The organism is Pseudobutyrivibrio ruminis DSM 9787 (assembly GCF_900218035.1).
Taxonomy (GTDB): Bacteria; Bacillota; Clostridia; order Lachnospirales; family Lachnospiraceae; genus Pseudobutyrivibrio; species Pseudobutyrivibrio ruminis.
Genome location: NZ_OBMR01000008.1, coordinates 114,852 through 230,194 on the forward strand (window position 1 = coordinate 114,852; position 115,343 = coordinate 230,194).

Annotated in this window: 94 protein-coding genes (1 of these 94 only partly in view); 72 read left to right on the plus strand and 22 right to left on the minus strand. The window is 39.1% G+C overall.

Annotated elements, in window-relative coordinates; translation table 11 throughout:
• From CRN97_RS09340 to CRN97_RS09360, 5 genes are all read left to right on the plus strand, one after another.
• A protein-coding gene (locus CRN97_RS09340; RefSeq protein WP_090478182.1) for a ribonucleoside triphosphate reductase crosses the window boundary here: on the plus strand, nt 1-449 show its 3' end. The gene continues 1,933 nt to the left of window position 1, outside the view; only the last 449 of its 2,382 coding nucleotides appear in the window; its start codon lies off the left edge, out of view; the stop codon is at nt 447-449.
• A 93-nt stretch (nt 450-542) separates the two neighbouring features.
• Complete coding sequence (locus CRN97_RS09345; protein WP_097076687.1) at nt 543-2,519, plus strand: beta-galactosidase; 1,977 nt, start codon at nt 543-545, stop codon at nt 2,517-2,519.
• A gap of 105 nt (nt 2,520-2,624) precedes the next feature.
• Nucleotides 2,625-4,250, plus strand: coding sequence for an Mbeg1-like protein (locus tag CRN97_RS09350; protein ID WP_097076688.1), 1,626 nt, complete (start codon nt 2,625-2,627; stop codon nt 4,248-4,250).
• A 118-nt stretch (nt 4,251-4,368) separates the two neighbouring features.
• Nucleotides 4,369-5,253 carry a DUF3737 family protein gene (locus tag CRN97_RS09355; protein WP_097076689.1) on the plus strand — a complete coding sequence of 295 codons (885 nt, stop codon included), beginning with the start codon at nt 4,369-4,371 and terminating at the stop codon, nt 5,251-5,253.
• A gap of 17 nt (nt 5,254-5,270) precedes the next feature.
• Nucleotides 5,271-6,443: a MalY/PatB family protein gene (locus tag CRN97_RS09360; protein WP_097076690.1), complete on the plus strand. Its 1,173-nt coding sequence runs from the start codon at nt 5,271-5,273 to the stop codon at nt 6,441-6,443.
• On the opposite strand, the gene CRN97_RS09365 is transcribed toward CRN97_RS09360, so the two are convergent.
• Nucleotides 6,429-7,001 carry a cytidylate kinase-like family protein gene (locus CRN97_RS09365; protein WP_179670730.1) on the minus strand — a complete coding sequence of 191 codons (573 nt, stop codon included), beginning with the start codon at nt 6,999-7,001 and terminating at the stop codon, nt 6,429-6,431. The genes CRN97_RS09360 and CRN97_RS09365 overlap by 15 nt on opposite strands.
• A gap of 270 nt (nt 7,002-7,271) precedes the next feature.
• Here CRN97_RS09365 and CRN97_RS09370 point away from each other — a divergent pair, with 270 nt between their 5' ends.
• From CRN97_RS09370 to CRN97_RS09395, 6 genes are all read left to right on the plus strand, one after another.
• Nucleotides 7,272-7,580, plus strand: coding sequence for a hypothetical protein (locus tag CRN97_RS09370; RefSeq protein ID WP_097076692.1), 309 nt, complete (start codon nt 7,272-7,274; stop codon nt 7,578-7,580).
• A gap of 80 nt (nt 7,581-7,660) precedes the next feature.
• Nucleotides 7,661-8,671: a metal ABC transporter substrate-binding protein gene (locus tag CRN97_RS09375; RefSeq protein ID WP_097076693.1), complete on the plus strand. Its 1,011-nt coding sequence runs from the start codon at nt 7,661-7,663 to the stop codon at nt 8,669-8,671.
• Between the two features lie 8 nt (nt 8,672-8,679).
• A complete protein-coding gene (locus tag CRN97_RS09380) occupies nt 8,680-9,324 on the plus strand; it encodes a metal ABC transporter ATP-binding protein (protein WP_097076694.1) in 645 nt (214 codons plus the stop codon).
• Complete coding sequence (locus CRN97_RS09385; RefSeq protein ID WP_097076695.1) at nt 9,318-10,151, plus strand: metal ABC transporter permease; 834 nt, start codon at nt 9,318-9,320, stop codon at nt 10,149-10,151. Before CRN97_RS09380 ends, CRN97_RS09385 begins: the two co-directional genes overlap by 7 nt.
• 3 nt (nt 10,152-10,154) lie before the next feature.
• Nucleotides 10,155-10,697, plus strand: coding sequence for a hypothetical protein (locus tag CRN97_RS09390; protein WP_097076696.1), 543 nt, complete (start codon nt 10,155-10,157; stop codon nt 10,695-10,697).
• 71 nt (nt 10,698-10,768) lie between these two features.
• Nucleotides 10,769-11,164, plus strand: a complete 396-nt coding sequence (locus CRN97_RS09395; protein WP_044935917.1) for a hypothetical protein — start codon at nt 10,769-10,771, stop codon at nt 11,162-11,164.
• Nucleotides 11,165-11,213: 49 nt separating this feature from the next.
• Here CRN97_RS09395 and CRN97_RS09400 read toward each other — a convergent pair whose 3' ends face one another.
• On the minus strand, nt 11,214-11,705 hold the full coding sequence (locus CRN97_RS09400) for a DUF2798 domain-containing protein (protein WP_044935920.1): 492 nt from the start codon (nt 11,703-11,705) through the stop codon (nt 11,214-11,216).
• Between the two features lie 273 nt (nt 11,706-11,978).
• Here CRN97_RS09400 and CRN97_RS09405 point away from each other — a divergent pair, with 273 nt between their 5' ends.
• On the plus strand, nt 11,979-13,727 hold the full coding sequence (locus tag CRN97_RS09405; protein WP_097076697.1) for a methyl-accepting chemotaxis protein: 1,749 nt from the start codon (nt 11,979-11,981) through the stop codon (nt 13,725-13,727).
• Nucleotides 13,728-13,828: 101 nt separating this feature from the next.
• On the opposite strand, the gene CRN97_RS09410 is transcribed toward CRN97_RS09405, so the two are convergent.
• Nucleotides 13,829-15,040 carry a 6-phosphofructokinase gene (locus tag CRN97_RS09410; protein WP_097076698.1) on the minus strand — a complete coding sequence of 404 codons (1,212 nt, stop codon included), beginning with the start codon at nt 15,038-15,040 and terminating at the stop codon, nt 13,829-13,831.
• A 69-nt stretch (nt 15,041-15,109) separates the two neighbouring features.
• Here CRN97_RS09410 and CRN97_RS09415 point away from each other — a divergent pair, with 69 nt between their 5' ends.
• Nucleotides 15,110-15,508 carry a hypothetical protein gene (locus CRN97_RS09415; RefSeq protein WP_033151579.1) on the plus strand — a complete coding sequence of 133 codons (399 nt, stop codon included), beginning with the start codon at nt 15,110-15,112 and terminating at the stop codon, nt 15,506-15,508.
• Between the two features lie 35 nt (nt 15,509-15,543).
• Here CRN97_RS09415 and CRN97_RS09420 read toward each other — a convergent pair whose 3' ends face one another.
• Together CRN97_RS09420 and CRN97_RS09425 are read right to left on the minus strand one after the other, a co-directional pair.
• Nucleotides 15,544-15,828: a hypothetical protein gene (locus CRN97_RS09420; RefSeq protein WP_044935926.1), complete on the minus strand. Its 285-nt coding sequence runs from the start codon at nt 15,826-15,828 to the stop codon at nt 15,544-15,546.
• 12 nt (nt 15,829-15,840) lie between these two features.
• Nucleotides 15,841-16,086, minus strand: a complete 246-nt coding sequence (locus tag CRN97_RS09425) for a helix-turn-helix transcriptional regulator (RefSeq protein WP_074790138.1) — start codon at nt 16,084-16,086, stop codon at nt 15,841-15,843.
• Between the two features lie 142 nt (nt 16,087-16,228).
• Here CRN97_RS09425 and CRN97_RS09430 point away from each other — a divergent pair, with 142 nt between their 5' ends.
• Genes CRN97_RS09430 through CRN97_RS09470 form a run of 9 tightly spaced genes read left to right on the plus strand, consistent with a single transcriptional unit; the run spans nt 16,229 to nt 27,502 of the window.
• Nucleotides 16,229-16,435 (plus strand): hypothetical protein, encoded by a 207-nt coding sequence (locus CRN97_RS09430; RefSeq protein ID WP_033151577.1) that lies wholly within the window; start codon nt 16,229-16,231, stop codon nt 16,433-16,435.
• Nucleotides 16,436-16,456: 21 nt separating this feature from the next.
• Entirely contained in the window at nt 16,457-17,776 is a 1,320-nt protein-coding gene (locus CRN97_RS09435; protein ID WP_097076699.1) for a glycoside hydrolase family 5 protein, read from the plus strand.
• Nucleotides 17,776-19,569, plus strand: a complete 1,794-nt coding sequence (locus CRN97_RS09440; RefSeq protein ID WP_097076700.1) for an aminopeptidase P family protein — start codon at nt 17,776-17,778, stop codon at nt 19,567-19,569. The genes CRN97_RS09435 and CRN97_RS09440 overlap by 1 nt, the downstream gene beginning before the upstream one ends.
• Before the next feature lie 36 nt (nt 19,570-19,605).
• The gene (gene polA, locus CRN97_RS09445; RefSeq protein WP_097076701.1) at nt 19,606-22,308 is read left to right on the plus strand and encodes a DNA polymerase I; all 2,703 of its coding nucleotides are present in this window, start codon (nt 19,606-19,608) and stop codon (nt 22,306-22,308) included.
• On the plus strand, nt 22,308-22,901 hold the full coding sequence (gene coaE / locus CRN97_RS09450; RefSeq protein WP_097076702.1) for a dephospho-CoA kinase: 594 nt from the start codon (nt 22,308-22,310) through the stop codon (nt 22,899-22,901). Before polA ends, coaE begins: the two co-directional genes overlap by 1 nt.
• A 21-nt stretch (nt 22,902-22,922) precedes the next feature.
• The gene (locus CRN97_RS09455; protein ID WP_097076703.1) at nt 22,923-25,004 is read left to right on the plus strand and encodes a cell division FtsA domain-containing protein; all 2,082 of its coding nucleotides are present in this window, start codon (nt 22,923-22,925) and stop codon (nt 25,002-25,004) included.
• Nucleotides 25,005-25,022: 18 nt separating this feature from the next.
• Entirely contained in the window at nt 25,023-25,823 is an 801-nt protein-coding gene (locus tag CRN97_RS09460) for an MBL fold metallo-hydrolase (protein WP_044935940.1), read from the plus strand.
• Between the two features lie 30 nt (nt 25,824-25,853).
• Nucleotides 25,854-26,129: an ACT domain-containing protein gene (locus CRN97_RS09465; protein ID WP_033151571.1), complete on the plus strand. Its 276-nt coding sequence runs from the start codon at nt 25,854-25,856 to the stop codon at nt 26,127-26,129.
• A gap of 8 nt (nt 26,130-26,137) precedes the next feature.
• On the plus strand, nt 26,138-27,502 hold the full coding sequence (locus CRN97_RS09470; protein WP_097076704.1) for a PFL family protein: 1,365 nt from the start codon (nt 26,138-26,140) through the stop codon (nt 27,500-27,502).
• A gap of 47 nt (nt 27,503-27,549) precedes the next feature.
• Here CRN97_RS09470 and CRN97_RS09475 read toward each other — a convergent pair whose 3' ends face one another.
• The 4 genes from CRN97_RS09475 to CRN97_RS09490 form a co-directional block, all read right to left on the minus strand.
• On the minus strand, nt 27,550-28,524 hold the full coding sequence (locus tag CRN97_RS09475; protein ID WP_097076705.1) for a glycoside hydrolase family 43 protein: 975 nt from the start codon (nt 28,522-28,524) through the stop codon (nt 27,550-27,552).
• 10 nt (nt 28,525-28,534) lie between these two features.
• Nucleotides 28,535-29,362 (minus strand): carbohydrate ABC transporter permease, encoded by an 828-nt coding sequence (locus tag CRN97_RS09480; RefSeq protein WP_074790155.1) that lies wholly within the window; start codon nt 29,360-29,362, stop codon nt 28,535-28,537.
• Nucleotides 29,363-29,377: 15 nt separating this feature from the next.
• Nucleotides 29,378-30,262, minus strand: coding sequence for a carbohydrate ABC transporter permease (locus CRN97_RS09485; protein WP_074790157.1), 885 nt, complete (start codon nt 30,260-30,262; stop codon nt 29,378-29,380).
• Nucleotides 30,263-30,367: 105 nt separating this feature from the next.
• Nucleotides 30,368-31,651 carry an ABC transporter substrate-binding protein gene (locus CRN97_RS09490; protein WP_097076706.1) on the minus strand — a complete coding sequence of 428 codons (1,284 nt, stop codon included), beginning with the start codon at nt 31,649-31,651 and terminating at the stop codon, nt 30,368-30,370.
• A 328-nt stretch (nt 31,652-31,979) separates the two neighbouring features.
• On the opposite strand from CRN97_RS09490, the gene CRN97_RS09495 reads away from it, so the two are divergent.
• The 5 genes from CRN97_RS09495 to CRN97_RS09515 all read left to right on the plus strand — a co-directional run bounded on the left by CRN97_RS09495 (nt 31,980) and on the right by CRN97_RS09515 (nt 37,727).
• Nucleotides 31,980-32,882, plus strand: a complete 903-nt coding sequence (locus CRN97_RS09495) for an AraC family transcriptional regulator (RefSeq protein WP_097076707.1) — start codon at nt 31,980-31,982, stop codon at nt 32,880-32,882.
• Nucleotides 32,883-33,017: 135 nt separating this feature from the next.
• Nucleotides 33,018-34,517 (plus strand): L-arabinose isomerase, encoded by a 1,500-nt coding sequence (araA, locus tag CRN97_RS09500; RefSeq protein ID WP_097076708.1) that lies wholly within the window; start codon nt 33,018-33,020, stop codon nt 34,515-34,517.
• A 119-nt stretch (nt 34,518-34,636) separates the two neighbouring features.
• Nucleotides 34,637-35,293, plus strand: a complete 657-nt coding sequence (fsa, locus tag CRN97_RS09505; RefSeq protein WP_074790165.1) for a fructose-6-phosphate aldolase — start codon at nt 34,637-34,639, stop codon at nt 35,291-35,293.
• 143 nt (nt 35,294-35,436) lie between these two features.
• Entirely contained in the window at nt 35,437-37,032 is a 1,596-nt protein-coding gene (locus tag CRN97_RS09510) for a xylulokinase (RefSeq protein WP_097076709.1), read from the plus strand.
• Nucleotides 37,032-37,727, plus strand: a complete 696-nt coding sequence (locus CRN97_RS09515) for an L-ribulose-5-phosphate 4-epimerase (RefSeq protein ID WP_097076710.1) — start codon at nt 37,032-37,034, stop codon at nt 37,725-37,727. Before CRN97_RS09510 ends, CRN97_RS09515 begins: the two co-directional genes overlap by 1 nt.
• Nucleotides 37,728-37,793: 66 nt before the next feature.
• Here the strand turns inward: CRN97_RS09515 and CRN97_RS09520 are convergent, their stop codons facing one another.
• On the minus strand, nt 37,794-38,753 hold the full coding sequence (locus CRN97_RS09520; RefSeq protein ID WP_097076711.1) for a helix-turn-helix transcriptional regulator: 960 nt from the start codon (nt 38,751-38,753) through the stop codon (nt 37,794-37,796).
• A 292-nt stretch (nt 38,754-39,045) separates the two neighbouring features.
• Here CRN97_RS09520 and CRN97_RS09525 point away from each other — a divergent pair, with 292 nt between their 5' ends.
• From CRN97_RS09525 to CRN97_RS09555, 7 genes are all read left to right on the plus strand, one after another.
• Nucleotides 39,046-40,443, plus strand: a complete 1,398-nt coding sequence (locus CRN97_RS09525; RefSeq protein ID WP_179670731.1) for an extracellular solute-binding protein — start codon at nt 39,046-39,048, stop codon at nt 40,441-40,443.
• 89 nt (nt 40,444-40,532) lie between these two features.
• Nucleotides 40,533-41,444 carry a carbohydrate ABC transporter permease gene (locus CRN97_RS09530; protein WP_097076713.1) on the plus strand — a complete coding sequence of 304 codons (912 nt, stop codon included), beginning with the start codon at nt 40,533-40,535 and terminating at the stop codon, nt 41,442-41,444.
• Between the two features lie 2 nt (nt 41,445-41,446).
• On the plus strand, nt 41,447-42,286 hold the full coding sequence (locus CRN97_RS09535; protein ID WP_097076714.1) for a carbohydrate ABC transporter permease: 840 nt from the start codon (nt 41,447-41,449) through the stop codon (nt 42,284-42,286).
• A gap of 12 nt (nt 42,287-42,298) precedes the next feature.
• A complete protein-coding gene (locus tag CRN97_RS09540) occupies nt 42,299-44,293 on the plus strand; it encodes a right-handed parallel beta-helix repeat-containing protein (RefSeq protein ID WP_097076715.1) in 1,995 nt (664 codons plus the stop codon).
• Nucleotides 44,294-44,431: 138 nt separating this feature from the next.
• Nucleotides 44,432-44,761: a metal-sensing transcriptional repressor gene (locus CRN97_RS09545; protein WP_177175699.1), complete on the plus strand. Its 330-nt coding sequence runs from the start codon at nt 44,432-44,434 to the stop codon at nt 44,759-44,761.
• Nucleotides 44,762-44,773: 12 nt separating this feature from the next.
• Complete coding sequence (locus CRN97_RS09550) at nt 44,774-47,338, plus strand: heavy metal translocating P-type ATPase (protein ID WP_097076716.1); 2,565 nt, start codon at nt 44,774-44,776, stop codon at nt 47,336-47,338.
• A gap of 701 nt (nt 47,339-48,039) precedes the next feature.
• Nucleotides 48,040-48,480 carry an Hsp20/alpha crystallin family protein gene (locus CRN97_RS09555; protein WP_090395318.1) on the plus strand — a complete coding sequence of 147 codons (441 nt, stop codon included), beginning with the start codon at nt 48,040-48,042 and terminating at the stop codon, nt 48,478-48,480.
• 44 nt (nt 48,481-48,524) lie between these two features.
• Here the strand turns inward: CRN97_RS09555 and CRN97_RS09560 are convergent, their stop codons facing one another.
• The 5 genes from CRN97_RS09560 to CRN97_RS09580 form a co-directional block, all read right to left on the minus strand.
• Complete coding sequence (locus tag CRN97_RS09560) at nt 48,525-49,460, minus strand: ABC transporter ATP-binding protein (protein WP_097076717.1); 936 nt, start codon at nt 49,458-49,460, stop codon at nt 48,525-48,527.
• Nucleotides 49,444-50,529 carry an ABC transporter ATP-binding protein gene (locus tag CRN97_RS09565; RefSeq protein WP_074790182.1) on the minus strand — a complete coding sequence of 362 codons (1,086 nt, stop codon included), beginning with the start codon at nt 50,527-50,529 and terminating at the stop codon, nt 49,444-49,446. Before CRN97_RS09565 ends, CRN97_RS09560 begins: the two co-directional genes overlap by 17 nt.
• A gap of 9 nt (nt 50,530-50,538) precedes the next feature.
• Nucleotides 50,539-51,552, minus strand: coding sequence for an ABC transporter permease (locus CRN97_RS09570; protein WP_044935979.1), 1,014 nt, complete (start codon nt 51,550-51,552; stop codon nt 50,539-50,541).
• A 1-nt stretch (nt 51,553) separates the two neighbouring features.
• A complete protein-coding gene (locus CRN97_RS09575; RefSeq protein ID WP_097076718.1) occupies nt 51,554-52,489 on the minus strand; it encodes an ABC transporter permease in 936 nt (311 codons plus the stop codon).
• An 82-nt stretch (nt 52,490-52,571) separates the two neighbouring features.
• Nucleotides 52,572-54,221, minus strand: a complete 1,650-nt coding sequence (locus tag CRN97_RS09580; RefSeq protein ID WP_097076719.1) for a peptide ABC transporter substrate-binding protein — start codon at nt 54,219-54,221, stop codon at nt 52,572-52,574.
• Between the two features lie 346 nt (nt 54,222-54,567).
• Between CRN97_RS09580 and CRN97_RS09585 the strand changes: the two genes are divergently transcribed.
• The 3 genes from CRN97_RS09585 (at nt 54,568) to CRN97_RS09595 (ending at nt 58,909) form a co-directional block, all read left to right on the plus strand.
• A complete protein-coding gene (locus tag CRN97_RS09585; RefSeq protein ID WP_097076720.1) occupies nt 54,568-55,308 on the plus strand; it encodes a hypothetical protein in 741 nt (246 codons plus the stop codon).
• Between the two features lie 103 nt (nt 55,309-55,411).
• Nucleotides 55,412-57,991 (plus strand): ATP-dependent chaperone ClpB, encoded by a 2,580-nt coding sequence (gene clpB / locus CRN97_RS09590; RefSeq protein ID WP_097076721.1) that lies wholly within the window; start codon nt 55,412-55,414, stop codon nt 57,989-57,991.
• Between the two features lie 21 nt (nt 57,992-58,012).
• Nucleotides 58,013-58,909, plus strand: a complete 897-nt coding sequence (locus tag CRN97_RS09595) for an alpha/beta hydrolase (protein WP_097076722.1) — start codon at nt 58,013-58,015, stop codon at nt 58,907-58,909.
• Nucleotides 58,910-58,919: 10 nt separating this feature from the next.
• Here the strand turns inward: CRN97_RS09595 and CRN97_RS09600 are convergent, their stop codons facing one another.
• Nucleotides 58,920-59,975: a LacI family DNA-binding transcriptional regulator gene (locus tag CRN97_RS09600; protein ID WP_097076723.1), complete on the minus strand. Its 1,056-nt coding sequence runs from the start codon at nt 59,973-59,975 to the stop codon at nt 58,920-58,922.
• 229 nt (nt 59,976-60,204) lie between these two features.
• On the opposite strand from CRN97_RS09600, the gene CRN97_RS09605 reads away from it, so the two are divergent.
• Together CRN97_RS09605 and CRN97_RS09610 are read left to right on the plus strand one after the other, a co-directional pair.
• Nucleotides 60,205-61,701, plus strand: a complete 1,497-nt coding sequence (locus CRN97_RS09605) for a glycoside hydrolase family 32 protein (RefSeq protein WP_097076724.1) — start codon at nt 60,205-60,207, stop codon at nt 61,699-61,701.
• Between the two features lie 10 nt (nt 61,702-61,711).
• Complete coding sequence (locus tag CRN97_RS09610) at nt 61,712-66,220, plus strand: hypothetical protein (RefSeq protein ID WP_097076725.1); 4,509 nt, start codon at nt 61,712-61,714, stop codon at nt 66,218-66,220.
• On the opposite strand, the gene CRN97_RS09615 is transcribed toward CRN97_RS09610, so the two are convergent.
• The 3 genes from CRN97_RS09615 to CRN97_RS09625 are packed head-to-tail and all read right to left on the minus strand — an operon-like array spanning nt 66,209 to nt 68,519.
• The gene (locus tag CRN97_RS09615; protein WP_097076726.1) at nt 66,209-66,826 is read right to left on the minus strand and encodes a hypothetical protein; all 618 of its coding nucleotides are present in this window, start codon (nt 66,824-66,826) and stop codon (nt 66,209-66,211) included. The genes CRN97_RS09610 and CRN97_RS09615 overlap by 12 nt on opposite strands.
• On the minus strand, nt 66,810-67,448 hold the full coding sequence (locus CRN97_RS09620; protein ID WP_097076727.1) for a YesL family protein: 639 nt from the start codon (nt 67,446-67,448) through the stop codon (nt 66,810-66,812). The genes CRN97_RS09615 and CRN97_RS09620 overlap by 17 nt, the downstream gene beginning before the upstream one ends.
• A gap of 15 nt (nt 67,449-67,463) precedes the next feature.
• Nucleotides 67,464-68,519 carry a LacI family DNA-binding transcriptional regulator gene (locus CRN97_RS09625; RefSeq protein WP_097076728.1) on the minus strand — a complete coding sequence of 352 codons (1,056 nt, stop codon included), beginning with the start codon at nt 68,517-68,519 and terminating at the stop codon, nt 67,464-67,466.
• A gap of 263 nt (nt 68,520-68,782) precedes the next feature.
• On the opposite strand from CRN97_RS09625, the gene CRN97_RS09630 reads away from it, so the two are divergent.
• The 16 genes from CRN97_RS09630 (at nt 68,783) to CRN97_RS09705 (ending at nt 89,967) form a co-directional block, all read left to right on the plus strand.
• The gene (locus CRN97_RS09630) at nt 68,783-69,694 is read left to right on the plus strand and encodes an ABC transporter permease (RefSeq protein ID WP_033151549.1); all 912 of its coding nucleotides are present in this window, start codon (nt 68,783-68,785) and stop codon (nt 69,692-69,694) included.
• A gap of 13 nt (nt 69,695-69,707) precedes the next feature.
• Entirely contained in the window at nt 69,708-70,619 is a 912-nt protein-coding gene (locus CRN97_RS09635) for a carbohydrate ABC transporter permease (protein WP_097076729.1), read from the plus strand.
• A 44-nt stretch (nt 70,620-70,663) separates the two neighbouring features.
• Nucleotides 70,664-72,322 (plus strand): ABC transporter substrate-binding protein, encoded by a 1,659-nt coding sequence (locus CRN97_RS09640; protein ID WP_097076730.1) that lies wholly within the window; start codon nt 70,664-70,666, stop codon nt 72,320-72,322.
• A 32-nt stretch (nt 72,323-72,354) separates the two neighbouring features.
• The gene (locus tag CRN97_RS09645; protein ID WP_097076731.1) at nt 72,355-73,881 is read left to right on the plus strand and encodes a glycoside hydrolase family 32 protein; all 1,527 of its coding nucleotides are present in this window, start codon (nt 72,355-72,357) and stop codon (nt 73,879-73,881) included.
• 221 nt (nt 73,882-74,102) lie between these two features.
• Nucleotides 74,103-75,425: a replication-associated recombination protein A gene (locus CRN97_RS09650; protein WP_097076732.1), complete on the plus strand. Its 1,323-nt coding sequence runs from the start codon at nt 74,103-74,105 to the stop codon at nt 75,423-75,425.
• Nucleotides 75,426-75,447: 22 nt separating this feature from the next.
• On the plus strand, nt 75,448-76,737 hold the full coding sequence (locus CRN97_RS09655; RefSeq protein ID WP_097076733.1) for a PLP-dependent aminotransferase family protein: 1,290 nt from the start codon (nt 75,448-75,450) through the stop codon (nt 76,735-76,737).
• Between the two features lie 11 nt (nt 76,738-76,748).
• The gene (gene proC / locus CRN97_RS09660) at nt 76,749-77,543 is read left to right on the plus strand and encodes a pyrroline-5-carboxylate reductase (RefSeq protein ID WP_097076734.1); all 795 of its coding nucleotides are present in this window, start codon (nt 76,749-76,751) and stop codon (nt 77,541-77,543) included.
• Nucleotides 77,544-77,716: 173 nt separating this feature from the next.
• Nucleotides 77,717-78,337 (plus strand): YesL family protein, encoded by a 621-nt coding sequence (locus CRN97_RS09665; RefSeq protein ID WP_242962061.1) that lies wholly within the window; start codon nt 77,717-77,719, stop codon nt 78,335-78,337.
• On the plus strand, nt 78,309-80,450 hold the full coding sequence (locus CRN97_RS09670) for a glycoside hydrolase family 3 C-terminal domain-containing protein (RefSeq protein WP_097076736.1): 2,142 nt from the start codon (nt 78,309-78,311) through the stop codon (nt 80,448-80,450). The genes CRN97_RS09665 and CRN97_RS09670 overlap by 29 nt, the downstream gene beginning before the upstream one ends.
• A 25-nt stretch (nt 80,451-80,475) precedes the next feature.
• Nucleotides 80,476-82,029, plus strand: coding sequence for a glycoside hydrolase family 43 protein (locus CRN97_RS09675; RefSeq protein WP_097076737.1), 1,554 nt, complete (start codon nt 80,476-80,478; stop codon nt 82,027-82,029).
• A gap of 11 nt (nt 82,030-82,040) precedes the next feature.
• Entirely contained in the window at nt 82,041-83,627 is a 1,587-nt protein-coding gene (locus CRN97_RS09680; RefSeq protein ID WP_097076738.1) for a sensor histidine kinase, read from the plus strand.
• The gene (locus CRN97_RS09685) at nt 83,627-85,210 is read left to right on the plus strand and encodes a response regulator transcription factor (protein WP_097076739.1); all 1,584 of its coding nucleotides are present in this window, start codon (nt 83,627-83,629) and stop codon (nt 85,208-85,210) included. Before CRN97_RS09680 ends, CRN97_RS09685 begins: the two co-directional genes overlap by 1 nt.
• Nucleotides 85,211-85,342: 132 nt before the next feature.
• The gene (locus CRN97_RS09690; RefSeq protein WP_074790224.1) at nt 85,343-87,013 is read left to right on the plus strand and encodes an extracellular solute-binding protein; all 1,671 of its coding nucleotides are present in this window, start codon (nt 85,343-85,345) and stop codon (nt 87,011-87,013) included.
• On the plus strand, nt 87,006-87,923 hold the full coding sequence (locus tag CRN97_RS09695) for an ABC transporter permease (RefSeq protein WP_044936031.1): 918 nt from the start codon (nt 87,006-87,008) through the stop codon (nt 87,921-87,923). The genes CRN97_RS09690 and CRN97_RS09695 overlap by 8 nt, the downstream gene beginning before the upstream one ends.
• 12 nt (nt 87,924-87,935) lie before the next feature.
• Nucleotides 87,936-88,832 carry a carbohydrate ABC transporter permease gene (locus tag CRN97_RS09700; RefSeq protein WP_044936034.1) on the plus strand — a complete coding sequence of 299 codons (897 nt, stop codon included), beginning with the start codon at nt 87,936-87,938 and terminating at the stop codon, nt 88,830-88,832.
• A gap of 7 nt (nt 88,833-88,839) precedes the next feature.
• Nucleotides 88,840-89,967, plus strand: a complete 1,128-nt coding sequence (locus CRN97_RS09705; protein WP_097076740.1) for a glycosyl hydrolase family 8 — start codon at nt 88,840-88,842, stop codon at nt 89,965-89,967.
• A 33-nt stretch (nt 89,968-90,000) separates the two neighbouring features.
• Here CRN97_RS09705 and CRN97_RS09710 read toward each other — a convergent pair whose 3' ends face one another.
• Nucleotides 90,001-91,056, minus strand: coding sequence for an AraC family transcriptional regulator (locus CRN97_RS09710; protein ID WP_097076741.1), 1,056 nt, complete (start codon nt 91,054-91,056; stop codon nt 90,001-90,003).
• A gap of 177 nt (nt 91,057-91,233) precedes the next feature.
• Between CRN97_RS09710 and CRN97_RS09715 the strand changes: the two genes are divergently transcribed.
• From CRN97_RS09715 to pgmB, 7 genes are read left to right on the plus strand one after another with little or no spacing between them, the layout of a single operon-like run.
• Nucleotides 91,234-92,736, plus strand: a complete 1,503-nt coding sequence (locus CRN97_RS09715; protein ID WP_242962057.1) for a sugar ABC transporter ATP-binding protein — start codon at nt 91,234-91,236, stop codon at nt 92,734-92,736.
• Between the two features lie 10 nt (nt 92,737-92,746).
• Nucleotides 92,747-93,727 carry an ABC transporter permease gene (locus CRN97_RS09720; RefSeq protein ID WP_242870611.1) on the plus strand — a complete coding sequence of 327 codons (981 nt, stop codon included), beginning with the start codon at nt 92,747-92,749 and terminating at the stop codon, nt 93,725-93,727.
• 56 nt (nt 93,728-93,783) lie between these two features.
• Nucleotides 93,784-94,938, plus strand: coding sequence for a type 1 periplasmic-binding domain-containing protein (locus CRN97_RS09725; protein WP_097076743.1), 1,155 nt, complete (start codon nt 93,784-93,786; stop codon nt 94,936-94,938).
• 16 nt (nt 94,939-94,954) lie between these two features.
• Nucleotides 94,955-95,935, plus strand: a complete 981-nt coding sequence (locus CRN97_RS09730) for an ABC transporter permease (RefSeq protein WP_097076744.1) — start codon at nt 94,955-94,957, stop codon at nt 95,933-95,935.
• Nucleotides 95,932-97,407: an alpha-L-rhamnosidase-related protein gene (locus CRN97_RS09735; RefSeq protein WP_097076745.1), complete on the plus strand. Its 1,476-nt coding sequence runs from the start codon at nt 95,932-95,934 to the stop codon at nt 97,405-97,407. The genes CRN97_RS09730 and CRN97_RS09735 overlap by 4 nt, the downstream gene beginning before the upstream one ends.
• Before the next feature lie 11 nt (nt 97,408-97,418).
• Entirely contained in the window at nt 97,419-99,176 is a 1,758-nt protein-coding gene (locus CRN97_RS09740) for a glycoside hydrolase family 3 protein (protein WP_097076746.1), read from the plus strand.
• A 1-nt stretch (nt 99,177) separates the two neighbouring features.
• A complete protein-coding gene (gene pgmB, locus CRN97_RS09745) occupies nt 99,178-99,813 on the plus strand; it encodes a beta-phosphoglucomutase (RefSeq protein WP_179670732.1) in 636 nt (211 codons plus the stop codon).
• A 20-nt stretch (nt 99,814-99,833) separates the two neighbouring features.
• Here pgmB and CRN97_RS09750 read toward each other — a convergent pair whose 3' ends face one another.
• Nucleotides 99,834-101,048: a helix-turn-helix transcriptional regulator gene (locus tag CRN97_RS09750; protein ID WP_097076747.1), complete on the minus strand. Its 1,215-nt coding sequence runs from the start codon at nt 101,046-101,048 to the stop codon at nt 99,834-99,836.
• Between the two features lie 113 nt (nt 101,049-101,161).
• Here CRN97_RS09750 and CRN97_RS09755 point away from each other — a divergent pair, with 113 nt between their 5' ends.
• From CRN97_RS09755 to CRN97_RS09770, 4 genes are all read left to right on the plus strand, one after another.
• Nucleotides 101,162-102,454, plus strand: coding sequence for a glycoside hydrolase family 1 protein (locus tag CRN97_RS09755; protein ID WP_074790243.1), 1,293 nt, complete (start codon nt 101,162-101,164; stop codon nt 102,452-102,454).
• Between the two features lie 11 nt (nt 102,455-102,465).
• A complete protein-coding gene (locus CRN97_RS09760; protein ID WP_074790245.1) occupies nt 102,466-103,923 on the plus strand; it encodes an MFS transporter in 1,458 nt (485 codons plus the stop codon).
• A 77-nt stretch (nt 103,924-104,000) separates the two neighbouring features.
• Nucleotides 104,001-104,789 carry a sugar phosphate isomerase/epimerase family protein gene (locus tag CRN97_RS09765; RefSeq protein WP_242962058.1) on the plus strand — a complete coding sequence of 263 codons (789 nt, stop codon included), beginning with the start codon at nt 104,001-104,003 and terminating at the stop codon, nt 104,787-104,789.
• Nucleotides 104,779-107,013 carry a family 78 glycoside hydrolase catalytic domain gene (locus CRN97_RS09770; RefSeq protein WP_097076749.1) on the plus strand — a complete coding sequence of 745 codons (2,235 nt, stop codon included), beginning with the start codon at nt 104,779-104,781 and terminating at the stop codon, nt 107,011-107,013. Before CRN97_RS09765 ends, CRN97_RS09770 begins: the two co-directional genes overlap by 11 nt.
• 16 nt (nt 107,014-107,029) lie before the next feature.
• Here the strand turns inward: CRN97_RS09770 and CRN97_RS09775 are convergent, their stop codons facing one another.
• Nucleotides 107,030-107,995, minus strand: a complete 966-nt coding sequence (locus CRN97_RS09775) for an AraC family transcriptional regulator (protein ID WP_097076750.1) — start codon at nt 107,993-107,995, stop codon at nt 107,030-107,032.
• A gap of 109 nt (nt 107,996-108,104) precedes the next feature.
• On the opposite strand from CRN97_RS09775, the gene CRN97_RS09780 reads away from it, so the two are divergent.
• The 6 genes from CRN97_RS09780 to pyk all read left to right on the plus strand — a co-directional run bounded on the left by CRN97_RS09780 (nt 108,105) and on the right by pyk (nt 115,279).
• Nucleotides 108,105-109,526 (plus strand): arabinose isomerase, encoded by a 1,422-nt coding sequence (locus tag CRN97_RS09780; RefSeq protein ID WP_097076751.1) that lies wholly within the window; start codon nt 108,105-108,107, stop codon nt 109,524-109,526.
• Nucleotides 109,527-109,539: 13 nt separating this feature from the next.
• Nucleotides 109,540-110,385 (plus strand): rhamnulose-1-phosphate aldolase, encoded by an 846-nt coding sequence (rhaD, locus tag CRN97_RS09785; protein WP_097076752.1) that lies wholly within the window; start codon nt 109,540-109,542, stop codon nt 110,383-110,385.
• Nucleotides 110,385-111,758 (plus strand): rhamnulokinase, encoded by a 1,374-nt coding sequence (rhaB, locus tag CRN97_RS09790; protein ID WP_097076753.1) that lies wholly within the window; start codon nt 110,385-110,387, stop codon nt 111,756-111,758. The genes rhaD and rhaB overlap by 1 nt, the downstream gene beginning before the upstream one ends.
• A 60-nt stretch (nt 111,759-111,818) precedes the next feature.
• Nucleotides 111,819-112,370: a TetR/AcrR family transcriptional regulator gene (locus CRN97_RS09795; RefSeq protein WP_097076754.1), complete on the plus strand. Its 552-nt coding sequence runs from the start codon at nt 111,819-111,821 to the stop codon at nt 112,368-112,370.
• A gap of 157 nt (nt 112,371-112,527) precedes the next feature.
• Entirely contained in the window at nt 112,528-113,676 is a 1,149-nt protein-coding gene (gene fucO / locus CRN97_RS09800; RefSeq protein WP_097076755.1) for a lactaldehyde reductase, read from the plus strand.
• A 187-nt stretch (nt 113,677-113,863) separates the two neighbouring features.
• A complete protein-coding gene (pyk, locus tag CRN97_RS09805; protein WP_097076756.1) occupies nt 113,864-115,279 on the plus strand; it encodes a pyruvate kinase in 1,416 nt (471 codons plus the stop codon).
• Nucleotides 115,280-115,343 lie beyond the last annotated feature (64 nt).

A 115,343-nucleotide genomic window follows, 5' to 3' on the forward strand; every position in this document is an offset into this window, starting at 1 on the left:
AGCACTACACATGCCCACACTGTGGCAAGACAGCAGAAGTTTACAGCCGTATCACTGGCTACTATCGTCCAGTACAGAACTGGAACGAGGGCAAGACACAGGAATACAAGAACCGTAAGCTTTACGATATTGCTGGCTCTGTATGCCGTCGTGCTGGAGAAAAGCAGGCAGCAAAGGCTGAACAGCCTGAAATCAACCTTGAGGTAGTTTCAGAGGAGCCTACAACAGGTGTTAAATACCTCTTCACTACAAAGACATGTCCAAACTGCGCAAGAGCAAAGGAAATCCTTGAGGATGAGGATTATATCCTTGTTGATGCAGAAGAGCAGGTAGATATGACAAAGAAATATGGTGTTATGCAGGCACCTACTCTTGTAGTAGTTAACGGCGATGATGTTAAACGTTATGCTAACGCAAGCAACATCCAGAAGTACGTTGATGAGAACTAAATAAAGATTTTAAAATGAAAAATACTCTTATGGCAAGCCATAAGAGTATTTTTTTGTTATTATAGGTTTAGTTTAAAAATAGGGAGAAGGAAAATGGAATACGGGTTTAAGGAGTACAAGAAGGCTGAGATAAAACGTAATCATCTCAACTTAGGGCAGGTTAGAGCAGATGGAAGTAGCTATCAGGTAAATAGCTTGTACCTTGAGAAGGATGGCAAGCCTTGGATTGGAATAATGGGGGAGTTTCACTTTGTGCGATATCCTCGTAGTGACTGGGAGATGGAGCTGGCCAAGATGAAGGCTGGCGGAATCACAACTGTGGCTTTTTACGTGTTTTGGATTTATCACGAGGAGATAGAAGGGCAGTATGATTTTACTGGAGACCGAGATCTGCGATATTTTGTAGAGCTGTGCCAAAAACTAGGTCTTACTGTGATGCTAAGAATTGGACCATGGGCCCATGGAGAGGTTAGAAATGGTGGCTTCCCCGATTGGCTTTTGAAAAAGGGATTCAAGCTGAGAACAAATGACGCTGGATATTTGGAATGTGTCAGAGGCTGGTATTCAAAGATTTATGAGCAGGTGCAGGGGCTTTTCTTCAAAGACGGTGGCCCTATTATAGGTATTCAGATTGAAAATGAGCTTGTAGATCAGTGTGAACACTTAGGAAAGCTCAAGGAAATAGCTGTTTCAATTGGTTTTGATGTGCCTATTTGGACTGTGACAGGATGGGATAGATTGTACGGAGCAAAGTTTCCAGTAAAGGAATTTCTGCCAGTGTTTGGTGGATATGTGGATGCGCCATGGCTAGATCATACAAAGCCGCTTCCTCCATCACATCACTTCACATTTAATACCATCAGAAATGATGCTGCCATAGGTGTAGATTTGATTAGTGAAACAGATGACGAGGGCTGGAGACTTCCTTATGAGGATTATCCATTTGCTACTTGTGAGCTAGGTAGCGGGCTTCCTACTTCGTATATACGTAGGCCTTATGTGGCACCAATGGATGCCTATGCACTTAGCCTGGTAAAGCTAGGATGCGGAAATAATCTGGTAGGTTACTACATGTATCATGGGGGCACTAACAAGCTTGGTACGCTTTCCACATTGCATGAAAGCAAGGCTACCGGATATCCTAATGATTATGCAATCTTGAATTACGATTTCATGACTTGCATTGGTCAGTATGGCCAGCTCAGGGATCAATACAGACTTTGTAATTTGCTTCACATGTTTATAAATGATTTTGGTGATATTCTGGCACCAATGGAGCATGTAGGAAGTCAGACTTTTGTGGAAGCTGATGATGCAGATAGCCTAAGATATGCTATGCGTACTGATGGACACAGTGGTTTTGTGTTTATAAATCATCATCAGAGAAGCTTGAAGCTAAATGACGTTAAGGATGTGGTGATAGACACTGGAAATGTAAAGTTCCCACAGTTTGATGTAAAAGGCGATGTGGCATTTATTCTGCCATTTAATCTATCATTTTCAAATCATAATATAGACTACGCTACAGCTCAATTGCTTTGCAAAGTCGATAATACTCTGTTCTTTGCAGCAGTGCCTGGGGTAAAGCCTGAGTATTCTGTGGATGGACAGGTGATTGCGGTGGATGCTTCTACCCATGTAAGCCATGACCAGATAGGAGATTTAACTATAGTCACTATTCCATGGGAGGTTGCGTTATATTTGCGAAAAGTGGATGGAAAAGTCTTTGTTGAAAGAAAAATAAACAAGGGAATATGCCACACAGAATTAACCATTGAGGACAGTGTTTATACACCTGAGCTGGATTATCCAGAGGAGTTTTCAGTATGTGTTGGAAAAGAGCTTTTATGCAAAAAGCTAACTGTGGATAGCCTGGACGGAATGGTTTCTATCAAGCTGGAATTTGATGTGGCACAGATTATTGCAGATGGAAAGCTGGTGGCTGACTGCTATTACTACGGCAAGCCATGGGAGATTCCTGCATCACTAATTTATGGCAAAGAATCCTACATGGTTTACACACCTTTGAATAAAGAAGTCTATATGGATTTTGATGAAAGCTTGAAGTAACAAAAAGTTTTCAAAAATTTAATATTTGCTTTATTGTATTTGGGAAAAGTAATAGTTACTATTTTTATAGTGACTATTATTTTTTTATAATCTGTGGAGCATAATATGGATAACGTAATCGATTATATAAAATGGTACAAAGACTACTCATTTCAGGATAAGCCACTTACAGAGGTGGACAACTTTATCCTGTGTAAGCTTGCATATCTGATACTTGAGGATGTAAAGCTCGACAAGCCTAGACCATTTAGAGATGTTGTTTATGAAGTGATTGCCAAAACTGGAATCCAGGGTACATTCTATGGCAAAGAAGAAATCGTTACATTAGCTGCTGATTCTAAAAGGTATGGAGAAATGCTTTTAGTAAAGCATGAGGACGTATTGGATGAATCAATATCAGCCCAGTTTTCCGCTATGACCTTTGATTTAACAGATGAAATCAGATTCGTTGCATACCGTGGAACGGACGATACCATGGCAGGCTGGAAGGAAGATTTCATGATAAGCTTTACTGAGACTGAGGCACAAAAGAAAGCCTTAGCTTATTTGGAAGAATCCTTCGATGAAAAGCACCAGGTAATAGTGGCAGGTCACAGCAAAGGTGCCAATCTTGCACTTTATGCTTCTACACATATTTCAGACGAATATCAAAAGTGGATTCAGCATGTATATTTAGATGACGGGCCAGGACTTTGCCCAGAAGTATGCGATAAATCATGTGTTTCAAAAATCAAGGATAAAGCAACTCGATATGTTCCAGAGTATTCCATCTTTGGACAGCTGTTTGAGGAGCATGATATTCCACAGGTAATAGTAAAGAGTACAAATGAAGGCATCATGCAGCATGACCCTACATCCTGGGCAGTTGATCATGGACATGCCTTTTTAAGCGATGGATTTGATCCGGGATGTGTTTTTATAAATCAGGTACTCAATCAGTGGATTGAAAGTGTTAACAATACTAAGCGAACAAGCTTTGTTAACGACCTATTTAATGCTATCGACAAGGCAGGCATTAAAACAACCAGTCAGGTAGTGGCGAAGGGGCCTTTCGCCATAGAAAAGATTATGATTGAGCTTTTAGCTCTTGATAAAGATACTGTAAAGACCTTTATGAAGTTGCCTATCACAGCTGCTTTAGATAAAGCGCCAGATGAAAAGAAGGCTAAAAAGATAAAGGAAGAGATTAAAAAGAAGGATTGGCTTCCTTATCTGGGAATGATTCTGTGTAGTGTAGTTCTGTTCATTATTCCAGAATATATTTTACAGACAGCCATTAGCTTGGCGTTGTTTGCAGTAATTGTGTTTGAAGTAGCCGTTACCATTAGGCACCTATACAAGGCAAAGTGGAATCTGCAGGAAGAATCTGCAAGAGTATATATATGTCTTGGAATGGTTGGTGTATACGCTATGCTTCTTGTAAAAGAAGATGCTATTTTCTTGATAGGTAGTGCAGTAATTGGCGTATCATTTTTAGCTTGGGCCTACCGCAATGCAATTGCTTTCCGAAATCTTTGTGAGAAAACAGAAAAGAAGGAAAGACGTGGGGAAAAGATAAAGCTTATAGCTGAAATTTCTATCCTCATTATATTGGGAGGATTCATTTTGGTAGCGCCAAAGGATACTTTGGGATGGTATATGGTATTTCTTGGAATTGTGTTACTTACCGACGGAATTATCAATCTTATAATGATATTTAACAGAATTTTAACATCAAGACGTACTATTTAATTTTACAAAATTGAATTTAGATGTTAGAATATATGTCGTGAATAAAATTGAAAACATACCTTGACCTAAAGTTAACTTTAGGAAGTATTATAAGTATGAATTCGGAGGTTATAGCAATATGAAGGAATATAGACAGGAATTTTTCAAGGGTGAAAGAGCTCTCTATGCAGCAGAGGATGCTGTTATTTACGATTCAATCTTTGATGAGGGCGAGTCACCATTAAAGGAAAGCAAGAATATAGAGGTATACCACTCTCAGTTTAAGTGGAAGTATCCAATTTGGTATTCAAACAATGTAAAGGTAGAAAACTGTAACTGGTTCGAGATGGCTCGTTCTGGTGTATGGTACACAAATAACATCGAAATCAAGAATTCTCTTATCACAGCTCCAAAGAATTTCAGAAGATGTGATGGAGTAACGCTTGATAATGTAGACCTTACAAATGCAGAAGAAACATTCTGGATGTGTAAGAACATCAATCTTAAGGATGTTACAGCAAAGGGACATTACTTTGCTATGAACTCTGAGAACATCGAAATTGATAATCTCAGACTTGATGGTAACTATTCATTTGATGGTGGCAAGAATATCACTATCAGAAATTCAGTTATCCTTTCAAAGGATGCATTCTGGAATACAGAGAATGTTACTGTATATGATTCATACATTTGTGGTGAGTATCTTGGATGGAATGCTAAGAATCTTACTTTTGTAAATTGTACTATCGAGAGTCTCCAGGGACTTTGCTACATAGACAATCTTACAATGAAGAATTGCAAGCTTATCAATACAACACTTTCATTTGAGTTTGCAAAGAATATCGATGCAGAGATTACAAACAAGATTGACAGCGTATTTAACCCAATCAGCGGTACTATTTCAGCACCTGAGATTGAAACATTGATTGTAGAGAAGGATTTCGTTGATCCTGAAAAGACTACAATCAAGTGTCAGGCAGTAGGTAAAAAGGAAGAAATCGTAGAGTGGAGAATTCATAATTAAGAAAAATTAGGAGTATTATGGCACATTATAATTTCGACAAAACAATAGATAGACGTGGTACAGATTCCATGAAATGGGACGTGAAGGAAAATGAGCTACCTATGTGGGTTGCAGACATGGACTTTCAGACAGCCCCAGAAATAATTGAGGCACTTGAGCAGCGTGTGGCACATGGTGTATTTGGATACACTGATGTGGACGACGACTGGTATCAGGCTTATATTTCATGGTGGGACCGTCGTCATGGCCTTAAAATTGAAAAGGATTGGTTGATGTTTTGTACAGGGGTAATCCCTGCACTTTCATCAATTGTGCGTAAGCTTACTACTCCAAATGAAAAGGTTATTATTCAGACTCCAGTCTACAATATCTTTTTTAATAGCATTGTAAATAATGGATGTAGAGTCCTTGAAAATCCGTTGAAGTATGAAAACGGTGTGTATTCAATGGATTTTGAGGATCTTGAAAAGAAAATGTCTGATCCACAGGCTAGTCTTATGGTTCTTTGCAACCCTCACAACCCGGTTAGTAAGATTTGGTCAAAGGAAGATTTGGCCAAGGTAGGAGAGCTTGCAAAGAAGTATGGGGTTACTGTGGTATCAGATGAAATCCATTGTGATTTGACAGCTCCAGGTAAGGAGTATGTGCCATTTGCTTCAGTGTCAGAGACCTGCAAGGACATCAGCATCACTTGCATCGCACCTACAAAGACTTTCAGCATTCCAGGAATTCAGACTGCAGCTATTTTTGTTCCAAATAAATTCCTTCGTCATAAGGTATGGCGAGGAATAAATACAGACGAAGTTGCAGAGCCAAATGTATTTGCAGCTCATGCGGCAGTTGCTGCTTTCACTAAGGGAGAGCAGTGGCTCAATGAACTCAGAGAATATCTCTTTGAAAACAGACGTATTGTAGAAGAGTATGTGGATGCCAACATTCCACAGCTTCATGTGGTACGTGGAGATGCTACATATCTCTTGTGGATTGATGTTTCAACTATAGGAACATCAAGTGATAAGCTTGCTGCTTTTATCAGAAAAGAAACAGGTCTTTACCTGTCAGCTGGTACAGCTTACGGTGGCACAGGCGCCAATTTCCTTCGTATGAATGTGGCATGCACAAAGGCCACCCTAAAGGATGGCCTTGATAGATTAAAATGTGGAATTGATGCATATTTAAAACTTAACTAATGCTTCAAGCATTGCAACACAGGCTTCTTCATCTAGCTCGCTTACGTTAAGCACTATATCGAAGTAGTCTGTGGAGCCCCATTTATATCCAGAATGTGTGGTAAAGAATTTCTCACGCTTTTTGTCAAAACGTTTCATTACATCTTCAGCCTTGTCGGCTTCAATATTTTCCACGTTAATTGCACGTTTCATACGGTAAGAATCATCGGCTGTGATAAAAACCTTAAGGCATTTTTTGCCCTTCAGTATTTCGCTCGCACAGCGGCCAACAAAAACGCAACCAGGCTTTTCAGCAGCTTCTTTAATGATTTCTACTTCGGTGTTATAGATTTTTTCTTCCATGGAAGTGTTGTCAGTTCCTGAAGCTTTAAAAAGAGCTTTTACTGGAGTCTGTTCGTCCATTCCAGAAACCTGATCATAAGGAAGTCCCATTCGCTTGCAAGTCTCAACAACAACTCCTCGATCGTAAAGCTGATATCCAAGCTTCTTTGCAAGCTTATCAGCAATCTCATGACCACCACTACCATATTTACGTTCTATTGCTATGTAGTCGTACATAAAAGAGCCTCCTCTCATTAAATTCTAGTTTTCGCTCAAAAAATCCTATTAGTATAATATCATAAAACTTCAGCAGTTGTGTGAATATTCTAACAACTAATTCTTTAATTTGAGCACTCATTCATATGTCAAGAAATAATAACAAAACTTTTCTTTTAATTTAGGCCTTTTAATGTGGAGTTTTGCAAATTGACAAAGCAACTGGTAATAAGTATCATGACAGTGATGTTTAGTTAGAGTCAGCTAATCAGCTGAAATTAAGGAGAAATCATGGAATATAGCAGTTATAGAAATAGAATAATTGCTGTAGTAGCTCTTGCAGCTACTCTATTTATGATGCTCTTTTCTAGTATGTATCTTACAGCTCATGCTTCACATCATTGTGAAGACAGCAGTCACTGTCCTGTATGTGCAATGATGGTTCAGTGCGAGCGTTCGCTCAAGACACTTGGCACAGGCTTAGCTGTTACTGTAGTAGTCCTATTTACATTCATGTTGTATACAAATCTATTCCAGGGCTATTCATTCAAGTCTGTTCAGACTACACTGATTTCCCAAAAGGTAAGAATGGATTCTTGAAAAATACTGCCTTTCACTCTGCATTTAACACAATGCAGGTTCTGTTTTGGTATAATTTTTTAAGAATGGAGAAATAAATAATGAAAACTAATAAGATAATCGCTATGCTTGCAGCAACAACACTTGGAGTTTCGGTTTTTACAGGATGTGGTGCAAGTACAGACAATAATTCATCAGTAAATAATACAACTTCAGAAAATAAGATATCTGTAGTAACCACAATTTTCCCAGAATACGATTGGGTAAGAGAAATCGTGGGTGATAATGACAATGTAGAAATCACAATGCTTCTTGATAATGGTGTAGATCTTCACAACTATCAGCCAACAGCTGAGGACATTATGAAAATCGCTACCTGCGATGTGTTTGTATATGTTGGTGGAGAGTCTGATGAGTGGGTAGAGGATGCTCTTTCCGAGGCTACAAACAAAGACATGCAGGTTGTAAATCTTCTTGAATCTCTTGGAGAATCTGTTAAGGAAGAGGAAGTTGTCGAAGGCATGATGGCTGAAGAAGAGGAAGCCGAGGCAGAAGAAGGTGAAGAGGAAGAGGTTGAATACGATGAGCACGTATGGCTCTCACTTAAGAATGCCCAGGTTCTTGTTGATGCTATCGAACAGGCTATTGCTACAGTAGATGCAGACAACGCAGATACTTATGCTGCCAATGCATCTGCTTACATCGATGAGCTTGCTGCCCTTGATGAAAAATATCAGGCTACTATCGATGAAGCTTCAGTAAAAACAGTTCTATTTGGAGACCGTTTCCCATTTAGATATTTGGTAGATGATTACGGCCTTGATTATTATGCGGCATTTGTTGGTTGCTCAGCAGAGACAGAGGCAAGCTTTGAAACTGTCACATTCCTTGCAGGAAAGGTTGATGAGTTTAATCTTAATACCGTATTTACGATAGAAAACTCAGATCAAAAAATAGCTAAGACTATTATTGAAAACACAGCAGCTAAGGATGCTCAGATTCTTACCCTTGATTCTCTACAGTCCACAACTATGGATGACGTAAATGCAGGGGTGACATATCTTTCAGTAATGGAAGGAAATTTGGATATACTTAGTCAGGGGCTAAATTAGGAGGCAATATGGCACTTTTAACAGCAAGAAGTTTATGCGTTGGCTATGAAGGTCAGGCAGTTCTTTCAGAAATAAATTTCGAGATTAATGCAGGAGATTATTTCTGTATTATCGGGGAGAATGGTTCTGGAAAGTCTACAATGATGAAGACTATGCTGGGGCTTCAAAGTCCTATTTCCGGTAGCATTGAGTTTGGAGATGGTCTTATTCAAAATGAAATCGGCTATTTACCACAGCAGTCAGTAGTTCAAAGGGATTTCCCTGCTTCGGTATTTGAGATTGTTCTTTCAGGTTGCCAGAATAGCCTAAAGAAAAAGTTTTTCTACACTAAGGAGCATAAAGCCTTAGCCATGGAAAACATTAAAAGAATGGGCATTGAAGATTTAAAGGACAGATGCTATAGAGAGCTTTCAGGAGGGCAGCAACAGCGTGTACTTCTTGCTAGAGCTTTATGTGCAACAAAGCGAGTACTGCTTTTAGATGAGCCAGTAGCTGGTCTTGATCCTATTGTTACAGAGGAAATGTATCAGCTTATAAAGCAGCTTAACGATGAGGGGCTTACAATTATCATGATTAGTCACGACATGGTTGCTGTAAAAGACTACGCAACTCGTATTTTAAATGTTAATGATATGGAGGGAGTGTCATGTTAGATAAACTTATTTTGTATATGGGATTCCCATTCGTAAGATATGCGTTAATCGTAGGCGTGCTTATCGCCCTATGTTCATCTCTTCTTGGAGTTACACTTGTTCTTAAAAGATATTCATTTATTGGAGATGGATTATCACACGTAGCATTTGGCGCACTTGCTATAGCAACAGTTCTTCAGCTTACAAACAAGATGATTATCGTGCTTCCGCTGACAATTCTGTTTGCTATTCTTTTGCTAAGAAAGGGCCAAAACGCGAAAATCAAAGGCGACGCAGCAATAGCTATGCTTTCAGTAGGAGCACTTGCATTTGGTTACTTGATTATGAATCTGTTCCCTACATCTTCTAATATATCCGGAGATGTATGCTCTACACTTTTTGGCTCAACATCTATCCTCACACTTACAAAGGCTGATGTATGGGCTTGCGGAATTCTTGCTGTTATAGTGATTTTGATTTTCATATTGTTTTACAACAGGATTTTTGCAGTTACATTTGATGAGAATTTTGCAAATGCGGTAGGTACAAAGGTAAATCTTTACAATCTGCTTATTGCCACAGTAATTGCTGTAATAATTGTGCTTGCAATGAATTTGGTGGGCTCGTTACTTATATCTGCTTTGGTAATTTTCCCGGCATTGTCTGCTATGAGCATTTTAAAGAGCTTTAGAAGTGTGACAATCTTTTCAGCAGTATCATCGATGATTTGTGCACTTGTAGGAATCATTATTTCTATACTGGCAGGAACACCAGTAGGTTCCACAATTGTAGCAGTGGACTGCATCCTTTTTGGCGTATGCTATTTGATTGGAAGGATTAAAGGATAATTTATGTATAAAAAAGTTAATATATTATTAGGTCTGCTTATGGCTTTGGTGTTTGTAGGCTGTGGCTCGACAGAGGCTGCGTCAGTTCAGGAGACTGAGGTTGCAGAAGAACAAGTAGCCGAAGAGCCAGAGGTAGAAGTGGAAGATTCAGAAAGCCTGGAAAATGAACTACTATTAGAAGATGAAAATGTTGATGCAGACCCAGGTGTTGATTTGGATTTAACGGCACTTTCGTCAACTATGGTTTATTCAGAAGTTTTCAACATGATGATGGCGCCGGAAGAATACGAAGGAAAAACAATTAAAATGGATGGCGTTTGCAATGTGTATCAGGATTCAGAAACTGGGAAAACATACTATGCATGTATTGTTCAGGATGCCACCCAGTGTTGTTCACAAGGATTAGAGTTTGTTCTTGATGAAAGCCAGTATGAAGCCTCAGATTATCCAGAAAATGGCGACGAGATTGTTATTTCCGGTGATTTTTCAACTTACACAGAAGGAGATTATCAGTATATAACTATACTTAATTCTGTATTGGAGTAAAATCAATTGTGTATCTTTAAATTGTGGAAAAAATGTGATAGAATGTCTGAGGTTTTTTTGAGGAATAGGAAATGAATAATAGATTTACAATAGAAGCCCCAGACCAGGAGACCATTCAGGCTGCTAAAGAGGCTCAAAAGAAAATTCAAGATAAAGCCAGTATTATTATGGATATATATACCTTTCAGGCAAAGGTTAATAGCGGTGAAATCACCGATGATAAAGGCATTGCAGAGCTTATTATTAACGGCTCAGTTTCAAACTATCATATCCATATAAACAGACGATGCGTTACAAAGTCTGATGGCACACTTATCACATACACTGGCATCATGAAGATGTATAAGCCAGAGGAATTAAAAATCAAATATACAAAGCGCCCCAAGAAAATGATGAGCTTGGCTCAGTACAAGCAAATGATTAAAGAAAGAAAACAGAGACAAAAAAATGCGGGCATGAACGTATAAAAATAACCAGCTGTAGGAATCCTACAAGCTGGTTTTTTAATACATATTTTTATTCTGCTACAGCTTCTGCTGAAAGCTCGTTTTCTGTATTTTTCTCTCTAAAAATAGTTCTGAAAATAAGTCGTACAAATGGTCCACAATAGAACAACTGATAAAGAAGTGCCATTGGGAAGTTCATAGCCCATGTCTGAATCCATGTTCCAAATGTGTGAGTATCCTTGAAAAGAATAGTAGCTACAAGGCTCATTGTTGGGCACATGATGCAGCAAATGCAAATTGAGATAGCGTATGTAATGAACTGAGGTCTGTCAGTAGGTTTCATTACAGAAAATGCAAGGGCACGTGCAAGCTTACCAACGATGAAAAACTCAAGAATGAATGCGATAGGCACCATTATAGGAAGCTCATGGAGTGCTAAAAGGAATGTCTGACCTGTTACTCCACCTGTGTTTAATGCAACGTTGTAAACCACCATTCCGTAAACCATAACAGTGGCCATAATTATAGTTAATACTACGTCTTGAAATTTGTTTTTAGGCATAATAAATCCTCCTTCTGATAATGAATAATACATAAAATTACATGTGTTGTTCGTTATCATCCGGAGGATGTGTCGTTTCCAATTAAACCATATTATCTTTAGTTGCGTCAGCAATGATAACATGATTTTCAACAAAATGTAAGTGTAAATTTTGTGTTTTGTAGAATTCGCAAAAATGACACAATTTTTAAACATATATTATACAAATATATCTCGCTTAGATGATATAATCCATTGTGCGTAACATAATAGCGAGCAACAAGGGGAACGAAAATGAGAAAAAGTTTAAGAAGGACGATTTTAGCAGTTTTTATTTTGCTAGATGTAATGATGGTGGCAGGAGTTACAGCTATTGGATTGTATTTTCGCTCATCAGTTAATGCAGCAAATAAGCTAGCAGATTATTATATTGAAATTGAAAATGATTTTGGTGAAGTAGATGCCAATATGCAAAATTTGGTTAAGCGTTTCTTTATATGTGAAACTATGTATTACATGGGGGCTATGGCTGATGCTGATACTGCAAAGGCTATTATAGATCCAGGTGTGGATGAACGAGCTAATCTGATTGCAGCAATGGATGATTTAGTTGAAAAGTCATCTATTGTTAAGAATGCAGATTATAATGAGCAGTTAGAGGCTTTGAAAACAGCAGTGTACGGCTTCTCCGATTTATATGCGGAAATTGAAAGTGATTTCTATGCTGGAAAATATGATGATGCAATGACATTGTATTTTGGTTCTGCCCACGAAATGATTGTAGCTCATGAAGAAAATATCAAGCTTATGAGCGATACCATTGATCAGCTGGTTGAGGTAGAAAAGAAGAATTTAACAAGAGCTGAAAATGGTGTGCATATTTCAATTATAATCGGAGCTATTGTTTTGGTAACAATTTCTATTATGGGAATTACAATAGTCAATCGCTCTATCAGACCGCTTGTTAAAGCAGCTAATAAATTGGATTCTATATTAAATGATATGAACGCAGGTAATGCTAATCTTTCTAATAGATTGGAGAATAGCACATCTGATGAAATAGGAATTCTTGTTTCAGGCATCAATAATTTCCTTGATACTCTGGAAGGTATTATTTTAAAAATAAAGGATGAATCAGGCAACATTTATCATTCAGTTGAAAATACGTCATTAATTGTTAATTCATCAAAAGATGATGTTAGTAATGTTTCTGATGTTATGGAGGAGCTTACTGCTAGCATGGAGACAGCAAACAGTAGTCTTCTTTCATTGAATGATGAAGCTCAGGATGTAAATAATGCTGTAGAGCAGGTTGCATCTGAAGTAGAATCAGGTTCAAGCAGAGTGAAAGAAATTAAAGAGAGAGCACTTGATGTTAGAAAGGAAACAGAAGAAAAACGTCACTCTACAAATGAGATGGTTTCTTCTATCAAGGATACTCTTGGACAGTCAATAGAGGATAGCAAGAACGTAGAACAGATTCAGAACCTTACTGAAGATATATTAAGTATTGCATCACAAACAAATCTACTTGCACTTAATGCGTCAATAGAGGCTGCTCGAGCAGGTGAAGCAGGCAAGGGCTTTGCGGTAGTAGCTGATGAAATCAGACAGCTTGCTGAACATAGTAGAGATACTGCAAATTCAATTCAAGAAATTAGTAATCAAGTTATTAGTGCAGTGGAAACACTGGCATCTAATTCAACAGAAATGCTTGATTATGTGAATGAGTCAGTCTTGAATGATTATAATGATTTTGAGAATGTTGCAAAACAGTATTATCAGGATGCTGAAGATTTGAATGATGTACTTATAGGTGTTAATACTAATACAGAAAGACTTAACAGTACAATTGGGGAAATGACAAATGAAATAGAACATATTTCAAAGGTTATTGGAGATTGTACACAGGGCGTTTCAGATGCAACAGAAAGTACCACTGGAATTCTTACTTCGATTACTACAATTCATGATGATTCGAAGAATAATCGTGAGATATCAGAAAGATTGCAGGAAGAAGTTAGCAGATTTTCCGTAGATTAATAAATTTGAAAATTCCCTTTTTGATTTTCCCCTCAAAAAGTATCAGTGCGAAGGGACCACTATTTCTAGTGGTCCCTTTGCGCATCATAAATTATTTTGTTTTATCTTGTTACGTAAACAGGAAGTCCATTTGCATATTCAAGCTCAGGCTCTCCGATTACTAGAGGCTTGAGATACTCAATCATTTCGTTTGTAACCCAGTTGTGGCTCTCATTGATCCATTCCTGAGGAACTTCTTTTGCTTCGTTGGCAATGTCACTGATAGTAGCGTGGCTGTAGTCTACAGTGTATGGTGCATTGCTTGTGCGGTTAAGAACTACCATGGCACCTGTTACACCTTCTTCTGCAAACTGAACGCCGTGTTTACCAAGCTCTACAGATTCTTGCAAATCAGTAAGTGAGCTCATGTGAGCAGCTGCTCTTTGAAGAACGTTTACTTCGATTGAGCGAACCTTTACACCGAGTTTGTCTTTTACAATGTATTCAAGGGTTTTGCCAGCACCTGAAAGCTGAGCGTGACCAAAGTTGTCTAATTGGCCTGTAGATGCAGAGATATATTCGCCCTTAGCATCACGAATTCCCTCAGATACAGCTACAACGATATTTGTCTTTTCCTTTAAAAGTTTAGATAAATCATTTACAAATACCTCTGTGTCAAATGGAACCTCTGGAAGATAGATTAAATCTGGTCCACAGCAACAATTGTTTCTTGCAAGAGATGTGGCAGATGTAAGCCATCCGGCATCTCGTCCCATTACTTCTATAATAGTAACACTAGGAGTGTTATAGATTTTAGCATCGTAGATAACTTCCATAGTGGTTGTGGCAATGTATTTTGCAGCTGAGCCAAAACCTGGAGTGTGATCTGTTACACACAAATCGTTGTCTACAGTCTTTGGCACACCAATAAATCTGATAGGAGAATCTATTGATTTTGCGTATGCTGAAAGCTTGTCTACTGTATCCATGGAGTCATTTCCACCGATGTAGAAAAATGCTTCAATATCATATTTTTTAAATTGCTGAAATAGGGTATTATAGATAGGGTCGTTTGAAGTAACGCTTGGAAGCTTGAAACGACATGAGCCAAGGTACATGGCTGGAGTTACTTTGAGTTTTTTTAGAAAATTTGAATCAGATTTAACAACTTCGGATAAGTTGATAATGTTGTTGTCTATGATTCCTGTGATTCCGTTGATGGAGCCGTAAATTGTATCATATTTAGAAGACAAGGCTCCCTCGATAACACCAGCAAGACTGGCGTTGATTGCCACAGTTGGTCCGCCCGACTGTGCGACGATGATGTTTCCCATTTGATTACCTCCCGAACGTATGCTTATAATTAAGCTTCTAGGGATTATTCTAACATAAGGAGAGATACTATGAACACCTTTTTATACGCTATTTTGGATTTTATTAACGACATGCACACCTATCTTCTTTCTCTGAATGATGCATATGAGGCAAATTTCACAGATAAAGAGCTACATTTCCTTGTAATTGGCGCAATTGGCATGGCTATGATTTTTGTTGTACAGCCACTTTTTTCACTTCTGGCAAAAACAGGTCACGTTCTTGTAATCAGTTGGATATACGTATTTACGTTAATTCTTCTTCTTACCTTCGCCATTGAAATCGAGCAAAAGATTACAGGCTCAGGCGCTATGGAGTTTGAGGATATCGTGTTTGGCGTTTGGGGCTTTATGCTGATGTTTTTGATATACGCCCTGATACGAGGAATTATAATAGGTATATATAAGTTAATAAGAAATAGAGATTAAATAAAATGCCAGGTTCAACTGAACCTGGCATTAATTTATATGATGTTAAGTAAGAGTCTGTTGTAGTCACGGTCTTCTAGAAGATCAAGGACACGGCGGGCTCTTGAATATTGTGTTCGACTAATTGAAATAACACAGACGTTTCTGGCTCCATTGTAAGATCTGCGTTTGAAGAATGGCACTCGGTGCCAATTCTTTGAAAAAGGTACTGATTCATGAAGAAGTAGATTAGAAGTACGATTAGATACTATTCTGTTTGTGATTTCGCATAAGACAACGTCTTTATCAATGTTTTTGGCAAGCTTTGGTTTCTTTCTCATAACAATTTCCTATCAATCCAAGTGTATGTTTATTTCTTTACCCATAGAATTTGCAACCTTCACTAGAAAATCCAATGAGGGATTGTATTTACCGCTTTCCATGCGGGAGATATTTGATTTTTTCGTGCCGGCCATATCAGCTAAAACCTCCTGCGTGAGATGCAGGGACTTGCGGGCGTCCTTTAGCTGCTTTGCAACAGAACGCCGGGCTGCTATGGCTTGAGATGAAATGATTCCATCTGAATATCTTTCCTTCATTAGCTACCCACCAATTCGATACTATAATGTTATCATATATGATAACAGACTACAATGAGTTTCACAACAAAAACATTCTTTTTTAAAAGGGGAGAATGTACTATAATCTTAAGAAGAATGTTTTATAGAAAAGAGGTTATGTATGTACGATTTAACGGGAAAAACAATTGTAGAAATAAAAGAATATGTAAACTCTCTCAGCAATGAGGAGCTAGATAAGTTTATCGAAGAAGTAGATTTTGCTGATTACGATTTTGACCTTGAGGCTACAGATCTTTTGACCAGTTCACGCCTCTATGATTATATTCAGTATGCACACAATGGAGAGGCTGCTGTAACTTTCGACTAAATTTAAAATAAGGAGAATGGTATGGTTTCAAAAAAGCAGAAATTCAGAACAGTATTGTTAATAATAATTCTTGCGATAGCAATTATCGCTGGAGTATTTGGAGTAAGCTATGCCAAGGGCAGTGTGGTATTTCCTTGGGAAGTAACTGAAAAGCAGGAAGAGGAGCCGCAGGTTGCTGAGGAGCCAGAAGCTGAAAAGGTTAAGGAGGCTACTGCTAAAGAGGAAGAACTTCAAAAAGAGGTAGAAAAGGTAGAAGAGCCAGAAGAACCTGTTGAAGAAGAGCCGGAAGAGCCAGAGACTACTGCAGCTACTACAGGTGTTTCACTTGATTATTATGGTGCCCTTCATGTAGAGGATGGCAAGCTTGTAGACGAGTCAGGGGATGTAGCAGTGCTTACAGGCGTCAGCTCACATGGACTTAGCTGGTATCCAGAATACATCTCGCCAGAGACTATCGAATCTCTTAGAAATAACTGGGGAATTAATGTTATCCGTCTTGCAATGTACACAAGCGATTACAATGGCTATTGCGTGGCAGGAGAGGATGTTCAAAATACATTAAAGGACAACATCGATGCTGCAGTTGAAGCTGCAACAGAAAACGATATGTATGTCATCATTGACTGGCACATCTTAAATGATAGCAATCCAAATGAATACAAAGCACAGGCTATTCAGTTTTTTGGAGAGATGGTTCGTAAATACGAAGACAACGAAAATGTTATCTACGAGATTTGCAATGAGCCAAACGGTGACACTACATGGGAAGATATCTGTGCTTATGCGGATGAAGTAATTCCTGTAATCAGAAATGTGGATAGTGATGCGGTGATTTTAGTCGGTACTCCAAACTGGTCTAGTGACCTTGATTCAGTTATGGAAGCTCCACTTGACTATGACAACATCATGTACACATATCATTTCTATGCTGGCACACACAAATCCAGCGCTAGAAACACACTTACAGACGCTTTAGACGCAGGCCTTCCAGTATTCATTTCTGAGTATGGCTTTGTTTCAGCTGATGGCGATGGCTCAGTTGATACAAAGGAAGCTGCTAAATGGCAGGATATTATCGATGAGTATCAGCTTTCATCTTGCATCTGGAATCTTTCAAATAAGGCAGAGGGTTCTGCTTTGATTAGTTCAGACTGCGACAAAACAGCTGATTGGGAAGAAGAGGAGCTTTCTGAGCAGGGCCAGTACTTCTTCGATATGCTTACAACAATAGATACAAGCAAGCAGGAAAATGAAAAAATCTCTGATGAAACATCAGAAGACATAAAAGAAAAAGAGCAAAAGCTCAATAAAGAAAAAAGTAATTTGGAGAAAAAAAGATAATGACAACAAATGAGAAAATCGCAAAACTTAGAGAATTAATGAATGAAAGAGGAATCGATCTTTACTTGATTCCAACAGATGACTTCCATTCATCAGAATATGTAGGAGAGCACTTTAAGGCTCGTAGCTTTATGACAGGCTTTACAGGTTCAGCAGGAACAGCAGTCATCACAAAGACAGAGGCACATCTTTGGACAGATGGACGCTACTTTGTACAGGCTGCAAAGCAGATTGCAGGCTCAGAGGTTATCCTTGAAAAAATGGGTGAGCCAAAGGTTCCAGAGGTAGAAGAGTTTATCGAGAAGAACTTCCCTGAAGGAGGATGTCTCGGATTTGACGGCAGATGTGTATCAGCAAAGAATGCAGCAAAGTATTTTGATATTGCTCAGGACAAGGGCGGAGAGCTTGCTACAACAGAGGATTTAGTTGATATTATCTGGGAAGACAGACCAGAGCTTCCAAAGGCTACAACATGGGTACTTGAGGATGAGTTCTCAGGTGAGAGCATGCAGGCAAAGATTTACCGCATCCGCGAAAAGATGAAAAAGAAAAAGGCAGATGCTCATTTAGTAACAAGCCTTTATGATATCGCATATATTCTTAATCTCAGAGGAAATGATATTGCAAACGTACCAGTTTTCCTTTCATTCCTTCTTATTACAGATGATAGCGTAATCTTATTTACAGACACAACAAATTGGCCAGAGGAGGCTATGAGCTACCTCAATGACAACAGCGTTAAGCTTTATCCATACGACATGGTTTACCACTATATGCAGAGCGCTGATATGGCTAACAGAAACATTCTTCTTGATCAGGAAATCGTTAACTACAACATCGTTAAGGCTTTAAAGGGCTCAGCAAAGATTATCGATGGAAAGAACCCTTCAGAGCTTATGCGTGCAGTAAAGAACGAGACAGAAATCAAGAACACAAGATTAGCTCACATCAAGGATGGTGTAGCTTGCACAAAGGCTATCAAATACATCAAAGAAAACATCACAAAGGAGCCAATGACAGAAATCACAGCTTCAGACTACTTCGAGGCTAGACGTCGTGAGCAGGAGCACTTTGTAGATTTATCATTTAATACAATTTCAGCATATGGTCCAAACGCTGCAATGATGCACTACAGCGCTAAGCCAGGCTCAGAAGCAACACTTAAGCCAGAAGGATTCCTTCTTGTTGATTCAGGAGCCCACTACCTTGAAGGTACTACAGATATCACTAGAACAATAGCTCTTGGTGAGCTTACACAGCAGATGAAGGAATACTACACAGTAGTTCTTCGTTGCCACTTAAGACTTATGGCTGCAAACTTCCCTAAGGGAGTTACAGGAGCAAACCTTGATGTACTTTCACGTGGTCCAGTTTGGGATATGGGACTCGATTATCGTTGCGGTACAGGTCACGGTGTTGGCCACATCCTCAATGTTCACGAGGGACCAAACAACTTCCGTTGGAGAGTTCCACAGGGCAAGAATGCTGCAGAGCTTCAGCCAGGAATGATTACAACTGACGAGCCTGGTCTTTACATCGAAGACGGCTTCGGTATCAGAATTGAAAATGAGCTTCTTTGTGTAGCTGGAGAGACAACAGAGTACGGTGATTTCCGTCACTTTGAGTCACTTACAGTATGCCCAATCGACCTTGATCCAGTTATTCCAGAGATGATGACAGAGGCAGAAAAGAAGACTCTTAACGAGTATCACGCATTTGTTCGTGAAACACTTAAGCCATACTTAACCGACGAGGAATATGCTTGGCTGGAGAAAGAAACTCATGAAGTATAAATAGCTTGTTAGCGTAACTAGCGAGAGGATAATGTAATGAAATTATTATTGATTGACGGCCATAGTATTGCCAACCGCGCATTCTATGGTGTTCCAGATCTTACAAATAGTCAGGGCGAGCATACAGGAGCCATTTTTGGCTTCCTGAATATGATGCTCAAGTTTATAGATGATGAGAAGCCTGACAACTTTGCTGTTGCATTTGATGTTTCAGCTCCAACATTCCGCCACAAAATGTATGATGCATACAAAGGCACTAGAAAGCCAATGCTTCCAGAGCTTAAAGAGCAGATTCCTCGTATTCAGGAAATGCTTAAAGCTATGGGTGTGCCTGTAATCACATTAGAGGGATGGGAAGCAGATGATATTCTCGGAACTCTTTCTAGAATTGGTGAGGAAAAGGGATTCGATGTAACTATCGTTTCTGGAGATAGAGATCTTCTTCAGCTAGCTACAGACAAAGTAAAGATTTCAATTCCAAAGACAAAAAAAGGTGGCACTGAAATCGAGCAGTATTACGCTGCTGATGTCAAAGAAACATACGGTGTTACACCAAAGCAGTTTATAGATGTAAAGGCGCTTCAGGGAGATGCCAGCGATAACATTCCAGGTGTTGAGGGCGTTGGTCCAAAGACAGCTGAAAAGTGGATTGCCCAGTATGGCTCAATCGAAGAGTGCCATGCCCATGTGGATGAAATGAAAAAGGGGAAAGTCCTTGATAATTTCATTGCTCAGTGGGATATAGCAGTTTTATCAAAGGAGCTTGCTACTATTAATGTACACGCTCCAATCGAGCTTGAGGAAGGCTCTACAAAGCTTGAAAACTTATTCACAGAGGAGGCATATCTTCTCTGTAAGCGTTATGAGCTTAAAAAGCTTCTTCCAAGATTTGAAAACACAGACACTTCAAAGGTTCAGGACACAACATCTGAGACATTTAAGCACATCAGTGACCTTTCAGATGTGGAAAACTTCTTTGCAGGTTTAAGCAATAGTGGAAAAGACTTTATCGGTGCAAGCATTATGGCTGGTGCAGATAAATCCATAAAGGGTGTAGCCCTTTCTGTCGGTGACGAAACTGTCTATGTGGATTGCGCAGGCTTTATTACTCCTGATTATTTGGGTCACAAGCTTGTAGAAATCAGCAAGGCAGGTGTAAAGCTTTGCTTCTGGGATTTAAAGAATGCAATGCACATCATTTATCAGCTATTCTCATCAGAGGAAAAAGCACAGGTAGAGGCAAATGGTGGTAAGGCTGAGATTTTCCCTACTGCCTGCGATGTTGCAGTGGCAGCATATCTTCTAAACCCTACAAAGAATGCATACACAGCAGATGACGTGGCAAGCGAGATGCTTGGCGTAATCATTCCTGCAGTGGCTGATTTGTTTGGTAAGAAAAAGCTCGAGGTAGCCTTAGAAGACGATTCAGAGCTTGAGCACATTACGACATACGCTTGTTACAATGCTTATGTAGCTTACGCTTCATATGAAAAGGTTATTTCTGAAATTAAAGATCAAGGAATGCTTCATATCTACGAGGATATTGAGCTTCCTTTAGTTTACACATTGTTTGATATGGAAATAGCAGGTATTGCAATGGACGCTGAGGCATTATCAGCATACGGAAGTAAGCTTGCAGTGCGTATCACAGAGCTTGAAAAGAGCATTTATGAGCAGGCTGGCGAGGAGTTCAATATCAATTCTCCTAAGCAGCTTGGAGTGATTTTGTTTGAAAAGCTTGGAATCCAGGGCGGCAAGAAGACCAAAACAGGTTATTCTACAGCAGCGGACATTCTTGAAGAGCTTGCTCCTGCAAATCCAATCATCAACGATATTTTAGAGTACAGACAGCTTGCAAAGCTTAAGAGCACATATGCAGATGGCCTTGCAAATTGCTTGGATTCAGACGGCAGAATTCGTTCTACATTTATGCAGACAGTTACAGCTACAGGACGAATTAGCTCTACTGAGCCAAACCTTCAAAACATCCCAGTTAGAATGGAGCTTGGCCGTGAAATCCGCAAGGTATTTTATCCAAAGGATGGCTGCGTATTTATTGATGCTGACTATTCGCAGATAGAGCTTCGAGTATTGGCACATATGTCTGGCGATGACAATCTTATCGGGGCATTCAAGGCTGGACAGGACATTCACCGTTCAACAGCCTCACTTGTGTTTAACACTCCATTCGATGAGGTTACAGATATCCAGCGTCGCAGTGCTAAGGCTGTAAATTTTGGAATCGTTTATGGAATCAGCGCATTCGGCCTTGCAAAGGACATCGGAGTTGGCAGAAAAGAAGCTCAGGAATACATTGATAATTACTTCTTGGCATATCCAAAGATGCACACATTTTTGGAAGGATTAAAGGCTGAGGGCAATGAAAAGGGCTACGTTACTACTATGTACGGCAGACGTCGTCCTATCCCAGAGCTTAAATCATCAAACTTTATGACAAGACAGTTTGGTGAGAGAGTGGCTATGAACTCCCCTATTCAGGGAACAGCTGCAGATATTATCAAGATTGCCATGGTAAATGTTCATGACAGATTATTAAAAGAAAAGCTCAAATCAAAGCTATTGCTTCAGGTTCATGATGAGCTCCTTATTGAGACATTCAAGGACGAGCAGGCACAGGTTGAAAAGCTTGTTGCAGAAGAGATGGAGCATGCTGCTTCACTGGCAGTTGATTTGGAAATCGATATGAAAACCGGAATGAATTGGGCAGAGGCACACTAATGAAATTTATCGGAATCACAGGGGGCATCGGTGCTGGTAAGAGCACGGTGCTCTCTTTACTAGAGGAAAACTTTAATTGTAAGGTCTTGTTGGCAGATTTGGTTGCTGCAGATTTAATGAGGCCTGGTAAGGAGTGCTTTGATAAGGTGGTGGCATTGCCATGGCCAGAGAGCATTTTGGACCCTCAGGGTGAAATCGACAGACCTAAGATGGCAAAGTTTATGTTTGCTGACAACAGTCTTCGCGAGGCAGTTAATGGAATAGTGCATCCAGCAGTACAAACAGAAGTACTAAATCAAGTAGAAGCTGAGAAAGAAAAGCACAATATAGAGTATTTTTTCTTTGAAGCTGCATTGCTCATAGAATGCGGTTATGGTAAACTTGTGGATGAGATGTGGTATATCTATGCAAGCCAGGAAGTAAGGGAAAAACGCCTTATGGAGACTCGCGGATATTCTAAAGAAAGAATCGCAAAAACAATCAGTACACAACGCAGTGAGGAGAGCTTCAGAGCTCACTGCAACAGAATCATAGACAACAGTGGCACAAAGGAGCAAACACTTGCTCAGTTGCGCCAGATTATTCACGAATAATTCCCGAGGAGAGTAACTTATATGGAGAAGAAAGATATTGTATTTGGACTTGATATTGGTACCAGAAATGTCATTGGTACAGTAGGATATCTTGATGGCGATGAATTCCATGTTATCGCTCAAAATCTTAGAGAACACGATACCAGAGCCATGCTTGATGGTCAGATTCATGACATTGGCCGAGTAGGTGCTACTTGCGATGAGGTGAAAAAGGACCTTGAAGCACAGACAGGTCTTGCATTATCAGAAGTATGTATCGCTGCCGCTGGTCGTGTGCTTCGTACAATCACTACTCACGTAGAGTTGGAATTTCCAGAGGAAACAGTTGTTACCGGAGAGGACTTACATACACTTGATATGATGGGTATCGAGCAGGCTGGTAAGGAAATCAAAGGCGACGAGGACAATAAATACAAGTTCTTCTGTGTAGGTTATTCTACTGTTAAATATTACTTAAACGGAGATGTTTTCACATCCCTTGAGGACCACAAGGCCGATACAATCGGAGAGGATATCATCGTAACATTCCTTCCAGAGGATGTAGTTGATGGTCTTTATTCAGCTGTTGGCAAGGCTGATCTTTCAGTTGCCAACCTTACATTGGAGCCTATTGCAGCTATCAATGTTGCAATCCCACAGAGCTTCAGAATGCTTAATATTGCCCTTATCGATGTTGGTGCAGGTACATCCGATATTTGTGTCACCAGAGACGGCAGCATCATCGCATATGGCATGATTCCTATGGCTGGTGATGAGCTTACAGAAGTTTTGGTACATGAATACCTTGTAGATTTTGCTACAGCAGAGCAAATCAAGCGCGCCTCTACCGAGGGTGGAGAAATCACATACGAGGATATTATGGGTCTTAGCCATACCATCAAATCAGAGGATGTATGGAAGCTTACAGAGCCTGTTATGAAGAAAATCGATTCTGAGGTTGCAGAAAAGATTAAAGAGCTTAACGGTGGCAAATCAGTATCTGCAGCGTTTGTTGTTGGCGGTGGCGGTAAAATCCACGGCTTTACAGAAGCATTAGCAGCTGATCTTAAAATTGTGCCAGAGCGTGTTGCTCTTCGTGGCGAAGAGGTTATGAAAAACATCGTATTCGAGCAGGAAGATATTACAAAGGATTCACTTCTTGTTACACCAATCGGTATCTGCTTGAATTACTACGAGACAAAGAACAACTTCATTATGATTCACTTCAACGGTGAAATGATGAAGCTTTATGATAATGGACAGCTTACAATTGTAGATGCAGCTATGCAGGCAGGCTTCTCTGCTGACCAGCTGTTCCCAAGACGTGGCCGTGAAATCAATTTCACAGTCAATGGTGTATCACGTATGATTCGTGGTACAGAGGGCGAATCTGCAGTTGTTACAATGAATGGCAAATCAGTTGGAATCAACACACCGCTTGAGTTTAATGCAGATGTTACAGTAGTGCCTTCTACAGTTGGTGAAGGTGGACGTGGTACAATTGCTGATTTGGCAGAGTTCACTACAGAGTATCTATACTTCAATGTTTGTGGACACAGAGTTAAGTGTCCAAAGTTTGTTGAGGTTAATGGTTCTATGGAACCACCTACATATTCAGTTAAGGATGGAGATGTTATCGAGACTCGTCCATTCTATACAGTTGGCCAGTTGGCAGAGTTTATGGATGTTACAATCGATGACAGATACGAAATCCTTGTAAATAACCGTCCATCTACCAAGGAATCCCTTGTATACGAGAACTTTGCAATCGAGTGGACAACAACAAATCAAATCGCATACAGAGCAGATTATCTTGTTGATGATTCAGAAGGCTTGCCAGAGGATTACGAAGCTCCATCACCAGCACCTGAGGCACCAGCAGAGGACGCTCGTACAAGAATGAAAATCGAAACCGTTGAAATCCCTATCAAGGTCAATGGCAAGAATATGGTCTTGGCAGGTAAAAGGGATTACATCTTTGTAGATGTATACAATCTCATCAATTTCGATCCAAGCACAGGCGGCGGAAGACAGCTTATTACAAAGGTCAATGGTCAGCCATGTGGCTATGCCAAGGATCTTAACGCCGGCGATGAAGTCGAAATTAGATGGAGCGAAAGTTAGTAAGGAAGTATTTTAGTAATGGATTTTTTTAGTATTGCAAGTGGTAGCAGCGGTAATTGCATTTGCGTGGGTGACAGTAGCACCCACGTAATGATTGACGCTGGTATTTCTGGAAAACGCATAGAAGCAGGTATGAATCAGTACGATTACACCACAGCCGATATGGCTGGTCTTCTTGTGACCCACGAACACTCAGATCATGTTTCTGGGCTTGGTGTTATTTCTCGTAAATATCACATTCCAATTTATGCTACAGCTGGTACCATCAGAGCAATACGTTCTATGAAGAGCCTTGGGGCTATCGATGACACTCTTTTTCATGTTATCAAGCCCGATGAGGACTTCGTCTTAGGTAGTCTTAAAATTCACCCATTCCACATCAGCCATGACGCGGCTGATCCAGTTGCATATCGTATAGAAAATGATAAATCTAAGGTTGCAGTCTGCACTGACTTAGGGTATTATGACAACAATATTGTGGAGAATCTCACAGGTTTGGACGCTATGCTTTTAGAGGCAAACCACGATATCCACATGCTAGAAGTGGGGTCATATCCATATCATTTAAAACAAAGAATTCTTGGAAATTATGGTCATCTGTCAAATGAAACCAGCGGTAAGCTTTTAAGCAAGGTTTTAAATGACAACATTAAACATGTATTTTTAGGGCATTTAAGCCATGAAAATAACTATCCAGATTTAGCTTACGAGACTGTCCGACTCGAAGTTACCATGGATGAAACCACTCCATACAAGGGAAATGATTTCAATATCACAGTTGCAAGTCGCAGCGAGGTTTCCCAGTTGGTGGTTATATAACTAGTAGATAATGGACTATAGGAGGAAAAGATGGAGAATAAGGTTATTATTACTGTAGTTGGCAAAGATACAGTAGGTATTATTGCACGTATTTGTACTTATCTGGCAGAGAGCGGTGTTAATGTGTTGGATATTACTCAAACTATAGTTCAAGGCTTCTTCAACATGATGATGATTGTAGATATCAATTCAAGCTCACGTGCTTTTGACGATATTCAGTGTGATTTGGAAAAGCTTGGAGATGAAATCGGAGTTCAGATTAAAGCTCAGAAGGAAGACATCTTCAACGCAATGCACAGATTATAGGAGGGAATATGGTTAATCTACAGGAAGTACTTGAGACAAACAAAATGGTTGAGGAGCAGACCCTCGACGTTCGTACTATTACTATTGGTATCAGTCTCTTAGAATGTATAGATTCAGATTTAGATAAGCTTAATGAAAAGGTTTACAACCGTATCACTACAGTTGCAAAGGACTTAGATAAAGTTGCAAAGGAAATTGAAAGTGATTACGGTATTCCTATTGTAAATAGACGTATTTCTGTTACACCAATAGCTTTAATTGGCGGTGCAGCTTGCAAGAAACCAGAGGATTTCGTTACTTTGGCCCACACAATGGACAAGGCCGCAGCAGCAGTTGGTGCAAATCTTATTGGTGGTTATTCAGCTCTTGTTTCAAAGGGAATGACAACAGCTGATGAATTACTTATTCGTTCAATTCCACAGGCTCTTTGCGAAACAGAAAGAGTTTGTAGCTCAGTTAATTTAGCTTCCACAAAAACTGGTATTAATATGGATGCTGTCAGACTTATGGGAGATATTCTTCTTCAGGTTGCTGACCGTTCAAAGGACAGAGATTCAGTTGATTGTATGAAGCTTGTAGTATTCTGCAATGCCCCTGATGACAACCCATTCATGGCAGGCGCTTTCCACGGCGTAACAGAAGCAGATGCTATTATCAACGTAGGTGTTTCTGGCCCAGGTGTTGTAAAGAAAGCTCTTGAGCAGGTTAGAGGTGAAAGCTTCGAGGTTCTTTGCGAGACAATCAAAAAGACTGCATTCAAGGTTACACGTGTTGGTCAGCTTGTAGCACAGGAAGCAAGCAAGCGTCTTAACATTCCATTTGGTATTATCGATTTGTCACTTGCTCCAACACCAGCTATTGGCGATTCTGTTGCAGATATCCTTTGTGAAATCGGTCTTGAGTATGCAGGTGCACCTGGTACAACAGCAGCTCTTGCTATGCTTAATGATCAGGTTAAGAAGGGCGGCGTTATGGCTAGCTCATACGTAGGAGGCCTTTCTGGTGCCTTTATTCCTGTTTCAGAGGATCAGGGTATGATTAACTCAGTAGAGGCAGGTGCAATCACTCTAGAGAAGCTTGAGGCCATGACATGCGTATGTTCTGTAGGTCTTGATATGATTGCAATTCCTGGTGACACACCAGCTACAACAATCTCAGGTATGATTGCTGATGAAATGGCTCTTGGAATGGTAAATCAAAAGACAACAGCAGCTCGTCTTATTCCTGTAATCGGAAAGGGCGTAGGCGATACAGTAGAGTTTGGTGGCCTTTTTGGATATGCTCCAATCATGCCAGTTAACAAATTCTCATGTGCTGATTTTGTAAATCGTCAGGGAAGAATCCCAGCACCTATTCATTCATTTAAAAACTAAAAGAAGATACAAAAAACTCCTAGCCAAGTTGCTAGGAGCTTTTTTGATTAATTATATTGAGGAGTTATTGTCTGGATAGTGCCGTCTGCGTTGTAGGTAAGTTCGCAGTATTTTACGCAACGGCGATGGTTGATTCCTTTTGAATACTCACAATCATGATAGAAGAGATACCATTTATCATGATACTCAACAATTGAGTGGTGAGTTGTCCAACCGATAACAGGCTCAAGAATTTTGCCTGCATATTTAAATGGTCCAAGTGGATTATCTCCGATTGCGTATGCAATGGTATGTGTTGTGCCTGTAGAGTAGGAGAAGTAGTATTTACCATTGTATTTGTGCATCCAAGGACCTTCGAAGTATCTACGGTCTTCATCTCCGGCTAAAAGAGGTTTGCCGTTTTCATCAAGAATTACAACATCAGCAGGAGTAGAAGCGAAGCCTTCCATGTCATCTGTCATTATGGCAACCTTTGGACATACCGCTGGCTCGTTTTTCTCAGGCTCTGTTCCGTTCGGATTAAAGCTGCCTTCTCTGTATTTCTCAAGCTGACCGCCCCAAAGACCGCCAAAGTAGATGTAAACCTTTCCGTCATCATCTATGAAAGAACATGGATCGATGCTAAAACTTCCTGGAATTGGCTCTTTTCTTGGAGTAAATGGGCCTTCTGGATTCTTGCTTTCTGCAATTCCTAATTTAAAGATTCCATCCTTATCTCTAGCTGGGAAAACTAAATAGTAAGTATCGTTTTTGTAAACTACATCAGGTGCCCAAAGCTGTTCCTTAACCCAAGGAATCTGGTCTTGGTGTAGAACCTCGCCGTGATCTATAACCTCATCGCTTTTGTCATCCATTGATAGGATATGATAATCACGCATCTGATATTCATCACCGTTATCGTTGTCTTCACCATCATGAGGAATATCATGGGATGGATAAATGTAAATTCTGTCGTTGAAAACATGTGCAGATGGATCTGCTGTGAAAATGTGTGTCACTAGGGGTGTGTTTTGTTTTTTCATTTTGTCTCCTTTAACCCTTAACTGCACCAGCGGTCAATCCATCAACAATTTGGTTAGAGAATGCACAGTACACAATTATTGTAGGAACGATAGCGATAATGATTGCAGCAAACATCTGGGAATAATTAGTGTTATAAGGTCCTACGAATTTTGAAAGTGAAACTGGCAGGGTTTTCTTCAAATCATCTGATATAAATACCATTGCTAAGAGAAGTTCGTTCCAGTTTGCAATGAAAGTCATAAGACCTGTTACAAATAAACCTGTCTTTCCAAGTGGAAGACATACTCTAAAGAAAATCTGGTAAATAGTAGCACCATCAATACAAGCACTTTCAATAAGCTCATTTGGCATACCTTCGAAGAAGCCTACCATGATGAATATGGTAACAGGAAGTGCAAATGTTAAGTATGGCAGTACCAATCCGATTAAGCTGTTTGTGAGATGAACCTTAGCAAAACGAGTGAATAAAGGAATCATTACACAGTGAACAGGAATCATCATTCCAAGAAGGAAATAAGTAAGTGAAAGCTTTGCGAATTTCCAGCGGAGTCTAGCGATTCCAAAAGCAGCCATTGAGCCGATAATCATGCTTAAAGCAAGTGTGATTACACAGACAAGGAAAGAGTTTAATGTGGCAATGCCAAGCTTTCCTGCTGTCCAGGCAAATGTAAAGTTTTCAAATGTAGGAGCCTGTGGCAAAGCAAATGGTGCTGTAAATATTTCTGCATTTGTTTTAAAAGATACGTTAAATACCCAAAGTAGTGGTGCAAGATAAAGCACAGCCATGAGTACTAAAAATATATAAATTATAATTTTAGGAATTGATATTTTTTTCATTACTAAACCCTCCTATTACATTTCGTACTGCTCGGTTTTTACAACTTTATTAATGAAAGCTGTTACAAGCAGACACAGGATTAGTAAAAGTACACCGATGGCACTTGCATAACCGTATTTAAAGTATTTAAAGCCTTGCTGATAAAGATGTGTAGCAAGAACTTCAGTTTTGTGGTTTGGTCCGCCTTCAGTCATGTTGAAGATCAAATCAAAGAACTTTAATGAACCAATAGCATTAAGTGACATTGCGGTTGCAACCATAGGTCTGATGAGGGGGAGTGTGATGTAACGAAAACTTTTGACCTTGTTGCATCCGTCAATGTAACTAGCCTCGTAAAGAGACTTACTAATGCCTGATATCTGGGCCATGTAAAGCATCATAGACTGACCAACATATTGCCAAAGGGCTACGAAAGCGATTACCCACATAGGAAGGATTATGAATCCATTTATATCCATGAGCCACAGAGGGCCTTCGATACCAAGCTTTGCAAGTAATTGGTTGATACCAAGCTTAGGACTGAAGATGAACATCCACAAAAGTCCTAATGCTGCAGAAGAAAGAACGCATGGTAAATAAATGATGTTTTTGAATACGTTTCTTCCCTTATCTATATTTGTGAGAAGGGCTGCAAGAAACAGACCCATAATTAGCTGTGTTACACAAGAGAAGATAAGAAAGAATAATGAATTCTTTAATGCAATTACTAAAGTCTTATCTTGTAAAAGGTTTTTATAATTCTCAAGTCCTATGAATTTAGGAGGAGTGAGTGCATTGTAGTCACAGAATGAATAATAGATTGACTGACAAATAGGTATAAATAGAACAAATGTAAAAAGTATAAATGCTGGCGCCATAAATATGAATATGGCTTTTTTATTTCTTAATAGTTTATCCATAACAATATCCTTATTAATTAGTTAGTCTGAATTGGTTTCTTTTTTAAAATTGGGGCACATTAAAGTGCCCCAAAAAGAATGAGATTATGAAGAAGAAGTTAGTTTTTATCTACAGTTTGCCTTGTAATATTCTTCCATGTCTGTAGCTGCCTCAGCAGGGGTTATTTCGCCAAGGAATACAGAAACCATTGTGTCATCGAAGTGAGAACCTGTCTCAGTTGTAGGCATTGACTCGTTGTAGAAACCGAATGTTCCCTTTGCGTTCTGGAACACATCCATAACGTATGCAAGCTGTGCAGGAGCCTTAGATGCATCGTACTCAACGTTTGTTACAGGAATCTTTCCACCAACTTCTGCTGTGTACTTCTGAGCTGTGTCGTCTGTGAAGTACTTCATAAGAGCAGCACAAGCTTCTGGATGCTCTGTAGTTGAGCTCATAGCAAGTGAATCAGACTTAGCAATTAATCTGTCGCAACCTGGGAACTGGAATACACCACACTTTGACTCGAAGTCTGGATTTGAACCATTGATTTGTGCAATTGCCCATGAACCCTGGATAAGAATAGCAGCTTCTTCATTGTAGAAGTTTGCTGTAGCTACATCGTTTGTATCACCAGCAGCTGTTGGCTGGAAGTACTTAGAAAGTTCAACAAGCTTTGTTGCAGCTGACTCGAGCTTTCCATCTTCCCAAGAAGCACTACCGTCTGCAAGAGCTGCAAGGTCAACACCTTCCTCTTCACAAAGGTAACCAGCTACCATTGAAAGACACCATGCTGTACCAGCTGAGATTGTGATTGGTGTGTAACCTGCTGACTGAAGCTTGTCACATGCTGTAAGCATTTCATCCCAGTTTGTAGGAACTTCTACACCAGCATCTTCGAACATCTCTGTGTTGTAGAAGCAGCAAGCTGCAGCTGTGTTAAGAGGTACTGCGTAAATCTTTCCATCATATGTCTGCTGTGTAAATACTGCGTCGCTTGTGAATGTATCTTTCCAACCATCCTGTGCAAGATAATCATCAAGTGGAGCGGCAACTCCTGGCTCTACATAATCTGTAAGGTTTGGACCAGGGCTGACAATGAATACATCAGGTGTATCGCCTGCAGCTACAAGAGCGTTTAACTTTGCGTAATACTCTTCAAGGTTTGTTGTAACTACATTTACGTGATACTGACCTTCGTAGTCGGCGTTGAATCTGTCGATAACATCTTTGTAACCGAGAGAGATAAGATCCTCAGTTGCATTTAAGTCATCCCAGAACATCCAAGTGATTTCCTCTACTCCATCAGCAGATGTTGATGAGCTAGAGCTTCCTGACTGGCCACAACCTGCAAATAAAGAAGCGACCATCATTGTTGATAAGATTGCTGATAATAATTTTTTTCTCATACCTTTCTCCTTTTTTTCTTAGATAGCAGTTTGTTATAAAAACCCCAAATAAACTGCTTCGTTGTTGTTAACCTAAATGTAGCACACAGATTATTCACATTCTTATAAATTGTTGTTTCTTGATTATCAAATCTTGCTATAGTGCTACGGCACTCTATCGGTGATTTGTATATGATTTCCGAAAGGCTACAGTGTGAAATGTGCATTATGCACAAAATGAGGGAAATATAATTTGAATTTGATAAAAAATGTCTTGATTTTTTTGACAATTAGAGCAAAAATTGAAAACAAGAATTATTGCTAATTGTTGCTATAGGGGGAATTACAAATGATAGAGACTTTAGATGGCATATTTGAGACCGTCCATTATAAGCAAAGCACCACGCTAAAGCTTTATGACAATAGAGAATATGAGGATTATCCAAAGCATTGGCATCCTGCAATAGAAATAGTAATGCCAGTGGAAAATGGATATACAATGCAGTTTTCAAATTCGGAAGTGTATTTAAGGGAGAAGGATATCTGCATTATATGTCCGGGATGCATTCATGCTATAAAAGCACCAGAAACCGGTCGTAGAATCATCTTTCAACCAAATACTACATATCTGAGATTCCTTAGAGAATTCGAGGTTTTAATCTCATTTATGTCACCATATGCAATTATTACTCCAGAGGAATATCCAAGCATACATGAGCAGCTTGTAAAGATGCTGATAGAAATAAAAGAGGAGTACATGGCAGGCACATCTTTTTCAGAACTTAGTATATATAGTAAGATTTTGGAAATGTTTAAGCTGATAGGACAAAACTATTCTAGTAAGTCTACCAAAACAAATGATTACAGCATTTCTTCAAAAGAAGATTACGCCAATAAGTTTGTCGAAATCTGTGATTATATAGATAACCATTGTTCAGAAGATTTGAAGCTGGATGAGGTGGCAGATATGAGTGGATTTAGTAAGTTCTATTTTGAAAGACTGTTCAAACAGTTCACAGGTACCAGCTTCTATAAATACGTAAATCAAAAGCGTATTGCTAAAGCATCAGAGCTTTTGATAGAACCAGGAAATTCCGTTACAGATGTGGCCCTTAACTGCGGATTTATGTCGATTTCTTCTTTCATTAGAATGTTTAAGCTACAAAAAGGATGCACTCCTACAGAGTTTAAAAGCATGTATTGGAGCCTTGAAATTGAAAGAAGTGGAGAAAAAGTAGAACTTGTACAGTAGTAATACAACTTGTACACTCCTAATAAATGGCTAAAATATAATATTCTAAATCAAAGAAATACAACTTGTGCCGAGTGTTGGACAAGTTGTATTTTATTTATATACGGTAAACGTTTTAGGAGGAGGGTAAATCTTATGAAAACACAGCTTAACTACAAGTTTTGGTTCTGCACAGGTTCTCAGGATTTATATGGAGACGAGTGCTTAGAGCACGTTGCAGCACACTCAAAGGAGATTGTTGAGACATTAAACAAGTCGGGACGTCTTCCTTTTGAGGTAGTTTGGAAACCAACAATGATTACAAACGAGGTAATCAGACGTACATTTAATGAGGCAAACAATGATCCAACATGTGCAGGTGTAATCACATGGATGCACACATTCTCACCAGCAAAGTCTTGGATACTTGGACACCAGGAATTCAGAAAGCCACTTTGCCATCTTCATACACAGTATAATCGTGAGATTCCATACGAAACAATGGACATGGATTTCATGAACGAGAATCAGGCAGCTCACGGAGATAGAGAGTATGCTCATATTCTTTCAAGAATGGGTATTGAGAGAAAGACAATTGTTGGATATTGGCAGGATGCTGAGGTTCAGGAAAAGCTTGCTTCTTGGATGCGTACAGCAGTAGGTGTTGTTGAGTCAAGTCACATTCGTGTAATGAGAGTTGCTGACAACATGAGAAATGTTGCTGTAACAGAAGGTGATAAGGTAGAAGCTCAGCTTAAGTTCGGATGGGAAGTTGATGCTTATCCTGTAAATGAAATTGCTGAGGCAGTTGCAGCTGTTTCTCAGTCTGATACAAATGCTCTTGTTGATGAGTATTACAGCAAATATGATATCTGCCTTGAAGGTAGAGACCCTGAGGAATTCAAAAAGCATGTTGCTGTTCAGGCACAGATTGAACTTGGCTTTGAAAGATTCCTTGAGGAGAAGAACTATCAGGCAATTGTAACTCACTTTGGTGATCTTGGTTCTCTCAAGCAGCTTCCAGGTCTTGCAATCCAGAGACTTATGGAAAAAGGATATGGCTTTGGCGCAGAAGGCGACTGGAAGGTTGCTGCTATGGTTCGCCTTATGAAGATTATGACAACAGGCATGAAGGATGCTAAGGGTACTTCAATGCTTGAGGATTACACATACAACCTTGTAAAGGGTAAAGAAGGTATTATCCAGGCTCACATGCTTGAGGTTTGTCCAACACTTGCTGATGGTCCTATTCAGATTAAGGTACAGCCTCTTTCAATGGGCGACAGAGAAGATCCAGCACGTCTTGTATTCCAGTCAAAGGAAGGAAAGGGTATTGCAACATCTCTTATCGACCTTGGAAATAGATTCCGTCTTATCATTCAGGATGTTGATTGTAAGAAGGTTGAAAAGCCACTTCCAAAGCTTCCAACAGCTATCAACTTCTGGACACCACAGCCAGATTTCTACACAGGTACAGAAGCTTGGTTACTTGCAGGTGGTGCACACCATACAGCATTCTCTTATGATTTGACAGCAGAGCAGATGGGCGACTGGGCTGCAGCAATGGGAATCGAAGCAGTATACATTGATAAGGATACAAAGATTCGTGATTTCAAGCGTGATCTTGCACTTGGAAATCTTGTATACGGTAAATAAATTGCCATTAGAAAGTCATAAATTTGATTGAAGGCAAAGGTTAAAAGCATTAAACTTTTAGTAGTTAAAAACTAGAAGAAATTGGCAAAATTGCCAGCACAGAAAGAAGGAGAAATAAAATGAAGTTATTTGTTGACACTGGAAAAATTGAGGACATTAAGAAGGCTAACGATCTTGGAGTAATCTGTGGAGTTACTACAAACCCATCTTTGATTGCTAAGGAAGGTGGACGTAGCCAGGAAGAAATCCTTAAGGAAATCGCATCTATCGTAGATGGACCTATCTCAGGCGAGGTAAAGGCAACAACTGTTGATGCAGAAGGTATGATTAAAGAGGGCCGTGAGATTGCAGCAATGCATCCAAACATGGTAGTAAAGATTCCTATGACTGCAGAAGGTCTTAAGGCTGTAAAGGTTCTTTCAGCTGAGGGCATCAAGACAAACGTTACATTAATCTTTTCTGCAAACCAGGCAATTCTTGCAGCTAATGCAGGTGCTTCTTATGTATCTCCATTCCTTGGAAGATTGGATGATATCAACATGCCAGGTATCGACCTTATCCGCGACATCGCAGAAATCTTTGATATCTATGGATATGATACAGAAATCATCGCTGCATCAGTTCGTAACCCAATCCACGTTACAGACTGCGCTCTTGCAGGTGCTCACATCGCAACAGTACCATACAACGTAATCGAGCAGATGATTAATCATCCACTTACAACTGCTGGCATAGAAAAATTCCAGAAAGATTACATTGCAGTATTCGGAGAGTAATCTCTCGCCTGTTACATCCACAAGCCTACTGATTTCTCCGCTCGATGGAATATCTCGCTTGAGAAATAGTAGAGCTTGTGAATTACAGGCTATTTGTACTGGGATGTAATAATCTATTATTACGGTATTGGGGGAATTTACACATGAATATTAATGAGATAATTGCTGAGGGCAAGAAGACAGCCCTTGGTATTGAGTTTGGCTCGACAAGAATCAAAGCAGTTCTCGTTGATGAGGAGAATAAGGTTTTGGCTCAGGGGGATCATGAATGGGAGAATCATTTAGATAATGGTATTTGGACATATCCTCTTGATGAAGTGTGGGCTGGACTTCAGGATTGCTATGCAAAGCTTAAAAAAGATGTAAACGACAAATATGATGTTAAGCTTACAAAGATTGGTGCCATCGGATTTTCAGCTATGATGCATGGCTATCTTGCATTTGATAAGAATGATAATCTTTTGGTTCCATTTAGAACATGGAGAAATACTATCACAGGAGAGGCAGCAGCAGAGCTTAGCAAAGAGCTCAACTTCAACATGCCTCAGCGCTGGAGTATTTCACATTATTATCAGTGCATCCTTAACAAGGAGCCACATGTAAAAGATGTTGCATACTTCATGACACTTGCTTGCTATGTTCATTTCAAGATGACAGGCAAGAAGGTAGCAGGTGTTGGTGAAGCATCTGGTATGTTCCCTATCGATTCAAAAACATGCCAGTATGACACAGCAATGCTTGAAAAGTTCAACAAGCTTGCAGCTGCCCATGGTGTTACTACAAAGGTAGAGGATTTAATGCCAGCTGTTCTTGTGGCAGGTGATGATGCAGGAACACTTACAGAGGAAGGTGCAAAGCTTCTTGATCCAACAGGAGAGCTTGAGCCAGGCTGCCCACTTGCTCCACCAGAAGGAGATGCAGGTACAGGTATGGTTGCAACAAATGCAGTTTCAGCAGGCACAGGAAACGTATCTGCTGGTACATCAGTATTCTCTATGGTAGTTTTGGACAAGCCATTATCAAAGCCTTACGAGGAAATTGATATGGTTACAACTCCTACTGGAGAAGCAGTTGCAATGGTTCACTGCAACAACTGTACATCTGACTTAAATGCATGGGTTGGAATCTTTAAAGAGTTCGCAGATGCATTTGGAATGGATGTTTCAATGAACGATATTTATGGAACACTTTATCGCAAGGCTCTTACAGAAGATGCAAACTGCGGTGGCGTTGTTTCGTTCAACTATTTTGGTGGCGAGCCTGTTGTTAATGTAAACGAAGGTCGTCCGATGGTAGTTAGACAACCAGATGCCAAGTTTAGTCTTGCAAACTTCATGCGCTCAAATCTTTACGGTGCACTTGGAGTATTAAAGATTGGTAATGATATTCTTCTTAAGGAAGAGCATGTGCCTATCAAGTCTATTACAGGCCACGGCGGATTCTTCAAGACAAAGGGTGTTGGTCAGTCTGTTCTTGCAGCAGCGCTCAACGCACCTATCACTGTAATGGCTACAGCAGGCGAAGGTGGTGCCTGGGGTATGGCTGTTCTTGCAAATTATCTTCTTCGTGAGGACAAGAGCAAGAAGTTACAGGATTACCTTGATGAAAACGTATTTGCAGGTCAGGAATCTACAACAATGGAGCCAGATGCTGATATGGTAAAGGGTTACGATGAGTGGATGGTTGACTACCGCAAGGCACTTAAGGCTGAGGCATGCGCAGTGGAGGAATGGAGATAATGTTAGAAGAATTAAAAAAGCAGGTTTATGAGGCAAACATGGAGCTTCCTAAGCGTGGGCTTGTTACGTATACTTGGGGCAATGTTTCTGGAATCGACAGAGAGTCTGGAATATTTGCAATTAAGCCATCAGGTGTAGAATACGATGAGCTTAAGCCTGAGGATATGGTGCTTGTAAATCTTGATGGAGAGGTAGTAGAAGGCAAATATAAGCCTAGTTCAGATACTGCTACACATGTTGAGCTTTACAAAAAGTATGAAAACATCGGTGGTGTGGTTCATACACATTCTACATACGCAGTAGCTTGGGCACAGGCAGGAAGAGATATTCCTTTATATGGAACAACTCATGCAGATTATTTCTGCGGACCAATCCCATGTACAAGAAACCTTACTCCAGAAGAAATCGATGAAGCATACGAAGTAAACACTGGAAAAGTAATCATCGAAACATTCGAAGAGCGTGGCGTTAATACAAAGTATGTGCCAGGCGTTATCTGCAAGAATCATGGCCCATTCACATGGGGCAAGGATGCAGACCAGGCAGTATACAACGCAGTAGTACTTGAAGAAGTTGCAAAGATGGCACTCCTCACAGAGCAGGTTAACCCAAAGGTTGAGCCAGCTCCAGATTGCATCAGAGATAAGCACTTCAATCGTAAGCACGGAGCAAATGCTTATTATGGACAGAACTAAATAAAACCAAAATATATGGCAGTCTAGAGAATTACTCTAGGCTGCCATTTTTGATTCGATATTAACTTATTTTTGAGCGAAATATTCATTTGCACTGAGAGGATGACGGACTTCATTCAATATTCTGAATTGTGAAGGCGGGCATCCTGTGCTTTTTTTGAATGCCCTTGTGAATGCATTACAACTTGCAAAGCCGGCTTGATACGAGATATCAGTCACTGTTAACTCAGGGTTAGACAAAAGGGTGACGGCATAATTAATGCGGGCTTGCTGCAGGTATTGATAAAAGGTCATTCCTGTATAATCGCTAAATATTCTTTCAAAGTGGTACTTACTAAATCCGGCATAGGAAGCTACTTTTTCAAGCGTGAGCTCCTCTGTAAAATGTTCGGTAATATAAGCGCATGCTTTATCTAATGAGTCATAATTTTTTAGAGCGGCATGAGATGAAGAAGACTCAGAAGATCTGAAGAGATTAATATTTTTCCCACAGAAAGCAATAAACTTCATCAGCGTTGCGTAAATCTCTAGCTCATCATATGGCGCTAATTCTGTAAATGCTATTACATCATCCATTTCTTCTTCATGTATGTGGACTGGTGGAGCAGAACCAAAATAAACCTCCATTATTTCATTTATACAATTACACAGGTAATCGTAAATATCACTAGGACAGGTTGCTTTTTTTATATGAAGAGCTGGATACATAAGATAGAATGCTCTATCGATTTCTTTGAATGAGCCCAAGCCAGACATATCCGCCTGAATATAGACTCTGTTTCCCGGTGATAGAGAGTAAATTTCATGAAGAACGGTTGGGCAGATTAAAAGAATATCATCTATATCTACATAATATTCCTGGTTGGCACAAACAACTCTGTAAGGAGCTTCTTTTGGCCAGATAATCTCAATATCTGTGTGCCAGTGTGCAGGAAAATCAGCATGTAAACGGTTAATAAAAAACCTTAGACTGGTGTTAACTTTGTGCTGTACAGTTTCTTTCGTACTATCATGATGTCTACTCATAAATTATCCCCCTTTTTTACGAAAGCAATCATAGGTTACACAAATTCTTTTATTTGGAGATTATAACACATATATTGCTATGAACGAGGGCAAAAAGTGGCATATTGTAATGGCAAATTATTGACCAATTAAAAAGGCGTTGTATAAAGTGCATATATAGAATAGCAATTATGGTGTGGTGAATAGCAATTATGCACAGGAAAAAATGTGGGGATTAATATACAATTTGTCATAAGAAAGAAGCAAGGGGATGCTTCAAAGAGCTAAAAGCAATATAGAAGGAGGATATTGTATGAACAAAAAAAGGGTTTTTAGCGCTATCTTAGCGGCAGCATTGACAGTTTCAACGTTTGTTGGATGCGGTGATTCTTCTTCAAGTAATACACCTGCAGTAAACACAGGTGCTAAGCAGACTGATGGAAAGAATCTTCCAGAACTTACAACTGAGCCAATGGAAATCGTCCTTTGGGACATCGCTACAGATGAGCCAGCAAAGAGTACGCAGGAAGGCGCTGTACAGAGATTTATGGCAGACTATCCAAATATAAAGGTAACTCAAGTTCATCAACAGAATGATAACTATAAGCAGCAGCTTGTAGTTGCTATGAGTTCAGGACAGGCTCCTAACATTTATGTACATTGGGGCGGCGGTCCAATGGCAGAGTATTATAAATCAGGATTTGCTAATGATATTACTGATATGTATGCAAAGTATGATCACCCTGATTTCATCGATGCAGCAGTTGCACAGTCAACATATGATGGCAAGATGCTTGCTATTCCATTTGGTGGACTTTCAGGTTGTGATATTTTCTACAACAAGACAATATTTGAAGAGCTTAACCTTGAGGTTCCAGAGACAATCGATGAGCTCGAAGAAGTATGTGACACTCTTAAGGCAAACGATATTACACCATTCGCACTTGCAAATGCATCTAAGTGGACAGGTTCTATGTACTATATGTACCTTGTAGCACGTCATTCAGGAAATGCTGAATTCGATGCAGCATATACACAGGAAAATGGTGGTTCATTTACAAGTGATGCATTTATCTATGCAGGTACAAAGATTCAGGATTGGGTAAAGAAGGGATACTTCCCAGATGGTGTTAACTCACTTTCAGCTGATGACAACCAGGATAGAGCACTTATTTATGATGGTTCTGCTGCAATGATGCTTCACGGTGCATGGCAGGTATCAGGAATCAAAGCTGATAACGAAGAATGGTACAACGAAAATATCGGTGTATTTAGATTCCCAGAAGATTCAGAAGCAAAAGCTAAGGGCGTTCCTCAGGATGTAGAAATCGGTACAGCAATCGGTATGGGATTAAGCTTTAATTGCTACAAGGAAGATGGCTCTGTAGATCAGGATATGCTTGATGCATGTTATGTACTAGCAACACAGTACTACAATGATGATACATACAATAATGATCAGATTTCTACAGGTACACTTCCATCAATCAAGGGTATGGAAGATACAATTGATGATCCAAACATGAGAATCATCACAGATGTATTCTTCGATGCATCAAACGTACAGTTATGGTATGACCAGTACTTACCAGCTTCTGTAACAGAAGTACACAAGAATTGTATGACAGAATTATTTGGGCTAGAAAAGACTCCTGAAGAAATTGGTCAGGAACAGGATGCGGCGATGCAGAAGGCTATTGCTGAACAATGATAAACGACTGCTGATAATAATTTAAAAAACTGCCCACAGTAATTTGCTCTGTGGGCGGTTTTTGCTAAAAGCGGCAGGAAGGAGATAATGTGAGAAAAGAAAAACAATATAGTCTCAAGCAGGCTAAGGCCAGAAGTACAGCTCAAGCTGCTACAGTATTTTTATTACCAGCTCTTTTGCTTATAGCAATTTTTATAGTATATCCGGTTATTGATACCTTTATTATTAGTGGATACAAATGGAATGGTATTTCTTCAGACAAAGTATTTATAGGATTAGACAATTGGAAAACGCTTATTCATGATGAAATGTTTTGGAAATCATTTGAACATAACATCATAGTTATGGTTTTCTCAATTCTATTACAGATACCTCTTGGAATGCTTCTTGCTACATTTTTGGATGCAGGTGGCAAGAAATTTAATTTATTCAAGGTTATTTGGTTCCTTCCATATTTGATGAGTTCGGTTGCAATTGCATTTTTGTTTACCTACGCGCTTGCTACTAATGGAGGTATGGTATCTTCACTTGCTACCATCATTCATGGAAAAAAGGTAACCGTAGATTTGCTTGGAACAGCACCCAATGCGTTGTTTACAGTCATTGGTGTAATGGCTTGGCAATTTACACCATTTTATATGGTTTATTTTATAGCTGGATATGGAAATATCGATACTACCATTTACGAAGCAGCCGTCATTGATGGGGCAACCAGATGGCAGTATATAAAGCATATTGCAATACCTCTACTTGCACCTATTTTCAAAACAGCATGCATCATGTCTTTAATAGGTTCACTTAAGTACTTTGATATGATTTGGAACATGACCCAGGGTGGTCCAGCTGGTTCCACAGAACTTATGGCTACATATATGTATAAGCTGTCATTCCAACAGTTTAGTATGGGCTATGGTTCTACAGTAGCAGCGGGAATGTTTATCCTCATAACCGCTATTGCACTGCTTTTCAACAAAGTATTCAAGGCTAAGGAGGTTTATTAATTATGACAAAGGAGCAATTAAAATCAAAGATTGCCTGGGGCGTGGCTATATTCTTTGCTTGCATAATGTTGGTATTAACGCTTACACCATTTTTCTTCATGATAATGAATTCTTTCCGTAAGCAGTTTGACATGTTGCAGCAGGGCGTATTTCATTTACCTCACCCATGGTATTTTGATAATTATATAAATGTTGTTAAAAATGGTTTCTTTGGATATTTCTTACGAAGTGTCATTGTAGTTGGGATTTCATTGGCGTTAATGCTGATTATTTCTGCATTTGCCGCATATCCACTATCAAGAATGAACTTTAAGCTGAATCCATTAATCTATGCCACAATAGTTGCTATGATGTCAGTTCCAATGCACGTAACATTGATTCCTATTTTCAAACTGACAACAGCCATAGGTTTTTATGATTCCTTAAAAGCATTAATAGGACCATACGTTGCGTTTGCCCTTCCAATGTCGGTTTTCATTTTGACAGCATTTATGAAAACTATTCCAAAGGAGGTAGAGGAATCTGCAGAAATTGATGGATGCAATCGTTTTCAGAATTTCTTTAAGATAATACTTCCGCTTTCAAAATCAGGTTTGTCTACGCTAGCTATTTACAATGGCGTTTCAATGTGGAATGAGTTTGCTTTTGCAAATACATTGCTGATTACACCAGCAAAAAAGACACTACCACTTGCGCTTGGACAGTTTAAAGGAGAGCACTCCCTTGATATACCAATTATCCTGGCAGTTCTGACCTTGTCTGTTTTACCTATGATTATTCTATTTATAGTATTTCAAGATAAACTTGTAAAAGGCATGATGGCAGGAGCGGTTAAAGGATAAAGGGAGAATAATATGACAATATACGTAGATGTAAATGCTAAACATGATGGCAACGGAACAGAAAAGTTGCCTTTTAGAAGAATAAATGAAGCCGCAAAGATAGCCGTCCCAGGGGATGAAATTCTGGTGGCACCGGGAGTTTATAGAGAATATGTAGACCCTATAAATGCAGGACTGGAAAACGCACCAATAGCCTATAAAAGTGTTGAGCCACTTGGTGCTGTAATCACTGGAGCTGAAAAGCTAAAAGGCTGGGTAAAATACAAGGATGATGTGTGGACAGCCAAAGTGAAAAACAGCATCTTTGGTGGATACAATCCATATACGACTTTGGTATATGGTGATTGGTATTTTGCAACTCCAAACAAACACACAGGATGTGTCTGGTTAAATGACGAGGCTTTATATGAGGCAGTGAGTATTGAGGAATGCCTTGAAGGTGGAGTATACAAGTGCTCTTGGGTACCGGAAAAATCAAAAAGAAAATGGTTTGCGTGCCAGAACGATGCACTTGATGAGACTATTTTTTATGTGAATTTTGGCGGAGCGGATCCTAATAAGGAAAATGTTGAAATCACAGTAAGACGTGAATGTTTCATGCCAAGTAAAGAGGGAGTTAATTATATTACTGTTAGTGGTTTCAATATCAATAAGGCTGCAACAACATGGGCTCCTCCAGCAGCATATCAGGATGGTATGATTTCACCTCATTGGAGCAAAGGCTGGATAATTGAGGATTGCGATATCTGGGGTAGCAAATGCGCGGGCATTTGTGTAGGTCGCTACTTTGATCCAGAAAACAGTAATTTTTATACAACTAAGCATGTTAAAAGTCCTACTCAGATGGAGCGTGATTCTGTATGTCGTGGACAGTATTATGGTTGGTTGAAAGAGAAAATCGGTGGCCATATAATTCGTCGAAACAATATTCATCATTGTGAACAAGGTGGAATTATCGGTCGTATGGGCGGTGTATTTAGTATCATCGAAGATAATCACATTCACCATATCAACAATATGATGGAGCTTGGCGGTGCTGAGATTGCAGGAATAAAAATGCACGCTGCAATTGATGTTATTATGAGACGTAACCACATTCACCACTGCACAATGGGAATCTGGTGCGACTGGGAAGCACAGGGCACAAGAATCACTCAGAATTTGTTGCACGATAATCAGTGTCCTGAATTTGCAGAGCAGCTTAAAGGTGGCATGACTTGCCAGGATATATTTGTTGAGGTTGGTCATGGACCAACACTTATCGACAATAATATTCTTTTATCAGATGTTTCTTTGAGAATAGCTACACAGGGTGTTGCCATGGTTCATAACCTTTGCGCAGGCTCCTTCACATATGTAGGCGATGGAACAACTTGGAGATACACTCCTTATCACATGCCGCATCGAACTGAAGTGATGGGATTCATGACAATTCTTCATGGCGATGATCGTATTTATAATAATATCTTCATTCAAAAGTGGTCATCAAAGGATTTGGAACTTTTAAATGATTCAGACCCAACAAAGAAATATGTTGAGAATCGAAAGGTTGGTACCTATTGTTTCGATGAATATCCTACCTATGACCAGTGGATAGAGATGTTTGATATGGACGAGGTATATCCTAATATGATGAAACACGAAGATGCGCACTTTGCACATCTTCCAGTATGGATTGATGGAAATGCATATTTTGAAGGTGCAAAGCCATGGAAGAATGAAAAGAATGCTTTTGTTGAGGAATCAGAAAAAGCTTATGTAGATGTAGTTGAAAAAGATGGCGGATATTTCCTTGATACTAATATTTTTGATTTAATCGAGGACTTCAAGGTAGATATGATTTCAACAGATACATTAGGAAAAGCTTTTGAGCCACAGCAAAAATTTGAAAATCCTGATGGAACACCAATTATATTTAATTATGATTTTGCTGGCAATCATCGTACAGCGGCGATTATGCCAGGACCATTCGCTACAAAGGAATTAGCAAAAGAAAGACTGATGTAAATACATTAGGGAGTCTCTATTTTTTAGAGGCTCCTTTTTCATTGTATAAAATTTAATTGTTGACAAATACCCCATAGGGGTATATTATCGTCTTAACAAAGATGATACCCCTCGGGGGTATATAAAGGAGTACTAATTATGGGAAATAAGGACGAATTAATAGAGGAAACTTGCGAATGCTGTTGCTCTGGCAAGCACAAAAGTCGCGAGGATAAAGAATTTAAGGATTTGATGAATCGCCTGAAAAGAATTGAGGGACAGGTTCGCGGAGTGGAAAGTATGCTTGAGAAGGATGCCTATTGCACAGATATTCTCATGCAGGTTTCTGCCATTACATCAGCTCTCAATAGCTTCAACAAGGTTTTGCTTGCAAATCATGTAAAGACATGCGTTGCAGACAACATCCGCAATGGTGATGAAGAGGTGGTAGACGAGCTTGTAACGGTTCTTCAAAAGCTAATGAAATAAGGATGGTGTTATATGGAACAATATAATGTGACAGGCATGAGCTGCGCGGCATGTCAGGCTAGGGTGGAAAAAGCTGTATCCGCAGTTCCTGGCGTGGATAGCTGTGCAGTGAGCCTTCTTACGAATTCAATGGGAGTCGAAGGAAATGCAGATGCAGCGGCAATCATAAAGGCTGTAGAAAATGCAGGTTATGGTGCCAGCTTAAAGGCAGATGGTTCTGCAGGAGCAAGTGCCTCAGTGCCAAATTATGATAATGAGCTTGCAGACACCGAGACTCCAAAGATCAGAAATAGGCTGATTGCTTCAGTGATACTACTGATTCCTCTTATGTATGTGTCGATGGGGCACATGCTTTGGGATTGGCCACTGCCAGGTTTTCTGGATGGAAATCATATCGCTATGGGATTGTATGAAATGCTTCTTACAATCGGAATTATGGTTATCAATCAAAAATTTTTCGTCAGTGGATTTAAAGGACTTATTCATGGCGCACCAAATATGGATACCTTGGTAGCCCTTGGTGCAACAGCATCCTTTGGATACAGTGTATTTGCTTTATTTGCAATGACATCAGCTATGGTTGCTGGCGATATGGATAAAGTCATGGACTACATGATGGAGTTTTACTTTGAATCAGCGGCTACAATCCTGACACTCATTACTGTTGGTAAGCTGTTAGAGTCTATTTCCAAGGGACGTACCACAGATGCCCTGAAGGATTTGATGAAGCTTGCAGCCAAGACCGCAGTTGTATTAAAGGATGGAGTAGAAACAGAAGTCCCTATTGAGCAGGTCAAAATCGGAGATAGATTTGTTGTAAAGCCTGGGGACAACATTCCGGTGGATGGAATCGTTGTGGATGGTAGCAGTGCAGTAAACGAATCCGCCCTTACAGGTGAAAGCATTCCTGTAGATAAGTCGGTTGGTGATTCAGTTTCAGCAGCTACAAGCAATGAAAGTGGATATATGGTATGTGAAGCCACAAGAGTTGGAAAGGACACAACCCTTTCTCAGATTATTCAGATGGTTAGTGATGCGGCAGCCACAAAGGCTCCAATTGCTAAAATCGCAGACAAAGTTTCGGGAGTATTTGTTCCAACAGTTATCGTAATTGCGATAATCACTTTTATAGTGTGGATGCTTGTTGGACAGCCTGTAGGCTATGCTCTTGCTAGAGCAATTTCAGTCCTTGTAATCAGTTGCCCATGTGCTCTTGGTCTTGCTACGCCGGTTGCCATTATGGTAGGAAATGGCATGGGCGCCAAGAATGGCATCATGTTTAAGACAGCTGTTTCTTTGGAAGAGACAGGAAAGGTGCAGATTGTAGCCCTTGATAAAACAGGTACAATCACAAAAGGTGAGCCAAAGGTTGTTGGAATCTTTGAGGCCGAGGATGTGGATGATGTGGATCTTCTTAGAGTGGCATTTGCGGTGGAGAACAAATCAGAGCATCCCCTTGCTAAAGCTATTGTAGAAAATGGCCTTGAAAATGGTATGGAGCCAGCCGAGGTTACAGATTTTAAGGTTCTATCTGGAAATGGAATCACAGCTATTTTGGATGGAGAGGAAGTCTACGGAGGAAACCTAGAGCTTATCAAGCAGCATGCTAATGTTGGTACTGAAATAGTAGAGCTTGCAGATAGATTAGCTGAAAAGGGCGAGACTCCATTATTCTTTGCCAAGAATGGCAAGTATCTTGGAATCATATCAGTTGCAGATGTTATAAAGGAAGATTCGCCAGAGGCTATCGCACATCTTAAGAATCTTGGTATCCACGTGGTAATGCTTACTGGTGACAATGAAAAGACCGCAGCAGCTATTGCAGCTGAGGCAGGTGTAGATGAAGTTGTTGCAGGCGTAAAGCCGGACGGCAAAGAGGAAGTAATCCGAGCATTGCAGCAGTATGGTAAGGTTGCCATGGTAGGAGATGGAATCAATGATGCGCCAGCTCTTACACGTGCCGATATGGGAATTGCCATTGGTGCAGGTACAGATGTTGCTATTGATGCAGCAGATGTAGTTCTTATGAAGAGTAGACTTTCAGATGTGGCAGCAGCAATCAGACTCAGCCGCGCGACTTTACGTAATATTCATGAGAATCTATTCTGGGCATTCTTCTACAATGTTATTGGAATACCACTTGCAGCAGGTGCATATATACATGCATTCGGCTGGACATTGAATCCAATGTTTGGCGCAGCGGCAATGAGCTTATCAAGCTTCTGCGTTGTAACAAATGCATTGCGTTTAAATCTATTTAAAATGCACGACCACACTAGAGATAAGGCATTAAAGAATTCACTTGGTCATGAAAAATTATTAGTTAACAGCCAGCACTCAAAAGCTGGAGAAATAAAGGAGGACAAATCAACAATGGAAATTACAGTTAATGGAATGATGTGCGCTCACTGCGAAGCACACGTGAAGGAAGCCCTTGAGAAAATCAACGGAGTAGATGAGGCTACAGCAAATCATGAGGCAAACCTTGTTACACTTAAGACTTCAGCTGATGTTGCTGAGGCAGACCTCAAGGCTGCAGTAGAATCCGCAGGCTACGAGTTTGTAGGAATTAAATAAGAAAATAAATGAAGAGGCCAGACTATTGTCTGGTCTCTTTTGTGTTTCAACCTGCTCGACACATCATATCTGCCAAGTTATTTCAGTCAAGGGCAAGCCTTCGGAGCTTCGCTCCCTTGACTTCATAACTTTTGGCAGATAAATGTTAGTCAAGCAGGTTTGAAACTTGGATTGCGGCGAAGCCACAAGTCATCACTGGGGGACTACTGCCTAGAATAAAAAATAAGAAATAGGCAGTAGTTTTCAAGGCCAGTGTGGCGTAACTAGGCGACATTCCTAATGATAAGTTGATTAGTATTTAGCATACAAAAGTATTTCAATCTTATCTGTCCCCAAATACCAAAAAGGCTACTGCCTAATCTAGCAAAATCTAGTTTAGGCAGTAGTCTCTTAAAAAGTTATGCCACACTAAGGATTTCTTCCTTAAGGCATTAGGGGGATCAGAAATAATAGATTGCAAAAATGGAAGATATATGTTTAAAGAGGCAGGTTTATGATTATTACTGAAGATGTTGAGCTTTGGAAATGTCAGATAAATTATAAACAAAATATAAAATAATTATAAATTATTAGCACTCGTACTTGACGAGTGCTAATTTTAGGTTTATAACATAATCACAAAGAGGAACAAAAGAAGTTCTTCTTTAACCACATTAACAATCAGGCTCAAAGAAGCCCGTAAATAAAAGGAGGTAAGTATTATGTTAATGCCTAGTATTTTATCAAATGATTTTATGGATGATTTCTTTGGAGTACCACGTGTCACAGGATTCGGAAGAAATTTCGATAATGACTTCTCAAGAATGATGACAACAGATGTAAAAGAAACCGAAAACGGTTATCAAGTAGATATGAATCTTCCAGGATTCTCCAAGGAAGATATCAAAGCTGAGTTGAAAGATGGATATCTTACAATCAAAGCAGAAACAAATCAGAACAACGACAGTCAGGACGATGACGGCAACTACATCCGCCGCGAGCGCTACACTGGTTCTTGCAGCAGAAGCTTCTATGTAGGTGATAACATCACACAGGAAGATATTCATGCAGCATTCAAGGATGGAGTTCTTACTTTAAGCGTACCTAAGAAGGAAGAAATTCCTCAGAAAGATGAAACAAAATATATAGCTATTGAAGGATAGCTTGAACTTTCAAAGGCCTCTCCAAATCAGGAGAGGCCTTCATTTTATTTACTCCATTTTTCAAACTCAGCGTCGGTACATTTTACATAGTGAGTTCCACCCACTAAATGCTCCGTTCCCTCATTATAATTGATACCCGAAGTTTTATAATCGTAAGTCAATGCTACGCGATTTTTCTCAACCACAGGATTTGGTTCTGGGATGGCAGAGAGAAGACTTTTTGTGTAAGGATGGATTGGATTTGAAAAAATCTCCTCTGTGGTGCCAGTTTCTAGCAAGTGGCCTAGGTGAAGTACGCCGATGCGGTCGGAGATGTACTTTACCATTGAAAGGTCGTGAGCAATGAAAAGATAAGCGGCACCTGTTTCGGCCTGTATATCTTTCATAAGGTTTACAACCTGAGCCTGGATAGAAACATCAAGGGCAGAAATACATTCGTCGGCAATAATCAGCTTTGGATTCATGATCAAAGCTCTGGCGATGCCTACACGCTGTCTCTGTCCACCAGAAAACTGATGAGGATATCTAGAAGCGTGCTCTGGAGCAAGCCCAACTTTTGCAAGAATCTCCTTAATCTTTTTATCACGTTCTGCTTTTGATGAGTAGGTGTGATGAATGTCTAATCCTTCCCCGATGATGTCCTCAACCTTTTTTCTAGGATTAAGAGAAGACATAGGATCCTGGAAAATCATCTGCATCTGTGTACGAAGCATGGTTTTGTCGCTTCTAGAAAGATGACCAGTGATGTCAGTATCGTTAAAGGTAATCTTTCCATCGGTTGGATTGTACAATCTGATTACAGAGCGGCCGATAGTAGATTTACCTGAGCCTGATTCTCCAACCAAGCCATAGGTTTCACCAGGGTAGATTTCAAATGAAACACCTTCTACAGCTTTTACGGTATAGTTGTTGCTAACTTTGAAATGCTGCTTTAAATTTTCAACCTTCAAAAGAGGCTCTGCATTATAGTTCGCTGTCATATTTACTTGCCTCCTTCTTCATTCTATCTAGTCTTTCACGAAGCTCTGTAGGCATTTCAACCTTTGGAGCACGTGGGTCAAGCAACCATGTGGCTGCAAAATGATTCTTTGTAATCTGGAACATTGGTGGCTCTTCAATGTCGTCAATTTCAAGTGCAAATCTGTTACGAGGAGAGAATGCATCTCCTTTGACTTCGTGTAAAAGATTTGGTGGAGAACCAGGAATTGTGTATAACCTGTCGTCGTCTGTTTCCAAATCAGGCATAGCAGATAAAAGTCCCCATGTGTATGGATGTTTTGGGTCGTAGAAGACTTCGTTTGTCAGGCCCTTTTCAATTATCTTTCCTGCGTACATTACGTTGACGTAGTCAGCAACCTTAGCAACAACACCTAAGTCGTGGGTGATGTAAATAACAGAGATGCCTCTTTCTTTTTGCACCTTTTTGATAAGCTCTATGATTTTCGCCTGGATTGTAACATCCAAAGCAGTAGTAGGCTCATCGCAGATTAAAAGATTAGGGTCACATGATAATGCGATAGCAATAACAACACGCTGACGCATACCACCTGAAAGCTGATGAGGATACTGTTTCATTCGCTTTTCAGCATCTTCAATACCAACTTCCTTTAAAAGCGAAACGGCTTTCATATAAGCAAGGTCTTTACTTAGTTTTGTATGAAGAAGGATTCCCTCAACAAGCTGTTTACCTATATTCATGGTAGGGTCCAATGATGTCATTGGATCCTGGAATACCATTGCGATTCGTTTTCCGTTGATGTGTTTTCTAAGCCATTTTTTATCCTTCTCAAGGATATCCACAGTTCCTAATTCGCCATCTTCGTTTGTGTAAGTGAAATCAATTTGGCCACTGTTAACAACCGCATTTTTTGCAAGAATTCCCATAGCGGCTTTCATTGTAACTGATTTTCCAGAACCAGATTCTCCAACGATTGCTACAGTTTCACCGCGCTCCAAATCAAAGTCGATTCCGCGGATGGCGTGTACCATACCTGCACTTGTCTTGAAAGAAATGTCCAGGTTTTTTACATTTAAAATTACGTCTGCCATATCTCCCTCCTACATTTCTTTCATTTTTGGATCGAAGGCTTCACGAAGGCCATCGCCAAGTAAGTTAAAGCTAAGCATCAACAGTGCCATTATGATAATTGGTGGAATAATCTGATATGGATGGGTTGTAAATGAATCGTAGCCATCTGAAATCAGTGAACCAAGTGAACACTGTGGTACAGGAATTCCAAGACCTACGAAGCTAAGGAAAGCTTCAGTAAAAATAGCTGTAGGAATTGAGAACATTACCTGTGTGATGATTGGTCCAATAATATTTGGCAGAACTTCTTTAAAGATAATGAAGAAGCTGCCGGCACCAAGAGTTCTTGATGCGAGAACAAATTCCTGCTCTTTAAGTTTAAGCATTTCTGCACGTGCGATTCGGCTCATACCAACCCACTCAGTAAGCATTAATGCAAAAATAATTGTAATCATACCTGGTCTTAAGATAAGAAGCAGAAGTGTAACAATTACAAGTCTTGGAATACCATTCCAAATCTCTAGCAAACGCTGCATTACCATATCAACGGCACCACCAAAGAAGCCGGAGATAAGACCGTAGCTCATACCGATAATCATATCGATAAGGGCAGCAGCAACAGCGATGATAAGCGATACTCGGGCGCCTGACCAACAACGAGTCCAAAGGTCACGACCGTACATGTCGCTGCCAAACCAGTAGTACAAATCATCATGGCCGCCAGCTTCATATTGATTGATTTCCTTGCTACCTGTTGTGGTGCTAAGTGTTTCTGTTCCGTCAAGAATGCCAAGGTTTTCGAGGCCAGGAACACGTGGTGCAAAGTTTTTTTGAGTAAGCTCCTGTGTTGAGTAATCATACTCGGTCATGCCTGGGCCAACGATGGCAAAAAATACAATAAGAATAATGAAGATAAGTCCGACCACAGCGCTTTTCTTGTGGAAGAAACGATGTCTGACTTCCTTCCAAAAGCTTTGTGAAGCATAGTTGGAATCGATATTGATATCTTCATTTTGCTTTTTTAAAACAAAGTATGCATCCATCTTAGTCGCCCTCCTTTCCAAGTCTGATTCGTGGATCGATTATGCCGTAAAGAATATCCACAACCAGCATTACGAAAATGTAGAGAGCAGAGTAGATAAAACTTAAAGCGATTACTACGTTATAATCATTTGATTGAATTGCATTTACAAGCAAGCTTCCTACACCAGGAATAGCAAAAATCTTTTCTACAACAAGAGAACCGGTCATAAGGTCAACTACAAGTGGCGCAAGAACAGTGATGATAGGAATCAAAGCATTTCGTAGAGCATGTTTGATGATAATCTGACTGCTTGTCAGTCCTTTACTTTCTGCAAAAAGCATGTATTCACTGCCTAATACTTCAATCATTTCACTGCGGGTGAATCTGGCAATTGTTGCCATGGTAAACATCGATAATGCAACTGAAGGCATAATGCTGGAATTCAGCGCATCTGCAGTGTTGTAAAGCATTGGGAATACCTTCCACTTGAAACCAAGGTTGTATGAAAGAGCTAAAGCAAATACGTAGGATGGAACTGACACACCAATTACTGAAATGATGGTGCAGATAGTATCCAAAACAGTATCCCGCTTTAGTGCTGCAATCAGACCAAGAATCAGGCCCACTATAGCGCCTAATGCTACTGCGAAGAAACCAATGTTGATTGAAATTGGAAGTCTTGATTGGATAAGTTGAGAAATTGGAGTATTTTTGGAAATATTGTAGCTTACTCCGAAGTCTCCTCTTAGCATGTTGACTACATATCTTCCAAATTGAATTACAATTGGTTGATCCAGTCCATACTTCGCGTACAAGACGGTACGCTGATCATCTGAAAGTTTTTCGTCATTGAATGGCGAACCTGGCATCAAGTGCATCAAAATGAATAGCACTAGAACGATTGCCAAGAGAGTAAGAATAGATGTAAGAACCCTCTTTAGTATGTATTTTTTCATATTACATATCCTTCCCTTTTAAATTTTTACTTAGGGAGCTCAGCTATAAATTCTGAGCTCCAAAGTAAGAATTTAATTCCTATTAGTTCTTTGTTGTGTTCTTGTAAACTCTGTTAAGAGCAACTGGATGGAAGTCAATTCCTGAAACATTAGATGAAACCATCTGTGCATTTGCTGCTGTGTAGATTGGGAAGATAACTGCTTCTTCCATAACAATCTGCTCTGCATCGTAAAGTCTATCTCGTCTAGCATCAATCTCTGTGCAAAGGTCACCAGTTGTGCACTCATCAAGAATTGCATCGTACTCAGCATTTGACCAGAAACCGTAGTTGTTAGGGTTGTCTGTGTACCACATTCCAAGATATGTCATTGGATCATCGTAGTCAGGTCCCCATCTTGTAAGACCAAGTTCGTAGTTACCTTCCTGAAGATCAGATACACGCTGCTTCTTTGGCTCTGTTGTGATGTTTACTGTGAGTCCTGGAAGAGTAGTTTCCCATTCTTCCTTAAGAACTGTAGCAACCTTTGCAGGTGCATCATCCTCATCAGCTACAAGCTCAAGAGTAAGCTCTGTGATACCAAGTTCATCAAGACCTGCCTGCCAGTACTCAGCTGCAGCAGCTGCATCGTCACGGCAGTAATCCTTAAACAGTTCCTGATCAGCAGAGAAGTCAGCAGAGAAGTCACGTGGGATTGCTGTGTATGTTGGAAGTGAGCCATCCTTTAAAACATCAGCTGTAACAGATTCTCTGTTGATTGCCATTGTAAGAGCAAGTCTAATGTTGAGGTTTGTAAGCTCTGGAACTTCTTTGATGTTCGGAGTTACATACCATAAGTAACCAGCACCGATTGACTGGAACTCAGGATCGTCTTCAACCTGGTCAACCTGATCACCGTTTACAAGTGTGATATCTAAATCACCTGTCTGATAGCTCATGAGAGCTGTCTGTGAATCCTGAATTACCTGATATGAAAGACCTGAAAGTGAAACAGAAGCTGCATCGTAGTAGTCCTCATTCTTTGTAAGATGGAATGCTGTTGCAGCTGGCTCGTAGCTATCAAGTACGAAAGCACCGTTTGCAAGAACTGTCTCAGGGCTTGTTGCAAATGTATCACCACATTCGTTGAAGAAAGCTTCGTTTACAGGATAGAATGTTGGGAAATACATAAGTGAAAGGAAATATGAAACAGGAACATTGAGCTGAACCTCAAGTGTCTTGTCGTCAACAGCTGTAACTCCAAGCTCTGACTTATCCTTTTCACCAGCAATGATTTCTGCTGCGTTTACAATCTGGCCGATGTCTGAAAGCATGTAAGAATACTCAGATGCTACTTCAGGATCTACTGCACGCTGCCAAGCAAATACGAAATCCTGTGCTGTTACAGGCTCGCCGTTTGACCAGTTGGCATCATCGCGAATCTTGAATGTGTAAGTAAGGCCGTCATCTGAAAGCTCATAGCTTTCTGCTAAAGCGTTGATTGGATTTCCATCAGAATCCATCTGCATAAGGCCATCTGTGTAGTCAGCGATTACTTCGAAAGAAGTACCGTCTGTTGCCTGCTGTGGATCAAGTGATTCAACAGCAGTTTCGATCATTACATTCAGGTCAGTTGATGTAGAAGCAGTAGATGCAGAGCCTGTTGATGCTGTATCTGCACTAGAATTTCCACAGCCTGCTAACCCAGCAACCATTGTGGCTGCAAGAACTAAAGCAAGTAGTTTTTTCTTCATAAGTTCATCCTCCTTAGGTTATTAAATTTGGGCTTGCTTTTCTTCTTTAGAGAACTAAAGTGTATTGGCAAAAAAAACAATGAAGCTCTACCTAATTGTTAGCACTTCATTGTACTTGCGTCGAATTATAGCACAATACTTTAGTAGTTTAAAGAGGAAAATTAAAATTAATTTTAAGTAAATTTGATAATTAGTTATAGAAATATTTAATATAAAAAATATTAAACTTGTATAAACCCCAATATTTAATTTTAGTATAATTTAATAAAATTGCTACAAGGTATAGTATTACTATGTACAGAAGGTACTATATGTGCTAGTATACTAAAAGGGGGAGATTAAAATTATGGAAACAACAGATATTTTATTTAGAACGCATTTAAATTATCAAATTGAAGCTAATAGCGATGAGGAGCAAGTCCGGCAAGTCACGCGGGACGAAATCGAAAACATTGACCTACATCGCTGTACTTTCTTTGACTTCAAAACTTTTCTTACTTACATTCGAGACAATTACCCAGATTATTATTTTAGTGATGCTGCTATCGAGGCAGTTAAGCCAACAGGCTTTAATGAAAATGAAAAATATGATTTTGTATCTTTGACAGACTATGCAAAGCATACAGCCATCACTATTGGCAATATGACTTTATTTAATGAGTTGCAAAAGCTTGCTAGTGCGATTGAACTGCTTAATGTCAAACAATACGATTTTGATCCGCAGCCACCAGTATACGAAGAATTAGGAAGCTGTGTAGTTGGTGGAGCCAATATTGATGCATATAAATTGACTGCATATTTACATGAAAGCAGCACCAAGGAAAGACCTATTGTTGCGGTTCGTTCATATTCGATTGGTACGAAGACATATTTACTGAATCCAGATATTATAGATATTTATTCTATCTATAAGCCTAATGCCACACTAATTGAGACTTTTGCTTACATGTGTTACGAAGATTATCGTCAGCATCGTACATCGCAATCTTTTGATAGACTTCTAATTAGTGGGGATGTAGATGTAGAAAGTCTGGAAGACATGTATTCAACACATTATGACTTACGCGTTTATGATAGACAAAACTAAAGAAATCTAAAATAATTATTAATTATTAGCACTCGGACTTGTCGAGTGCTAATTTTTGTGTTAGAACATAATTACAAGATAAATAACGGGTGGAGGTGAGATTATGAACATCCAAAAATTTACACAAAAATCAATCGAAGCAATTAATGCATGCGAAAAAATAGCCATGGATTATGGCAATCAGGAGATAGAGCAGGAGCATTTATTGATGGCGTTGCTACGTCAGGAAAATGGATTGATTCCATCATTGATTAGCAAGATGGACATCGATGTGGAGCAATTCAAAAATGCTGTAGATGCGGCACTTCAAGCCAGAGTAAAGGTCCAGGGCGGTGAACTTAGAGTAGGTCAGCATCTCAATTATGTTCTTACTTATGCTGAGGACGAAGCTAAATCAATGCGAGATAGCTACGTTTCTGTTGAGCATTTGATGCTTGCTATGATTAAAAAGCCAAGCATACCTATCAAGAATATTTTCAAGGCATTCAATATTACAAGGGATTCATTCCTTGCAGTGCTTGCAACTGTCAGAGGAAATCAAACCGTAAATACGGATAATCCAGAGGCAACCTACGACACACTTGAAAAATATGGATACGATTTGGTAGAGAGAGCAAGAGAAAACAAGCTGGATCCTGTAATCGGTCGTGATGAAGAAATTAGAAATGTCATCAGAATTCTTAGCCGCAAGACAAAGAACAATCCAGTACTTATAGGTGAGCCTGGTGTTGGTAAGACAGCGGTAGTAGAGGGCTTGGCTCAGCGTATTGTCAGAGGTGATGTGCCTGAAGCACTTAAAAACAAAAAGGTATTTTCACTTGAGATTGGCTCAATGATTGCAGGTGCCAAATATCAGGGTGAGTTTGAGGAAAGGTTGAAAGCTGTTCTTGATGAGATTAAAAACTCTGATGGAGAAATCATTCTTTTCATAGATGAGCTTCATACGATTATTGGTGCTGGAAAAAATGGTAACGGTGGTCTTGATGCAGGAAATATGCTTAAGCCAATGCTTGCACGTGGTGAGCTTCATTGCATCGGTGCCACAACCCTTGATGAATACCGCGAGTACATTGAAAAGGATGCTGCTCTTGAAAGACGTTTCCAGCCTGTAATGGTTGATGAGCCAACAGTTGAAGACACAATCTCTATTCTTAGAGGTCTTAAGGAACGCTACGAAGTATTCCATGGAGTAAAGATTACCGATGGCGCATTAGTTAGTGCAGCAACACTTTCTAACAGATACATCTCCGACAGATTCCTTCCAGATAAGGCTATCGACCTTGTGGATGAGGCTTGCGCACTTATCAAAACAGAGCTTGATTCTATGCCAGCTGAAATGGATGAGATGAATCGAAGAGTTATGCAGTTGGAAATTGAGGAAGCTGCTCTTAAGAAAGAGACAGACAGATTATCTCAGGAGCGACTTGCAGATTTACAAAAGGAATTGTCAGAGCTTCGTGATGAATACAACACAAAGAAAGCTGCATGGGATAATGAGAAAAAGCTTGTTGAGGATGTAGCTAAAATCAAAGAAGAGCTTGATGATGTGCAGGGCCAGATAAAGGTTGCACAGCAGAAATACGATTTGGAAGAGGCTGCAAAGCTTCAGTATGGTAAGCTTCCAGAGCTTGAGGCAAGACTTGCAGAAGCAGAAGAAAAACTTAAAGCTAGAGATACAGGCTTGGTTCATGAAAATGTTTCAGAGGAAGAAATTGCAAGAATCATTTCAAGATGGACAGGTATTCCTGTAGCAAAGCTTAATGAAACAGAGCGCAGCAAGACTCTTCATCTTGATGAGGAATTGCACAAACGAGTTATGGGACAGGATGAGGCTGTAAAGCTTGTGTCAGAAGCTATAATTCGTTCAAAGGCAGGAATAAAGGACCCAAGCAAGCCAATCGGTTCATTCCTTTTCCTAGGTCCTACAGGTGTTGGTAAAACAGAGCTTGCAAAGACATTAGCTCAGGCACTATTTGATGATGAAAACGCCATGGTTCGTCTTGATATGTCGGAGTATATGGAAAAGTTTAGCGTCAGCAGATTAATAGGAGCACCTCCAGGATATGTAGGATATGACGAGGGCGGTCAGCTTACAGAGGCAGTTCGCCGTAAACCATATTCGGTAGTACTTTTTGATGAAGTGGAAAAAGCACATCCTGATGTATTCAATGTTTTATTGCAGGTACTTGATGATGGTCGAATCACCGATTCACAAGGCCGTACAGTTGATTTCAAAAATACAATTATTATTCTAACCAGCAACATCGGCTCTCAGTATTTGCTTGAGGGAATCGATGAAAATACTGGTGAAATCACCCAAGCGACAAATGATTTGGTAATGAATGATTTGAGAAATTCATTTAGACCAGAGTTTTTAAATCGACTGGACGAAATCATCATGTTCAAGCCACTTACAAAGAACAATATTGGCGGAATAGTAGATTTGATTATGGCTGAATTGAATGGTAGACTTGAAGACAGACAGCTAAAAATCGAACTTACTCCAGCAGCAAAGCAGTTCGTCATTGATCAGGGCTACGATCCAGTATATGGCGCTCGTCCTCTTCGCAGATACATTCAGAAAAATGTGGAGACTATGGCAGCTAAAATCATACTTGCAGGAGACATAAGCGAAGGTTCAACTATCACAATTGATTCAGATGGAACCAAGCTGTTTAGTTAACACACAGGAGGATAATGTATTATGTCATTTCAAACATTCATGTTTAAGTATATGGCAGCAAAGGGGGACAAAAAGAGGGATTCAACATTGAAAGTACCAGATGATATTCAACTTGAAACAAACATCAACTATCTTGGAAACAGCGATAAATACAACCTTTTAGATGTTTATTTCAAGAAGGGCACAAATGAAATTCAACCAACAATTGTCAGTATTCATGGCGGTGGATATATCTACGGCACAAAGGAGATTTACAAACACTATTGTGTATATCTTGCAGGCCTTGGATTCACAGTTGTGAATTTCAACTATCATTTGGCACCTAAGGCCAAGTTCCCATCTCAGCTTAGTGAAATCAATCAAGTGATGCAGTGGATGGTGAAAAATGCAGCCCAGTACAATATTGATATTAACAATGTATTCTTAGTGGGAGATTCTGCTGGAGCACAGATGTGCAGCCACTATGCAGCTATCTTCACAAATCCAGAGTATGAAAAGCTATTTCCATTCAGCACTCCACAGGAAATAAAGGTTAGGGCTATTGCTCTCAATTGTGGAATGTATAAATTTGGCCTTGAAGCAGGTGGAAAGGGAAATGAAAAATTCACTCAGGATTTGTACAACATGTATGTTGGAAGAGACGATGATGAAGTAAAGAAACAGCTTGATGTGTTAGGTCACATTACTGAAAACTTCCCACCAGCCTATGTTATGACATCCTACTATGATTTCCTAAAAGCTAATGCAGAGCCTATGTACAATTTCCTTAAGGACAAGGGAATCGATACAGAATGGAAGCTTTATGGAGCGGAAGGTCAGGAATACATGGGACATGTGTGTCATGTCAATATGAATCTTGAAGAGGCAAAACAAATCAACCAAGATGAGGTTGCTTTCTTCAAAAAGTATATAAAATAAAGGATTCCACTTATTTAGTGGAATCCCTGTATATAACATCAGTTTCGATGTATGTTTTCTTATATGGCATAAGAGGATTTGCAATTCTAGAAAGAAGAATTTCTGCAGCTGTGTACCCCATAGAACTGCTATGGATTTTAACGGTTGTGAGGCTTGGCTCTAAAAGGGCTGCCTCAGGGGCATCATCAAAGCCACACACCTTTACATCTGCAGGAGCATCCTTGCCTAACAATCTAAGAGCCTTTAAAACCGACATTGCCAAGAAGTCGTTAGCACAGAAGAACAAATCTGGCATGGTTTTAAGGGCTTTTATTTGTTCACTAAGCCATATAACATCTGAATATGGGCAACTGTCATCCTCTAATATGCAGTTTGCTGTATCTATATTAATTCCTCTATCTGCAAGAACAGACACGTATGCTTGCCATCTCTCAAAGAATGATTGGCAGTGGAAACGGTCACCTACGAAAGAGACATTCTTGCAGTCTTTTTTTATCAGAGTATCAAGCATGTGATAAGAGCTTGATAGATTTTCCATATACAAAACATCTGCATTGATATCGCAGCGATGGGAGATGGGGCTATCTATGAATAGAAGAGGTATGTTTTGCTTACACAAGAACTCGCTGTACTTTTCGGAAAAAAGCTCTATACATAGAATGCCGGCAATATTATTAATGTTGAGATTGCTAGGGAAACATAGATTGTCTATTTCATAATCTCTGATAATGTTGATGGTTAATTTGTAACCAAGGCTATCGATTTTGTGCTGGAATGCTTCTAAAAGCTTGGTTCCAGAGTGAGAGTAGCCAGGGAAGGAATGTGTAAATAGTGCAATTTCAGTTTTTCCATCTGAAGCAGGTACATTTGCACTCACTGCACCATTGTACATGGCTCTTGAATCAGGCATACTAAATTGCTTATATCCCATTGAAATGGCAGTTTGGCATATTTGATTTCGTGTTTCTTCTGAAACATTTCCTGTATTATTAAGGGCTCTTGAAACAGTATTTCGTGACAATCCAAGAGCGTCTGCAATTTCTTGTAAAGTAACCCTTTTACTCATAATAGTCTCCTAAATTTAATCTAATATCAATCATACTTGAAGGTTATAAATGTGTCAATTGTAACATTTTGAAATAGTCTAGTATGTAATTTCTAACAAAATGAATGGTGCATTTGATTACATTTGCACAAAGATTTGTTACTTATGCAAAGTATTATTGATTTATATGCACCATGAATGTAAAATTTATGGTGCAAGATATAGTGCAAATGCACCTTAGGGAGGTAATATGAGAAAAGCAGCAGTAGTGACATTGGCCGGTATCATGGCAATTAATATGATTGGATGCGGCAATCAGACAGTAGAGGCAGAGGAAGAAAAGTACATGGGAGAAGAATACGAAAACTACGAATTATTCCCAGCATCGGTAGAAGGGTTTATTGGTGACACAATGCCTTTTTACGATGATGGAAAATATAATGTTTTCTATTTGGCAGATCAGCGAAATGGAAAGCAGGGATATCATCCATGGGCTTTGATTCAGACCAGCAATTTTACAGAGTATGATGACAAGGGTGTGGTGATTAATTATGGAGATACTGTCGAAAGTCAGGATATTGCACTTGGTACAGGAAGCGTAATCAAGGATGATAAAGGAATCTATCATGCCTTTTACACAGGCCATAATGACACATATGAACCCAAGGAAGCTGTGATGCATGCTACAAGTTCGGACCTTGAAAACTGGGAAAAGATTCCATCAGATACATTTACAGGTGCAGGCAAGTATTCCACAGACGATTTCAGAGATCCATATGTTTATTATTCGGCTGATGACAAATGCTACGAGATGCTCGTAACCACTCGTTTTGATAATAAGGGAGTTATCGTAAAATACACATCCAATGATTTGAGCAAATGGACTGACGAGGGAGTCTTCTTTGAGAATGACTTGGGAACCGATTCAAATATGGAGTGTCCATCGCTTCTTCAATATAAAGGAAAATACTATTTAGCATTTTCTGATCAGTGGCCAAACAGAGTTGTTCACTATCGAGTATCAGATTCTTTGGATGGTCCATTTGAAAAGCCTGAAAGAGATACATTTGATTGCAATGGATTCTACGCAGGAAGATTGGAGACAGATGGTGAGAATCTTTATGTAGTAGGCTGGAATGGAACCAAGAAGGAACACCAGGATACAGGAGAATATGACTGGGGTGGAAATATGGTCACTCATCTTTTGAATCAAAATGATGATGGAACATTATCACCAGTATTGAATCCAGAGATTAATAAGAAGCTGGTACATGAACTAGATTTGGAACCACTGAAAATGACAGAGACTGTGAAAGCAGACGGTACAACCTATACTTTTAGCGGCGACAAATATGAAATGGTTGGCTTCAAGAATCTAATGGGAAGCTACCTGTTAAAGGCAGATATCAAGGATTTTGATGCTGATGGTATGTTTGGCTTTTGCTTCAATACAAACACTGAAAATGTAGGCAATCTGAATATCATTTTCAACGGGGCAAATAATAGAATCGAGTTTTACAACGGCAGCAACATAATGGAAATAAGCGCTCAATCATATGTTGATTTTGATTTGTCAAAGGAGAAAGAGCTACATGTATCAATGGTTATTTCTGATGGAGTTGTTTGCATGTATGTAAACGATGAGCTGGCTTTTACAACTCGCATGTATTTATCACAGGGAATGGAATGGGGAATTTTCTCAGTTAATTCTAATGTGGTATTCGAAAATATGAGTATTAGTAAGTAGGAGGATAATAATGTTAAAAGAGGGGATTAGTAAGGTGCTTCAGGCTATCCTGGCTCACAAGGTAAAAACGGCGCTGATTGCATCTGGAACCACGGCAGCTATTGCGGTTGCTGCAGTGGTAATGACGAATCATCCTATGGAAATTAAGGATGAGATAATAGCCTTAGGAGGCGGATGGCCGGATTCATTTTTTTCAGACGAATACGTAGAGCCTGAATTTGTGGATGATCCAAGCAGAACAAACAATGCCTTTAATGTAGCAGACTTTGGTGAGCAGGGAAATAACGGCTGGTTTTATAGATATGGTTCAGCTTTGGATCCTGTAAAGTCTAGAAGACTTGAGTCTTATGATGGAGAAAAGTATTTTCAGCTTGGAAAAACAGGTATGGAAATAAAATCAAACTTCATCCACACTGCCGAAGGAACGGCGCCAATTCTTGAGTGGCGAGCTGCAGATACAGGTAAAGTAAATGTACAGCTGACTTACGTAAAGAATGCCAACAAGGACAAGAATCCTTCTTATCCAGATGGTGTCACACTTTATGTGTACAAGGGCGATGAAGCAATCGGCAGATACGAAGTAGATGTAAGCACAGATAAGGAAGAGGTTGTAGAGGAAACAATCAAGGATTTATCTGTGGAGGAATTGGAGAGCCTATACTTTATCGTTGCCCCAAACATGAACAATGCATTTGATGGTGGTTCGCTTTATGTTGCTATCAACGATGTAAACTCTAAAGGGCCAACTGCTTCGGTAGATACCACAAGAGAGAATAATAATGCAAACTCTCAGGAGGATTTTGGAAAGCAGGGAAATAATGGTTGGACGTATCTTTACGGCAAAAGTGTAAAGGATGCCAAGCTTGTATCCACAGAAAAAGATGGAGCATACATGAATGTTACATCTCCAAATCTTACAATTAGCCAGTATTTCATCCATCCAGCTATAAATGACGAGGCTATGCTTTGCTGGCAGCCAGCAGTGGATGGAAAGATTGAGGTCAGAGGAAAGTACACCAAGTTTGAGCAAAACGATGGTGATCCAACATGGCCAGATGGTGTAGTTGTATCTGTATACAAGAATGGTGAAAAGCTATTCAATAAGAAGGTGGCTGCTCCAGCTAAGGGAGAAAACAGCATTTCCTTTAGAGAGCAGGACTTAGAAGTAACAACAAAAGATAAGCTATATTTTGTGGTTGATGCAGGAATCAACTCATCATATGACGGCGGATGCTTCGATATTAATATCATTGATAGAACAGGAGCAACTACAGAAGCAGATGTTCAGATAGATGAATCGGAGACAAGACAGAACTTTGCAGATGTAAAATATGATTTCGGCGAGCAGGGCAAAAACGGATGGTTCTATCAGGATGGATTTGGTGATGAGCCAACTGGTTCATATAACATGCAAAACTTCGAAACTGAAGAAGATAGATATTTTGATAGCAGCTATTTGGAAATTAAGCGTGATTTTGTGAACACAGGAAAGGGCAAATCTGCAGTAATTAAGTGGAAGGTTGCCCAGACTGGTGATATCAAAATCGATGCATCTTATACAAAGTTCAAAAACGAAGATAAGAATCCAAGCTGGCCTGATGGTACTAGAGTAACCATCTATCACAATGATGAAGTTTTAGTTCAGGAAGAGTTTGAAGCTGACACTAAAAAAGAGATTACAAAGTCATTGAACGTAGAAAAAGTGTCTGTTAAAAAAGACGACTTCATCACAATGGTCGTAAATGGTAAGGACAACAACGCCTATGATGGAGGAAGCTATGAGTTTTCAATAAAGGGATTATCACCTCTTACAGGTAAGACTCATAAGGATGTTACTTCCACAGGCGGTTCTAGAACAAATAACGCTTCAATGCAGGAAGACTTCGGAAAGCAGGGAAGCAATGGTTGGGTATTCCAGTCAGGATATTATCTTGACCCTGATTTTGCGGTAAATGTTGAGACTTACAAAGAAAATGATAAGTACACAACTAACGACGGAATTGAAATAAAGAGAGACTACATCATGCCAGCCAATAAAGGCAGATCAGCAAATGTAAAATGGGTTGCAGCTCAGACTGGTCCAGTAGATATTTCATTGACCTATACAAAGCTGAAAAATGAGGATGCAAATCCTGATTGGCCAGATGGTGTAACAGTATATCTCAAGAAGAACAACGAAATCCTTAAACAGCAGGATTTTGCACCTCTTACAGATAGAGAAGTAACAAAGGATTTGTCAGTAGAAGGTGTAAATGTAAAAGCAGGAGATTGCCTGACACTTATGGTAGATGGCAAGGAAAATACAGCCTATGACGGTGGTAATTTCACATTTGTAATCGAAGATGCAGATTTAAAAACTGTTGATATGGTAAATAACAGTGGTAGCAATTATGCAAATCTTGCACTTGATTTTGGTGAGCAGGGCAACAATGGTTGGTACTACTGGGAAGGTAAGAGTGTAGATAAGGCAGAGGTTCTTCGTCAGAAGACAGAGGATGGTACTGGTTATACTTCTAGAAAGCTTAAAGGCTTAGAGGTTAAGAAGGATTTTGTTCAGCCTCGACTCAATGCCCATGCAATGTACAAGTGGGTTGTAGCGGTAGATGGTGAAATTGATATAACTGGAGCCTATGTGAAGTTTGGTCACGAGGACCCTAATGCAACCTGGCCAGATGGAACAACAGTTACTGTATACAGAAATGGCAAAGATATTTTTGATGAAACATGTTCTTGTCCACGAGGAGAGGACCGAAGTAACAAGATTGATATCAATATTTCAAAGTTAAGTGTTAAAGCTGGAGAAGTCATCACTTTTGACATTGGTTGCAATAAGAATAATGCATGGGATGGCGGTCGCCTTGAAATTGATATTGAAGACGCCAATGCAACAAAGGTTGGTGTTGGTAATAAAGAGAGAACAAACAATACTGTTCTTGGTGCTATCGACTCTATTGAACAGGGTACAGATGGATGGTGGTTCTTAGACGGAACATCTCTGAAAGATGCAAAGGTTCTTCATTACATGAATGATGATAAAACTGCTTATCTTTCAGGTAAAAATGAAGGTCTTGAAATAAAGAAGGACTACGTTCATCCAGGTAAAAATGGAGCAGCTATTTATCAATGGGTAGCTTATTCAGATGGCAAAATTGATATTTTAGGAGATTATGTAAAGTTTGGTCAGAATGATTCAAATCCAAGCTATCCAGATGGTACAAAGATTCAAATCTACATAAATGATAAGCTTTTAACTGAGCAGGATGTTGCAGTATTTGCAGGTGATGGAAATGATAACAAAATCGATTTCATGTTCACTAAGCAGGATATTCACAGAGGCGATAAAGTATCATTTTTAATCTCAGCAAAGGGAAATAATGCATATGATGCTGGAAAGCTTTCGGTAAGTATATACGAAGCAAATTCAGAGTCAACTGGCAGAACAAATAATACAAATCTTAAGAATGCATTTGGCGAGCAGGGCTCAGATGGATGGTATTATGGAATGTGCGATTGGGATGGCAAGAACTTTGAATTGCTTGAAATGGACACAGAAAACAACAGATACTACAACAATGGTAAGCCAGAGCTTAAGGCAGATTTTGTTGAACCAGGAAATGGTAAGAACGCTGCATACAAATGGGTTTCAGGTGAAACAGGAAAGATTAAGGTAACAGGAAAATACACTAAGTTTGTTAGTAGCAATGATCCTGCAGCAGATGGCGTAGTTATCAGAATCTTTATCAACGGAGATGAAAAGAAGTTTATTGGTGTTCAAGGCAATTTCTCAAGTGAAGTAACTAGGGATATCAATGAAGAATATGTTGTTCACGAAGGAGATGAAATCGTATTTGCGGTAAACCCTGAGGGCAACGATAGTTATGACGGTGGACGCCTTGAAATCAAGATTTCTGATGGAACAGGAAATGATGATGAACCAGAGACTCCGGACACTCCAGATGATCCTGATGAGCCAGAAAATCCAGGTGAAAACACAGACCCAGAGCCATCAGATGAACCTGAAACAGATGGCAGAACAAATAATACTAATCTTGCATCTGCATTTGGTGAGCAGGGCTCTGATGGATGGTATTATGGAATGTGCGATTGGGATGGAGCAAACTTTAGCGAGTTAGGCTATGATTCAGGGGCAAACAGATACTTTAACGATGGTAAGCCAGAGCTTAAGTCGGATTTTGTTGAACCAGGAAACGGCAGAAATGCAGCTTACAAATGGGTAGTAGCACAAGATGGAACAATCAATATTTCTGGAAGCTATGTGAAGTTTGCAAATAATGAAGATGAAAATGCTACAGGAACTTGCATGAGAATCAGAGTAAACGGACAGGAGATATACTTTGAAAATCAAACAGCTGGAAACTTTGATTCAGAAAGAGAAGCCACATTCGATAAAACAATAGATGTAAAGAAGGGCGATGTAATACTATTTGCCATAGATCCAGAAGGCAACGATGCCTGGGATGGAGGTAGATTAGTGGTAAATATCAAATCAGTTGATTGATAACAGGTAATCGGAAACCTCTGGGGAAACCTCCTCAGAGGCGACGATGCCAACATAAAGATGTTCAGAAAAACCTGCTTGAACAAATATATTAGAGTAAGATAAATCGATGGCATATGGAACACAGCTTTCATCCTCTACGTAATAGTTCTCTAATTGATTTGCAAGGGCAGGATTTTTTGACTCTAAATAATCCTTTGGATTTGTAAGATATCCAGCGTTATTAGCCATTTCGATGCCGTAGCTATCAGCAACAATGATATCAAGCTTGCCAGCACTAATGGCAGACATGAGCTTCATAGAAGATGCATAGGCATACTCTAAATTGTCACTTGCTGGATCTTCAGTGATAAGTAGATTTGTATAGTTGGAAATGTTAAGACCCGATTCTTCATCGATAGATTTTAGCATGCTATCATCGGTGGCAATATTTACATAGGCCACATATAAATCTATGTCATGATTTTTATGAATAGTTCTTATGATAGAAAAAAGAATACAAATAATAGCTGCAGTGACTATTATGTGGATTTTGTAGTAATCCATGATGTACTGCAGCTTTTGTTTTTTGTTTAATTGTGAAAATGTATTAGTTCTGTTCTTCATAGTTCTCAGTGCTTTGTAGCTCGCATTGAATCAAAATATTTTTCATTAGCATGGAATTAATAAGTGCACATGTGCCAACCCCCAGGATGATACATGGTGTGCAAACGTAATATACGATGTATCCCATAATAAGAAATACGCCAAACATTATGACGGTGCAAAAAATAAAACGCATACCAAGCATAATGGAGTTCTTGAAAAGATTAGCTATCGTATTTTCGAAGTGGGCATGTAAAGGATAAATCCAAAGCAATATTATCGTATATGCGATAGAAGCTATGATAAGTACAGCACTGATTAATGTCCAAAGCTTTGATGTAAAACAAAGATGATAAAGGATGTATCCGTCTGTGACGATGACACAGCCTAATAAGGTCATAATCAATCCGATAATAGTGCTTTTCTTAAAATCGTCCTTAAAAGCTTTAAAGAAAGCCTTGGTAATATAGCCTTCTTCATCTTTTACTATCTTTTGACAGCAGTAGTACAAAGCTGTTGTAGATGCTCCGCTTGTGACAATTGGTATACAGCAAATAAACCAAAGTATGTTTAGCCAAACGCTGTAGACAATCTTGGTAAGAAAGGTCAGAACCGGACCATCGTAATTAAGTAAATTTCTCATAAAATCTCCTACTAATTAATCCCTAGTAGATTCTCTATAAATAAGGTTTGTCTCGGTATAAACAGTGCGATAGTTTAAATCAGGCTGTTCGATACGAGATACCAAAAGATTGGCAGCAGTAAAGCCCATAATCTGTGAGTGAATGTGACAGGTGGTTAAGGCTGGTGTCATAACCTTTGATTCTGCTGAATCATCGAAGCCTGCAACCATAACATCCTTTGGATATGAAAGACCCATAACCTTGAGGCAGTTGATTATGTCTATTGCAATGAAATCGTTGGCACAGATAAGCAATTCTGGAAGCTCATCAAGTGCTGAAATGACTTTAAATAGATAGGCAAAATATTCTGGGCCATGTGGATGAATATCTGTAAGACAGAACTTTTCATCTATTGGAAGTCCATTTAAATACATTGCATTTCTAAAAGCCATATATCGTTCAAAGAAAGAGCGGCAGTGATTAGCCTGGCCAACGAAACCAATCTTTTTAACACCGCGTTCTTTCATATTAGAAATCAAGTTAAAGAAGCCCGCTGAATTATCCATCATAAGCACATCTGCTTCAAGCTGATTGCTGTAGCTTTCAACTGGTGCATCCACAAATAGCATTGGGATGCCAAGGCTACAAAGCATTTCACAGTACTTCTGATTGAACATTTCTACACATATGATGCCCTTTGTGCGCTCTCTGTTAAAGCTGGCTGGTAAAACCATATCAGCAATATTGGCAGGAGTAACACGATGCATCAACATGCTATATCCCAAATCTGTAATTTCATGCTGGAATTTGTCTAACATAGTAGAAGCGAAATGGGAGTTATCCAAAAAGCTTCCTGTAAAAAGAGCAATTTCACCAGTGTGCTCTGGTTTCTTTACTATGCTTCCTCCGAAGATATCGGAAACTGAATTTGCGTATGAAAACTGTTTGTACCCCATTTCAACAGCTTTCGCTAATACCTTTTCGCGTGTGGCATCAGCAAGGATGCCGGTGTTATTGATTGCCTTTGATACGGTGTTTCTTGAAACACCAAGAGCATCGGCAATATCTTGAATTGTTACTTTGTTTGCCATTATATTCTCCTATTTATTTAATGTAAAAATCCGCTGTAGGATTTATTGTCTAAATCCGTTGATAAAATTATAAAATGTAAAAATATATTTGTCAAATGTAAAAATTAAGATGGTTCATTTTTACAAAAAGAAAAGTAGAGTATTGTGATAATGTTACAAATAAACAAAATCGCATTGACACAAATGTAAAAAATGGTATAGTAAATTCATACACAAGTTGTGCAAACGCACACAAATGTTTTGGGTGTATATGAGGAGGATAAATGGAAAAGGAAGGCAAATTTCACAATACGATTACGTATGTGACACATCATTGGAGACTATATGTTTTCTTCTTGGGACCAGCGCTTTTACTTACAATCATTTTTAAGTATTTGCCAATGGGTGGTATTTTGATTGCATTTGAAAAGTACAGTCCTTTCAAAGGCTTCTTCGGAAGTGAATGGGTTGGGTTTGAATATTTTCAGCAGTTCCTATCATCCCCAGATTTCATGTCATATCTGGTTAATACATTAAAGCTTAGTGTATTTGGATTGTTATGGGGCTTCCCAGTTCCAATCATTCTTGCACTTCTTCTTAATAGAATTGAGAGCAGCAAGATCAAACAAAAAATTCAGCTTGTTTTATACATGCCAAACTTCATATCAGTAATTGTACTTTGCGGTATGGTAAGAATTCTTCTTTCAGTAACAGGACCAGTTAATATGTTGTTCCACACAACAATCAACTTCCTTACACTTCCAGAAGCATTCAGACCTATCTACATTATAAGTGGTATTTGGCAGGGTGCTGGTTGGGCGTCAATCATGTACACTGCATCACTTGCAAATGCAAGTCAGGAATTAAAGGAAGCAGCTCAGATTGATGGAGCAAACATCTTCCAGCAGATTAAGGCAGTTGAATGGCCTGCCATTAAAGATATGGTAATCATCCAGTTCATTTTACAGGCTGGTAACATAATGAGCATTGGTTTTGAAAAGGCATATGCTTTACAGACAGACTTGAACTTAGGTGCTTCAGAAATCATTGCTACTTACGTATACAAAAAAGGTTTGTTGGATGGAAACTACAGTTATTCAACAGCGGTTGGTTTGTTCAATACAGTCATCAACTTAATCCTACTTTTATCAGTAAACAAAGTTGTTGAGAAAATGAACGACGGCCAGGGCCTGTAATTGGGAGGATACGATGGAGAATAAGAAAAAGAAGAAAAGTACATTTGCCAAGTATTCAGCTGGAGATAAAACATTCTTATTAGTTGGATATGTACTTTTAGGATTATTTGTATTGGCCATAATCGTGCCAATGGTTTACATAGTAATTGCTTCATTTATGGATCCAATTACATTGCAAAACCAAGGAATCACATTTGACTTAGATAAATGGACATTAACAGCATATGAAAGAGTTATTTCCAATTCACAGATTTGGGTAGGCTTTAGAAATGCCGTAATTTATTCGTTGTTGTTTACCTTCCTTTCAGTCGCCATAACAATGCTATGTGCCTACCCAATGTCATTGGATGACTTTAAAGGGAAAAAGATTTTCAACGTTATCTTTATGATAACAATGTTTTTCGGCGGTGGATTGATTCCTACATATTTGTTAATCAGCAATCTTGGTCTTCTTGATAGCATGTGGGCAGTAATTCTTCCAGGAGCTTTCTCAGTATGGAACATGATTATTGCACGTACATATTATAAAGGAATTCCAGGAGAGCTTAGAGAAGCAGCAGAAGTTGATGGAGCAAATGAGCTTACATTATTCTTCAAGATTCTACTTCCAGTATGTACACCAGTTATTGCGGTGCTTTGCTTATGGCAGTTCGTCGGAATGTGGAACAGCTACTTCGATGCAATGATTTATTTAAACACAGCTTCAAAGCAGCCATTACAGTTGGTGCTTAGAGCTATTCTGATTCAGAATCAGCCAGATGCAGGAATGATTGCAGATATGCAGTCAACAGCAGAAAGAGCAAGACTTGCAGAGTTATTAAAATACTCAACAATCATTATTTCAAGCTTGCCACTTTTAGTTATGTATCCATTCTTCCAGAAGTATTTCGATGCTGGAATTATGGTTGGTTCAGTTAAGGGATAAATAGTAGCGTGTAGCTATTATATATATTAAATGGAGGAGATAAAATGAAGAAAAATGTAAAGAGATTCGCAGCAGCCGCTCTTGCTATGACTATGGCAGCGTCAGCATTCACAGGCTGTGGATCAAAGGGTAACAGCGCAAGCAACGCAGACAAGGTAGATGTATCAAATCTATCATTTCCTTTGGATGAGAAGGTAACAATCACAGGTATGATTAGCTATCCAACAGGAACAGAGGAGGAGCCAAACAATCGTACAATCTTCAAAAGACTTGAGGATGACACAAACGTACATGTTGAATGGACAGCCATTTCTTCAGATCAGTGGGGCGACAAGATTTCATTGAATATGGCTAATGTAAACACACTTACAGATTTCGTATTTAACGCAGGCTTCAGTGATAGTGATCTTTTAAGATACGCTGATCAGGGCGTTATCATTCCTGTAGAGGATTACATTGATGAGTATATGCCAAACTTAAGCACTGTATTCGAGAAGTATCCAGAATACCGTACAATGTGCGAAGATGAAGATGGTCACATCTGGGCATTACCATGGATTGAGCAGCTTGGTTCAGAGAAGACTGCTATCCAGACAGTTGGTAACAACATGACATTCATCAACCAGAAGTGGTTAGATTTCCTTGGACTTGAAACACCTACAACAGTAGATGAGTTTGAGCAGGTTCTTTTAGCTTTCCAGGAGCACTCAAGTGAGCTTCAGAAAGAGTTCAACATTGATGGTGACATCATTCCTATGTCTTGCATCGTAAATGATCAGGATCCAAACCTTTTGATTAATGGTTTTGGCGATGGTATCGGTGATGTAGATATGGGTCAGCATATTGCAGTAAATGATGACGGAAAAGTTGTATGTACTGCAACTACAGATGGTTTTAGAGATGGTGTAGAATGGTTACATAAGCTTTACAGCGAAGGCTTAATCGATCCAGAGTGCTTCACACAGGATTGGTCAACATACGTTGCAAAGGGTAAATCACACAGATATGGTGTATGCTTCTCATGGGATGTTGCAAACATCGACAACATTCAGGACTATGTTCCACTTGCAGCTCTTAAGGCAGATACAGTAAGCGTTACTCCACAGAATGGTTCATTTACTTCTGGTTTTGATAGAGGACGTTGCGTAGTAACAAGTGTATGTTCAAACCCTGCATTAGTATGTGCTTGGTTAGATCAGATGTATGATCCATTCCAGTCTCCACAGAACAACTGGGGTACATACGGCGAGGATGATGATTTCGATATCTTCGAGCTTAGCGAGAATGCAAACGGCGAGCCAATGCTTAAGCATGCAGCTTTAGGTGATGCTTCACCTGTTGAGGTTCGTGAGGCAGAGTGCGTAAGCGGACCACTTGCAGTATTAGATGAGTACTATGATGTATACGTAACATGCCCAGATGATGCCCAGTATCGTCTTGATTGGATTAAGGACTACTACACAGATGATATGCACTGCAAGTATGTATATCCAAAGGTATTTATGTCTGCTGATGATACAGAAAAGCTTTCAGCTATTCAGACAGATTTAGTATCATATTTAAATTCAAGCAAGGCTGAGTTTATCAGAGATGGTATTACAGATGCTACTTGGCAGTCATACCTTGATCAGGTAGATAGCTACGGCTTAGATCAATATTTGGAAATCTATCAGAAGTACTTTGATGATTTCTATGCTAATTAAGAAATAAAACACGGAAGGAATTATAAATACCAATGAGCAGTCAAACACTTAGAGAGGCGAGAAAATACGAGGAGGTCTATGAGAAATTAATACCTGAGGAGGATAGACCAAAGTTTCATTTATCGCCTAGGGTTGGTTGGATGAATGACCCTAATGGATTAAGTTATTATGAAGGGAAGTATCATTTATTCTACCAGTATCATCCATATGATGCACACTGGGGCCCAATGCATTGGGGCCATGCCACAAGTACTGATTTGCTTCATTGGGAGTTTCTTCCAGTTGCTTTGGCTCCAGATGAGTTCTACGACAAGGATGGCGTCTTCTCAGGAAGTGCCATCACTCTAGAGGATGGCAGACATCTTCTTATCTACACTGGCGTTATGAAAAGAACAGCTGAAAATGGTCAGATGAAAGAGTTCCAGACACAGTGTATAGCAGTCGGTGACGGATTAGATTACGAGAAATACGAAAACAATCCTGTTATTAATTCAGACCTTATCCCTGAGGGGTCAAGCAAAACAGATTTTAGAGATCCAAAGATTTGGAAAAAAGAAGATGGCAGCTACAGATGTTTAGTTGCCAACAGAGCACCAGATGGAAGTGGACATTTACTTCTATTTAAGAGTGCAGATTGCATTCACTGGGAGTTCGAGAAAATATTTGCAAAGAATGAGCGCAGATATGGTCTCATGTGGGAATGTCCAGACTTCTTTGAATTAGAAGGCAAAGGTGTTCTTTTAACAAGTCCACAGGATATGCTTCCTGAAGGATTTGAATTCCACAACGGCAATGGTAACCTCTGCATAATTGGTGATTTCGATTCTGCAACAGATACATTTACAGAAGAAAATGTTCAGGCAGTTGATTACGGAATTGATTTCTACGCTATGCAGACAATTCTCACAGAAGATGGCAGAAGAGTCATGATTGGCTGGATGCAGAACTGGGATACAACGGGGGCCCATGATGGATCAGAGCCATGGTTCGGCCAGATGTCACTTCCAAGAGAGCTTTCTATCAGAGATGGTAGATTATGCCAGTGGCCAATTAAAGAAGTAGAAGATATGCGTTCTAATAAAGTAGAGTATCGTGATTACGATATTACTGCTACAAAGAACATCAAAGACAGTGATAGCGAAAGCGTTGTAGGTGGTGTTTCATTAGAAGGCATTAATGGCAGATGTTTAGATCTAGAATTAGAAGTTAAGCCTAAGGATATTCAGGCTATGTATGACAGATTCGTTATCTCAATTGCAGCAGATGACAAGTATCATACAGATATCGTTCTTCGTCCAAAGGAAAACATTGCAAAGATTGACAGAAAGTTTTCTGGCTCGAGACGTGCAATAGTGCATCAGCGTAGAGCTCATATTCCATGGAAGAGCGAGACAATCAAGCTTAGAATTGTAATGGATAGATACAGCATGGAAGTATTCTTCGAGGATGGAATGTACGTTATGACAGCATCGCTTCCAACTGATGTATCTTGCGATGGCATCTATTTCAACACAAATGAGGATGCAGTTATCAACATTACAAAATACGATCTAAACTAAATTGATTATTGCCAGCGACGGACAAATGTCCGCCCTACGGAAATTTTTTATTGTAATACTGAAAAAATTATAGTATAGTATCAAGAGCGATTACTTTAGTTTAGTAAAGTGACCTCTTGATACTTTTTTTTGTATAGATTAAATGTGAAAACTCTGTCCTATACAGAACAAATGTGCTATTATGAATGCGTACGATAGTATCAAGATAAGGAAGGTTTTACATGGATCTATTTGATTACATGAGACAGGAAGCAAAGAAAAAGGAATCGCCTCTTGCCGCTAGGCTTCGTCCTACCACACTTGATGAAGTGGTTGGCCAGCAGCACATCATTGGCAAGGACAAGCTCCTTTACAGAGCCATTAAGGCGGACAAGCTTTCTTCTATTATATTTTATGGACCACCTGGTACAGGCAAGACCACACTTGCACAGGTAATCGCCCACACCACATCTGCAGAGTTTACTTCCATCAATGCCACCACATCCGGCAAAAAGGACATGGAGGCAGTTGTTGAGGGAGCTAAACAGACACTTGGTGCATACGGCAAAAAAACAATTCTATTTATCGATGAGATTCACAGATTCAATAAAGGCCAGCAGGATTATCTGCTTCCATTCGTTGAGGACGGCACCATCATTCTTATAGGAGCCACCACTGAGAATCCATACTTCGAGGTCAACGGAGCTTTGCTTTCCCGTTCAATCATCTTCGAGCTAAAGCCACTTGATATAGAGGATATTAAAACCCTCATCAACAGAGCTTTAACAGATTCAGAAAAGGGACTTGGAAGCTACGATGCTGTTATCGATGATGACGCTTTAGAGTTTTTAGCAGACATTGCAAATGGCGATGCCAGAAGCGCTCTTACAGCTATTGAGCTTGGCGTTCTCACTACAGACAGATCCGACGATGGTAAAATCCACATCACCATAGATGTTGCCAGTGAATGCATTCAGCGTAGAGTTATCAAATACGACAAAGATGGCGATAATCATTACGACACCATCTCTGCTTTTATAAAGAGTATGAGAGGCTCAGATCCAGATGCGGCTGTTTATTATTTGGCTCGAATGCTTTACGCAGGAGAGGATCCCAAATTTATTGCAAGACGTATATGTATTTGTGCATCAGAGGATGTAGGAAATGCTGATCCTCAGGCACTGGTAGTTGCTACCAGCGCATTCCTTGCAACAGAACGAATCGGTATGCCAGAGTGTCAGATTATTCTTTCTCACGCTGCTACATACGTAGCATGTGCACCTAAATCAAATTCAGCCTACGGAGCTATTGATTTAGCCATGCAAGAAGTGAGAAACAACCACACGCGACCAATTCCAACACATCTGCAGGATGCACACTATAAGTCTGCTGGAAAGCTAGGACATGGCATAGGTTATGAATATGCTCACGATTATCCTAACCATTTCTCACACCAGAGATATCTTCCAGAGGGACTTGAAAGTGGAGATTTTTACAGACCAGGAAATCTCGGTTATGAACAAGTTATTAATGAGTACTTAGATAAAGTACGAAATAATAAATAAAGTAAATGAAAGAGGACCAACAATGAAAAAGTACAGTGAAATGTCACCCGAAGAACTTGAAGCAGAGAAGGAGCTACTTAGAAAAGAGTATGTTGCTTGGCAGGCAAAGGGCTTAAAGCTTGATATGAGCCGTGGAAAGCCATCCGTAGAGCAGCTCAATCTTTCTATGCCACTTTTCGACATCCTTGATGGAAAGTCTCTTATGAAATGCATGAATGGTGTTGAGACTAGAAATTACGGACAGTTGGAAGGTATCGTAGAAGCTCAGCATCTTATGGCAGAAATCATGGATTGCCAGCCAGAGCAGGTAATCGTATGCGGCAACTCATCATTAAACATCATGTTTGATACAGTTGCTCGTGGATACATGTTTGGTTTTGATGGCTGCACACCATGGTGCAAGCTTGAAAGAGTTAAATGGCTTTGCCCAGTTCCTGGTTATGACAGACATTTTGCTATTACACAGCATTTTGGTTTTGATATGATAAACATCCCTATGAATGAGGATGGTCCTGATATGGATGTTGTTGAGGGACTTGTTGCAGCAGATGACACAATCAAGGGTATCTGGTGCGTACCAAAGTACTCAAATCCTCAGGGTATTGTATACTCAGACGAAGTTGTTAGACGTATGGCAAATCTTAAGCCAGCAGCTAAGGACTTCAGAGTATTCTGGGATAACGCATATGCGGTACATCACTTATACAAAGAAAAGAGCAAGATTTTAAATATCCTTCACGAGTGCGAGGAAGCAGACAATCCAAATCTCGTATTTGAGTTCGCTTCTACTTCTAAAATCACATTTGCAGGTGGTGGAATTGCAGCTATCGCATGCAACCACAACAACCGTGAGGAGCTCAAAAAGACACTTACAGTTCAGACAATTGGATTCGACAAAATCAACATGCTTCGTCATGCTAGATATTTCCAGGATGTTGAATCAGTATCTAAGCACATGGAAAGACATGCAAAGATTCTTCGTCCTAAGTTTGAGCTTGTTATCAAGACAATGGAAGATGATTTAACAGGCCCAGGATGTGGTTCATGGATTTCTCCAAAGGGTGGCTACTTCATCACATTTGAGGCTCCAAAGGGAACAGCTACACGTATCGTAGATTTGGCAGCAGAGGCAGGCGTTAAGCTTACACCAGCTGGTGCACCATTCCCATACCACATGGATCCAGGCGATTCAATCATCAGATTTGCTCCATCTCTTCCACCAATCGAAGAATTAGAGGAAGCAGCAAAAATCTTTACAGTTTGTGCTCGTATTGCATATCTTGAAAAGCTTATTTTGGCCAAGGCTGAATAGGAGGTTTCTTTATGAAGATAGGTTTTATTGGAACAGGTAACATGGGTAGTGCCATGATGGGAGGAATCATTTCCTCAGGCATGGTAGAAGCTACTGATGTTATGGCTACAGATATTTTCCAGGCAGCGCTTGATAGAATCAGCGAAGAGTTTGGAGTACATACTAGCACTGATAATAGAGACGCAGTAGAATTTGCAGACATCATTTTTCTTGCTGTAAAGCCTCAGTTTTTAGCTAAGGTAGTAGATGGCATCAAGGATATGGATTTCAGTGATAAGCTTGTTGTTAGTATTGCAGCAGGTCAGTCATTGGAACGTCTTACAGGAATGTTTGGCAAGGAGCTCAAGCTTATCCGAGTAATGCCAAATACTCCAGCACTTGTTGGAGAAGGCATGAGCGCTCTTAGCCCTAATGAGCTTGTTTCAGAAGATGAAGCAGCCACTGTATTAAAGCTTTTTGAAGCATTTGGACAGGCAGAAATTATTCCAGAGCGTCTTCAGGATGCAGTAGTTGGAATTAGCGGTTCTTCACCAGCCTATGTTTATATGTTCATCGAAGCACTTGCTGACGGAGCAGTTGCAGAGGGAATGCCTCGTACACAAGCATACAAGTTTGCAGCGCAGGCAGTTCTAGGTTCAGCCAAAATGGTTCTTGAAACTGGTGAGCATCCAGGGGTTCTCAAGGATGCAGTTTGCTCTCCAGGTGGCACCACTATCGAGGCTGTTGCAGCTCTCGAGGCAGCAGGATTCAGAAGCGCAGTTATCGAAGCAGAACGAATCTGTATCGAAAAATCTAGAGATTTATAATATGTAAAAAATCTTACATCAAAGGCACAAAAAGTAAGGGCCACAATATTTTTCATAATGATAATATGTAACTATTCAGAATAATCTGAGGTATATCAGATTAGGCTGAATAGTTATTTTTTTGCAAAAAAGGAGAGATTGTTATGAATATCCTAAGACCGGACAGCGAGGTAATGGAATTTCTAGGGAAGGCGACGGATTTAATTATATTAAATTTGCTTTGTGTTCTATGTTCTATACCAATAATCACTATTGGTGCGTCTTTTACTGCTAAATATTATGTTTCCATGAAGATAGCTAAGGGAGAAGAACCAAGTGCAGTAAAAAGCTTCTTTAAGTCATTTTGCTTAAATTTCAAGCAGATTACTCCAGTATGGATTGCGGAGTTGTTGGTATTACTGATTTTGGCTTTTGACTGGTACAACCTTTTCTTTGGAATGGCCAAATCAATGCCTATTCCTATGAGAGTGGTACTAGCAGTTATTACTTTTTTGGTATGGTCAATTATTTATTGCATGTTTCCTTTTATGGCAAGATTTCAGACCACAACAAAGGATTTGGTAAAAGCATCCATAGTTATGGCAATACTTAATATCCCAAGAATGGTACTGATTTTTATAGTAACTTTTTTACCATATATTATTTGTGCATGGTATATCCAGTGGGGGCTGGGAATTTGGATACTTGTTACTACTGTCTCTCTTTACTACATCAGTAAGGAGTTCGACACTCAGCTAGAAATGATTACAAAAGGAGAAGATGAAAATGAATCAAGAAACAATGAAGCGTGCTAAAGAAATAGTGTCGCAAATGACTATGGAAGAAAAGACTAGTCAGATGCTATATCACGCAGCAGCTATAGATAGGTTGGGGATACCAGCATATTGTTGGTGGAATGAGGCTTTGCATGGGGTGGCCAGAGCTGGAGATGCAACAGTTTTTCCTCAGGCAATTGGACTGGGAGCTACATTTGATGAGGCACTAGTGGAGAAAATTGGTGATGCTACTTCTACAGAAGGTCGAGCTAAATACAATCAGTTCACTAAGCATGGTGATAGAGATATTTATAAGGGACTTACATATTGGGCACCAAATGTAAATATTTTCAGAGACCCAAGATGGGGCAGAGGCCATGAAACATATGGTGAGGACCCATATCTTACTGGCCAGTTGGGAATGGCTTTTGTAAAAGGATTACAGGGTCCAGATCTTGATAATCCCAAGGCAGCTGCTTGCGCAAAGCATTTTGCAGTTCATTCTGGTCCGGAGGCAGACAGACATCATTTTGATGCCAGGGTATCAGATCAGGATTTGTACGATACTTATCTTTACGCCTTTAAGAGACTTGTAAAGGATGCAAAGGTAGAGTCTGTTATGGGAGCCTACAATCGTGTAAACGGAGAGCCAGCTTGTGGAAGTAAACGCTTACTAAAGGACATCCTGAGAGATGACTGGGGCTTTGAAGGACATGTTGTTTCTGACTGTTGGGCTATCAGAGATTTTCACGAAAATCATAAGGTCACAGGCTGTGAAGTGGAATCGGCAGCATTGGCTGTGAATAACGGCTGCGATTTGAACTGCGGATGTGTATATGAAAAGTTAATTTATGCATATAAAGCTGGACTTGTTTCAGAGGAGACAATTAACACTGCAGTTGAAAGATTGATTGAACTTCGATTACGCTTAGGAACTCTTCCTGAAAGAAAAAGTAAATATGATGATATTCCATATGAAGTGGTGGAATGCAAAGAGCATAAGGATTTAGCTAATGAAGCAGCAAAGGAAAGCTTTGTTTTATTAAAGAATGATGGCGTCTTGCCACTGAATAAAGACAAGTTAAAGACCATAGGAGTCATTGGTCCTAATTCAAACTCAAGAATAGCCCTTGTTGGAAATTACGAAGGAATTTCATCTGAATATATCACTCCACTTGAAGGTATCCAGAGATTTGTTGGAGATGATGTAAGAGTATTCCATGCAGATGGAACTCATCTTTGGAAGGATAGAATGCATGTGCTTAGCGAAGCGAGAGATGATTTTGCAGAAGCTATGGCAGTTGCAGAGCATTCAGATGTTGTGGTTATGTGCTTAGGCTTAGATTCCACAATCGAAGGTGAAGAAGGTGACGCTGGAAATGAGTTCGGCAGCGGTGATAAAAAGGGTCTTAAGCTTCCAGGTTTACAGCAGGAATTACTTGAAAAAATAACTGCAGTAGGAAAGCCAGTTGTTCTTCTTCTTTTATCTGGTTCAGCCCTTGATTTATCATGGGCACAGGAAAACGTAAATGCCATAATGCAATGCTGGTATCCAGGAGCAAGAGGTGGAAAAGCTATTGCTCAGGTACTGTTTGGACAGGAAAGCCCAAGCGGAAAGCTTCCTGTTACATTCTACGCATCTGACAAAGATTTACCTGATTTCAAAGATTACTCTATGGATAATAGAACTTATAGATATTTTAAGGGAACACCACTTTATCCATTTGGATATGGATTGGGATATTCCAAAATCAAATGCGAAAATGCTTCTATTGATAAACTTTCAGGCAACATGAATGAGCATTTTACAGTGAATATCGATGTGACAAACCAAGGAAGTATGAATCAAAAAGAAGTGGTTCAGTTGTACATCAAGGACGTGGAAGCATCAACAAGAGTTCCATTGTGGTCTTTGAGAAAAGTAATGAGAGTCTCACTTACACCAGGGGAGACAAAGACAGTTTCATTTGAGCTTGCTCCAAGAGATTTTGCAATCATCGATGAAAAAGGAAATGCTATTGTAGAGCCAGGCAAGTTTAAGATAGCTGTTGGAACAAGTCAGCCTGATGGTAGAAGCAAAGAGCTTACTGGAAATAAATGTGATGTATTTGAAATAGAATTGAAAGGGGAAACTATTCAGGTGGAATACTAGGATAGTTTTATATAGGGAGAAGATAATGACAATTGCTAATAATCCGATTTTAAAGGGCTTTTATCCAGACCCATCAATATGCAGAGTGGGAGATGATTTTTATATTGTATGTTCAAGCTTTGTGTATTTTCCGGGAGTGCCAATTTTCCACAGTAAGGATTTGGCCCATTGGGAGCAGATAGGACATGTGCTTGATAGAGAAAGCCAGCTTCCATTACATGGTGAAATATCTAGAGGAATTTTTGCTCCAACAATTAGAGAGCACAAAGGCACATTTTACATGATTACAACAAATGTGGATGCTGGAGGAAATTTCCTTGTTACAGCAAAGGACCCAGCAGGACCATGGTCAGATCCATACTATTTGGGTGATAAAGAATGCCCTGGCATTGATCCATCATTATTCTTTGACGATGATGATCGTTGCTACTATGTTGGAACCAGACCAAATCCAGAAGGTGTTAGATACAACGGGGATTGGGAAATCTGGGTACAGGAGCTGGATTTAGATTCTATGAAGCTTGTTGGCCCATCTATGGCAATTTGGAAGGGGGCTGTTAAGGATGTTATTTGGCCAGAAGGTCCTCATCTTTACAAGAAGGATGGTTATTACTATTTGATTCATGCAGAAGGTGGCACAGGCCCAGAGCATGCTATATCAGTTGCCAGATCAAAGGAACTCTTTAAATGGTTTGAAGGCTGTCCAAGAAATCCAATATTTACACATAGAAATCTGGGCAAGAACTATCCTGTTATCTATGCAGGACATGGAGATTTAGTTGATGACAAAGACGGTAACTACTATATAGTAATGCTTGCATCAAGACAGTGTAAGAACCATTGCAGTATGGGCCGAGAGACATTCCTTGCCAAGGTTACATGGGAAGATGGATGGCCTGTTATTAATCCAGGTGTCGGCAAGCTTACAGACCAGGTTGAACTTCCATTTGAGGAATACAGATTCAACCAGGAAAACTCGTATACTGACATTATTCATTTCGACAGCAAAGAATTGGATGATAGATTAGTTGGAATTGAAAGAAGAAGTGAGGATTTCTATTCCCTTACAGAAAAATCAGGATTTCTTACTCTTTACACTCGTCCAGAAAGAATCGAGGATATTTGCAATCCTTCTTATCTTGGAATTCGTCAGAAGGATTATGCATTTGCTGTTAGCTGCGGAATTGATTTTACACCTAAGAATGAAAAAGAATGCGGTGGCCTTGTGTTGTTCCAAAACCATGAAAATCATTTAGTTATGGAAATTGTAAAAGGCGAAAGTGGAAAGCAATTCCGTGTGAGAACTGTAATTTCTGGCAAAGAAGAAATTATAAAATCAATACCAGTTTCAGATGGATTGGTTGAAATTGGAATAAAGGCAAAGGAACAGAAGTGCCAGATTTATATTGTTGATGAAAATGGCCAGTTGCCTGTAAAGGAAGATGTTGATTTGATTCCATACACAACAGAGGAAGCAGGGGGATTTGTTGGCTGCACAGTTGGTATGTACACTTCCTCAAATGGAGATACTTCTGATAACAAATGCAGCTTTAAATGGATTAGTCACACAAAGAATTAAGGGCATGATATATGAAAAGGTTTTTTAATAAGCTTGAAATGAAAAGGAAGATGGCCCTTTTGTATATCCTTTGTGTAGTGCTTCCAATTATTATTTCAGATGGTTTTGTTTTCAAGTCCATTTATGATTCAGAAAAATCTTCCATTCTTCATCAGATGGAAAATGAAGCAAATGCCATCAATTACACTTTCTTTAATCAGGTAGACGAGGCTGCGAAGTTGGGAAATGCTTTATACAGTAGCCTCTACGTACATAGGTTTTTACATAAGGAATACTCATCAAATCTTGAGTATTACAACGCCTACCAGACATTTTTTGATGATACACTTTTAAAGCTTGTAACAGGTCAGTCTGGTATGGATTATTGTATTTATTTGGACAACAATACCATTACAAATGGAGCGGAATTTCAGAAGATTACTAAGGCTATTGGAACAGACTGGTATGACTATATTTTGACATCTCATTTGAACAAGGGGCTTTACTTTGGAATGACAAAACAGCCAACAGGAGCCCTGCAAAGGACGATCTATTATTTTCAGCGACTGAACTATTACAAGTATAATTCGCCCAATATCTTGCTGATAAAGATAGATTATTCAAAATGTGTTGATGATATAGAGAATCTGAATTATCCATATAAGGCATACATATGTGACGATACTAGAGTGTTAATGTCTAATGGTAAATACAGTAATGTAAGCAAGGAATATGCTAACAAGACGTTGTTAGAGAATATTGCGTATTCTCAGGATTGCACAGTCTATGGACAGGAACTGGAAATCAAAATAAAAGATGTTGATTACAGCTTCTTGGATTTGTTTAGAAAACGATGGTATCAGCTGTTTTTTATGATTGTAATTAATATCGCTTTGCCAGTGTTTGTTAGTAGCTTGATGCACACCAATTTGAAAAATAGATTGCGAGAGCAGGAAGCAGTGGTGGCCAGAAAAAATGCGGAGCTAATAGCTCTTCATAGCCAGATAAATCCCCACTTTTTGTTTAATGCTTTGGAGAGCATCCGAATGCATTCTCTTCTTAAAAAGGAAGAGGAAACAGCCAAAATGGTGGAGCATTTAGCAAAGCTACAGCGCCAATATACCGAATGGAACGATGACATAATAGCAATTGAAAATGAGCTAAATTTTGTAGAGGCATATTTGCAATTACAAAAATACAGATTTGGGGACAGGCTTTCTTTTGAAATTGATATTGAGGATGAATGTAGAAAACTGTTGATACCAAAGCTAACACTTGTAACATTTGTGGAAAATGCAGTTGTTCACGGTATAGAAAGTAAAACTACGCCAGGTTGGATTTTTGTTCGTATATATGTTAAGGACGAAAATGCAATTATAGAAATAGAGGATACAGGAAGTGGCATTCCTGAGGATATAGCAAATGATTTGCTGGAAAGCATGCGCAATGCTGATATTTCTATGTTAAAGGAGAAAGGTAGAGTTGGAATTGTAAATGCATGCGTCAGATTAAAGATGATATCTGAAGCTGACGTTATGTTTGATATGGAGTCGGAAATAGGTACGGGAACTCTATTCCAAATTACAATACCAATGAAATATTTAAAGGGGATGATTTAATGTTAAAAGTTTTGTTAGTGGATGATGAACCGTTTATTCTACAGGGATTAAAGGTACTTGTTGATTGGGAAGCTGAAGGTTATGAAATCTACACTGCTGTAAATGGAAAAGAAGCACTTGAGTTCATAAAGAAACAGCCGGTTGATCTTGTCATAGCTGACATAAAAATGCCTCTAATGGATGGAATAGAACTTTTAAAGGAAGTTCGAAAAATAAATGATGAAATATACTATGTGATTCTTAGCGGATATGCTGAGTTTGGATATGCTCAGGAAGCATTAAAGCATGGATGCGTAGAGTATATTTTGAAGCCGGTTGAAAAAGAGCAATTACTTGTCATTCTTAGAAAGATTGCTGCTTTGAACAAAGAGAAAATCATTGAGATTCAAGATAAGGCAAAGAAGGATAAGGCCTATCTTGATAGAAATATAATGTCGCTTCTTAGGGGCAAATACGATAGAACAAATATTGAATGCATATCAGATAAAATCGATGTGGATGAGGATATGTGTTATGTAGAGGTGCAGCTGGATGTTGCAACTTTATCAGAGGATTATTCAGACGAAGAAAAGAAGGAACAGCTAAACAAGCTTTATTTAGCGGCAGATGAATTTCTAAAAAACGATTTTGCTTTATGCATAATGGATGTTTCTGACAGCGAGAAAACCTATGATATAGGCTTCATATACACAGACTCAATGGGACAAAAGCTACAGCTTACCACGGAAGAATATTTGAAAAGGTTCTATGATTACCTAATCGCAAATACGAATCTTGAGATTACCATGCTTGTAGGAAAAACAGTGTCAGGTATAAGGAATATTTCTAAATCATATGGAACAGCCAATATGCTTCGCTCCCTTCAGGGATTTAGAGAAAAGAAAAACATCTATTACTATGAAGATGAATACAAAATTAATGATACTGGCATTCTTATTTGCAAGAAACAACTGGACAACCTCATAGATGCAATTGAAGGTGGAGAGCACGTTGAAATAAGAAAGAGCGTAGATGAGTTTTATCAGGAAATGAAAAATACTGGTGTTACAGAATCTACCATGAATCTAAATATTAATTATCTGCTATTTCAGCTGATACATTTGGCAAGTGAGCTGGATAACGAGGTCAATCAGGAAGAAATTCTTAGAATGATTTTGGAAAGTACCTCAGAAGAGGGAATCAGGCGAGGTGGACGAACCCATCTTTGCAAAATGGCCTATGCTTATGGAGATTACATAACTCAGCTTCGTAAAAACGTATCTAAGGGCGTGCTTGGTCAAATAGAAGATGAAATCAAAAGAAACTATGCCAGCAATTTAACCCTTCGAGAGTTAAGCGAAAAGTATTATATAAATTCAGCATATTTAGGTCAGGTTTTCAGGAAAAAATATGGTTGTTCATTTAAGGATTATCTTAATGAACAACGTCTAAATGAAGCTGCAAAGCTACTTCGTAAAAGCGATATGAAGATTTACGAAGTGGCTGAAATGGTGGGTTACAAGGATGTTGACTACTTTGTAAATAAGTTTATTGAGGCAAAGGGGTGTACCCCTACAAAGTATAAAAAGAATATGGCCGTCTAAAATTTAAGGGGGGAGAAATATAAAGTTTCTCCCCCTTTTATCTATAGTTTCTCCGATGTTTTCAAATGCTATTTTTCCTAAAATAATACCATAAAAGAGGGAGAAAGGTTCCCGAATAAAAGGAGGGTTTATATGAAAAAAAGAGTAGTAAGCGCATTATTAATTACTACAATGCTTACCTCTATGTTGGCTGGATGCGGCAAAACAGCTGGACATGGTGGAGCAGTTAACGAAGATGGAATCAAAGAATTTACAGCATTCTTTGCAGTTCCAGGTACAGAGATTAATGATGACAACGAGATTCAGCAGATTATCGCTGAAAAGACAGGCTGCAAGGTTAAGGAGTCTTGGTTAACAGGTCAGACAGCTGAAGAAGCAGTTGGTACATTTATCGCTGGTGGCGAGTATCCAGACTTCATTGATGGTGGTGATGGTTCTGTTCAGTTATATGAAGCTGGAGCATTAGTTGCACTTGATGATTATATTGACAATTATCCAAACATTAAGGAATTCTTCACAGATCAGGAGTGGGATGCAATTCGTCAGGATGATGGACATATTTACTGGATTCCACAGTTCACAAACATCTATGGTGAAGAAAGAGAATGTATCCAAAACGGTGAAGCATTCTGGATTCAGACAAGAGTACTTGAGTGGGCAGGATATCCAGAAGTTCACACAATGGATCAGTACTTCGATTTGATTGAAGCATACAACGAAGCTAACCCAACAATGGAAGATGGTACAGAGAATATTCCTTACACAATTCTTTGTGATGACTGGAGATACTTCTGTTTGGAAAATGCACCAGAGTTCCTTGATGGTTATCCAAATGATGGTTCTGTAATCGTAGATCCAGAAACAAAGAAGATTATTGATTACAACACAACTGATACAGCTGTTAAGTATTTCAAGAAGTTAAATGAAGAGTACAAGAAGGGTATCGTAGATCAGGAATCATTCACACAGACATATGATGAGTATATCGCAAAGCTTTCTACAGGTCGTGTTCTTGGTATGATCGACCAGTGGTGGGATTTCGCATACACAGCAGAAGATGCTATTAAGACAGCAGGTCTTGACAAGCAGGGATGCCAGTACGTTCCACTTCCAATCACAATCGATGAAGGAATGAAGAACCAGTGGCACAACTCAGGCGGAGAGTTAAACGTTTCTTCAGGTCTTGCTATTACAGTAGATTGTGGTGATGTTGAAGGTGCTCTTCAGTTTGTAAACGACCTTCTTGGTCAGGAAGTACATGATCTTAGATTCTGGGGTGTTGAAGGTGTAGATTACAACATCGGTGATGACGGAATGTATACAAGAACTCCAGAGATGCGTACAAATGTTGTAGACGCAGCATACAAGGCTGCTCACATGTGCCCATATTCATACTTCCCACAGTGGTTAGGAACTAGCCGTGATGGAAAGAATGCTATGAAGCCAGAAGGACAGGAAGATGAGTTCTATGATGGACTTTCAGATACAGTAAGAGAGTGCTTCGAAGCATATGGCGCAGAAACATACGTAGAGATGCTTGGTACATCTCCAGCACCAGGACCATGGTATCCAATGTACACATACTCAAATTCAATGACAACATCAACACCAGGTGGTACAGCTTGGACACTTATGGGTGAGACAAAACACCAGTATCTTCCAAAGGTTGTAATGGCTGACGATTTCGATGCCGCTTGGGATGAGTACATGGAAGCATACAATGCATGTCATCCAGAGGATTTTCTCTCTGAGATGCAGACAGAGCTTGATAGAAGAATAGAAGAGGCTGCTAAGTATGAATAAAAAATCAATTAGCCTAACACAATTAAAACATCAAAAGGTACTTTTGATATGGGCTGCAGTAATAGTTGTATATGGAGTTGTATTCTATTATCTACCTCTTGCAGGATGGGTAATGGCATTTCAGGATTACAAACCAGTAACTGGACTATTGCATTCCAAGTTTATAGGCTTTGATAAATTTATTCGCTTGTTCTCTGATGTCACATTTTTGAGAGTAATTAGAAATACCCTTGCAATGGGTGTTATCAACTTGGCTGTAACATTTTTCATGGCAATCTTATTTGCAATCTTGCTAAATGAGATTGCCTGCCAAGGTGGCAAAAAGGTTGTTCAAACAATTTCTTACCTTCCACATTTCCTTTCTTGGATTATTGTTACAGGAATTCTTCATGATGCACTTTCAGGAACAGGAATTATTAATCAGTTGCTTTTAAACTTTAATTTAGTGGAACAGCCAATCAACTTTTTTGCCCACGAAAAATATTTCTGGCCTATCGTTGCATTTGCAAATGTATGGAAGGAAACAGGATGGAATGCCATCATTTATTTGGCAGCTATCACAGCTATCGATCCTTCTTTGTATGAAGCAGCAGCAATCGATGGAGCTGGAAGATGGGCAAAAATAAAGCATGTTACTTTGCCAGGAATTAAACCTACAATCATGATTTTACTTCTGATGAACATCGGAAATGTGTTGAATGCAGGATTTGAAATTCAGTACTTACTTGGAAATGGCCTTGTTGTAAATGTATCCCAGACAATTGATATTTACGTATTGAAATGGGGTATCAGCCAGGGCGATTATGCAATCGGTACTGCAGCAGGTATTTTCAAGAGTGTAGTAAGTATAGTGTTGATTGTAATTTGTAACCGAATTGCAAAACGACATGGTGAAGAAAGATTATTCTAAGGGGGCTAGGCAATGAATAAGAAAAAGAGAAAGAAGATTTCTGGTGCCGATTTGGCCTTTAGAATATTCAATACAATTTTCATGATTGCTTTCGTAGTAATCACCCTTTATCCGGTATTGAATACTTTAGCAATTTCTTTGAATGACGGTACTGATGCATTAAGAGGTGGAATTTATTTATGGCCACGTGTATTTACTTGGAAGAATTACACCACAGTACTTCAGAAGGATAATCTGATTACAGGTGCATTTATCACTGTTGCAAGAACAATTATTGGAACATTTTTAGCTTTAGTATCAAATGCGATTTTAGCGTTTATTGTAAGTAGAAAAGATTTTATATTTGCCAAACAAGTATCCTTATTTTGGGTAATAACAATGTATGTTAATGGCGGACTTATTCCAACCTTTCTCCTATATAAGTCACTTGGCTTAACTAACAGTTTTGCAGTCTATGTAATACCAGGAATGATTTCTGCTTTTAACATGCTTGTTATTAGAACCTACATGAAGGGTATTCCAGATAGTTTGGAAGAGTCAGCACAGTTGGACGGAGCGGGCTATACAACAATTTTCCTAAAGATAATATCTCCTCTGTGTAAGCCTGTTTATGCAACTGTCGCTCTTTTCGTAGCTGTTGGTCAGTGGAACTCTTGGTTCGATGCAATGCTCTATAACAGAATGAGTGATGACTTAACAACATTGCAGTACGAATTAATGAAACTCCTTTCCTCTGTAACCAACCAAAGCTCGTCTGCTGAGTCTATGAAGAATTCTAACGGCTCCGTAACTCCAACATCCGTTAGAGCAGCAGCGACAATTATCACAATGCTTCCTATAATTTGCATTTATCCATTCCTTCAGAAATACTTCGTAACTGGACTGACACTTGGAGGCGTAAAGGAATAAAGGCATCATGAGAAACGTATTTTTAGAAATAGGAAAAACAGGGGAAGAAATAAATGCCAGAGTAGAAGAGACATTTAATGAGATTTTCTATGGCAATGACAAATTCTTTTACACAACTGATGATCAGACTATGGGGTATCTTGTTGATACAGGAAACAACGACACCAGAACTGAAGGCATTTCATATGGCATGATGATATGTGTTCAGATGGATAAGAAGAAGGAGTTTGATCTACTTTGGAACTGGGCCATGACAAACATGCATTTAAGCCAGGGAGAAAACAAAGGATATTTTGCCTGGTCCATTGGAACAAATGGCGAGAAATATTCTGATGGCCCAGCTCCAGATGGTGAAGAATTTTTCGCTATGGCCCTTATTTTTGCGAGTCATAGATGGGGAGATGGGATTGGAATATATAACTATAGCCACATGGCTAAGGAACTTCTGAAAACCTGTATTCATCACGAAGAGCTTTATGGTGGTCACAACATGTGGAGTGATGAAGGCTTGATTAAGTTTGTGCCAGGCTTAGAGTTTACAGATCCATCATATCATCTGCCTCATTTTTACGAGTTGTTCGCAGAAAACTGCTATCCAGAGGATAAGGCGTTTTGGAAGAAGGCGGCTCAGGCTAGCAGGGATTTCCTTAAGATAGCCTGTCATCCATCAACTGGACTTTCTCCAGAGTATAGCTTTTACGACGGAACACCATATCCTGATGATGGAAACTTTGGTGGTAGACATGATTGGTTTTACAGTGATGCCTACAGAACTATTGCAAATATCGGCTTGAGTTATGAATGGACGAAAGATGATGCGGTAGACAAAGACTTTTTACAGTGGAGTAGAAATACAGCAAACAATCTACAAAACTTCTTCTACACACTGCCAGAAGACAACAACCGTGGAATCTATGCAATAGACGGAACACCTATTGAAGGCAAGGCACTTCACCCAGTGGGACTTACTGCCACCATTGCTCAGGCAAGCTTAGCTTCTGACAATCAGTGGAGTCTCAAAGCAGTAGAAGATTTTTGGAACACTCCTCTTAGGACCGGCGATAGAAGATACTATGACAATTGTCTTTACATGTTTGCTATGCTGGCGCTGAGTGGAAATTATAAAAAGTGGTAAAAAAGACCCAGCTTACACTAGGTGTGAGCTGGGTTATCTATTTCTGTTTGATGCAGACTGTTTTCTAAAAGCTGATGGAGTCATGCCTGTGTGTTTTTTAAACTGACGAATATAATGTTCTGAAGTATCATAGCCGATCGCTTCCGCTATTGTTGCTACAGACATTGTGGAGTTTGCAAGCAAATCCTGTGAGTGTTCTATTCTTACAGTTCTAAGAATCTCAGTATAATTCATACCCGTCAATTCCTTTATCAAACGAGAGGTATATTCATTTGAGTAATGGAACTTCTTAGCTAAATCTGAAAGAGTAATCTCTTTATAATTCTCCTGAATGTATTGAATAAGAGCGTATCTTTGAACATCAACTCTACTGTCGAATAATGGCATTTGTACTGATTCAGAGTAGTTTCTGATAATCATGTAAAAATCCAATAGCAGAGTATTGGTTATTGCTTGATAGTAGTATTCTTGCTTGTTTGTGCTTTCTGCCAACATCCATATAAAAGATGTATTTAATGATTCATCGCTGCCAGTTCTAAACATAATATAATCATTTGCTTTTTTAGCGTAAATATTGTTTAGAAAGAATGATGAAAGAATATTTGGTGTATTCAAAAAGCCATAAAACATGGAGTGTAAAGTATCTTTTCTAAGCATAATATTGATGGCGATTGTGTCGTCAAAAATGGAAATAGAATGCTTGATACCTGGAGGAATTATGCAAAAATCTCCTGTTCGCATATTGATAGTGCTTCCTGATATTTCTTGGGTGCATTGTCCGTCAAAAATATAAGTGATTTCAAAGAAAGTATGACTATGTTCAATGGCAGGACTATATCTTTCGTGCTTCTGCACAACAATACTGTCGTTATTTGACAAGTCAAAGAAAAATGAATCCTCGAAAACTTCGGGAATGGTTTCCTCTATCTCCAAAATCAACAAATGCTTTTTGAAAACCTCATCCATATTCAGATTAGCAAGAAACTTGTTAAGTTCTTTCTGGTTGCTTCTTGCTAAGTAATATTCTTTATAGAATTTTTCTGTTTCCGTCATATCGTAGATATGCTGTCTTAATGCTTTTGCGTCCATGGAAAAGATAATATATCAAAAAAAATCACATGTCAAAATAAATCATATTTATACCATCAAAAAATTATATACATCAAAAAACATCAATAGACTTGAACAATATTGTTAATTATCGAAGGGCAAAAATGAATCTATAATCAACCTGCAAGTTAAGTAAGGAGAAAGGTGTTGATGATTATGAGTGAACCAATACTTGAAATGAAAAATATTTCAAAAAGGTTTGGTAGCGTTGTAGCCCTTGATGATGTTTCACTTACAGTTTATCCAGGTGAGATAAGAGGTCTTATTGGAGAAAACGGTTCGGGAAAATCAACTATATCCTCTATAGCTGCTGGTATGCAGAAGGCAAATGAGGGCCAGATGATTTTCAAGAACAAAGAGTGGAATCCAGAGAGCATGATAGATGCCTTAACGGGTGGAATTGGTATGGTTGTTCAGGAAAGCGGTACTATTGCCGGAATAACTGTAGCAGAAAACATTTTCTTAGCAGAGTTAAAGCTTTTTAAAAATAAGTTTGGAATTGTTGATAAGAAAAAGCTTTATGAAGAAGCTAATAAGGTTTTACAGGAAATTGGAATCAAAAATGTAAAGGCTAGTGACTTAATGGGAAGTCTTGATTTCCAGGAAAGAAAGCTTGTTGAAATTGCGAAAGTCATGATGAAAAAGCCTGACATTTTAGTAATAGATGAGACTAGTACAGCATTGTCACATGATGGAAGAACATTGATGTATGGACTTATCAAAAGACTTAAAAGCGAGAATAAATCAGTTATTTTTATTTCCCATGATTTAGAAGAAATCACTACTGTTTGCGACACATTGACAGTGCTTCGCGATGGTAAGTTGATTAGAACATTTGAAAAAGAAGAATTCGATGACGATTTAATCCGAACAAGCATGATTGGACGTGAGCTTCAGGGGGATTATTACAGAACTGACTTCGAAGCTACTTCTCAGGAAGAGGTTGCATTAGAAGGCAAGAATATCAATTACGGCGACAAAATAAAGAATGTTAACATCAGTCTCCACAAAGGCGAGATAGTTGGAATTGGAGGCCTTTCAACATGTGGAATGCACTATTTAGGGGAAGCTCTTTTCGGAGCATTGGAACTTGATGGTGGACAGGTGATTACAGAATCTGGCAAGGAAATCAAAAGCTGTCATAATGCTGTATCTCAAAAGATTGGATATGTATCAAAGGACAGAGATACAAAGTCCCTTTGTTTGGAAGCCAGCATCAAAGACAACATCGCTATTGCAGGAATGAATATTTTCAAAAATAACGCTGGCATGATTACAGAAAAGAATGAGAAGGATTATGTACAGAAACAGGTTAACGATCTTTCCATAAAGTGTAGTGACATGAATCAGCAGGTAAGCCAGTTATCTGGTGGAAACAAGCAGAAGGTTGTTTTTGGAAAATGGATTGGATGCGACAGTGAAATTCTCATTCTAGATTGTCCAACACGTGGCGTTGACATCGGCGTAAAACAGGCTATGTACCAGCTGATGATAAAGCTTAAAAAACAGGGAAAAGCAATTCTTATGATAAGTGAAGAGCTTCCAGAATTGCTGGGAATGAGCGATAGAGTCCTGATTATGAAGGACGGAGAAATAACAAAAGAATTCAATCGTAGCAAAGATTTGTCTGAAGCAGACGTTATTGGCTACATGATATAGGAGGTACGCTGTGAGTAAACTTAAGAAATTCAAAAATACTCAAATGCTTATAGCTACATTGCCATTGGTAGCGCTGATTGCTTTGTTTTTTATCTTTTGCGGAGTTATTCAAACATACGGCTATAGGCTTGATATGTATTTACAAATCGTTTTCAACGAGGCGGTAGTTCTTGCGGTTGTAGCAACAGGAGCAATTTTTATTTACACCTTAGGAACATTTGATATTAGCCTTGGTGCATCTACTCTTTTTGCAGCGACCCTTGGTGTTACTGTTTACAACAAGACAGAAAGCCTTGCACTTATGATTCTTGTTTTGTTTGCAACAGGTATTGCTTGCTCACTGTTTAATTCAGTTTTGGCATCAGTATTTAACATACCTGCATTCGTAACAACTGTTGCTATGATGTCAGTTTTGTCGGCAATAGCATCTCAGATTATTACAACAGATGGTGGTGCTCTCGGTGGAATCAGTATTCCTTCAAGCGTTGTAAAGCCTTATTCAGGAATCGGATTTAAAGCAATGCTCTTAATTATATATTTTGCAGTTTGTTTCTATGTTTTCCAGTTAACAAAAACTGGTAGAAGAATGAAGTTTATAGGTGGTAATCCACTATGTGCTTCACTTACAGGAATTAAAGCAAACAAGTATACAATTATCGCATTTACGATGGCAGGAATTGGTGTAGGTCTCGGGGCATTTCTTACTCTTACCTATACACCATCAGTTACAACACAAACAGCATCAAGCATTGGAATGAATATTTTCATTGCAATCGTATTTGGAGGAATGCCTATTTCAGGTGGCCCTCGTTCAAAAATCTATGCAGCCTTGGTTGGTGGATTTTCCTACATGCTACTGAATGACATTTTGGAAATTGTTATTGATAGTAGCGCGGCATATGGAATTACTCAGGTGATATCTGCTTTATTCTTTATGGCAGTTGTATACATAACAAGTATGAACTACCGTACTCAGGCATTGCCAAGATAAAGGTACCAACTGCTTTGGCAGTTAAAAATAATGGTTAATTATGGAGGGATTTGAAGATGAAAAAAAGATTTGCAAAACTCATTAGCTTAGCACTTGTTGGTGTAATGAGCGCTGGTGTTTTGGCAGGATGCGGAAATTCTAAGGACACAGCATCTGCATCAAAGGACGGGGTTAAAATTGGTGTTCTCGTAGCTGATGTAAGTGGTGAGGAGGCTCTTGGTTTCAGAAACTATTATGAAGAGTATATTCAGAACAACTATGACGTAACTTTCGAATATACAGATGCTCTTGAAAGTGCAGAAGATGAGAAGGCTGCAATTGAGAAATTTGCATCTAAGGGATATGACGCAATCATTTCTCTTTCAAGCTCAGATAGAGCACAGCAGATTGAGACATGTGAAGAATATGGTGTTTACTATGCAATCGCATCAGGCGTTCTTGATGAGGAGCAGTATGAACAGTACAAGGGATATGAGCATTTTGTAGGACAGATTGGGCCTTCAAACGAAACAGAGTTTGAAGCTGGCAAGGCTATGGGCGAGTACTACAAGGAGCAGGGAATTAGCACAGTTGCAATTTACGGCGCATTCATTCCAAATCCAATGCATGTATATCGTGCAGCAGGAATCATTGCAGGACTTGGTGATACATACGGTGGAACAGATGATATGAACGGCATGATCGGTCAGATTTTTGGAGATCAGGCTGTTGACCCATCAAAGATTGAAGGCGATGTAGAGGTAGTTGCTTACCTTCAGGGATATGGTGATACAACTACAGATGAGCTTAATGCAGCAATCCAGAAGGCTCCAGAAGCTTTCTTATCAGTTGGTATGGCTACAACATTCTTTGCTCAGACATTAGCTCAGAATGATATTCAGTTTGCTGATATTGATTCATTTACAGAAATGAATTTGGATTCTATGACAAATGGAACACTTACATATCTTGCTGGTAAGTATTCTTCATCAATTGGACCTGTATTTGCACTTGTTATGAATGCAGTAAATGGAAATGTAATCCGTGACAATGATGGAAATGCAGTTTCATTAAGTCAGGGATACCTTGTAGCAACAGATGTTGATTCGTTCAACGAATATTATGTAACAGACAATGGCGATACACCAATTTTTGATAAGGAATCACTTGATACAATCATCGGTGATGCAGTTACTTATGATGATGTAAAGGCTCTCGTAGAGTCAAAATAGTTTTTTGGAGGCAATTATGAGCACCCTTAAGAAGATAATACATTCATTGGCAATACCCGTTTTAGTAGCAGCAATACTTGAGGGACTTTGCCTTACACAGGGACAAAATATTATTACAAATGCAAAGAGTTTTGATAATTTTGTTGTTTACACAGCAATTGTCATGATTACAACAATGGCTCTTTCTATAAATCTAAATAGTGGACGATTTGATTTTTCACTTGGTTCAATGGCAGCGCTTTCATCAGTAATTGGAGCTGAAATAACATATTCAGCTCTTGCTGGTGGAAAGGGCTCCGCAGCGATGATGCTTATTGTAACAGTAGCTGTAGGATGCTTATTGGGATTAATCTCAGGAACTATCTACGTTGCACTGCGTTTACCACCTATTATCACATCACTTGGTGTGACTCTTATTTACGAGGGAATCATGTACACAATCACAGGTGGAAAATACCTTATGAAAGAGGTACAGAATTCATCTATGTCCGCTTTTGCTAATACTTGGGTTTATGCATTTATTATCATTCTTGTGGTGCTCATATTTATGGTTGTTGTATTTGAAAAGACAACATTCGGATATGATTACGCAGCTCTGAAAAGTGGACAGAAGGTTTCAATAAACACTGGTATTAACGAAGTGAAAAATGCGCTGATCTGCTATGGAATATGCGGAGCATTAATGGGACTTGTAGGCTTCTTAAATGCGGCAAGAAACACAACAATCAATGGTGGACAGCTAAACTTCGGAAGTATTGCAATCATGTTTACAGCATTCCTTCCAATGTTTATTGGTGGATATATCAGCCAGTACTGCAATGAAAAAATGGGATTTTTGCTTGCAGCAGTTTGTATGTCATTTTTGAATTCCACATTTGCTGTTTTTTCAAATCAAGTAACAGCTTCCATGCAATCAATTATAAATGCCGTACTTCTAGTGGTATTTTTGATTTATTTAAACAATATTAACGTGATAAAGAGAATATTTAAAAGATGAGAAATGAAAAATTATTGAAGACAGCTTTAGGCTTATTGCCAAAGCTGATTTATAAGGATGTAAGTCCTATAAATATGACTGAGACTCAGTATCTTTCAAAGGGAGATAGCATAATAATAGATTTTGGTGACCATCAGGTGGGAAGATTAGCTTTCGATTTGAAATCTGTCGGTTCGCATGCTGATGCACCTGCTTTTCTCAAAATTCATTTTGCAGAAAGAGAAATCGAGTTATATGAGAATCCTGCTGAATATAAAGGATGGATAAGTGCTTCATGGATTGAGGAAGAGCAAATTCACGTAGATGTTATTCCATCGAGAGTATCACTAGAAAGAAGATATTCATTTAGATATGTAAAAATTGAAGTTTTAGATATAAGTGATAAGTTCAAGCTTTATTTGGACAATGTGGTGTGCACTAGCGAATCTTCAGCTGACGATTCTAAGCTTGTTTCACTTAATTCTGATAATCAGTTACACAAGAATCTTGATAGAGTTGCTATCAAAACTCTTCATGATTGTATGCAGCTGGTTTTTGAAGATGGACCAAAGAGAGACAGACGTCTTTGGATTGGCGATTTAAGAATGCAAGCATTGGCTAATTATGAGACATATCGTAATAACGATTTGGTGAAGGAATGCTTGTATTTGTTTGGTGCACTTACCAATGATGAAGAAAGAGTGGGAGCTTGCATATTCCTTGAACCAGAGCCAGAAGTGGATGACACTTTCATGTTTGATTACTCTTTGTTCTTTATTAACACATTATTGGATTATTACAAGCAGACAGGTGATGTACAGGCTGTAAATGATTTATGGCATGTATGCAAAAGACAAATTGAGCTGGCAAAAGAAAATCTTGATGAAAACTATGTTGTAAGGGATTCCGATAAGCTGGGTTGGTGCTTTGTAGATTGGAACCTCATGCTTAACAAGCAGGCTAGTGCCCAGGGAATATTCCTTTATGCTTTGGAGGCAGCAATTGAGCTTGCTCAGATTACAGGAGATGTAATGGCAGAAGAAGAGTATGCCCAGGATTATCTCAAATTAAAATCAGCAGCGAATAGCATTTTATTTGATGAGGAAAAGAAGCTATATGTTTCTGGTGCAGACCGACAGGTATCCTATGCATCTCAGGTATGGATGATTCTTGGTGGAGCTGTAGAAGGAAATGGCGCTGTTAAGCTTATTGAGCGTTTGCGCCAGGAGGAAAGCGCTCTAACAATGGTTACCCCATACATGTTCCATAACTTTGTAGAAGCTTTGATTATGATTGGTGAAAAGGCTCAGGCTTTAAAGGAAATGGAAGAATACTGGGGTGGAATGCTTAAGGAAGGGGCAGATACATTCTGGGAATTATACAATCCTAAGAATCCAAATGAGTCTCCTTATGGTGGAACAATAGTAAATAGCTATTGCCACGCATGGAGCTGTGGTCCTACATATTTCTTAAGAAAATATTTTTGTAATTAACGAGGTTATAAATGTCAAAGATAGATTTTAAGGGAAATCCCTTTTATTTAGATGATGAGGCTGTAAAGTGGGTTGAATCTACTTTTAGCGAGATGTCACTTGAGGATAAGTGTGGACAGGTATTCTGTCCAATGGGATTCAGCAGTGATGATGGAGTTCTCAATCACATTGTAGGAGATATAAAGGTAGGGGGTATGATGTATCGAAGTGGCAGAGCCGAGGAGATACAGAATACTCACAGAAAAATTCAATCAATCGCCAAGGTGCCACTTCTCCTTGCTGCCAATACTGAGGCAGGAGGAGATGGTTTGGCTTTTGAGGGAACATCCTTTGGAAAGCCTATGGCAGTAGCTGCAACAGCAGATAGCGAATATGGCTACAAAATGGGATATGTTGCCTGCAAAGAAGGTGCAGCTCTTGGTATGAATTGGTCTTTTGCACCAATCGTTGATATTAACAAGGAGTTTCATAATCCAATTACAAATGTAAGAACATTTGGAGACAATCCACAGATGGTGGTTGACTTTGCCAGCAGATATATGGATGGTGCTGATGAGAATAATGTGGCGGTTGCTATCAAACATTTCCCAGGAGATGGTATCGATGAGCGAGATCAACATATTCTTACAAGCATCAATAGCCTTTCTGTAGAGGAATGGGATGAGACCTTTGGATATGTATATAAGTCACTTATTGATAAGGGGGCAAAGACAGTTATGGTTGGCCATATAGCTTGCCCTGCCTATGTTCGTAAATACGATAATGGTGCTTCAAGAGAAAAACAGTTACTTCCTGCATCATTGTCTTATGAATTACTTACCAAATTGCTTAGACAGCAGCTGGGATTTAATGGCTTGATTTCTACAGATGCCACACCTATGGTTGGATTTACAGCTGCTATGAAGAGAGAACTTGCAATTCCTACTGCTATCCAAAATGGATGCGACATGATTCTTTTCAATAAGAGCTTAGAAGAGGATTATGGATTCCTTATGGATGGTGTAAAAAATGGAATCCTTAAGGAAGAAAGATTAGACGAAGCAGTTCTTAGAATACTTGCTACAAAGGCTTCTTTAGGGCTTCACAAAAAGCAGGCAGAAGGAACTCTTGTGCCAGGCAAAGATGCTTTGGCTGTAGTAGGTTGTGAGGAGCATAGAAGGATGGCCAAGGAAGTTGCAGATAAGGCCATCACACTTGTCAGAGATGAAGCAAGTTTACTTCCGCTTTCTGCAAAAAGATATAAGCGAATATATTTGAATGTTATCGATAGAAATGATGATCCGAATAGCGATTTTGTAAAGATGTGGAAGGAAAAGCTTGAAGCAGAGGGCTTTGAAGTCAAGGTTAGAGACAGACGCACTCGAGTTTCTGTAATGGATTTTGCAGATCCAAGCAGAATGACTCCAGAAAAGCAGGCTCTTATGAATGAAATGTACAGAAGCGTTGCAGATATGAAGGCTGATTATGATTTATATCTGTATGTATGCAATATGGAGAATGCATCAAATAATACAACACTCAGACTAAACTGGAACGTATTGTTTGGACTGGGAGATGACGCTCCATGGCATGCCAGCGAAATTCCTATGCTTATGGTTTCTACAGCATACCCATATCATCTGTTTGATGCACCAATGATGAAAACATATATCAATACTTATAGTGGCAATGAGGAATTTGTTACTTCTTGTATTGATAAACTTATGGGCCGCTCAAGCTTCAAGGGAATCAGCCCGGTAGACCCACTATGTGGAAAGGACTATATATAAAATGGAAATCAAGGGAATTATATTTGATTTAGATGGTGTTATTTGCAGCACTGATGAATATCATTATCAGGCCTGGAAGAAAATGGCTGACCATGAGGGGATTTATTTTGATAGAAAAATAAATGAAAGACTTCGTGGTGTTTCTAGAGCTGCCAGCCTGGAGATAATTCTGGAGAAAGCTGACAAGCAGTATTCAAACGAAGAAAAGCTTGAGATGATGACAAAGAAAAATGATTTATATAAAGAGCTTTTGGCATCAATGACAGAAAGGGATGTATCGTCAGAGGTATTAGATACTTTAAATGCACTTAGGGCAAAAGGTTTAAAGCTTGCTATTGGTTCATCATCACAGAACACAAAACTTATTCTAAGTCGCATTGGACTTTTGGATTTCTTTGATGGAATATCTGATGGAACAATAATTTCTCAGTCAAAGCCTAATCCAGAGGTTTTCATTAAGGCTGCAGGTATTCTTCAATTAAGGAACGAAAATTGTTTTGTAGTTGAAGATGCTGAAGCTGGAATTGACGCAGCAGTAGCTGGTGGATTTCACAGCATAGGAATAGGCAGTGCTAGCAGTTATGACAAGGCAGAGCATAAAATAAATAGCTTTAGAGAGATTATCAATCTAGTATAGGTGGATAGTCTGTAGGATATTTAGCTATCTATGTTTTTATTATTCCTGTACTCCAATGGGGTACAGGAATATTTTTCTTTAAATAATTTCGAGTAATAGCTTTGGTTTGAAAAGCTAAAAAAATCTGATATTTCTTCTATAGTTGCATTTGAATAAAGCAGCAATTGAGTGCTTCTTTGTAGTTTTATGTTATTAATGTAATCAGGAATAGCAACCCCAACCTCTTTTCTAAAGCATTTAGAAAGCCAACGCCCAGAAACATTACATATGTCTGCCAGTATAGATAAGTTTAATTTTTTTTGCACATGAGAATTTATATAAGACACACAATTGGAAATCATAGGTGAATAACCTTTCTCAACTGTGGCATGGTTATTTACAACTTCTGAGATGGCGGCAATAAGCTCTACATAATAAGGTCTCACATCAAAATAAGTTGGCGCTGAGTCAACTCTCTGACATATTATTTCAGCAATCACATTTACAGCATCTTCTCCAACACCACTACGGATTGCTTCCTGACAAATCTTGTTGGCGACTACCATAAAAATATATTTTGTTTGGCGATCGTGATCCAAGGACATTTTCGTAAAGGAATACTGATTTGGTTCTGAAAACTTTTTAAATAAGTCTTCCATGACCGGAATTCCATCCATGGCGAAGTAAGAGTATAAGTCGTTATTAATGGATTCAGGGCTACTGTAATTCTTATCCTCGGTTTCAAGATTATTAACTTCTAGAAGAGATTGGAGATTTTGTAAAGGCTCATTCGATGCAATTATTTCATCAACTAAAATATTAGATTTGTCCAGCTCTTTGGCAGTGTTTATAAAGTAAGCTAAACAAAGTGCATTTTTTAATTCTTCTATGGAAATAAGCTTGCTTTGTTTTATGTTTAGTTTAATTGCTTCCTTGTCCTTGCTATATGGCTTTCCAAAGAAAAAGTGATTTATAAATTCATCACTATGCTCTTGAGGCAAACAGGGACCAAGAATTAAAAAACTATAATCGGATAGCTTTGAAATGGCAATAAAAATAGATGGTTCTTCAATGATGATTAGTGGGGTATTTATATCGTGTCCCTCATTATTAAATCTTGAGACTACATATTTCATCAAACTAGGCATAGGTATGTCTGGAATGAAATAAGAGATTTCGGTGTGAGTATTGTATATGCAAAATGGAATATTGATGGTAGATTGCAATGATTCTAATAACTGTAATCTGTGGGACATTTGTATTCTTCCTGTTCAGTGTACTAATTTAATAAAATATGTACAATTTTATTATTTGTATATCCCGCTGTCAAATATAATAAACCCATAATACAAAAGGGGGACAGGTATTTATGTTATTTAACAAAGATTTTATGTTAGGTGCAGCAACAGCGGCTCATCAGGTAGAAGGAAACAATGTAGGTAGCGATTATTGGATTATGGAGAATCTTGAACATTCTGTTTTTGTAGAAAAATCAGGATCAGCAGTAGATCATTACAACAGATATGAAGAAGATATCGATTTGTTAAAGAAAGCAGGGCTTAATGCATATCGTTTTTCCATCGAATGGGCAAGGATTGAGCCTGTAGAAGGTCAGTGGAATGAAAAGGAAATGGAGCACTATATTAAGGTGATTGACTACTGTCTTGCAAATGGAATTGAACCGGTAGTAACTTATCATCATTTCTCGTCACCTGCGTGGCTAATAACTAAAGGCGGATGGGAATCTCCAGATGTGGTTAGATATTTTGAAAGATATGCCAAATATGTAACAGAACATGTCGCAGGTAAAGTTAAATATGTATGTACAATTAATGAAGCAAATATGCGACTTCAGATGGCCTTTTTAATTAAAGATATTACGGAAAGAATGTCTAAACAGTCAGAAATTCAAAATCAGGAAGGCTCAGTACAGGTTGGAGTAAATCTTTCTCAGAATCAATCACAGATGATGATGTCTATGATGGAAACAGCAAAGGCATTTAATATAGATGATCCTAGAAAGGTAGCAAACTTTGTTTCACAAGCTAGTGAAGAAGGCGATTTGCTTGTAATGAAAGCCCATAATGCTGCGCGAAATGCAATTAAAGCAGTTGATTCTAGTATACAGGTTGGATTAACTCTTTCTCTTCATGATATTCAATGTGTAGATGGTGGTGAAGAGAACGCAAAGAAAGCATGGGATGATGAATTCACACACTATCTTCCATATATTGAAAAGGACGATTTTCTTGGAGTTCAGTGCTACACAAGAAAGATATTTGATGCTAATGGAGCAAACTCAACACTAGAAACAGGACCAAAAACTCAGATGGGATATGAAGACTATCCAATGGGAATTGTAAATGTTGTTAGAAGATGTGCTGAAGAATTCAAAGGCGCTATTATCGTTACTGAAAATGGAATAGCAACATCGGATGATGAAAGAAGATGTGAGTTTATAAAAGAAGCATTGACAGGACTTAATGATTGCATTACCGAGGGCATTAAATTAAAGGGCTATTTTGCCTGGTCATTACTAGATAATTTCGAATGGCAGAAGGGATTTTCAATGACATTTGGATTAATCTCTGTTGACAGAAATACAATGGAAAGAACACCGAAAAACAGCCTAAAAGTACTTGGTAGCTTTATTGAAGCATAGAGAGGTTTATTATGACATCGAATATAACAACAAATATAGAAAACAATATTTATAGAAAAGCAAAAAACTGGCAAATAGCACTTACAACAATAAATTCAGGTGGAGCAATGTGTTTTTACATGCTCTTAACATATGCAAGTTATGTGGCCAATGTTGGTTATGGAATTGCAACTGCACTTGTTGGCTTTTTGTTGACAGCGACAAGAATATTTGATGGATTCATTAATCCGTTTATAGCAATGTTAATAGATAAGACTATGACAAAATATGGAAAAATTCGTTTATTCTTGCTGGCAGGTTGGGGTCTAGAAAGTTTGGCAATCTTTATGCTCTATATATGGTGCTCAGGAAAAGGCCATGGAATTGTTTTGTTTACAATGATGTATTTAGTTTACATTGTGGGATACACAATGAACAATGTTGCAGGTATGATAGCTGGACCTGTTATGACAAATGATCCAAACCAAAGACCAATCGTTGGTGTGTGGGGAACGGTATATAATTATTTCGCACCAATGATAATGACTGTATTTTTTACTGTTGTTTTACTCCCTAGATACAATAATGAATATACAGTAGAGATGCTTGCGGCATGTGCGACAGTGACAATTGTTATATCATTCGTATTTACGATACTTGCTTGTATTGGTATATCAGAGGCTGATAAGCCAGAAAACTTTGGAACAGATAGCCAGGGCGCAAGCGAAAAGGTAAAAGTAAAAGATATGATAAAGCTGTTGAAATCAAACAAGGCTTTGCAGATGTACATTGTAGCAGGAGCTACTGATAAGCTTGCACAGCAGACTGCTAGTCAATCTATTATTACAACAATGCTATTTGGTATTTTAATTGGAAATATGCAATTATCAACAATATTGAATGTAGTTGCGATGTTGCCATCTATTGCTTTTGCAATTTTTGGAGCAAGATATGCAGGTAAACATGGTAGCAAAGAAGCTCTTTATTTTTGGACAGGAATTTGTATGGCGTTTTCCATATTATTGGCAGCATTTATGTATATTGTGGATATGAGAAAAGTGACTGTTGAAATACTCCCTACTGCAATATTTTTTGTGATTACATTATTAGTTAATGGCGCAAAGATGTGTGTAACAACAGCTACATCTTCTATGAGCGGCGATGTAATTGATTATGAAATGGCCCGTTCAGGAAAATATATGCCTGCAGTTGTTACAGGGACATATAACTTTTTTGATAGAATTCTTTCATCACTTGGAGCAGTTTTGGCAACTTCGCTAATAGCGTTAATCGGTTATACATCTACAATGCCACAGCCAACAGATACACCAAGTCTTGCAATTAAAAATATGACAATATTCATATATATTGGATTACCATTTATTGGCTGGATTTGTAATCTATTTGCAATGAAACTTTCTCCTATATCTAAAGAAGAAATGGTAAGGATTCAGGAAAAGATAGCAGAACAGAAAGCGAAAGTGAAATAAGAGTAATGAATAATTTAGCTGTGCAACAGATAATGATTGGATCTGCATGTAAAGATGAGAAGACAACGTTAAGTACTTTGAAACGAATAAAACAGGTTGGTTACGATGGAATAGAATTGAATCTATTTATGATTGAGAGTACACCATTTATAGTTCGATTACTTACAAAAATGGCAGGTATGCCGGTTGGTAAGGGGGCCAATATATATTGGCCCGATATGCTAAAGGAAAGTAGACTTAAAGCTACTAGTCTTCATGCCGATTTAGGAAGTTTGGAAAATAGAATTGATGAAGTTATTTCAAAGGCGAGAGAATTAGACACAAACAAAATAGTAATAACTGGAATGTACAGATTTGATTATGGTAATTATGATGATGTAAAGTCTTTAGCAAAAAGATTGGACAAAGTAGGCGCGAGACTACATGAATCAGATTTGCAATTACTATATCACAACCATAATGTGGAATTTTTGAAGGTTGATAATAAATATACGGCATATGAAATGATACTTAAGGATACGGATCCTGATTTGGTTAAGGTAGAATTTGATTCATATTGGCCTGCAGAAGCTGGTGTTGATTTTATTCCATTGATGGAACAACTGGGTGAGCGATTGGTTCTTTATCACATTAATGATAGAGGGACAAGATTGAAAAAAGTTCCAATTACTCCAATTCTTAAATCAGATTCAATAGAGTTAGGGCATGGTAATATGCCATTAAAAAGGATTCTTGGCTTGGACTGTATAAAAAATGTTGATGCAATTATTCTTGAGAGCCATAGAAATTGGGTCAACAATAATCCCGTTGAATCTTTGGAGAAAAGTATAGCATTTTTGCAGGAGAATTATTCTAATGAACATTAGCGGAATACTAAAATCGAATTTAGTACATTGGATAGAACCAGAAAAGGAAATTGATACAGAAAAAAGACAAAGACCAAAGTGGGTGGAAAAGTCTTTTGATGTAAAAACTATAAATGGTAACGAGGAACTATTTATCACAGCCCATGGATGCTATGAGGCATACATTAATAATCATAGAGTAGGAGACTTTGTTTTTGCTCCAGGCACATCTGAATACGAAAAGGAACTATATGTTCAAAGGTATAACGTTGCAGGTCTTTTGAGGAAAGGTAAAAATACTATTAAGGTATTGCTTGGAGATGGTTGGTATCGAAGTGCAGCAGGTGTTACTGGCGCAAGAAATCTTTTTGGAACCCATATAGGGCTTTTGGCGTGGATTTCTTCGGAAGATACTATTATGGTGAAGACTGATAATACATGGGAGACTTATCCTCATTCTGAAATTGTGTCTGCGGATATGTGTCAGGGAGAAGTAATTGATTGTTCTAAAACCGTACAAGAAAACAAATCGCATGTATACGAGAAGAACTATTCCTTTAACAATCTAATATTTACTGATAATCCTCATATTGTTGAGAAGGAAAGATTTAAGGGAAAGCAAATAAAAACTCCATCTGGAAAAACGGTCATAGATTTTGGTCAAAATATTGCAGGATATGTTCAGATGACATTTAATGCAAAGTCTGGTCAAAAAATCATATTGACTCATGGTGAAACTCTAGATGAAAATGGTGAGCTTACTATTGAAAATTTTCAACCTGGAGAACGTCACAAAGAAGGTGGTATTTTTCAAAGAATTGAGTATACAGCTCATGATGGCAAAAATACTTACAAACCACATTTTTCTATTTTCGGATTCAGATATTGTTTAATAGAAACAGATATTTTATTAGAGGATGCAGTGTTTGAGGCAATTGCTGTGTATTCAGATATGGAAGAAACAGCAAGCTTTGAGTCAAGCAATGAAAAGCTCAATACGTTGTTCCAAAATGCAATGTGGAGCATGAAGGGAAATTTCTGCGATATACCAACGGATTGTCCGACTAGAGAAAGAGCAGGTTGGACTGGTGACGCAGGGATTTTCGTGAATACTGGTCTATATTTAATGGATTGTAGACGAATTTATGAAAAATGGCTGGCAAGTTGCAGAGCAAATCAATATAAATCTGGAGCTGTTAGAAATATCGTACCAAGAAACAATGAGGAAAGTTTCTTTGGAAAGCTTTTATCTGCATCTGCTGGATGGGGAGATGCAATTATTATTGTTACACACACTTTGTATAAGAGATATGGTGAGCAGTCGATTATTCGTGAAAACTATGAGGCAATGAAAAAGTGGCTCATGTTTCTCAGAAAAAGAGCTAAAAAAGGCTGTATAAAAAAACTTCTTAGCGGCAGTTTAGACAGTTTTTATGACGTTACATCAGGACTTGATTATGGAGAATGGGCTGAACCAGATATAGAATTTGCAAGTGGAGTAGATATGAAAGGTAAGAGTGGAGTCGCAACTGCTTATTTAAGCTACTCTGCGAGGCTCTTAGCTGAAATGGCGGATATCATTGGAAAGCATGAAGATGCAAAAGAATTTTTGAAGATAAGCCAAGGAGCAAAAAAGGCATATCAACATCGCTTTATTCCAAATGGAGTCATTGAATCGGATCGACAAAAGGACTACGTAAGGCCAATCGCTTTTGGGCTTTTAGATGAGAAAGATATTTGCATCAATGCTAAAAAACTAGATGCCTTAGTTGAAAAGATGGATTTTCATTTAAATACAGGCTTTTTATCGACACCTTTTTTATGCAAAGTGCTTGCCGATAACGGTTATGTAGAAACTGCTTACAAGCTACTTTTGCAGGAAACAAAACCAAGTTGGTTGTACGAAGTAAGTCAAGGCGCTACAACTGTTTGGGAAACATGGGATGGAAAAGCATCCCAAAACCATTATAGCTACGGAGCAATTTGTGAGTGGCTGATAGAGGGCGTTTGTGGTCTAAAATACACATTTGACGAGTTAGTATTAAATCCGCTACCAAGCAAACAGCTACAATATGCAAAAGTCTCTTATAAATCCGAAAAGGGAGTTATTGAAGTAGGTTGGCACTATGAGGATGATAAATGTCTTTATAGTGTAAAATTGCCTGATGGTTTATCTGGAAAATTGATAAAGCCTAATGGTGAAGAGGTAATAGTTCAAGGAAGCTATATTTGTGAATTATTATAGGTTAAAAAAATCTGTCTTATCGCCCTGATCTAATTCTATATTCTTTAGGCGATAGACCATATTTGGCTTCGAAGATTCTGTAGAAATATGCAGAGTTTTCGTAGCCAATTTTTTTTATGATTTTTTCTGTTGTAAGGGTTGTGCTTTCTAACAGGTATGCTGATTCCTGAAGCCTTCGTTGTTGGAGAAGCTGCTTGAAATTTAGTCCGGTATTTTGTTTCAAAAGGCGGCTTAGATAGGCTATTGAATACCCTGTCAGTTGAGCCAGTTCATCCAGTGTGCCATTGTCAAAATGGGTATCAATGTATTCAAGGGCCTGAATTGTGATTGAGTTACTGCCCCGGCTCATATCAGTTAAAGTGTCTGATGATAGAGTACAAAGATTCATCAGAAGCAAATCCATTGTGGACATAGCAATAGTGTTCATATCATTTTTGTGATATGTGAGAGTCCAAATCAGATTTTCAATCAGATTCTCTACTGGAAGGATTCCAGCAGCATGGTACAGTAGATAGTCGTTGTAATTTTTTCTGTCAGAAAGGGAGGCTACGATAAAGTCTCTCAATATATCATTTCTATCATAGAATATTTGAGTGCGGGAAAAGAATTCAGGCAAGATAATAAAGTTAATTGCAATATCGTCTTTACCGCATGGCTCAATATCATGTCTGGCATGTCTGTTCAAAAGGAGAATATCACCCTCATGTAGAGTTAGAGTTTCACCATCCACAAAATGAGTTGTTAAATGGCCCTTTAGCATACAAACCATTTCTATATAATTGTGTCTGTGTGTAGGGAAATATGCAAATCTAGTGTGAGGGCGAATATCGATTAGCTTGCCTTGTGCCAAAAGCTTTCCCGAATCTATTACAAATTCATCCTCAGAGGTATACAGTTCTTTTCTAATGCTGGTATCCCCTTCAAGAATCATTTTCTCCTCGTCTGTTATTCGGTTTAGAAGTTCATAAATATCATTTCTCATAATGTCAAATAAGGTCCTATAATATATAATCTGCTGTTCTAGTTACATCGGTAAAATCATTATATTATAGGCTTAAATAAAGAGCAAATAAAGTTCTAGGAGGGTTAAGATGTTAGTAGAAACAAAAGCAAGAGTGGGTGTGTTTTCTATCGCCCTTGGCGCATATTTACCACAGTTTCCATCGTTGGTACCAGAATTTGAAAAGCAGTTTGAGGATTTTAAAAAGTCAATTCCGGACACTGTAGAAATAATCGATGGCGGTGTGGTTACAACAAAGGAGCAGTCACAGGCCGCAGGAGATAAGTTTAGAGCAGCAGATGTAGATTTAGTATTCATGCAGCTTCTTACATACGCAACAAGCTACAACATGCTTCCAGCAGTAAAGGATTTAGATGTTCCTGTAGTCCTTGTGAATATACAGAAGCTTAAGGCACTTGATTATGATACAGCTGGTACAGCAGAGTGGCTTGGAGAAGCCTATGCCTGCGGTGCAGTTGGTGAAATGGTGGCAGATCTTAATCGCTATGGTAAGCGCAGCGCTGTAATCACTGGTGTTGTAGAAGGTGGAGATGAAAATGTCGCAAGAGAAATAAATGAGTGGTGTCTTGCAGCAAATTGTCGACGTCGTTTTAGAGATACAAATATTGCCCAGATTGGACGTCCATATCCAGGCATGATGGATTTATATATTGATGAGTCAAATCTTTACAGAAGAATGGGGCTTTACACAAAGCAGTTTGACTGGGAAAAGATTTGGGCTATTGCAGATGACATTACAGACGAGGCCGTTATTAAAGCAAAGGCTGAGGACATCTTAGATACATTCGACATTGTTGGTGGTGGCGATGTAGATAAAGTATGGGAAATGGCAAAGTATGTTGTTGCCTTTGAACAGTGGGTTAAGGACGAGCAGCTTGGTCTCGTAGCATCTCACTATGACGGATTTGCAAAGGGAATCGCTGGCAAAGTGGACAGCCTTCTTATCCCAGCCTTCTCTATGTTGATAAAGCAGGGAACTGCTTGTGCTGTTGAAGGAGATATGAAGGTTGCTATGGCAATGAGCATTTTGAAGACTATTTCTGGCACAGGTCAGTTGGCTGAAATGTACACCATCGATTTCAACGATGATGTTACACTTATTGGTCATTCTGGTTCTGGCGATGCAGCCATTTCACAGGCTAAGAAGCCAACTATGAAGATGATGGATGTGTTCCATGGCAAGACAGGCGGCGGATATCTTACACAGTTCTATCCACCTACAGGACCTATTACTTACCTTGGTATCACACAGGATGGCGAAGGTCACTTCAAGTTCGTAGTTGCTGAGGGTGTTAACGAAGAAGGAAAGATTCTTCAGAACGGTGACACAATGATGCGTACTAGATTTAGCTGCAGCGCTGCAGAGTTTGTAACCAGATGGAGCGAGACTGGTCCTACACATCATTTTGGTGCAGCAGTTGGTCACCATATTGAAACAATCAAAAAAGTTGCAAAGGTATTTAACGTACCAGTTGAAGTAGTAGTTAGATAAAGGAGAAATAGAAATGAAAGTATTAGAAGCAAAGTTTGTAGAAGGTTTTATGAGAATGGCAAATGACGGCTGGGAGCAAGGCTGGCATGAGCGCAATGGCGGAAACCTTTCTTATAGAATCAAGCCAGAGGAAGTAGAAAGTGTAAAAGAGGAGTTCAACCCAGGTGATTGGAGAGAAATCGGAACAGAAGTTAAGGATTTAGCAGGAGAGTATTTCCTTGTGACAGGCTCTGGAAAGTATTTCAGAAATGTAGCTATCGATCCAACTGATTCAATTGGAATTATTGAGTTAGATGAAACAGGCGTCAACTATAGAATAGTTTGGGGATTTGTAAATGGCGGCAGACCTACATCAGAGCTTCCATCACACCTTATGAACCTTGAGGTTTGCAAGAAGAGAGATGCTGAGATTCGCGTTGTATATCACTGTCATCCAACAAATGTTATTGCACTTACATATGTTCTTCCACTTGAGGATGAAATCTTTACAAGAGAAATCTGGGAGATGGCTACAGAGTGCCCAATCGTATTCTCTCAGGGAATCGGCGTAGTACCATGGATGGTTCCAGGCGGAAGAGATATTGCAGTTGCAACATCTGAAATCATGGCAACAAAGGATGTAGCTGTTTGGGCTCATCACGGAATGTTTGTATGCGGTACTGATTTTGATATTGCATTCGGTCTTATGCACACAGTAGAAAAGGCTGCAGAGGTTCTTGTAAAGGTTCTTTCTATGACAAACAAAAAGCGCCAGACAATTCAGCCAGATGAGTTTAGAGCATTAAATGCTCCATTTGGTGTTCAGATTAATGAAGAATGCTTATACGAAAAGAAGAGCGATATTATTGGAGAAAGATAATGGTAAATTACTATTTAGCGGTAGATATTGGGGCATCTTCGGGCAGGCATATGCTTGCCCATCTTGAAGAGGGCAAAGTTGTTTTAGAGGAAATCCATCGATTTTCTAATGGAATGATTGAGGTGGATGGTCATAAGAGATGGGACATTGAGGAGCTCTTTAGACAGATAATTATTGGCTTAAAGAAATGCAAGGAGCTTGGTAAAATCCCGACCTCAATGGGCATTGACACCTGGGCAGTGGACTATGTTCTTTTAGATGAAAAAGATAATGTGGTTAGACCATGCTTTGGATATCGCGATAGCAGAACAGCTGGAATGGACGAAGAGGTTTATAAAATCATTCCTGAGGATAAGCTATATGAGCGCACTGGAATTCAAAAGGCTATTTTCAATACCATATATCAGCTTATGGCAGATAAAAAGGATGGTTATTTGGATGGGGCAAAAAGCTTTTTGATGGTACCAGATTATCTTCATTATCTGCTGACAGGTGTGAAGTCAAATGAATATACCAATTGCTCTACAACACAGCTTTTAAATCCTGATACAAAAGAGTGGGATTACGAGCTTATTGAAATGCTAGGTTTTAACAAAGATTTATTTGGTGAGATTAAGCAACCAGGCACATCCATTGGCGCATTTTCAGATTTAGTAAAGGCAGAAGTGGGATTCGACTGCAAGGTTGTGCTTCCACCTACTCATGACACAGCATCAGCTGTATTTGCAGTCCCAAACACATCTGACAATGTACTTTATATTTCATCAGGTACATGGTCACTTTTAGGTAGTGAGAACATGAAGGCCATCTGCACAAAAGAGGCAATGGAAGCCAACTTCACCAACGAAGGTGGTTACGAAGGACGTTTCCGTTTCCTTAAAAATATCATGGGGCTTTGGATGATTCAGTCCGTAAGAAATGAGCTGATTGCAGCAGGACAGGAGTACTCTTTTGCTGAGCTTTGTGAAATGGCAGAGGCAGCAGATATAGATTCTATAGTGGATGCCAATGATGAAGTTTTCTTGGCTCCAGCTTCCATGATTGATGCAGTAAAGGATTACTGCAAAAATCATGGACAAAAGGTTCCTGAAACACCAGGAGAGCTGGCAAAGGTTATTTATCAGTCTCTGGCTGTATGTTATAAAATGGCCTGCTACGAGGTAGAAAAGATTACAGGCAAGTATTTTAATATTATCAACGTAGTTGGCGGCGGTTCAAAGGCTGGATATTTGAATAAGCTCACAGCTGAAACCACCGGAAAAACTGTAATTGCAGGCCCTTCAGAGGCCACAGCACTTGGCAACATCGGTGCTCAGATGGTGGCTGCAGGCGAGGTGGCAGGACTAAAGGAGTTTCGAAAGCTATTGGCATAAGTACATATATAATTGTAAAACCTCCCGAGGTCATTTAAAATGATTGCGGGAGGTTTTATTATGAAATCAGACATCAAATACAAGCTGGCAGAAGCTATGAAAACCTGCATGAAAAACACATCAGTGGAAAACATCACAGTCAAACAGATAGTTGATGTATGTGGAGTTTCGAGACAAAGCTTTTATCGCAACTTTATTGACAAATACGACCTGATAAACTGGTACTTTGACAGGCTACTGGAACAGTCCTTTAAAGAGATGGGCCAAGGCGAAACTATTCGTGAGGGTCTAATCAAAAAGTTTGCATACATAAAGCAGGAAAGGCTTTTCTTTACAGCAGGCTTCAAAGGCGATGATCAGAACAATCTCAAGGATCATGACTTCATTATGATTTACGAGTTCTATTGTGATTTGATTAGAAAAAAGACTGGTGAGAATCTTGATAAGCATATGAGAAAGCTTCTTGAGATGTATTGCCAGGCGTCTATTTATATGACTGTACAGTGGCTTATGAAGGGCATGAAGGAGTCTGAGGAAGAGCTGGCTGATTTGATGATAGATGCAATGCCAGATATGTTACACAAGCTGTTTAAAGAAATAGAATTGGTCTAGAAAGCCTTTATTATAGCGATTTGTGAATTTTATAAAAATGTTACACATACGTATATCTGTAACTTATATTGACACACTCTATGATGATAAAATATCAATCGTAGGGTGTGTTATTTTTTTAACACAATGTTTGTTACAAAAAAAGGAGTGTATTGTTATGGCTAACAGAATTTCTTTAAATCCAACATCTTATCATGGTGCTGGTGCAATTCAGGAAGTAGTAAATGAGATTAAGGCTCATGGCTTCAAGAAAGCATTTGTTGCTTCGGATCCAGATCTTATTAAATTTGGAGTTACAGCTAAGGTTACAGATTTACTTGATAAAGCAGGTATTCCTTATGGCTTATACTCAGATATCAAACCAAATCCAACAATCGAAAATGTAAAGAATGGTGTAGAAGCATTTAAGACTTCTGGTGCAGATTGTATTGTTGCTATCGGTGGCGGATCATCAATGGATACATCAAAGGCAATTGGTATCATCATTACAAATCCAGAGTTTGCAGATGTTCGTTCACTTGAAGGTGTTGCACCTACAAAGAATCCTTGTGTACCTATTATTGCAGTTCCAACAACAGCAGGTACAGCAGCAGAGGTTACAATCAATTACGTTATTACTGACGTTGAAAAGGAAAGAAAGTTTGTATGTGTAGATACAAATGATATGCCTATCGTTGCAGTTGTTGACCCAGAGATGATGTCTTCTATGCCAAAGGGACTTACAGCAGCTACAGGTATGGATGCTCTTACACATGCAATTGAAGGATATACAACAAAGGCAGCTTGGGAGATGACAGATATGTTCCATCTCGAGGCTATTCGTCTTATTTCAAAGAATCTTCGCGATGCTGTTGAAAACAAAAAGGAAGGCCGTGAGGGTATGGCACTTGGCCAGTACATTGCAGGTATGGGCTTCTCAAACGTTGGTCTTGGTATCGACCATGCTATGGCTCACACACTTTCAGCACATTACGACACACCACACGGTGTAGCATGTGCAATGTTCCTTCCAATTTCTATGGAATTCAACCGCGAGTATACCGGGGAGAGACTTCGCGAGGTTGCTAGAGCTATGGGAGTAGAAGGTGTTGATAACATGACACAGGATGAGTACCGTGATGCAGCTATCGCAGCTGTTAAGAAGCTTTCTGAGGATGTTGGTATTCCAAAGACTCTTGATAAGATCAAGGAAGAGGACTTAGACCAGCTTGCAACAGATGCTCTTAATGATGCATGCTATCCAGGAAATCCACGTGAGGCTACAAAGGACCAGGTAATTGACATGTTCCGTATGCTCATGGCATAAAATATGAACAAATAGTTAAAAAACAGTGTTCTGTGATTATTAGTTTCACAGGACACTTTTTTTAATATATAATAAGAAATGATTAGGATAAATGTTTACTTAAAATTTAATTAATGCTATTATAGAGAGGATTTTTTTTATTTTTTAGGTTAACTAAGTTTTAGTCTAAATAGAGGAGTTTTGTAGAATGAGAAAGACAAAGATTATTTGTACAATCGGACCAGCCAGCATGAATGAGGAGACTCTTACAGCTATGGCTAAGGCCGGAATGAACGTAGCAAGAATGAATTTCTCTCATGGTGATCATGAGGAGCAGGGCATGAAGATGGATTTAGTTAAGAAAGTCCGCAAGAAGCTCAACATGCCAATCGCTATCTTGCTTGATACAAAGGGACCAGAGTATCGTATCAAAACATTTAAGGATGGCTCAGTTACAGTTAACGAAGGTGACACATTCATCTTCACTACTGACGATGTAGAAGGTGATCAGACTAGAGTATCAGTTACTCACAAGAACCTTCACAAGGATCTTAACGTAGGTGACGTACTTTCAGTTTGCAATGGTATCGTATTCTTCGAAGTTACAGAAATCAAAGGCCACGATGTTATTACAAAGTGTACAGCCGGCGGTACTATGAGCAACAAGAAGTCAATGAGCTTCCCTAACAAGGTTATGTCAGGTCCATACCTTTCAGAGCAGGACAAGAAGGATATCCTTTTCGGTCTTGAGAACGACATCGATTTCATCGCTGCATCATTCGTTTCAACAAAGCAGGATATGATTGAGCTTAGAACATTCCTTGATGAGAATGGTGGTAAGGATGTTGAAGTTATCGCTAAGATCGAGAATCAGCCAGGTGTTGACAACGTTGATGAGATTCTTGAAATTGCTAACGGTATCATGGTTGCTCGTGGTGACCTTGGTGTTGAGATTCCATTTGTTAATCTTCCAGCAGTTCAGAAGCAGCTTATCACAAGAGCTCGTGAGCTTGGTAAGAGAGTTGTTACAGCTACAGAGATGCTTGAGTCTATGATTACAAATCCACGTCCTACACGTGCTGAAATCTCTGACGTTGCTAACGCTGTATATGATGGAACTTCTGCAATCATGCTTTCAGGCGAGTCAGCTCAGGGTAAATTCCCAGTACAGGCTGTTGCTACAATGGCAGAAATCGCAGAGACTACAGAGAACGACATCAACTACAATGGTCGTTTCCACAAGGATGATATCGCAATCGCTTCTATTCCAGATGCTGTTTGCCACTCTACATGTTCAATGGCTATCGATGTTGAGGCAAAGGCTATCGTTGCTTGCACAATGTCAGGTTACACAGCAAAGCGTGTTAGCCGTTTCCGTTGTCCAGTAGATGTTATCGCTATGACTACAGACAAAAAGGTTTGGAGAAAGCTTGCACTTAGCTGGGGTGTTACACCAGTTCTCGTTGATAAGTTCACATCACTTGATGTTATGTTCTATCATGCAGTTGGCCGTGCTAAGCAGATGCTTAACCTTAAGAACGGAGACCGCGTAGTTCTTACTGGCGGCCCAATCGATGGTAACGTAGGTAACACAAATACAATTAAAGTAGAGAGTATTCAGTAAGATTTGAGAATTCACAGACAATTCACAACTTTTACACGACTTGAACAAAATTTTCAGTTAATAT

Excerpts from the sequence above, each read along its gene's own strand:
- CRN97_RS09625 (WP_097076728.1), bottom strand. The coding sequence starts at position 68,519 with ATGGCAAACAAAGTAACAATTCAAGATATTGCCGATGCTCTTGGTGTT.
- CRN97_RS09770 (WP_097076749.1), top strand. The coding sequence starts at position 104,779 with ATGAACATTAGCGGAATACTAAAATCGAATTTAGTACATTGGATAGAA.
- CRN97_RS09670 (WP_097076736.1), top strand. The coding sequence starts at position 78,309 with ATGAATCAAGAAACAATGAAGCGTGCTAAAGAAATAGTGTCGCAAATG.
- fucO (WP_097076755.1), top strand. The coding sequence starts at position 112,528 with ATGGCTAACAGAATTTCTTTAAATCCAACATCTTATCATGGTGCTGGT.
- CRN97_RS09390 (WP_097076696.1), top strand. The coding sequence starts at position 10,155 with ATGTATAAAAAAGTTAATATATTATTAGGTCTGCTTATGGCTTTGGTG.
- CRN97_RS09495 (WP_097076707.1), top strand. The coding sequence starts at position 31,980 with ATGATAGAGACTTTAGATGGCATATTTGAGACCGTCCATTATAAGCAA.
- CRN97_RS09540 (WP_097076715.1), top strand. The coding sequence starts at position 42,299 with ATGACAATATACGTAGATGTAAATGCTAAACATGATGGCAACGGAACA.
- CRN97_RS09420 (WP_044935926.1), bottom strand. The coding sequence starts at position 15,828 with ATGAGAAAGAAACCAAAGCTTGCCAAAAACATTGATAAAGACGTTGTC.
- CRN97_RS09380 (WP_097076694.1), top strand. The coding sequence starts at position 8,680 with ATGGCACTTTTAACAGCAAGAAGTTTATGCGTTGGCTATGAAGGTCAG.
- CRN97_RS09350 (WP_097076688.1), top strand. The coding sequence starts at position 2,625 with ATGGATAACGTAATCGATTATATAAAATGGTACAAAGACTACTCATTT.
- proC (WP_097076734.1), top strand. The coding sequence starts at position 76,749 with ATGAAGATAGGTTTTATTGGAACAGGTAACATGGGTAGTGCCATGATG.
- rhaD (WP_097076752.1), top strand. The coding sequence starts at position 109,540 with ATGAAAGTATTAGAAGCAAAGTTTGTAGAAGGTTTTATGAGAATGGCA.
- CRN97_RS09435 (WP_097076699.1), top strand. The coding sequence starts at position 16,457 with ATGGTTTCAAAAAAGCAGAAATTCAGAACAGTATTGTTAATAATAATT.
- CRN97_RS09715 (WP_242962057.1), top strand. The coding sequence starts at position 91,234 with ATGAGTGAACCAATACTTGAAATGAAAAATATTTCAAAAAGGTTTGGT.
- CRN97_RS09515 (WP_097076710.1), top strand. The coding sequence starts at position 37,032 with ATGTTAGAAGAATTAAAAAAGCAGGTTTATGAGGCAAACATGGAGCTT.
- CRN97_RS09360 (WP_097076690.1), top strand. The coding sequence starts at position 5,271 with ATGGCACATTATAATTTCGACAAAACAATAGATAGACGTGGTACAGAT.
- CRN97_RS09555 (WP_090395318.1), top strand. The coding sequence starts at position 48,040 with ATGTTAATGCCTAGTATTTTATCAAATGATTTTATGGATGATTTCTTT.
- CRN97_RS09525 (WP_179670731.1), top strand. The coding sequence starts at position 39,046 with ATGAACAAAAAAAGGGTTTTTAGCGCTATCTTAGCGGCAGCATTGACA.
- pgmB (WP_179670732.1), top strand. The coding sequence starts at position 99,178 with ATGGAAATCAAGGGAATTATATTTGATTTAGATGGTGTTATTTGCAGC.
- CRN97_RS09400 (WP_044935920.1), bottom strand. The coding sequence starts at position 11,705 with ATGCCTAAAAACAAATTTCAAGACGTAGTATTAACTATAATTATGGCC.
- CRN97_RS09545 (WP_177175699.1), top strand. The coding sequence starts at position 44,432 with ATGGGAAATAAGGACGAATTAATAGAGGAAACTTGCGAATGCTGTTGC.
- CRN97_RS09430 (WP_033151577.1), top strand. The coding sequence starts at position 16,229 with ATGTACGATTTAACGGGAAAAACAATTGTAGAAATAAAAGAATATGTA.
- CRN97_RS09650 (WP_097076732.1), top strand. The coding sequence starts at position 74,103 with ATGGATCTATTTGATTACATGAGACAGGAAGCAAAGAAAAAGGAATCG.
- CRN97_RS09475 (WP_097076705.1), bottom strand. The coding sequence starts at position 28,524 with ATGAAAAAACAAAACACACCCCTAGTGACACACATTTTCACAGCAGAT.
- CRN97_RS09375 (WP_097076693.1), top strand. The coding sequence starts at position 7,661 with ATGAAAACTAATAAGATAATCGCTATGCTTGCAGCAACAACACTTGGA.
- CRN97_RS09695 (WP_044936031.1), top strand. The coding sequence starts at position 87,006 with ATGAATAAAAAATCAATTAGCCTAACACAATTAAAACATCAAAAGGTA.
- coaE (WP_097076702.1), top strand. The coding sequence starts at position 22,308 with ATGAAATTTATCGGAATCACAGGGGGCATCGGTGCTGGTAAGAGCACG.
- CRN97_RS09600 (WP_097076723.1), bottom strand. The coding sequence starts at position 59,975 with ATGAGTAAAAGGGTTACTTTACAAGAAATTGCAGACGCTCTTGGATTG.
- CRN97_RS09440 (WP_097076700.1), top strand. The coding sequence starts at position 17,776 with ATGACAACAAATGAGAAAATCGCAAAACTTAGAGAATTAATGAATGAA.
- CRN97_RS09635 (WP_097076729.1), top strand. The coding sequence starts at position 69,708 with ATGGAGAATAAGAAAAAGAAGAAAAGTACATTTGCCAAGTATTCAGCT.
- CRN97_RS09580 (WP_097076719.1), bottom strand. The coding sequence starts at position 54,221 with ATGAAGAAAAAACTACTTGCTTTAGTTCTTGCAGCCACAATGGTTGCT.
- CRN97_RS09755 (WP_074790243.1), top strand. The coding sequence starts at position 101,162 with ATGTTATTTAACAAAGATTTTATGTTAGGTGCAGCAACAGCGGCTCAT.
- CRN97_RS09795 (WP_097076754.1), top strand. The coding sequence starts at position 111,819 with ATGAAATCAGACATCAAATACAAGCTGGCAGAAGCTATGAAAACCTGC.
- CRN97_RS09605 (WP_097076724.1), top strand. The coding sequence starts at position 60,205 with ATGAGAAAAGCAGCAGTAGTGACATTGGCCGGTATCATGGCAATTAAT.
- CRN97_RS09535 (WP_097076714.1), top strand. The coding sequence starts at position 41,447 with ATGACAAAGGAGCAATTAAAATCAAAGATTGCCTGGGGCGTGGCTATA.
- CRN97_RS09520 (WP_097076711.1), bottom strand. The coding sequence starts at position 38,753 with ATGAGTAGACATCATGATAGTACGAAAGAAACTGTACAGCACAAAGTT.
- CRN97_RS09480 (WP_074790155.1), bottom strand. The coding sequence starts at position 29,362 with ATGAAAAAAATATCAATTCCTAAAATTATAATTTATATATTTTTAGTA.
- CRN97_RS09645 (WP_097076731.1), top strand. The coding sequence starts at position 72,355 with ATGAGCAGTCAAACACTTAGAGAGGCGAGAAAATACGAGGAGGTCTAT.
- rhaB (WP_097076753.1), top strand. The coding sequence starts at position 110,385 with ATGGTAAATTACTATTTAGCGGTAGATATTGGGGCATCTTCGGGCAGG.
- CRN97_RS09425 (WP_074790138.1), bottom strand. The coding sequence starts at position 16,086 with ATGAAGGAAAGATATTCAGATGGAATCATTTCATCTCAAGCCATAGCA.
- CRN97_RS09730 (WP_097076744.1), top strand. The coding sequence starts at position 94,955 with ATGAGCACCCTTAAGAAGATAATACATTCATTGGCAATACCCGTTTTA.
- CRN97_RS09750 (WP_097076747.1), bottom strand. The coding sequence starts at position 101,048 with ATGTCCCACAGATTACAGTTATTAGAATCATTGCAATCTACCATCAAT.
- CRN97_RS09355 (WP_097076689.1), top strand. The coding sequence starts at position 4,369 with ATGAAGGAATATAGACAGGAATTTTTCAAGGGTGAAAGAGCTCTCTAT.
- clpB (WP_097076721.1), top strand. The coding sequence starts at position 55,412 with ATGAACATCCAAAAATTTACACAAAAATCAATCGAAGCAATTAATGCA.
- CRN97_RS09775 (WP_097076750.1), bottom strand. The coding sequence starts at position 107,995 with ATGAGAAATGATATTTATGAACTTCTAAACCGAATAACAGACGAGGAG.
- CRN97_RS09455 (WP_097076703.1), top strand. The coding sequence starts at position 22,923 with ATGGAGAAGAAAGATATTGTATTTGGACTTGATATTGGTACCAGAAAT.
- CRN97_RS09575 (WP_097076718.1), bottom strand. The coding sequence starts at position 52,489 with ATGAAAAAATACATACTAAAGAGGGTTCTTACATCTATTCTTACTCTC.
- CRN97_RS09460 (WP_044935940.1), top strand. The coding sequence starts at position 25,023 with ATGGATTTTTTTAGTATTGCAAGTGGTAGCAGCGGTAATTGCATTTGC.
- CRN97_RS09705 (WP_097076740.1), top strand. The coding sequence starts at position 88,840 with ATGAGAAACGTATTTTTAGAAATAGGAAAAACAGGGGAAGAAATAAAT.
- CRN97_RS09640 (WP_097076730.1), top strand. The coding sequence starts at position 70,664 with ATGAAGAAAAATGTAAAGAGATTCGCAGCAGCCGCTCTTGCTATGACT.
- CRN97_RS09485 (WP_074790157.1), bottom strand. The coding sequence starts at position 30,262 with ATGGATAAACTATTAAGAAATAAAAAAGCCATATTCATATTTATGGCG.
- CRN97_RS09565 (WP_074790182.1), bottom strand. The coding sequence starts at position 50,529 with ATGGCAGACGTAATTTTAAATGTAAAAAACCTGGACATTTCTTTCAAG.
- CRN97_RS09655 (WP_097076733.1), top strand. The coding sequence starts at position 75,448 with ATGAAAAAGTACAGTGAAATGTCACCCGAAGAACTTGAAGCAGAGAAG.
- CRN97_RS09725 (WP_097076743.1), top strand. The coding sequence starts at position 93,784 with ATGAAAAAAAGATTTGCAAAACTCATTAGCTTAGCACTTGTTGGTGTA.
- CRN97_RS09405 (WP_097076697.1), top strand. The coding sequence starts at position 11,979 with ATGAGAAAAAGTTTAAGAAGGACGATTTTAGCAGTTTTTATTTTGCTA.
- CRN97_RS09665 (WP_242962061.1), top strand. The coding sequence starts at position 77,717 with ATGGAATTTCTAGGGAAGGCGACGGATTTAATTATATTAAATTTGCTT.
- CRN97_RS09395 (WP_044935917.1), top strand. The coding sequence starts at position 10,769 with ATGAATAATAGATTTACAATAGAAGCCCCAGACCAGGAGACCATTCAG.
- CRN97_RS09615 (WP_097076726.1), bottom strand. The coding sequence starts at position 66,826 with ATGAAGAACAGAACTAATACATTTTCACAATTAAACAAAAAACAAAAG.
- CRN97_RS09700 (WP_044936034.1), top strand. The coding sequence starts at position 87,936 with ATGAATAAGAAAAAGAGAAAGAAGATTTCTGGTGCCGATTTGGCCTTT.
- CRN97_RS09780 (WP_097076751.1), top strand. The coding sequence starts at position 108,105 with ATGTTAGTAGAAACAAAAGCAAGAGTGGGTGTGTTTTCTATCGCCCTT.
- CRN97_RS09570 (WP_044935979.1), bottom strand. The coding sequence starts at position 51,552 with ATGGATGCATACTTTGTTTTAAAAAAGCAAAATGAAGATATCAATATC.
- CRN97_RS09710 (WP_097076741.1), bottom strand. The coding sequence starts at position 91,056 with ATGGACGCAAAAGCATTAAGACAGCATATCTACGATATGACGGAAACA.
- CRN97_RS09585 (WP_097076720.1), top strand. The coding sequence starts at position 54,568 with ATGGAAACAACAGATATTTTATTTAGAACGCATTTAAATTATCAAATT.
- CRN97_RS09385 (WP_097076695.1), top strand. The coding sequence starts at position 9,318 with ATGTTAGATAAACTTATTTTGTATATGGGATTCCCATTCGTAAGATAT.
- CRN97_RS09620 (WP_097076727.1), bottom strand. The coding sequence starts at position 67,448 with ATGAGAAATTTACTTAATTACGATGGTCCGGTTCTGACCTTTCTTACC.
- CRN97_RS09690 (WP_074790224.1), top strand. The coding sequence starts at position 85,343 with ATGAAAAAAAGAGTAGTAAGCGCATTATTAATTACTACAATGCTTACC.
- CRN97_RS09345 (WP_097076687.1), top strand. The coding sequence starts at position 543 with ATGGAATACGGGTTTAAGGAGTACAAGAAGGCTGAGATAAAACGTAAT.
- CRN97_RS09685 (WP_097076739.1), top strand. The coding sequence starts at position 83,627 with ATGTTAAAAGTTTTGTTAGTGGATGATGAACCGTTTATTCTACAGGGA.
- CRN97_RS09610 (WP_097076725.1), top strand. The coding sequence starts at position 61,712 with ATGTTAAAAGAGGGGATTAGTAAGGTGCTTCAGGCTATCCTGGCTCAC.
- CRN97_RS09550 (WP_097076716.1), top strand. The coding sequence starts at position 44,774 with ATGGAACAATATAATGTGACAGGCATGAGCTGCGCGGCATGTCAGGCT.
- CRN97_RS09675 (WP_097076737.1), top strand. The coding sequence starts at position 80,476 with ATGACAATTGCTAATAATCCGATTTTAAAGGGCTTTTATCCAGACCCA.
- CRN97_RS09465 (WP_033151571.1), top strand. The coding sequence starts at position 25,854 with ATGGAGAATAAGGTTATTATTACTGTAGTTGGCAAAGATACAGTAGGT.
- CRN97_RS09415 (WP_033151579.1), top strand. The coding sequence starts at position 15,110 with ATGAACACCTTTTTATACGCTATTTTGGATTTTATTAACGACATGCAC.
- CRN97_RS09510 (WP_097076709.1), top strand. The coding sequence starts at position 35,437 with ATGAATATTAATGAGATAATTGCTGAGGGCAAGAAGACAGCCCTTGGT.
- CRN97_RS09410 (WP_097076698.1), bottom strand. The coding sequence starts at position 15,040 with ATGGGAAACATCATCGTCGCACAGTCGGGCGGACCAACTGTGGCAATC.
- CRN97_RS09560 (WP_097076717.1), bottom strand. The coding sequence starts at position 49,460 with ATGACAGCGAACTATAATGCAGAGCCTCTTTTGAAGGTTGAAAATTTA.
- pyk (WP_097076756.1), top strand. The coding sequence starts at position 113,864 with ATGAGAAAGACAAAGATTATTTGTACAATCGGACCAGCCAGCATGAAT.
- CRN97_RS09630 (WP_033151549.1), top strand. The coding sequence starts at position 68,783 with ATGGAAAAGGAAGGCAAATTTCACAATACGATTACGTATGTGACACAT.
- fsa (WP_074790165.1), top strand. The coding sequence starts at position 34,637 with ATGAAGTTATTTGTTGACACTGGAAAAATTGAGGACATTAAGAAGGCT.
- polA (WP_097076701.1), top strand. The coding sequence starts at position 19,606 with ATGAAATTATTATTGATTGACGGCCATAGTATTGCCAACCGCGCATTC.
- CRN97_RS09740 (WP_097076746.1), top strand. The coding sequence starts at position 97,419 with ATGTCAAAGATAGATTTTAAGGGAAATCCCTTTTATTTAGATGATGAG.
- CRN97_RS09760 (WP_074790245.1), top strand. The coding sequence starts at position 102,466 with ATGACATCGAATATAACAACAAATATAGAAAACAATATTTATAGAAAA.
- CRN97_RS09735 (WP_097076745.1), top strand. The coding sequence starts at position 95,932 with ATGAGAAATGAAAAATTATTGAAGACAGCTTTAGGCTTATTGCCAAAG.
- CRN97_RS09680 (WP_097076738.1), top strand. The coding sequence starts at position 82,041 with ATGAAAAGGTTTTTTAATAAGCTTGAAATGAAAAGGAAGATGGCCCTT.
- CRN97_RS09490 (WP_097076706.1), bottom strand. The coding sequence starts at position 31,651 with ATGAGAAAAAAATTATTATCAGCAATCTTATCAACAATGATGGTCGCT.
- CRN97_RS09470 (WP_097076704.1), top strand. The coding sequence starts at position 26,138 with ATGGTTAATCTACAGGAAGTACTTGAGACAAACAAAATGGTTGAGGAG.
- CRN97_RS09595 (WP_097076722.1), top strand. The coding sequence starts at position 58,013 with ATGTCATTTCAAACATTCATGTTTAAGTATATGGCAGCAAAGGGGGAC.
- araA (WP_097076708.1), top strand. The coding sequence starts at position 33,018 with ATGAAAACACAGCTTAACTACAAGTTTTGGTTCTGCACAGGTTCTCAG.
- CRN97_RS09370 (WP_097076692.1), top strand. The coding sequence starts at position 7,272 with ATGGAATATAGCAGTTATAGAAATAGAATAATTGCTGTAGTAGCTCTT.
- CRN97_RS09365 (WP_179670730.1), bottom strand. The coding sequence starts at position 7,001 with ATGTACGACTACATAGCAATAGAACGTAAATATGGTAGTGGTGGTCAT.